This is a genomic window from Bacteroides salyersiae (assembly GCF_031172035.1).
GTDB classification, from domain to species: domain Bacteria; phylum Bacteroidota; class Bacteroidia; order Bacteroidales; family Bacteroidaceae; genus Bacteroides; species Bacteroides salyersiae.
This window is the reverse complement of the sequence record NZ_CP133452.1, coordinates 2,825,901-2,941,243: the sequence shown is the minus strand read 5'-3', so window position 1 is coordinate 2,941,243 and position 115,343 is coordinate 2,825,901. Positions and strand designations below refer to the sequence as shown.

Here is a 115,343-nt window from a genome sequence, read left to right as displayed (position 1 = left end):
AAACATAGCGTTTCCCGTTTGGTCGGAGCCCCTCCGGGATACGTAGGATATGATGAAGGCGGACAATTGACGGAAGCGATCCGACGTAAACCATACTCCGTGGTATTGTTCGACGAAATTGAGAAAGCCCACCCGGATGTATTCAACATTCTGCTACAAGTGCTGGATGACGGGCGACTGACGGATAATAAAGGACGCGTGGTCAACTTCAAAAATACCATTATCATCATGACTTCCAATATGGGTAGTTCCTATATACAAAGCCAGATGGAAAAACTGAATGGTTCCAATAAGGAAGAGGTAGTTGAAGAGACTAAAAAGGAGGTAATGAACATGTTGAAAAAGACAATCCGTCCGGAATTCCTGAACCGTATTGACGAAACCATAATGTTCCTGCCTTTGACAGAAAAAGAGATTAAACAAATCGTTCTGTTACAGATTAAAGGTGTTCAGAAGATGCTTGCAGAAAACGGGGTAGAACTGCAACTTACAGACAATGCCATCAATTTCATAGCACAAGCCGGTTATGATCCCGAATTTGGTGCACGACCTGTAAAAAGAGCCATCCAACGCTATCTGCTAAACGACCTGTCCAAAAAGTTACTTGCGCAGGAAGTGGACCGCAGCAAAGCGATCATAGTCGATGTGGCCGGAGACGGATTATCTTTCCGTAACTAAACAAGAAGTAAATTCACTATCAAATGCCGATATGCCACCGAGCATACCGGCATTTTCCGTATAAAACACTCAATATATAAATCTTCGTACAGCCACCTCACAGACAGGATGAAGCAGTACAAGTACATATGCACCATGTTTCGGAAGTTGCATCATCAAAGATTGCTGTGGGCATTGTTCTTTCGCTTGCAAATTTCCATGATCGTCATACAAATAAACCATTGTATCTACAAACAGACCATTTAGTTGCAAAACTCCTTTTTCGGTGTCCAGCAGGAGTTCGAATGTTTTATTAAACCGTTTATTCATACTTTATTTGTCCACCTCTCAGCCCCTTAAGAGATCTTTATGTATAAAAAAGCGTGGGAACTGTTGCCATTATCGTACTTGAGGCTCTGGACTGCCACTATTCAAATAATGTACAACAACCCACGCCCAGTACTATATATTTTCATATACAGCAGAGCATGAGCGCTTGTTAGCATTATTCCTGAATAGTGAAATTGTCCAGATTTCAAGTACAGAATAATATCGTAAACGCCTTTGTTCTAATTTGTTATTTTATCCTATCGCCTGACACTTCAGATGCCGAAGGATTGCAACAAAGATAAGTAAAAAAGCATTGAATCTTACAAAAGAAAGCCCAAAATATTCCTGCAAATACATAGTACAGAGAGAACAGAGAGTATTTTCTTTTGTTTTGAACTTACCAATAAAAAAACAAAAAGCGTGATAAACATCCTCAATGACATTTATCACGCTCCTATATTTCAACACTTTACAATCCGGCTTATTCTTCCGTCTCTTCTTTTGCTTCTGTTTCTTTAAATTCTGTAATTCCGTTGGTAACAAGAATATTATACCATAAAATCAACTTCTTGATATCGTTCACGTAAACTCTGTCCCGATCAAAATCCGGCAATACTTCTGCCAGATAAGAACGCAGTTCTTCAGCAGTTGCTTTCTTCGGATCGATAGAAGCAACTGCTGCGTTCTCTTTCTCCTTGATTGATTCAAGCACATCACGCAAAGGCACCTCAGCATCATTCGTATACATTGCAATATCTGCCAATGAAATAATCTTCTCGTTGCCATAAGCCGGAAAACGTTTCTTTTCAGCACTGATAGATTCTACAATCAGCATATTCTTTCCCTGTGAAATGAGTTTATATAATCCCGGCTTGCCGGAAATTGACAAAATAGTCTTCAACATAATATATTCAGTTTTTTATTATTGATTATTTTTTCGGTTGGCAAAGATAGTGTAAGCCGAAGACAATACAAAATAAGCTCGCTTATTTTTATTGCTGAGACAGTAGCTATTTTTCTGAAAGGTAATCCGTTTTTTTAGATAGCAAAGAGATTAATTCCAAAACCTGCGGGATGAGCGGCATGTCATCATCATTCACAATTACAAAATCAGCCTGCTTACGCTTTTCCTCATCGCTCATCTGACTCTCAATACGTTTCACTATAAGTTCACGCGAAGAGTTATCCCGGCATATCGCCCTCTGTATCCGTATCTCTAATGGAGCATAAACCATTACTATCACATCTACCTCACCTGTAAATCCCGATTCTATCAAAATCGCCGACTCCATTCCCACTATAGGAAACAGTGCCCGTTTCTCCACCCACTTACGGAAATCCTCTTTCACCCGCGGATGAATAATTCCATTAATTTGCCTGGCATGATCCGGATGTCCGAAAAGATAGGAAGCCAAAAGCGGTTTATTTAAAGCACCGCCTGCAAATACCTTTTCTCCCAGTAAAGAAGAGAGTTCTTTCTTTATATACGGATCAGTATTTGTCAAACGTTTAGACTCGACATCAGCTATATAAACAGGAATCCCCATCACTTCCAGCAATTGCGAAACGACACTCTTTCCGCTGCCAATTCCACCTGTTATACCGATTTTAATACTCATTGGGAGATACTTGTTCAATCAGAAAATCTACTTTTTCGGGTACAATACGAATAATGTGACTTACGTCCCGTGGAACAGACTTGAGCTTCACGGTATATTTATTCGATCCTAACTTCAGTAATTCTTCATAAGATACATTTATCATGAAATTACCGGCATCGACTTTATCAAACCTCCCCAAACCGATCTTAAAGGTAATCTGCACCTTCGACGGGAAAGTACGCAAAACTTTATCTGCCGGGAAATTGACTCCATGCAAAGGCACTTCAACCGTTTTTTCCGTATAAATATCTACCGGTAAAGTTAAATCTACCGCACCTGGCACAAACTTGGCCCCCTTTACTCCTACGAGAGAAACATGATAAGTCAGCGTATCTGCGATATCATTCAATTCGACCTTTTGCGTGTATGCAGTCGTTATCGTATCGAGAATATTGGCAGGTGCATAAACCAGCACAGAATCAGGAGAATAAATCGTATCGGAAATATAATATTGACGGCTTGCAGTTACCGTTCCCCGCATCTTCACCGGCACCTGTTTAGACTTTCCGGTAGAATAAATATACTCCAACGTATCCGGTTTCACCGACAGCAAACGAGTAGACACATTAAGCTGGCTCATGATCTTTTTCTCAAACTCTGAAGCATATATCCTCACATGATTATCCCGTCCGCTATAATCAGCAAAGTCAAGATTCACCGGAAAGAAACTCTTCCCGAGCATATAATTCAGCAAGACAGTTCCTCTATCCTTTACTTTAACACGCAGTTCCGAAGACGGTTCCGAGGTTATAACTACATTATTGGGAACCCCTTTCAAGCGGACAGGAATAGAAAACTCGGCTTCATAATCGCTATTTAATGTTTGCAAAAGCCAGAATCCTCCGGCAATAAAGAAAAAAAACAAAAAGATTAAGAATTCTCTGCTCTTATCACTAAGCAGAAAATTCTTAATCTTTTCAGATAGTTCTAAATAAATAGACTTTATGTCCCTACGTTCGAACATAGGCTTATTTATATTATAACTTATTTAGCAGGTTGCTGGCTTGCAGCAGATGCATCTGCAAAAATAGAATTCTTATCTATCTTAATCTTTACGTTAGATGCAATTTCAAGTACGATATGATCGTCGTTAATTTCTTTGATCACTCCATGTATTCCCCCAGCAGTAATAACCTTCTGGTTTACTTGAAGAGATTTACGAAAGTTAGCAATTTCCTTTTGTTTTTTATTCTGCGGACGAATCATAAAGAAATACATGATAACAAACATTGCTATCAGCATAATCCACATCAGGCTTCCGTCGGGACCTGCAGCAGGAGCTTGCAGTAATACAGTCAATAAATTCATAAATAATTTCGTTTTAGTTTTTTAATCTATAAGAGCAAAGGTATCAGTTTTTTGTCAACTTACCTTCTTTTTTCAATTGATTAACAATTCCATCCAATGTTCCATTGATGAAACTACCACTCTTAGCCGTACTGTAAAGCTTAGCTATTTCTACATATTCATTTAACGAAACACTGACCGGAATGTTCGGAAAACTTAGAATTTCTGCCAAAGCCGTCTGCATAATAATTACATCCATAAATGCTACACGGTCCAAATCCCAGTTTTTGGTGTTTTCACTGATAAGGTGGCGATAATAGTCGGCATTCAATATCGTACGACGGAAAAGACGACGTGCAAACTCCTGATCTTCATCATCTTTAAATTCGGGAAGCAACGGTTGGTTGGCCCCTTGTTTTTCCTCAAAGCGTTTGATTGTTTTCAACACAAATGTATCTACAATCTCTTTATCGTCGTTCCAATACAAACTTTGATCTTCCAATACCTGATCCAAAGAATCATTGTTGAATACAAACATCTTATAAAGTTTCCGCCACAACTCACGGTCTGCCTCGTAAGAGTTGTCAGTTGAAGCCATATATTCCTTATAAATATCCGACTCCACTATTTTATCATAAAGCTCTTTGACAAAATCCTGATCATTCGCCCATGTCCTTTTCTGATTGGCAACGAATTCCGTCAATTGTTTATTCACTTCAAGTTGTGCAATAAATTTGTTTTCCACAAACTTCATGTTCGGATACAACTCTTCTTTTGTAGGTTTCAGTTTGGCTTTAGCTGTGTCAATGCGTTTTTGTGCGTAGTCCGTCAATGCAATCATAAGCATCAACAAATAGTTATAGAGGTCATAAGCCTTTGACAGGCTAAAGAACAACTCTTTCTCCGCTGAGTCTAAATTTTTGCTGCCGTTCTGATAGTAAGCATACACTATTTGTATGATTTTTAGACGAATAAGAACTCTGTTAATCATAATCTTTAATAATACTGTTATTAACGAATTGCAAAAGTAGATATTTTTAATGAGTTTCTGCAAATAAATCACATTTTTTAATGCAGTATTTCATTCTCTGCCCTTTTTCTTTTGACAGTTAAAAAAAAAGTTCCAATTTTGAAGCCGATTATAAACGGACCTAATGATATGGAAGATTTAAAAAAGAAAATGAACGCAGATATGAATGACAAAGAGATTGTATTCTCAAAATCCATCAAAGCCGGTAAACGTATTTATTATCTTGACGTAAAGAAAAACCGGAAAGATGAAATGTTCCTTGCCATCACTGAGAGCAAGAAAGTGGTTATGGGTGAAGGTGACGATTCACAAGTCAGTTTCGAAAAACATAAAATCTTCTTATATAAGGAAGATTTCGATAAATTCATGACCGGACTCACTCAAGCAATAGAATATATCAATGACCAGCAAGGACATGCAGCCAGAGAAGAAGTAGCCATAGAAGAGGCGCAGCCGGCCGGTGAAATAAAGATAGATATTGATTTTGAATAAGTATTTTTTTGATATTTCAGAAAGAAAGCGTACTTTTGCACCGCTTTTTTGCAACATCGTGTGGAATACCACATCGTGTGATGGTGAATTAAGCACTCAAATCACTTAATTTAGAGTAACACAAAAAATTAAAAAAATGAGATCAATTGAAGTAAAAGGAACTGCAAGAACTATTGCAGAACGCTCTTCTGAACAAGCAAGAGCTTTGAAAGCTATTCGTAAAGACAACGGTGTACCTTGCGTACTTTACGGAGGTGGTGAAAATATCCATTTCACAGTACCTGTTGAAGGTCTGCGTAACCTGGTTTATACTCCGCATATTTATGTAGTAGACTTGGTTATCGATGGCAAAAAAGTAAATGCTATCTTGAAAGATATCCAATTCCATCCGGTAAAAGATACTATCCTGCACGTTGACTTCTATCAAATTGATGAAGCTAAACCTATCGTTATGGAAGTTCCGGTACAATTGGAAGGCTTGGCAGAAGGTGTTAAAGCCGGTGGTAAACTGGTTCTGCAGATGCGTAAACTGAAAGTGAAAGCTCTCTATAATATTATTCCGGAAAAACTGACAGTAAATGTCTCTCACTTGGGTCTTGGTAAGACAGTAAAAGTAGGTGAGCTTAACTATGAAGGTCTTGAATTGCTGAATGCAAAAGACGCTGTTGTATGTGCAGTTAAACTGACTCGTGCAGCAAGAGGTGCAGCTGCTACAGCAGGAAAATAATCACAGGAATACTTCTATCAGAATATTTCGGAACGCAGATTATCACAGATTTTGGTCTGTGTTAGTCTGCGTTTCTTTTTCATCTCATCAATACATATTAATTACTTATGAAATATCTCATCGTAGGATTGGGCAACATCGGCCCCGAATATCGTGATACACGCCATAATATAGGTTTTATGGTAGTAGACGCTTTGGCAAAGTTGAATAACACTCCTTTTACAAGCGGACGTTACGGTTCTACAGCATCTTTCTCAATAAAAGGGCAGCAATTATTGCTCCTTAAGCCATCTACATTCATGAATCTGAGTGGATTGGCAGTTCGATACTGGATGCAGGAAGAGAAAATTCCATTAGAAAATGTATTGATTGTAGTAGATGACCTGGCGTTACCTTTCGGTACTCTTCGCCTGAAAGGAAAAGGCAGCGATGCCGGCCATAACGGACTGAAACATATTGCCGCCACACTGGGAACTCAAAACTATGCACGTCTCCGCTTCGGAATAGGGAATGATTTTCCTCGTGGCGGACAGATAGACTATGTGCTCGGCCACTTCACAGACGAAGATTGGAAAACAATGGATGAACGTCTGGAAACAGCCGGTGAAATTATAAAAAGCTTCTGTCTGGCGGGAATCAATATAACCATGAACCAATTCAACAAAAAGTAAATAAATCTGTAACTAATCATTTAATTACAAATAACCTCATGCCTGAAGCAAGAATAGATAAATGGATGTGGGCCGTACGTATTTTCAAAACCCGTACAATTGCCGCCGAAGCATGTAAAAAAGGCCGTATCAGTATAAACGGTTCTTATGTAAAAGCCGCGCGCATGATTAAACCCGGTGACGTGATTCAAGTGAAGAAACCACCCATCACTTACTCATTCAAAGTATTACAGGCCATAGAAAAACGAGTGGGTGCCAAACTTGTTCCGGAAGTTATGGAAAACGTAACGACTCCCGACCAATACGAACTATTGGAAATGAGCAAGATAAGCGGGTTCGTAGACCGTGCACGCGGTACAGGACGTCCGACTAAAAAAGACCGCCGAAGCATAGAAGAATTTACCACTCCGGAATTTTTGGATGATTTCGAATTTGACTTCGATTTCGAAGAAGAGTAGTTGAGGGTGTGTCAAAACTAAAATGACCACTCTAAAAAGTTATAGATTGTAACTAACAATTATAAAAGAGCCATATCAAACTCTGTTTTTGAGTAATGATATGGCTCTTTTCATCATTGATTTAGGGAGTCAAGTTTCAGATTAAAAGTTGTCCTTTAATCAAATTACGTTTTGACACACCCTCACTTACAACTTCTCCTTTATCGCCTCAATCAGTTCCTGATATTCTGCATCCGTCAGATATACTTTCCCCGGATTCATCTGGAATGTACCTCCATAGTCAGGGCCATCCACATATTTAGAAGCCAAATGAAAGTGCAGGTGGGAAAGCTTATCGGAGTAAGCGCCATAGTTTATTTTTTCCGGATGGAAAGCTTTATCCATCGCACGGGTAACACGGGCCACATCGGCCATAAATGCATTACGGTCTTCATCACTCAGTTCGTTCAAGTCATTCACATGATCTTTGTATGCTACAAGACAACGACCACGATAGGTCTGCTCTTTAAAAAGAAACACACGTGATACACTAAGCTGTGCAATCTCGATCATCAGATTGTTCAGCGTTTCATTGTTCTGGCAATACAAGCATTCTTTAGGATCGCTTTTCATGATATAAATTCTTTTTTAGATTGATATGCCGGCAAAGATAAGCATCTTACCCACATGTAATGTCGATTTTTTAATTCTTTTGACCGACTAATTGGTATACATCCTCCTTTTCACCAACTACCCATAGCACATCCCCCTCTTCAAACGGTGCATTAACGTCCGGTGTCATCAACATTTCTTCTCCACGTTCCACACCGGCTATCAGGCAATGATATTTATCACGTATGCCCGATTCGCGCAACGTTTTACCTAAAAAAGCGGAATCGGCATCGATCATAAACTGCTTTAAAGTCATCTCGCTCTTTTCAAAAACATCACTGTCTACGTAAGCCTCTTTTGACATCTCCTCGCTGAATAGGTTAAGTTGCTCATCGGTACCGATTACCTGTATTTTATCCATCGGAAACAAACGGGTACTGCCTCCGGGTATATTGATCCGCCGTCGTCCCCTAAGGATAGAGACTACATGTATTCCATACTTCTTACCAAGATTTAATTCAAGCAACGTCTTGCCCGCCCAAAGAGATTCCCCCGGAAGTTCGAAATCGGCCAGATGCAAATCACGGGAAAGCAAACGTCCCGCATATTCCGGTTTCTTCTCACCCATATATTCAGCCCGCATATCACGAGAGCGAAGATTCTGAAAAAATTTCCGTTCAATCAATATGGATTGTTTCTTTAAACGACGCGAAAGTACCATCAATATTACAATCAAGATAGCAACACCAATCAATAAGCCGATAGAAGATTTAAACAACCGGGCAATCACAAACATCACAAATAACACGGCAATCAGCATACGGAGCACAATCGTTGAAACCAATGGTGCACGGTTGGCACGATGGGCATTCCATAATGTAATAAACTCCGCCGAATGATTCTTTTTGACCATGATGGCACGGAGAAAAGGCGATATACAAAGAATGGTAAATACAGCTCCTAACAACGAGGCCCAGAAATGCGGCAGATTCTCACGGAAAACCGGAACGACCAACCGGAATGAAATAGCCACAATAGAGATGCTTACAATGGAATAAACCACTACGATACGGGCCATGGCGAAAAGAAGTTTCCGCCACAGGTTTTCATGGTTTACCGTCTGCGGACCGGAAGAATAACGGGCAAGAAAACTCTTCCAGGATTCGGGCAAATGACGATCGGCAAAATCAGATGCCGGCTCTGCCAGACGAATCATATACGGAGTAAGAAAGGTCGTGATAACCGAAACCGCCACTACGATAGGATAAAGAAAATCACTCGTCACATGAAGAGATACTCCCAAAGACGCAATAATAAAAGCAAATTCACCTATTTGTGTCAAACTGAACCCGCATTGCATCGCTGTCTTTAACGGCTGCCCTGCCAATATCACTCCAAATGTACCAAACAATGCCTGTCCGGCAATGACGGCAAGCGTTATCACCAGAATAGGTAATGCATATTCTCCAATCATCGCAGGATCCACCATCATACCTACAGAAACAAAAAAGATAGCACCAAACAAATCCTTGACCGGCTTGACCAATCGGTCGATAGATTCGGCTTCTATCGTTTCAGCAAGAATAGAACCCATGATAAAAGCACCGAAAGCTGCCGAAAATCCGGTATTGGCAGCTATCACCACCATCCCGAAACAAAGCGCAAGAGATACAATCAGTAATGTTTCTTCACTCATCAACTTGCGGCAACGCTTTAAAAATTCGGGAATGAGATAAATACCGACCACGAACCAAAGAATCAAAAAGAACAGCAGTTTTCCGATGCTTTCGAGCATCTCGGTTCCTTCAAAGTTATTACTCACCGCCATTGTAGAAAGCATCACCATAAGCACGATAGCAAGGATATCTTCCAATATAAGAATACTCAGCACCAATCCGGTAAATTGTTTTTTACGCAGTCCGAGATCATCAAATGCCTTATATATAATAGTCGTAGAAGACATGGCTATCATACCTCCCAAAAAGATGCAGTCCATCCGTTGCCATCCGAAACTCATCCCCACGCCCATTCCCAAAAGAATCATACAAAATATAATGGTACAGGCGGCGATGACTGCCGTACCTCCGACTTTCACTATTTTCTTGAAACTAAACTCGAGTCCTAATGCGAACAGAAGAAAGATCACACCTATATCGGCCCAAGTTTTAATATTCGCAGAATCCATTACCGAAGGTGTATAAGGCATATGCGGACTGGCCAGAAATCCGGCAACAACATATCCCAACACCAAAGGCTGTTTTAATTTTTTAAATAACAGTGTCATTACGCCGGCACAAAGCAGGATCAACGCCAAGTCGGCTATCAATGTAGGTAAGTTTGACATCTCCGTTAATGTTTTATTGCATGCAAAATTACATGAAAATCAAAAGAGAAACCGGCTTAAGGACAAAAAAAATTATGCCTCAGGCTAAACTTTGTTAACCTGAGGCATACACTTAGTCTGAGTGATTCATAATCAGTAGCCAAGTAATCAAGTAGTCAAGTAGTTAAGGGAAATATATTAGACAAAACATTTCTACTTAACTACTTACTACTTGACTACTTACTACTTGACTACTGAACTACTGAATTAACAGTTTTGATGATCGTCTTACTTCCTGAACGGAGGTCTTACCAGCACCGCTTTCAATTTACGTCCCCGCATATCGATAAAAATTTCTGTTCCCAACTTGCTGTATTCCGGTTTTACATATCCCATGCCGATACCGATTTTCCTCATAGGAGACATGGTTCCCGAAGTTACAATCCCTATCTTACCACCATCCTCATCTACCAATTCATATCTATGACGAGGAATGCCACGATCGATCATCTCAAAGCCAACCAATTTACGTACGGTTCCTTCGGCCTTTTGTTTCTCAAGCATCGCACGGTTAGTAAAATTCTTCCCATCCACAAATTTCGTAATCCACCCCAACCCCGCTTCAATAGGAGATGTGGTATCATCCAAATCATTGCCGTACAAGCAAAATCCCATTTCAAGCCGAAGCGTATCACGGGCACCCAGCCCGACAGGCTTGATCCCGAATTCCTCGCCAGCTTCAAAAACTGCGTTCCATATCTTATCAGCAGCGTCCGGATAGAAATACAACTCGAAACCTCCTGCACCTGTATAACCGGTATTTGAAATAATCACGTTTTTCTCCCCGGCAAACTCACCGACTTTGAACGTATAATAGGGAATATCCGAAAGATCGATATCCGTCAGTTTCTGCAAAGCAAGAATTGCTTTCGGCCCCTGAACTGCCAACTGCGCAGTACGATCCGAAGAATTTTCAAGTTCGGCTCCTTCGGTATTATGTGCAACGCACCAATTCCAATCTTTCTCAATATTAGAAGCATTGACCACTAACAGGTATTTCTGCGGATCATACTGATACACTAACAAATCATCCACAATCCCGCCTTCTTCATTCGGAAAGCAGGTATATTGCACCTTACCGGGTGCAAGTGCAGCTACGTTGTTAGAAGTAATCTTCTGCAGAAAGGGCAACGCACCGGGACCTTTCACCCAGAACTCTCCCATATGGGATACATCGAATACACCTACGGCATTGCACACCGTGAGATGTTCGTCAATAATGCCGGAATACTCGATAGGCATATTATAGCCGGCAAATTCGTGCATCTTGGCACCCAATGCAATATGTTTGTCGGTAAACGGAGTGGTTTTCATGATTTATGATTTATGAATTATGATTTATGGTTGATGAATCAAGCTTTTTGAGCAACAAGTTCCGCTATCTTCACGATCACCTTCATCGCCTTTTCCATATTCTGAACAGGCACGAATTCATAGCGACCGTGGAAATTCAATCCGCCGGCAAAGATATTGGGACAAGGCAAGCCCTTGAATGATAGCTGAGCCCCATCCGTACCACCACGAATAGGTTTCACATTCGGTTTCACTCCTACCGCTTCCATCGCTGCAAAAGCAGTATCGATAATATGCATCACAGGTTCTATCTTTTCACGCATATTATAATATTGGTCACGAAGTTCGAGCACCGCAATGTCTTCTCCGAATTCCGCATTTATTTTTCTCACCAGATGAGCCATTTCACGTTTGCGGCTTTCAAACCTCGAACGATCATGATCGCGGATTATATAAGAAAGAGTTGTCTGTTCCACATCTCCCTGAATGCCGATCAGATGATAGAACCCTTCATACCCTTCGGTATGCTCGGGCGTTTCATGACGTGGCAACATACTGATAAACTGATTGGCTATACGAATGGAATTTATCATTTTATGTCTGGCATAGCCCGGATGCACGTTACGCCCTTTGAATATGATTTTGGCCGCCGCCGCATTGAAATTCTCAAATTCCAGCTCCCCTACTTCACCGCCGTCCATCGTATAGGCCCATTCACAACCGAATTTCTCCACATCGAATTTATGTGCACCTTCACCGATTTCCTCATCAGGATTGAAACCGATACGAATTTTACCATGTTTAATTTCCGGGTGCTCTTTGAGATAAGCCATTGCAGAAACAATTTCTGCGATACCGGCCTTATCATCGGCTCCCAACAACGTTTTTCCATTGGTAACTATCAAATCTTCCCCTTTGTGGTCAAGCAATTCCGGAAATTGTGCCGGACTCAGTACTACCCGCTCTTCAGCATCAAGCACGATCTCCGAACCGTTATAATTTTCCACGATGCGCGGTGTCACATCCTTGCCACTCATATCAGGACTCGTATCCATATGGGCAATAAAACCGATAGTGGGAATTTCCTTATCCGTATTTGCCGGAAGGGTGGCGAAAAGATAACCGTGTTCGTCCAATGTAATCTCTTCCAGACCTAAAGACTCCAGTTCCGATTTCAAATACTTGGCAAAAACCATTTGTCCCGGAGTACTGGGAGTAATCCGCGTTTCTTCACTTGATTGAGTATCAAAGCTTACATACCTCAAAAAACGTTCTACTAAAGCCATATTATTTACAATTTAAAAATTCACTATTTACAATTGACAATACATTTGCCGTAAAGGTAGAAAAAGAGCCGTGAATTGACAAGCAAATCCCGGCTCTTTTTCTATAAAATGCATTTCCACCCTATCAATGGTTTCTTTTTGATAGTACAGAATATTTTTTATGATCATGTACATTCGTCATATTCCAACTGTCTGCTGAAATTTTCAGAAGATACCCAACCTTCTTAGTTCAGAGAAGACCATCTATATCTCACTCTATCCCTCGATTTTTAATAAATAATGTATTTTAATAAAAGTATCTTTATCTTATATGCTTTTTTTACCGAAATTATGTTATTTTTGCTCGCAATTAAACAACACCATGAACAAAAACAACCTGAAGCATAAATACATATCAGTTTCCATTATTTTGTTATTTGCCTTTATATGCGGACTAAATTACAAACAATGGCATGTCACTAATAACATGACAACGAAACATCTCTCTCTTATCTATTCTACTGCCAAAGATGAAATTGGACATGGTAATATCGAAGAATGTTTGCAAAAAGAGTTCAAAAACCAAGGGATTAAGGTAATATTCGATAAATTCTATCTTGGTTGCTCTCATTCTAACCGAACAGAAGAAACCGGATGTATTGAAAAATACCTCGAATTGCTTAAAAATAAATCCATAGACCTTATTTTGCCCATAGGAGATCAGGCGACCGATGCTTTATTATCTACCCATCACCGACTATTATCCTCTATTCCCGTGGTAGCTTGCAATGTGCATTTCCCCAATGAAAAATTGATAGCGGAATATGATTTGCAGAAAGTGTATATATTACGTGATACTCCCGACTTAAAGCGCAATATGGATTTCATTAAAACACTACACCCTCATACCGGCTTAGAGATCTTTTATAATATAGATATGACTGCTATGGGACGTGAGTCTTTTGATATGCTCACCCACGTAGTTGAACGAAAAAACGTAAAGTTTTTAGGATATCAGAAAGAATTTACACAAGAGTCCGATTACGAGAAGCTATGGAAAATGATCGCGTACTTCAATTTAATACCCGGCATCACAAATGACAGTTTAGCAATGAACAAGCTGACTGTCAGCCTTTGTCCGTTCCGTTATATAAAAGGAGCCTCTTTGCTGATCATGCTCGAACGCTCGAGACGCATACAGGAAGACCAAGTCTTTTTACTGGATAAATTCGATAGGATGGCTATTCCGATGGTGAATGCCTTGAACATTCCTTCTTTCAGTTGTATTCGTGAAGGATTTAATGAAAAAGCCAAAATTGTAGGCGGATATATGGCCACGAAAGAGATCTCGGCAAAAGCGGCTGTCGACTTAAGTGTCCGTCTTCTGAATAAAGAGAAAACAGGCATGCCTAAAATAAGGGATCTGAACAAAGAATATGTGCTGGATTGGACTTATTTTTCCGAATATGCAGGGCATATGCACAATGTCCCCCAAAATGTCCGCATCATTAATTATCCGTTTTATGCCCATTACCAAAAGGAGCTTTATTTATTGGGGACATTGTTTGTCCTAACTTTCATTTTGATTTCCATTATTTTACTGCGCATGCACCGGCGTTCACTAATAGAACACAAAAATCTTCAAATGCTGGAAGAGGTTCAAAAGCGACTGAGTCTCTCTATGGATGGAGGACAAATCACGCTTTGGAATATTCAGGACGACATTATTGAGTTCGACGGCAATTACGGTTACCCAATGGGACTTGAACAACGAAAATTCACCAAGGATGATTTCCGGACATATATACATCCGGATGATATTCCGTTGCTGAGTTCGTTTTATGAGACGCTGCACCAATCTCCCAATATGCAAATACAACGTATTCGTTTCTGTTTCGATAAGGAGAAAGAAGACTACCAATGGTTTGAACTCCGATGCAGCAGCCTGAAAGATGCACAAGGAAAAATTATGATGGCGGGTATCATGCAGAATATCCAGAAACAGACAGAACACGAAGAACAACTCATATTGGCAAAGCAGATAGCAGAAAAAGCAGAACTAAAGCAATCGTTTCTCAATAATATGAGCCATGAGATCCGTACTCCACTAAATGCCATCGTGGGTTTCACGAATTTACTGGTAGGCGAAGAAGCCGACAAATTAGATCCGGAAGAAAAAGCAACCATGCTCGAACTGGTGAATCATAATAACGATTTACTATTGAAGTTAGTCAATGACGTATTGGAAATGTCTCGCATGGATTCCGGTATCACCTTTTTCGAAATGGAAGAATGTAACTTGACAGAGGTAATAAAAGAGATCTATATGACCCACCAAGGACTGATACAGACCTCTTTAAATTTTTATCTTGAACTCGATGAAAGTGTTTCGTTACCTGTCAACACGGATCGTCTCCGCTTCACCCAAGTTATCTCCAATCTCTTGAATAATGCCAATAAGTTCACCAGCAAAGGGGAAATAACATTAGGATGTAAATTAGATAAGACCCATCATGAGGTACGCGTTTATGTAAAAGATACCGGCAAAGGTATCGATGAAAAAGAACTCCTCATGATTTTCGACCGCTTCTATAAAATTAATGAGTTCGAGCAGGGCAGCGGTTTAGGACTTTCCATCTGTAAAGTGATTATCGAACGGTTGGGAGGACACATAGAAGTACAGTCAGAAGTAGATAAAGGCAGTTGTTTCACGGTAATTCTATCTTTGGCAAATGCGATATAGTCTGCATAATGGAGATTTTAAAAGAAAAAAAAACAAACAATGAAAAGCAAAATGAAATCCTGGCAGGAATGGTTGTTATTTAGCAGCGTAATGATTTTGGTCTTTATGCTTGGAATAGGCATCTCATCCTTACTGGAGTCCAGAAAAGAAATAGCGACCATCACTTACACTCAGAAAGTAAAGATAACCGGCGTAGAAGCACGTAGCCCTCTTTTCAGCAAAAGCTATCCCCGCGAATACCAGACGTGGGCAGATACGGTAACGACTCATTCCCTGAGCGATTTCCGAAGAGATTTTTCCGTAGATATTTTAACACAACGTCCCGAGATGGTGGTATTATGGGCCGGTTACACCTTTTCAAAAGATTATTCCACTCCGCGCGGACATATGTATGCACTGAATGATGCCATCCATTCTCTCCGTACCGGTGCGCCCATGAAAGCGGCTGACGGTCCGCAACCCTCTTCGTGCTGGGCATGCAAAAGCCCGGATGTCCCCCGATTGATGCAAACGATCGGTGTAGATTCTTTCTACCGTCAAAAATGGGCGGCATTGGGTAGTGAGATAGTAAACCCTGTGGGGTGTGCAGATTGTCATGAACCGGAAAACATGAATCTGCATATCAGCCGTCCGGCACTTATTGAAGCGTTCAGTCGTCAAGGCAAGGATGTAAACAAAGCTTCTCCACAGGAAATGCGCTCATTGGTATGCGCCCAATGCCATGCGGAATATTATTTCCAAGGAGATGAAAAACGGCTGACCTTTCCTTGGGATAAAGGTCTCACGGTAGAAAACATAGAAAAATATTACGATGAAGCTGATTTTACCGACTACATTCATAAGTTGAGCCGTGCACGTATGTTGAAAGCCCAGCACCCCGATTATGAAATATTCCGCATGGGTATCCATGCTCAGCGTGGGGTATCATGCGCCGATTGCCATATGCCATATGACGAAGAAGGGGGTATAAAGTACAGTGACCATCATATCCAAAATCCACTGGCAGTGGTGGAACGTACTTGCCAAACTTGCCACCGCGACAATAAGGAAACACTTCGTCATAACGTATATGAACGACAGCAGAAAGCTGATGAACTGCGCAATCTATTGGAAAAGGAATTGACTACAGCGCATATCGAAGCCAAGTTTGCCTGGGACAAAGGAGCTACCGAAAACGAAATGCAAGAAGCATTGACATATATTCGCCAGGCACAATGGAGATGGGATTTCGGGGTTTCTTCTCATGGCGCTTCTTTCCATGCTCCACAAGAGACCATGCGGATCTTAGGGCATGGGCTGGACAAAGCATACAAGGCACGCATGGCTATCGCCAAAGTTCTGATACGGCATGGATATTCCGATGATGTGCCGTTACCGGATATTTCCACCAAACAAAAAGCCCAGCAATATATCGGTTTGGACATTTCTACCGAAAAGGCAGCTAAAGAAAAATTCTTGAAAGAGGTGATCCCGATGTGGATACAGGAGGCGAAAGAGAATAAACGTATTGCAGGCATGTAACCCGCTTTTACAATTCGATCTTATATCATATATTAAGAAGTGCATGCTTCTACAACCCTGTAGAAAACATGCACTTTTCAATCTATATTTTAATTTCCAGATTCCTAAAAATGGCTGCTACCATCAAAACAATGGGTACAAACCTGGCATTTGGGTAGACCGATAGCCTCTATCAAAGTTTCCAGTGTATTGAACTTCAATGAAGAAAGCCCGAAACGCTCGGCAATGACACTCACCATCTTCTCGTATTCCGGCGAACCGGTAGTGGCATATTTCTCAAGATTCTTGTTCTCGTCTCCTTCAAGTTCTTTAATAATGCGCCGGGTAATTAACTCAAGTGCATTTTTAGAAGCAGTAAAACCGACAAAAGGACAGGCATAAATCAACGGAGGGCAAGCAATGCGCATGTGTACTTCTTTCGCTCCATAATCGTAAAGTACTTTCACATTATCACGCAATTGAGTTCCACGTACAATGGAGTCGTCACAAAACAACAGACGTTTACCATTGAGCATGGCACGATTCGGTATCAGCTTCATCTTTGCCACGAGTGAACGCATCTCCTGATTACTCGGAGTAAAGCTACGCGGCCAGGTAGGTGTATATTTGGAAATAGCCCGATGATACGGCACTCCTTTCCCCTCTGCATATCCCAATGCCATACCGACACCCGAATCGGGAATACCGCATGCACAATCCACCTCGAACTCATCTTTCTGTCCCATCTTCAAACCACTGGTGAAACGGACTTCTTCCACATTACGTCCTTCATAACAAGAGGTAGGAAAACCATAGTATACCCACAGGAAAGAACAGATCTGCATTCCTTCGTCCGGCTTACGCAACTGTGTGATTCCATCGGCACGCAAATGCACTATTTCACCCGGTCCCAAATACCTTTCTATCTCATAATCCAGATTCGGAAAACTACTTGACTCACTGGTAGCAGCATACGCTCCCTCTTTTTTGCCTATCACCACCGGCGTACGCCCCCACCGGTCGCGTGCAGCAATGATACCGTCTTCTGTAAGCAGAAGCATGGAGCAAGAACCTTTGATATGCTTATACACATTCTCGATACCTTCTACAAAAGTTTTTCCCTGAATGATAAGTAAAGCGATCAGCTCTGTTTGATTGGTACTGCTGGAACTCAGTTCAGCGAAATGCATATTTTTGGAGAGTAGTTCGTTTTCTAATTCTTGAAGGTTGACGATTTTTGCGACTGTAACGATGGCGAAGCGCCCGAGATGAGAATTGATAACGATAGGTTGTGCGTCTGTGTCGCTGATGATGCCGATCCCGGCATTGCCTTTGAATTTATCCAGATCGGATTCAAACTTGGTACGAAAATATGAACTTTCCAGATTGTGAATGGAACGGATAAACCCTTGCTCTTTACTATAGGTCGCAAGACCGCCCCGTTTTGTCCCCAAATGTGAATTATAATCTGTGCCGTAGAACAAATCGGTCACACAGGCCCTTTGTGAGACTGTTCCGAAAAAACCTCCCATATAAGATTCTTTTTAATTAGTGTTAGTTTTGAAAAAGATTGTGCAAAAGTACAAAAAAGAATCTGACCGGAAAAGAAATTATGAATAATGTGCCTATTGAATAATTTGCCAATGTGTCAATGTGCCAATATGCCAATTAAAAGAATGTACTCATTAATAATGTGTCAATGTGCCAATGCATTAATGCCAATGTGCCAATCAACCGGCAAAATGAGAGCGCAGCTAATTGGCACATTGGCATATTGGCAAATTGACTAATTATTTAAATTTCTTCATTTTCTTATCTGCCGGAGTAGCTTCGATTATGCTCATTGCAAAACCACCGCTACGGGCAAGTTTAGTAGAAATCTTTGTTTTGTTGGTTACCAATCCTTTTTTTATCTGGTAGGAAGTAGGATTGGATTCATAATCGGCATCTTTTCCATCGGCATAAAGAGTGGCTACATATTGTTTCCCCGGATCCAAAAAGTCTAACGTGAAAGTTGCTGTACGGGCATTTTCATCGGTAATGCCCCCCACAAACCAATTATTAGTGCCTTTCGCCTTACGGGCTACGGTAATGTAATCTCCCGGTTCGGCTTCCAGATATTTGCTATCGTCCCAGTCCACTGCCACGTCTTTGATAAACTGGAAGGCATCCATGTGACGTTCATAGCTTTCGGGAAGATCGGCTGCCATCTGGAGCGGACTGTACAACGTCAGATAAAGAGCCAACTGTTTAGCCAGCGTAGTATGTACAAAGCTATGCTCTCCCGTCAGAAAAGAGAGTTGCGTATCGAAGATACCCGGAGTGTAGTCCATCGGGCCGCCAATCTGTCGGGTAAAAGGAAGCAGTGTGGTATGGAAAGGTTTGCTGCCGCCAAATGCTTCGTATTCGGTACCACGGGCAGATTCATTACCGATAAGATTCGGATAAGTACGGCACAGTCCGGTAGGCCGAACGGCTTCATGGGCATTTACACAAATCTTATAATCGGCGGCTTTGGTCACTGCATAGAGATAGTGATTGTTCATCCACTGTCCGTAATGATGTTCACCACGTGGGATGATATTACCCACATAACCACTCTTCACTGCATTATATCCATTGTCCACCATGAACTGATAAGCCTTGTCCATATGGCGTTCGTAATTACGTACGGAAGCAGAAGTTTCGTGGTGCATCATCAACTTCACACCTTTGCTGGCAGCATAGGCATTCAGCATCTTCACATCAAAATCGGGATACGGAGTCACAAAATCGAATACATAATCTTTTGATTGGCCGAACCAGTCTTCCCAACCTTCGTTCCAGCCTTCTACCAATACCTGGTCGAATCCGTGCTCGGCTGCAAAGTCAATATAGCGTTTCACATTTTCGTTGTTGGCACCGTGCTTGCCGTTAGGTTTCGTTTTTGAATAATCCGTTTCGCCTAATTTTACGGAAGGTACATCATCCGTGTAAGCCCAACTGCTTTTTCCGGTAATCATTTCCCACCATACACCTACGTATTTCACCGGTTTAATCCAAGAAACATCTTCATATGCACAGGGTTCGTTCAGATTAAGGGTCAATTTGGAAGCAAGGATGTCGCGGGCATCATCACTTACAATCACCGTACGCCACGGAGATTTGCAAGGAGCCTGCATATATCCTTTATCTCCCACGGCATCAGGAGTCAGCCATGATTCGAATACGAGATTCTTGTCGTCCAGATTCAAGTGCATACAAGAGTAATCTACCAAAGCGGCTTCATGCAGGTTGATGTAAAGACCATCGGCCGTTTTCATCTGCAAAGAGGTCTGTACGCCTGTCGGTGAAAAGGAGGTCTGTGAAGCATTGCCGGTAATAGCGCCTTTCATCAATCCGCGAATCTCCGAAAGCTTGGATTCTGTATAGTCATATTCTTGCGTGTCATAGTCACCGGGAATCCAGAAAGCTGTATGATCACCCGTCATGGCAAACTGCGAATGTTCTTCCTTGATCACGAAATAATTCAGATTCTTCTGCAATGGAAATTCGTAACGAAATCCCAAGCCATCATCGTACAAACGGAAACGGATAACAATGTTGCGATCCTGCGCTTTCTGATCCAGCGTCACAGCTAACTCATTGTAGTGATTGCGAATGGATTTCACCTCTCCCCAAACCGGTTCCCAAGTTTCATCAAAAGTGCCGGTTTTCACGTCGGCCAGTGTGAATCCGCTCATCAGTCCGGGATCATTCTTTAACTCCAATCCAAGCTTGGACGGTTTGATTACCTCCTTATTCTTATAAGAAAGTTCGTACACCGGTTCGCCTTGCGCGTTTACCGTAAAACTAAGTTTCAAAAGCCCGTTAGGAGAAGTAATACTTTCGGCCATAGTTGCTGTACTTATTAATAATAAGGAAAGCAGCAAGAAAGCCATTTTAGTGGTTAGTGTTTTCATGTGATTCATGATATGAATTTAATAAATTAATAATCGTATGGCAAAGATAAGCAGGAAACATTCAGGTTCGTCCCGCATATAAACGGAATATAAAAGAAATATCTGAAAACGTTTGCATAAACTTCTTACTATTAATAAGATAATAGAGAATAAAAAAGAGTGAAATATAAATCGAATAACAGGAAAATTTAATGATAACAGGAAAATAGCGGCGAATTTACATTAAATAAACAAGCATATAAATGTTTATATTTCGGATACAAGAAACAGGAAGGAAAGAAATAAAAGCACAATTTACACATCAAAAATAAGAGACATTTCCATCATCAGACAATCATTTGAATATCAACATATTAAACAAACCATTATTTCCCTCTACGAGAATCGACCCGTTCCCCGTAGAGAAACACATCGAGTCTCGTAGAGGAACGAACCTTTTCTCGGTGAGGAACCGACCGGATATTTATATAATATGACAAACACTTTAAGGACAGAAATAAAAGCATGTATACACTGTAACAAAATAAGAAATAAGGAAAGAGACATACACTTTACTTCAATGCTGTTTTAATAAAGGATATTCGACTAACATAATTTTCAGACATCCAAAGAAATGATTAAAGTCGTTTGATTGACAAGCCACCAAAACCTCTTTTTTTGCGAAATACAATCATTCCAGCACACCGATTTTCATAATTTCCTCTTCGAAGTTTTCCCGGTTGATAGCCCTGTTTTTCACTTTGTTCCGATAGGTATAAATCGTATTGATGGAATAATGAAGAAAGTTAGCAATTTTAGAACTGTCGTCAATGCCCAAACGGATAATTGCAAAAATTCTCAGTTCGGTATTCAACAGTTCACCCGGCTTCATTATAAAACGTTCTTCCGGTTGCAACAATCGATTGAACTCTGTTACAAAATCAGGATACAGGTGCAGGAAAGCATTGTCGAAGTTGGCATAAAATTCCTTTTGCTCCATTCCGGCAAACTGTGAAGATTTTGTAAGTTTAAGCAATTCCTCTGTTTGTCCGGCAGTGATTTTACGATTTACCGTACGACGAAAATTATCCAGTTTTTCAATATAAAGGGAGCAAAGATTAAGGAAATGTCCGATATATTCTTCTTTTATGTGATTGGCCTGCCGCAAATGACGCCGGGCAACAGAAAGTTTCTTCACCTGCTTGTATATCAGAACGACCGATATGATCAGGAAAACGGAAAGCAGGCTGACTATGATCAGAAAAAGAACCAATTGACAACGCTGGCGCTCTATCTGCAACTTATAGGCAGCATCTATCACAGGAAGCATACCCGAAATCTCGATGGTACGTAAACGCGCGTTACAGAAAATGGCATCTTCGAGCGAACGCTTGATATAATGATAAGCACGGGTTATATCACCTTGCCCGTAAAGAACAAAAGCCAGACTGGGCAAGGCGGCATTCTCCTTAACCGATGCCTTTATATCCGAAATGGTGGAGAGTATCAGATACTTTTCATACTCTTCCGGACGACCCTCGTCCCGATACAACTGTGCCAACGAAAAAGCCGCACGGGCAAAAACATTCGATTCCTCCGGCTGACTATGTACCAATTCCTGAAATATTTTTTTAGCCTGCATGTACTGACGGGTAGCGACAAAGCGTTCGGCTTCATAAAGACGGTACTCGGGTAAAGCAGGCGAAAGAACGGTCAATAGCGAATCCCTGTATTTATTTTGGAGTGCTGCATACTTTGCAACATAGGCGCTATCGTGAGAATAACTGGCCAGAAAAGAATTCAACTGCCGCCCGCAATTATAAAAAGCCGGTAACAAACTATCGGGAAGCGTGGTACGATTGATGCCGTGCAACCTGTCCCAAGCCTCTTTATACATTCCGGAAACAGACAAGACAGATACCTGGCAAAGCCGGATCTCATCCACCCAAGAGACATTATGCAAAGAATCGGCTATCGACAAACTACGGTCGAAATATGCCATGGCCGAATCCGATACAAAAAGTTCATACTCCGTCCCTAACCTTTTATTAAGACGGAATTTTTGTTGCAAAGTCAACGACGGCCGGGCCAGTAGCCGTTTCAAACTATCGATACGGCCTTCTTTTTGCTTCATATATATCTGTTGCTGGCCCAATACCTTGTCCAACCGAACGAGAATGGTATCCGTTCCCTTACCCGCACACACGGAAAGAACGCCCCAAAAAAGTGATATCATTACAACAACCAATCGTCTCATAGCCTGTTTTTTCGCATAAGCGTTCAAAAGTACAAAATTTATCCCAAAATATCCCCTCCTTTGCCATATGAAATGCAGGCAGCCCTTCAACATCCTACAAATAAATTTGTTTTCGCTTTCGGTTTGTTGTACTTTTGCCTAAACTTGTATGCATAAAAAATGAAAGAAGCAATTTATATATTCATTGGAGGCGGTGCCGGAAGCGTACTCCGCTATCTGGCGCAAATAGGACTCAACGAACGGATGTCCGGCATCGGATTCCCGTTTTCATGGGGGACGTTTGCCGTAAACATCATCGGGAGTTTCTTTATCGGCCTGTTCTATTCCGTATCCGAGCGCTGGAACCTGCCTATGGAAATGAGACTCTTTCTCACAACAGGCCTATGCGGGGGCTTTACCACATTTTCCACTTTCTCCAATGACGGGCTAAGCCTGCTGAAAGGAGAGTTTTACGGCACCTTCCTACTCTATTTTTTCCTAAGCGTTGTTTTGGGATTAGTAGCCGTACTGGCCGGTGGATTCACCGGGAAATTATTAGGATAACTTAAAAAAAGAGATAGAGAGAATGAGAACGACTAAAACTGCCAAAGCGTCCATTATACGCATCGCACCTCCCATTGTGGAAGAACCATCCGAAAGTCTCGAACCATTGAAAGAACTCTTCGAAAAAGAAGAAACCGCATACCGGCTTTCCTTCACCAAAAGTATGGAAACGGGAATCTACGCTTCCTACCGGAGTATCAAAGAGTGTGCTTTCAGTAACATCACTTTTATTGATTCCGCTTTCAAATCGGCCCAAATATCCGATGTTGTTTTCCGGCAATGCGATTTCTCCAACATCTCTTTCGCCGGAAGTTCCTTCTACCGGGTAGAGTTCATCGACTGCAAATTGATGGGAACCAATTTCGGAGAGTCTACATTCAATCATGTACGGATGATAAATTGCAACAGCCGGTACATCAACCTCGCCATGAGCAAAACGAACCAGATGCAATTTAGCCGGTGTGACTTACAGAACGGCAGCCTTAACGATTGCCGCTTACAAGCGACCGCATTCGAACACTGTTCGCTGATACAAGCAGACTTCTCGCATACGCGTCTGCGGAACATAGACTTGCGTACTTCGCGTATCAATGGCCTGCAAATCAATATTTCCGACCTGCAAGGCGCAATCGTCAGTTCCATACAGGCAATGGAGTTACTTCCATTGTTGGGAGTAGTCATCAATGACGACTTCCAACAGTAAATAATTTCCCCAAACATTAGTGAACAAACAGGCGTACCTGTTGCCCAATTTCAAAATTTATCAGTTTATAACTTTCATTATAACACCGGGAAGCGAACCAATTCCCTCCTTTCATTGTTATTTAAATACTAACTAATAGGGAACAAAACAGGGCAGAATTACCTATTCATAGTGATTCCCCACTTCCCGGATAGTGAGTACATTTGCAAGTATCTAAAATATAAGAGAAACAATGAAAATAGAAAAAATTATCGGACGTGAAATCCTCGACTCCAGAGGTAACCCCACAGTGGAAGTAGACGTAGTATTGGAATCAGGTATCATGGGACGTGCATCCGTTCCATCAGGTGCGTCAACCGGTGAACACGAAGCACTGGAATTGCGTGACGGTGACAAAAAACGTTACGGTGGAAAAGGTGTACTGAAAGCCGTAGAAAACGTAAACAATATTATCGCCCCGCATCTTATCGGCATGTCTTCTCTCGACCAGATGGGTATCGACCATGCCATGCTGGCACTGGACGGAACAAAAACCAAATCGAATCTGGGCGCTAATGCCATCCTCGGCGTATCACTTGCCGTAGCCAAAGCAGCAGCCAGCTATCTCGATATTCCTCTTTACAGATATATCGGTGGAACCAATACTTATGTATTGCCTGTTCCGATGATGAATATTATCAATGGCGGTTCACACAGTGACGCCCCGATCGCTTTTCAAGAATTTATGATCCGCCCTGTAGGTGCAAATTCATTCAAAGAAGGATTGCGCATGGGTGCAGAAGTATTCCACGCATTGAAAAAAGTATTAAAAGATCGCGGACTTAGTACTGCCGTAGGTGATGAAGGCGGTTTCGCTCCCAACCTCGAAGGTACCGAAGATGCACTGAATTCGATCATTGCCGCCATCAAAGCTGCCGGATACGAACCGGGTAAAGATGTAATGATTGCCATGGACTGTGCTTCTTCCGAATTCTACCACAACGGCATCTACGATTATACCAAGTTCGAAGGGGACAAAGGTAAAAAACGTACAGCCGACGAACAGATAGACTATTTGGAGAAACTGATCAACGAATACCCGATCGATTCTATCGAAGACGGTATGAGCGAAAATGACTGGGAAGGTTGGAGAAAACTGACCGAACGTATCGGTAGCCGCTGCCAGTTGGTAGGTGACGACTTGTTCGTAACCAATGTAGACTTCTTGGCTATGGGTATCGAAAAAGGTTGTGCCAACTCTATCCTGATCAAAGTAAACCAAATCGGTTCATTGACAGAAACATTGAATGCCATCGAAATGGCTCATCGTCATGGTTACACTACCGTAACTTCCCACCGTTCCGGTGAAACGGAAGATGCAACGATTGCAGACATTGCCGTAGCAACCAACAGTGGACAGATCAAAACCGGTTCATTGAGCCGTTCAGACCGTATGGCCAAATACAACCAACTTCTCCGTATTGAAGAAGAACTGGGCGACCGTGCCGTATACGGATACAAACGTTTGAAATAATTAAAACTGTTTGATAGATAATAAAGAGAGGTTTAGCTTTAGGAATATATTCCGGCTAAACCTCTCTTTTTATATTAAGAAGATAAAAATCTTCATTTGATTACGAAAACGATACTTTATCAATCATCTTCCGGCCTACTCCATCACAATCTTATAAGTCTTCTGTTTTCCCGGAACTCCCGTTTCTATCCGGATCAGAACAACTTTCTCATTCAACGGACTCAAATCGAAATAGTTTCTACCTCCGGCAATCCCGTTTATTTTCTGCAATAGGGTTCCTCCCAATGTATAAAATGCCACTTTCAAGCAATCCTCAGTTTCAATAACCACACGCTTGGCCTGTTTGTCGTAATAGCAACGGACAGAAGCATCATCTACTTTCTCTAAAGAAGTAATCTGATCCCAGTCTCCTTGCTGAAATCCGGAACTCATAGACTCATTGCAAACCACAATCGTCTCTCCCATCGAACTTTGTGCCCGTTCATCCTGACTACCCCAACAACCGAAGCTCTCTTGGGCACAGACAAACCCGCACCACATTAATAATAGATACAGAATACTAATCTTTCTCATAATTAATAACCGGGATTTTGAGTTAGGTTCGGATTCTTACTGATTTCACTTTCCGGTATAGGCAACAATGAACGGAAACCCGAAATTTTTAAATAAGAGGCTGTATTTCCCAAAACCTGTAAGATAAAGCGTCCTTTACCCTCTCCATGTAGTTTATCCAAATAAATCTGTGCTACAGAATCATCCGTAAGCACTGTATCTACAGATATATTACATCCGATTTCCATAAATATTCGTTTCGCCTCTTCCATTCTCCCTGTTTTATACAATGCCACCGCATTTACCAAAAACGAATCGATCGAACTGTAAGGAGAAAGAACCGGAGTGGAGTTTTCTATTTGTCTCATCGCATTTTCCCAACGACCCAACAACAGATATGCCTGTGACATCACAAAAAAAGCATCATTTTTTGAAAAATACCCATTACCGTTTTCCACAGGTAAATATACCCCTGCTTGAGCAAGATCTTCAATAACGAAATTCAATACCTCTTCTTTATTTACACGAGAAAGATTCAATTCTTCATTCTGTATATCCAAACTCACTGGAACATCACCAAAAGTTTCTACCAATTTCATGTATGCCTCGGCACGCAATGCACGGGCTTCTCCCTTTGCCGTATTAGCCCATTCAGTTTGAGGCATGGATACCATAATCAGCATATTGGTGTGAGTAATATAAGCATACATCTCCGCCCAGATCATTTCCAACTGACGATTGGATGCCGTAAAAGTATGATTATAAAACTCAGGAAGTTCATCATTCTGTTTTACATACGAATTATCTATAGCTTTCAGTTTTTGCATCCACTGCTGCCGATTCGCATAAACCATATTCAAGAAAGATCGTGTATCCGATTCACTCTGCCATGTTGTTTCCTCACTCGTCCCCGGATCTTTACTTGTTTCCACCTTGTATTCGAAAGTATATTCTTTAGTTATTCCGGCATTGTTGGAAACTTTCAGCACCAAAGGGTAATTCTTCGACTGTACACTTTCCGAACAAGACATACGAATCTTAAAAGAAGTACCATAAACAGACTTTCCACCATACTCAACTGTATAAGTCATTCCAGCCGGACATCCTTCCAACTGCACATTGATATCTTGCTTTTCTTCGTTCAAAAAGAATACCTGCACCCATCCCCACGAATCTTCGTCGGACATCGTTTCACCATTCAATGGATTCGGCACTTCATCAAAAATCAATCTAAAGTCAGCTTTCCGCACAACTTCCCCCGATCTTGCCGCATAAAGAGCATAAGGAACAGACATCATCTGCTGAGTAGAAACTTCCGTATAATTAGAACCACCCTCTGTATCAACCTCTACCTTTACAAAATACGAATCGTCATACCACTGAATCGCGCTAAAATTGCCTTCCGAAGTACCATGCCCCAGAATCAGATTCAAAACACCGTATTTGTTGGTCAACGCCGTATGTGTTTCCATATAAACAGTTTGTCCTTCAATTCCTCCTTTCAGAATAGAGAATCGGACCGATACATTTTTCTCCGCTACAATTTGCAGTTGGGCATCCCTTATCACCGCCTGATAATTTACTCCATATGGAACTTGGGCTGAAACTGTAGCCCCTAACAATAAAAAGAATAAAATGAAAGTCGTGATTTTATTCATAACAATAATGCAATTAATATTTAAAAATTATATTGTTTGTACTGGCAAAAATACAGCATTTCATAAAATCAGCCAATAGGTTGGCTCAATCATCGTAGTAAACAAAAAAAACACCTCGGAGATACCGAGATGCTTTCTTTCATTTTGAGCCTCTTGTCGGATTCGAACCAACGACCCCGAGATTACAAATCACGTGCTCTGGCCAACTGAGCTAAAGAGGCGGGTGGGTAAGCTTACTATATCGCGCCGCTACAACCAACTACCTTTGCTGCGATCAAGCCCTGGAGGATTCGAAGGGAGCTGGCCGTATAGGACTTACCCGTTTTGCGGTTGCAAAGGTACATCTTTTTCTTTAATCTGCAATAGCTAATATACATTTTTTCTGCAAAAAAGAAACAAAGCGCTACCTTTCAACCGCTTAGCAAACAAAAAATAATTCTATCCCTACTACTTTCCGGGCTTTATTAACTTTAACAGGCTTATCTCCCCTATCAAACAATATTATTTGTACCTTTGTGCGCTATTTTAAATGAAAAAATGACAGAAAACAGAAATTACTTACAGAAATACGCCATGCATTTCGGTACATATATGGGGATGTATTGGATACTGAAATTTATTTTATTTCCGCTGGGATTCACTATTCCGTTCCTTTTGTTCTTATTTATGTGTCTTACCCTCGCGGTGCCCTTTTTAGGATATCACTATGCCAAAATGTATAGAAACAAAATATGTGGAGGCACAATCGGCTTTGCCCATGCATGTCTTTTCACCTTGTTTATGTACATGTTCGCTTCGCTGCTCGTGGCAGTGGCTCATTATATTTATTTCCAATTCATCGATCATGGATTTATCATGAATCAATATGTGAACCTGATGCAACAAGTGACGACAGAGCTTCCCGGAATGGCAAATGAAAAAGAAATGCTTAAGAATGCAATAGACAGTGCACAAGCGTTATCTCCAATCGATATAACCATGCAGCTTCTATCCAGCGATGTATTTTTTGGCAGTTTAATTGCTATTCCTACCGCACTGTTTGTGATGAAAAGAAGTAGAAACACACCTGCGGGAACGGCAGAGCCCCCACAGGGATAATTCATTAATCATAATTCATTAAAAAGATGGATATATCTGTAGTGATCCCTTTGTTCAACGAGGAGGAATCGATTCCTGAACTGTTTGCCTGGATTGAACGAGTAATGAAAGCCAATGGTTTTTCATACGAAGTCATCTTTGTCAACGATGGTAGTACGGACCGTTCGTGGGAGATTATCGAACAACTCAAAAACCAGTCTCCATTCGTAAAAGGAATAAAATTCCGCCGTAACTACGGCAAATCACCGGCCTTATACTGCGGATTCAAAGAGGCGGAAGGGGATGTTGTCATCACCATGGATGCCGACCTGCAAGATAGCCCCGATGAAATACCGGAGCTCTACCGCATGATCACAGAAGACGGTTACGACCTCGTATCCGGCTGGAAACAAAAAAGATATGATCCACTCTCCAAAACCATACCGACCAAACTATTCAATGCTACGGCCCGTAAAGTATCGGGTATCAAAAACCTGCACGACTTCAATTGCGGACTGAAAGCCTATCGCAAAGTAGTAGTAAAAAATATCGAGGTATATGGCGAAATGCACCGCTACATCCCCTATCTGGCCAAAAATGCCGGATTCAAGAAGATAGGAGAAAAAGTAGTCCATCACCAGGCACGTAAATTCGGTAAAACTAAGTTCGGTGGCTTGAACCGCTTCTTCAACGGGTATCTGGATTTAATTTCACTCTGGTTCTTATCTGCATTCGGAGTAAAACCGATGCACTTTTTCGGTCTTTTGGGTTCGCTGATGTTCATCTTCGGATTCATCTCCGTAATAATAGTGGGCGCTACCAAACTATATCATATGCACAACGGCATGGCTTACCGATTGGTGACCGACTCTCCCTATTTTTATCTGTCGCTCACAGCCATGATCATAGGAACCCAGCTATTTATGGCCGGTTTTTTAGGTGAACTGATTTCGCGCACCTCTCCGGAACGTAATAATTATCAGATAGAAAAAATAATATAAAAAGAACCCGAACCGTAAAATGATGAATATATGAAGAATTTAATCCGACTTTTTTTAATCCTCTTTGTTGCAGGTATTGCCATTGGGACGCACACTTCATGTTCCGAAGACAGTGATTGTTCCATCGCCGGACGTGCCATGATCAACTGTACGCTCTACAGGATGCCGGCTCCGTCAGAAACGATTTTACAAAATGACACGTTGGATTCATTGACGGTAACTGCCCTCGGAACCGATTCTATCATTATAAACAATCAGAAGAAAGTGCACACTTTATCACTACCTTTGCGCTTTACATCGGATTCTACCGTATTTATCTTCTATTATGCATACCGAGAAGATCCGACTTTATGTGATACGGTATACATCAAGCAGGATAATACCCCCTATTTTGAATCGATGGATTGCGGATATAGCATGAAACAAAGTATACTCGGACTTGGGCACAGCGAAGTAGAATTAGACTCCATATACATAAGTAATAAACAAGCCAACACTGATGGGACAGAAAATCTTAAGTTATTCTACCGCAATCGCGATTAGTCTGCTTCTACTCTTACCGGCAGGATTTACGGTACATGCCCAGCAACGGCCATATGTTAATCCCACTCCGAAAAGAGATCAGAAAAAAAACGTAAAGGAAGAGCCGAAGGAGATTGTTCCGTTATACAACGGTACCTATATTGGTGTGGATTTATATGGCATAGGAAGTAAACTTTTAGGAGGCGACCTTCTCAGTTCGGAGATTAACGTGGCGGTGAACTTAAAAAACATGTTTTTACCAACCGTAGACGTAGGTTTTGGCACGACAGATTCTTGGAGCGATACCGGTATTCATTATAAAAGTTCCGCTCCTTTCTTCCGTATCGGAGTAGATTATAACACCATGGCCAAGAAAAAAGAGAAAAACAGTTTTTTATATGTCGGACTTCGCTATGGTTTCAGCCATATGAAATACGATATCAGCAGTCTGGCAATACAAGACCCGGCATTCGGTGGCGAGATGGGAAATCCGAGTCAGGAAGACGGTATTTGGGGTGGTAGTGTCCCTTACGATCATCCGGGGCAAAAAGCGACTATGCAATGGTTCGAATTCGTGGCAGGAGTACGGGTACAGATTTATAAAAGTTTTTATATGGGATGGGCTGTCCGGATGAAATATAAACTCTCGGCATCAGTAAGCGAATACGGCAATCCATGGATGGTACCCGGATTCGGAAAATACAACTCTAACAACATGGGAGTGACTTACTCTTTAATATATAAATTACCTTATTAAGCACAATGACAGGATTAGAAGTCTGGCTGCTTGCAATTGGCTTAGCGATGGATTGTTTCGCTGTTTCTATTGCGAGCGGTATTATTTTGAAACGCATCCAATGGCGACCAATGTTCGTGATGGCTCTCTTTTTCGGTGTTTTCCAAGCATTAATGCCGCTGTTAGGTTGGACAGGCGCCAGCACATTCAGTCACCTTATCGAAAGTGTAGACCATTGGATAGCCTTTGCCATTCTTGCTTTTCTGGGTGGGCATATGGTGCGGGAATCTTTTAAGGAAGAAGATTGTCGTCATGATTTCAACCCGACCAGCTTAAAAGTCGTACTCACAATGGCCATAGCCACCAGTATCGATGCTTTAGCCATCGGCATATCCTTTGCTTTTCTGGGCATCCGTGATTTCTCTGCCATCCTCTCCCCTATCTGTATTATCGGATTTGTATCATTCGCCCTGTCGATGGCGGGCTTAATCTTCGGCATAAAATGCGGTTGCGGATTTGCACGAAAACTGCGTGCCGAACTATGGGGAGGCATCATACTGATGATCATCGGAGCCAAGATCTTAATTGAACATTTATTTTTCAGCTAACGAATAAAGAATGATATGAAAGCAAAAAAAAGTTTTATCTGGTTAGGCATTCTTCTGCTGGCAACAATCTGGATATTGGTTCGTAAAAACAACGTCCCTTACCACAGCATCAACGGATTGGTATTCGGAACGATTTATAACATCACTTATCAATATGATGGCGATCTGAAATCGGAGATAGAAGCCGAATTAAAACGGTTCGACGGTTCACTCTCACCCTTCAATGACACTTCCATTATTTCACGCATCAACCGGAATGAAGAAATTGTAACAGACAGTTTTTTTCAAACCTGTTTCAATCGTTCCATGGAGATATCGGAAGAAACCAATGGCGCTTTCGACATCACAATCGCCCCTCTGGCAAATGTCTGGGGATTCGGTTTTAAAAAGGGAGAGTTTCCGGATTCAATGAAAATAGACAGCCTGCTGCAAATCACCGATTATAAAAATGTAAAACTGGTTGACGGCAGGGTAGTAAAAGAAGATCCGCGTATCATGCTCAGTTGCAGTGCCGTCGCTAAAGGTTATTCGGTAGATGTCGTAGCACGCCTGCTTGAAAAAAAAGGTATTCAGAATTATATGGTAGATATCGGTGGGGAAATTGTTGCCAAAGGAAAAAATTCACGCAACGGGCTATGGCGCATCGGTATCAATAAGCCGATAGACGACTCATTGTCCGTCAATCAGGAAATACAAACCATACTTGAACTAAGCGATGCAGGACTTGCCACATCGGGAAATTACCGTAATTTTTATTATAAAGACGGAAAAAAGTATGCACACACCATTGATCCGCGAACAGGATATCCGGTACAACACAATATCCTTTCCGCTACCGTCATTGCCGAAGATTGCATGACAGCAGATGCCTTGGCTACAGCTTTCATGGTGATGGGGCTGGAAGAAGCATCCGCCTTTGCCAACGCGCATCCGGCAATAGACGCTTATTTTATCTATAGTGACGAAAACGGAAAATTCCAGACTTTCTTTACAGACGGAATGAAAAAGTATATGCCCGCTAAATAATTCGGGGCATAAAGTATCTTTTTTTCACTAAATGAGCGCATCTGATAAATATATCTTTTGGCAACTCCGACTCATGCCGTACAAAAGTATATACTATTATATGATGAAAGTGTATACTTTTATATGGCATAAGTGTACATTCATCTTGGTGATAAATACAGACTTATGCATTCGTTGTCCAATAGTTTTATCATCTTCTGATAATCAACCTATTACCAATCATTTCATAAACACAAAATACACAGCCAGAATCAAACAAAGAAAAGCGGCAAGATGATTCCAGTGTAAAGATTCGCCTTTAAACAATAAGGTGGAAAACACAGTAAACACAATCAGTGTAATCACCTCTTGAATTACTTTCAACTGCATCAACGTAAAGGGACCGCCGTTTCCATTGAATCCGAGCCGGTTGGCCGGTACTTGGCATGAATACTCGGCAAGAGCAATCAGCCAGGAAAACAATATAACGCCATACAACGGCCAATTGCTTATCACTTTAGTCTCCTGCAATTTTAAGTGCCCATACCATGCAAACGTCATGAATATATTCGAAACAATCAACAACGAAACAGCATAAATACCTTTCATCATATTTTTTCTGCTTTTAATATAAACTAATCTATTTTATCGGGTAATAACTCTTCCTGTACATTTGTCATACTTCCCCACAAGCTATAACGTGCTTCGGGATTCATCGCTTCAAGCTGTTGCAAAATAGCTTTCATATCACTGCGACTCGACTGGGATTCATAAGGGCAGTTTTTCACCTGCTTCCGATATTCATGCAACGCAGCAAGCTCTGTCAGGTCTTTTTCGTGTACCAGACACATCGGACGGATGATGGTCATATCGAACTTTTTCATTGCCAACTTAGGAGGCATCGTAGAGAAAGCACCTTGAAAAGTTATATTCATCAATAATGTTTCAAGGATATCATCCATATGATGTCCTAATGCTATTTTGTTGCATCCCTGCTCTTTGGCAACCGTAAAAAGAGCTTTCCGTCTATTCCAGGAGCAAAGAAAACAAGGCGACTTACGAGTGTCGGTAGTTGGATCGAAAGAGGTCTCATACACCACCAAAGGCACTCCGAAAGCCTCGGTATGTGCTTTCAGATATTCCAAATCGCTCTGATAAGGAATATTTTTCATTACTACATGTACGGCTACGACCGAAAATCGGGGTTTGAATATTTTCGCCCGCTTTCCCAATAACTCGACTAAGGCCAGTGAATCCTTTCCGCCCGAAAGACCGATTAGGATTTTATCACTTTCTTCTATCAGCCCATACTGCACCACTCCCTTATTAAACCGCCGCTCAATGCCGCGCAAGGTCTGTTCTTCTTCTGTAAACTTTGCCATATTTATAAAATCGGCTGCAAAAGTAAGCGAAAAGAATGATTTAAAGAAGAATTAACATAATAGAATAACAGTAAAACAGAGAATATTCCCGATTAATTTGTATTTTTGAACTTCTGAATTGCTACAAGTCACAAACCCTTGGTAGCAAGTAGTTTTGCAAAAGAGCAACGGACTCATTATCGGTCTTCCTTTGTTCGTAACTTGTAACTTAAAAGACAATGAAGAAAAAACATATCTTATTCTTTTTATTCTGCTTTGTACTGACAGGCATTTCTGCACAAACACTGGAGCAGGCTAAAGTCATGTTCAACAAAAAACAATACAGCGAGGCCAAGCCTGTTTTCAAGAAATACGTAAAATCTCAACCGGCTAACGGCAATTATAATTTGTGGTACGGTGTCTGCTGCCTGAAGACAGGAGAACCGCAGGAAGCCGTGAAATATTTAGAAACAGCCGTCAAGAAGCGCATTCCCAGCGGACAATTGTACTTGGCAGAAACTTACAATGACCTGTATCGCTTTGAAGACGCCGTTAAAAATTACGAAGCTTATATAGAAGATCTTACCAAAAAGAAAAAAACGACCGAAGAAGCCGAGAAGTTATTGGACAAGGCCAAAGCCAATCTCCGTATGTTGAAAGGTGTGGAAGAGGTATGCATCATCGACAGTTTTGTTGTAGATAAAGCGAACTTTCTCGATACTTATAAAATAAGCGAAGAATCAGGAAAGTTGTTCACGTATAATAAATTCTTCAAAACAGAAGGAGACCATCCGGGAACTGTGTATGAAACCGAACTCGCCAACAAAATATATTATAGCGAAAAGGATAAGAACGGTTTGCTCAATATTTTTTCTAAAAATAAAATGCTCGATGAATGGAGCAAGGGATGGGAACTTCCAAGTAGCATAAACGCTTCGGGAAATACAAACTATCCATACGTCTTGACAGATGGAGTAACCATTTATTACGCTTCGGACGGAGAAAGCTCCATCGGTGGATATGATATCTTCGTAACACGTTATAACACGGCCACCGATACGTACATGAGACCGGAAAATGTGGGTATGCCTTTCAATTCTCCATACAATGATTATATGTATGTGATCGATGAATACAACAATTTAGGTTGGTTTGCCTCAGACCGCTATCAACCGGAGGGGAAAGTCTGCATCTATGTTTTTATTCCGAACGAATCCAAGCAAGTATATAATTACGAAGCAATGGACCCGAAGCAAATAGTAGCCCTTGCCCAACTTCATTCGCTGAAAACAACCTGGAAAGATCAAAAGGAAGTGGATAGCGCCCGGAAAAGGCTGGAAGATGCCATCAATCATAAGCCTCAGGAACAGTTTGTAGCTGATTTTGAATTTGTGATCGATGATCATGCAACGTACTATCACCTGGATGATTTCAAATCTCCACAAGCGAAAGATCTCTTCAAAAGATATCAGACAAAAGAAAAAGATTATCGTCAGCAAGAAAATAAGCTGGACAACCAACGGCAGTGGTATGCACGTGCCAATAAAGAAGAAAAAGCTAAAATAGCTCCCTCTATCCTCGATCTTGAAAAACGGGTAAGACAAATGTCCCGTGAACTTGATGAAGAGGCTATCATCATCCGCAATACAGAAATACAATATAAAAAATAACAAAACTATGGACGTACTGATAATCATTGTACTCATCATCGCTGCAGTTATACTGTTTTTGGTGGAGTTATTCGTTATTCCGGGAATCAGCTTTGCAGGGATCGCAGCACTGGGATGTATTATTTTTGCCAACTATTATGCATTTGCCAATCTCGGTACGGGGGCAGGATTTATCACATTGGTCGTATCGGGTGTGGCCTGCGTCGGCTCACTGGTCGGTTTCATGCGTTCAAAAACACTGGACAAGCTGGCTCTAAAGAAAGATATAACTTCCAAAATAGACAACAGTGCCGCAAATAAAATCAAAGTAGGCGATATGGGTATAACCACCACCCGCCTGGCACAAATCGGTTATGCCGAAATTGAAGGTAACATCATAGAAGTAAAATCGACAGAAGGATTGCTGGACGAGAAGACTCCGATTATCGTTAACCGTATCGCTGACGGCACTATCTTTGTAGAAAAACAAAAACCATAATATTCACTTAATTCAAAACTCATCATGAATATCGAACCCATGTATCTGACTATCTTACTGATAGCGGGAGGTATTATTCTCCTGGTTCTCTTTTTTCATTATGTGCCTTTTTTCCTTTGGCTATCGGCCAAAGTATCAGGAGTAAACATCTCATTGGTACAACTTTTCCTCATGCGTATCCGTAATGTTCCGCCGTATATCATTGTGCCGGGCATGATCGAAGCCCACAAAGCCGGATTAAACAAAATCACTCGTAACGAACTCGAAGCACATTACTTGGCCGGAGGACATGTAGAACGGGTAGTACATGCGCTCGTATCTGCCTCAAAAGCCAATATAGAACTTCCGTTCCAGATGGCAACTGCCATTGACTTGGCAGGACGTGACGTATTCGAAGCTGTACAGATGTCTGTTAATCCGAAAGTGATCGACACACCCCCTGTAACTGCCGTTGCCAAAGACGGCATCCAGTTGATAGCCAAAGCCCGTGTAACGGTACGTGCCAATATCCGCCAGTTAGTAGGTGGTGCGGGCGAAGATACGATTCTGGCCCGTGTAGGCGAAGGCATTGTGTCTTCTATCGGTTCTTCCGAAAACCACAAATCGGTTCTTGAGAATCCGGACTCCATTTCCAAACTGGTATTGCGCAAAGGACTCGATGCAGGAACGGCTTTTGAAATCCTGTCTATCGATATCGCCGATATCGATATAGGTAAAAACATCGGTGCCGCCCTTCAGATAGACCAAGCCAATGCCGATAAAAACATTGCACAAGCCAAAGCGGAGGAACGCCGTGCAATGGCGGTAGCCACCGAACAGGAAATGAAAGCAAAAGCAGAAGAAGCACGGGCTAATGTGATTCAGGCAGAAGCGGAAATTCCTAAAGCAATCGCAGAAGCTTTCCGTAGCGGCAACTTAGGTATTATGGATTATTACAAGATAAAAAATATTCAAGCCGATACTTCCATGCGCGAAAATATAGCAAAACCGATCGGTGGAAATACGAACATGCCGCTTGGTGATTAATCCATCGCCACAAAATGATGCAGAGTTTCATAAGAACCTGTTTAAATTTTACTCAGCATTATTTTAAAAGTTATTTTTGAGGATGTTTTTCTGTTTTTAAAGGAGGATAGCGGGCTATCTGACGAATGAAAGCAGGAAAACAGACCGAAAATGAGCTTAAAATAAACTGATAAAACTTTTTAGGGGAAAATGTAAGCAGGCTCGAAGGTTTTCATTTTTAATAAACACTTTGTGGAGCTCTGTGTTATTTTTATAGAGAACTTGTTTAAAACTTAATCCTTATAAACATGAAAAAGTATTTTCCTTCCTCGGAGTTGATCATCAATGAAGACGGATCTGTATTCCATCTCCACGTGAAACCGGAACAACTGGCCGACAAAGTCATTTTAGTGGGTGATCCCGGACGTGTGGCACTCGTAGCTTCTCATTTTGAGAATAAAGAATTCGAGGTAGAAAGCCGCGAATTTAAAACGGTCACAGGAACCTATAAAGGCAAGCGTATTACGGTTGTCTCTACCGGTATCGGTTGCGACAATATCGACATCGTCATGAACGAATTGGACGCATTGGCCAATATCGATTTTCAAACTCGTGAAGAGAAAGAACACCTTCGCTCATTGGAATTAGTGCGCATCGGCACTTGCGGGGGATTACAGCCCAATACTCCGGTCGGTACTTTCGTCTGCTCACAAAAATCAATCGGATTTGACGGATTGCTGAACTTCTATGCCGGACGTAACGCTGTTTGTGACCTTGCTTTCGAACGAGCTTTCCTGAACCATATGGGATGGTCGGGCAACATGTGCGCCCCCGCCCCTTATGTGATTGATGCCAATGCCGAGTTGATTGACCGGATTGCAAAAGAAGATATGGTACGTGGTGTGACTATCGCTGCGGGAGGGTTCTTCGGTCCACAGGGACGTGAACTGCGTGTACCGTTGGCTGATCCCAATCAAAACGACAAGATTGAGAAGTTTGAATACAACGGCTTCAAAATTACGAATTTCGAAATGGAGAGCTCCGCTCTTGCAGGACTGGGCAGATTGATGGGACACAAGGCTATGACTGTGTGCATGGTAATAGCCAATCGTTTGATTAAAGAAGCGAACACCGGTTATAAGAATACCATCGATACTTTGATTAAAACCGTTCTCGATAGAATCTGATGAATTTATCTTTTGTCGCCATCGACTTCGAAACAGCTACAGGCTACATGGAGAGTGCTTGTTCGGTAGGTATCGTCACCGTGACCGACGGTATCATAACAGACGAATATTGCAGTCTCATCCAACCGCCGGAAAACGAATATTGGCGTTCAAATATCCTCGTACATGGCATTACCCCGGATATGACCGAATCATTGCCGGGGTTTCATGCCATTTATCCCGAAGTGAAAAAACGGTTGCAAGGAATGACAGTGGTTGCCCACAATGAACAATTCGACCGTAATGTATTGCAGCGCACGATGCGTATGTATCAACTTGATTACGATGAATTGCTGCTTGCGGAACGTTGGGAATGTACTTTACGCATTTACCGTTCTTTAGGCTATAAACCGGCAAATCTGAGTGCCTGTTGCGAACGACAAGGTATCGAACTTACACATCACGAAGCCCTGTCCGATGCTCGCGGATGTGCCAAATTATACCTTAATTTTCTGGAACGCTACTGTCCGGCTAATACCCTATGGTAAATCGTTCTTGATGATGGGCAGGTTTTTCAAACTCGTCAATCATGGCAGCCGCATAATCCTGTACGGAAATATGGCTGTTACCTGCTATGTCTACCACCATATCATCTTTTCCTAAACGATATCTGCCGGTACGTACTCCGGGAGCCATATCGGCAGCCGGTGAGAAAAACACCCAATCGATTTCTTTTTCTTTTTTCAAGAAATGAAAATAAAAATCACTTAATGCCTTGACTCCGGGTAATAGTTTTTCGGGTACCTCACCGGAATCTACCAAACGTATGCCCGGAGCTATAAACAAAGACCCGGCACCGCCGACCATCAGGAAACGGCTGACTCCGGATTTCTTCACTCCGTCCATTATTGTCAGATAAACCTTAATCGTTTCATCGTATATATCCGGATTATCCCATCCGGGATTGAATGCACTGATCACCGCATCGGCTCCTTTACATACTTCGGCTACCTCATCCAAGGAAGAAACATCCGCTTTCTTTATGATCAGATTTTCATTTTGTATCTTGATCTTCTCCGGATGGCGAACCACTGCCGTAACTTGAATTTCACGGTTTAAAGCTTCATTCAGAATAGCCGACCCCACGAAGCCACTCGCTCCTATTAATACTACCTTTTTCATATCCAATTTGTTTTAATGTTCAATTTATAATACTATATTATAACACACCACCCTACAAATTGTTGTGACATGAAAAAGAGGATCAGATATACTTCTCGATTGCCACTTTTAACTGCTCCATGGAATAAGGTTTAGATACCACCTCATTACAACCGGCAGCAAACGCCTGCTTCTGTTCTGTATAAAAAGCATGGGCCGTCACTGCTATAATGGGGATATCAGCAGACATGGTGCGAATTTTTGCAGTAGCTTCAATACCATTCATCACCGGCATACGAATGTCCATCAAGATTAAATCGGGAGTATCCCGTAAGAAACTTTTCACAGCATCTTCCCCGTTCGTTACCCACAAAATAGTATATTCTTTTTTTAGAAAAGCATTTATCTGCATAAAGTTGACCTCGATATCTTCAACCACAAGAATCCGCTTTTGCCCTGTCTTATACGCAGTCCCCTCATCTGCTGACGAATGGATTTGTCGATAAGGCAGATATAAAGCGAACACGCTCCCTTTACCCAATTCAGATTCTACTTCGATCCGTCCGCCAAGACGTTCTACAATACTTTGGCAGATAGGTAATCCTAATCCTGTACCCTGTACAAAAGCATTCAATTTCTCAAAACGGGTAAATATCAGGGGGAGCTTCTCCTTAGATATACCGCAACCGGTATCACGGACGAACAACTTTACCCAATCTCCCTCTTTACACATCCCCAATGTTATAGTGCCCTGTTTCGTATTCTTGATAGCATTGGAAAGAAAATTGAACAATACTTGAGTAACCCGATTACGGTCCGTCACCGTAACTATTTCCTCTTCCGGACGTACTACTTTAAACTCAACATTCTCTTTCATCTTCAATCGATGTACTTTCCCGACCTCATCAATCAACGTACAGATCTCCGCCGGTTGAAGCTGCATCTCCGACTTCCCCGATTCAATACGTGACAAATCAAGGATATCATCGATCAACTGCAACAACAAATTGCTATTCTTACGGATGATGCCTATGTATTCTTCTTTTTCTTCGGGATCTTCCGTAAAAGCAACAATCTCAGAAAAACCGACAATAGCATTGAGTGGAGTACGTATTTCATGGCTCATATTTGCCAGAAAAACAGATTTCATCCGATCCGCCTCTTCCGCTTTCCGTTTTGCTTCGATCAATTCTTTAGCGTGTTGCACCCTTTCTCCGATATCATGGATCAAAGCCAACACGTTGTTACCTTCAAAAGGAGCAATACGTGCCTGAAAATAATACCTGCCATTCTCAACGTCCAACGGGTATTCTATCTCTTTCATTTCCCCGTCTTTCAAACATTCATTAATATTCCGAATGAATAAATCACTGACTTCAGGGCTATAGATAGAACGTCCGTCAGCACCTTTTAAAACGTCCACCGGATGCAGCAAAACCGTATCAGGAGCCATTAAGACATCTGTTATAAAGAAATTATTATCGAAAATAAAGATAAATTCAGGCAAAGCTTCAATAATCTTCCGATTCCGTTCTTCCAGTCGCCGGATATGCGACTCTTTCTCACATTGCGAAGTAACATTAATAGTATATGCAATTATCTTTTCGGGGTGTCCCGCTTCATTCTTCTGATAAGAGAGGAAATGATCCTCCAGCCAGATAATCTCACCATGACACCCCATACAGCGCACCTGTATCTGAGATATCTTGTCCTCCGATTCAAGCATCTGTGAAAAAGCATTCCGGTAAGGCACGATATCTTCCGAATGGGCATATTGATAAAAGTCATCAATATTTTCAAATACGATGCCTGCTTCTCTCAGACCCAATATACGAAAATAGTCATCCGTAAAACTACATTGTCCGGTAGGGATATCATACTCCCACAATGCTATTTGATGCGCGGCCAAAACGGAGGTTATCTCTTGATATTTATTTTTCAGTTCATCAAAATCCTCATCCTTTGTCAGTGAATTCATTTCTTCTATTACCATGGTATGTATTGTTTTGCTGTATGATAAACAAAGATATGAATTATAAAGAATAACTTGCACCAAAGTTATCTCTTTTTTCTTCAGAAAGTTTTATCTTTGCCTTTCATAAAATAAAAAACAATGAATCAAGATACCATCTGCGCCATCGCCACCGCTCAAGGTGGTGCTATCGGAAGTATTCGTGTTTCCGGCCCCCATGCCATTGACATCACTGAACGGATATTTATTCCTGTGAAAGCTGAGAAAAAATTAACCGGCAGAAAGCCATATACCCTCACATTCGGCCATATCTACAACGGAGAAGAAATAATAGATGAAGTGCTTGTCAGTCTGTTTCGTACTCCCCATTCTTATACAGGAGAAGACAGTACTGAAATTACCTGCCATGGTTCCAGCTATATCCTCCAGCAGGTATTGCAGTTGCTTATCAAAAACGGTTGTCGTCTGGCGCAACCCGGTGAATTTACACAAAGAGCTTTCTTAAATGGCAAAATGGATCTCAGCCAGGCGGAAGCGGTAGCGGATTTAATTGCTTCAACATCAGCAGCAACCCATCGCCTTGCCATGAGTCAGATGCGAGGCGGGTTCAGTAAAGAGCTGACAGATCTCCGGGAAAAGCTACTCAACTTCACCTCTATGATAGAATTGGAATTGGACTTCAGTGAGGAGGACGTAGAATTTGCCGACCGTTCCGCATTGTTGCAACTGGCAGATAGCATAGAAAAAGTAATAGCCCGTCTGGTGTATTCATTTAATGTAGGTAATGTTATCAAGAACGGTGTTCCTGTAGCTATTATCGGTGAAACGAATGCCGGAAAATCAACACTCCTCAATGTTTTGTTAAATGAAGACAAAGCCATCGTCAGTGACATTCACGGCACCACCCGTGATGTCATCGAAGATACCGTAAACATCAATGGTATCACCTTTCGCTTCATCGACACGGCGGGCATTCGTGAAACCAATGATACAATCGAGAATTTAGGTATAGAGCGTACCTTTCAAAAAATTGATCAAGCGGAAATTATCCTTTGGATGATCGATGCTACAGACGCCCCCTCGCAAATAGAAGGACTATCGAAAAAGCTCCTCCCCCATTGCGAAGGCAAACACCTGATCCTCACTTTTAATAAATCCGACCTCATCAGAGAAGAGCAGAAAGAAGCCATTTTGTTTCTCCTAACGAATTTTCCAAAAACTGATATAAATTCGATCTTTATCTCTGCAAAACAACATTCAGGAACAGATGAATTACAACAGATGCTGACTGAAGCCGCTCATTTACCGACAATCACTCAAAATGATGTCATTGTCACCAATGTTCGTCATCACGAAGCACTTAGTCTTGCTTTGGAAGCCATACACCGTGTACAGGAAGGATTGAACAGAAATATTTCCGGAGATTTTTTGGCACAGGATATACGCGAATGTATTTTTCATCTATCGGATATCGCGGGAGAGGTTACTAATGACATGGTATTGCAGAATATTTTTCAAAATTTCTGCATCGGAAAATAAGTGGTGATTACCAACGATTAGCATATATCATCAATGATTATTAAGGCGTTCATTTTGAACGCCTTTCTTTTTAGCCTTATAAGCGATGGTTATCGTTTATAGGGCTTTTTCAGCTCATTTTTGTACCGCATTTGTTGCTCGCTTGTTAAAGACTGAAAATCCTGTAGAAAGGTAGTAGAGAAACTATACGCCATTTTACACGGTTTTACGGGAATTTACAAAAATAACGGAGAAATAAAGATGAATTAAAATGAGCAGCAACCTGAAAATTAAGCGAATTTGTGCTTGGTGCGGTAAAGAGTTTATCGCCCAAAAGACAACTACTGCGTGTTGTTCCAAGCAATGTGCCAACGCACTCTATAAAAAGAGAAAGCGTGATGAAGCAATCAAAGCAAACAATCAAATCGTAGAAAAGAAGATAGAAGAAAAGCCTATTGAAAGAATAAAAGACAAACCATTTCTTACAATCACCGAAACGGCTATCTATCTCGGAGTAACTAGACCAACCGTTTACGGTTACATTAAACGTAGTGAATTAAAGGTCATTCGCTTGGGCTTCAAATACCTTTTGAATAAAGAGGATATTGATGTGTTATTCAATAATCCAACAGAATTCCATACACCAACAAAAGAGAAAGCCCCTATCACCGACTTCTACACCACCGCAGAAGTCAAAGAGAAATATCATGTAAACGAATCATGGATATTCTTAGTAGCCAAGAAGAACAACATCCCTCGGACTTTCAATCGTGGTAAGACCTACTGGAGTAAGAAACACATGGATGCTTACTTCGCCAAGAAAGCACCGAATCCTGACATTACCGAATGGTACAGTACCCAAGAAATGCACGAGAAGTTCGGCATGACCTTATCCGCCATCTACTGTTTCGTTTCCAAGAATGCCATTCCAAAGAAGAAAGAGGGCATCATGGTGTACTATTCTAAGAAGCATGTGGATATAGCCAAGGGCATTGCTGCCCCCGAAGAACCTCAATATTATACGGTAGCCGAAGCAATGGAGAAATTCAATCTCACCCGTGACCAGCTCTATCATTATGCGAAGTATCATAATATCCCTAAGGTCAAGAAAGGCAAATACACACTTATCTCCAAGCCAGAACTGGATAAGTTGCTTGCAGCCCCAAAGATTGAATAAGTTATTTTTCGGTGAATATACCCACCATTGAATCACCTTATTCCTTTAACACCAAACAAATGTAAAACTCTAAATATTAAACAGTATGTCACACACGTGTACAAAAGTAACAGTTCGTCAGAGAGTGATTCGAAACAATCGTATCTCCTTGTATCTGGATTATTATCCGGCAGTCCGTAACCCTGAAACGATGCAGATGAGCCGCAGGGAATACCTTGGCATCTACATCTATGCCCATCCCAAAAACGAAATGGAACGGGAGTTCAACAACGATATGTTGAACAAAGCAGAAGCGATCCGTTGCATCCGGGTACAATCGCTCATCAACGAAGAGTTTGGCTTCTTGGATAAGACCAAGCAGAAAGCCGATTTCCTCGCCTACTTCAAGAAGATGTGTCGAAACAAAGACCAGAAATGGCAATTCGTCTATCAGCATTTCTACAACTTCGTCAAGGGACAATGTACCTTTGGTGATGTGAATGTGGATTTATGCAAGAAGTTCCGTGAGTACCTGCTAAACGCCAAACAACTCAAACACAGCAACCGCTCCATATCCCTCAATTCGGCATCCGGCTACTACTCTACTTTCAGAGGATTATTGAAGATTGCCTATCGGGATAAATGGTTTCGGGAGAACATTAACGATTACCTTGATAAGATAGAGCCACAAGACGTAAAGAAAGAGTATCTGACGTTGGAAGAAGTAAAACAACTCGCTGCCACTCCTTGCGACATCCCCGTATTGAAATCCGCTTCTCTGTTCGCTTGTCTGACAGGCTTACGCATCAGTGATATTCTCAATCTGCAATGGGAAGACTTTACTATCGCTCCAGACCAAGGTTATTGTCTGCGTATCAGGACACAGAAAACTCAAACGGAGGCAACACTCCCCATCAGTTACGAAGCCTACGAACTATGCGGTACGCCCGGAACAGGCAAAGTATTCAAGAAGTTGAAACGGAGTATGATTAATTATCCGCTGAAAAGCTGGCTCAAAAAGGCAGGGATAACGAAACCGATAACCTTCCACGGATTTCGTCACTCGTATGCCGTCATACAAATATCCTTAGGTACAGATATTTACACGGTCTCAAAGATGCTAACGCATAAGAACGTGTCCACAACTCAGATATATGCCGATTTGGTCAATACCAAGAAGCGAGAAACAGCTAATAAAATATCACTCAAATAGATAGAACTATGAAACGAGGAATCATAACCAACAACGGACAAGGCATCTATATTTCCGATGGCGAAGTATGGATGACCTCTTGGGAGCTGGCAGACTTGTTTTATACAACGGCTGGTACTATCCACGCTGCAATTAAGAGAATACTGAAAATCAATATTTTGAATAGCTACGAAGTTCGTAAGTACATCAAATTGGAGAATGGGAACAATGCCGATGTGTATAATCTCGATATGGTTATAATCCTATCCTATCAGATTGACACCGGGCATTCCACTGCATTTAGGAAATGGCTAATAAACAAAGTCGCTCATAAACAAGATTACAACCTCCTGTTATATTTTAACAAGGATACAAACCATACATTGTATTGCTAATAAGCAATATCTCTATACCCTATTGATTATCTGCATTGTTTACCTTAAATGATGCAGATAATTTTTGTTTTTAAGATACACAAGCCTATTTACCCAACTATTTTCATCCAAAAGCAAGAAATTTGCAATACGCTTATTATTAGGAGTATAACATGGTGAAAAGTGATGAAATATATCGTCAAAAGCCCATTAACAGGCAAAACTATGGATTTTCTCAAAAATTAATCCTATATATTTGCACACAAACGATTAATACATCTCACTATGGAACAGAGAAAGATAGAACATATAACATTGCATCTGATTGTTTTTGGTACAATCGCAATCATTGGTGTTTTAGCCCGCCAGACCGTACTTCACTATGGTTGGGACGAGTTCAGTAGTTACCTCATTTTGGTGGTATGCACCATTATAATGGGAGCTATCTATCTCAATCTGCAAATGGTATTCAGACAACTCCTTTCCCCAACAATAGAAAAAAGCTTTATGAGATTTGAGTGCTATCGTAATAAGGCGGTGGTAACTGAAAATCCAATAGAACATCAGGAATCTATTGAAAATACCATAGATCCAGAACCTATCGTTTCTGAATCTGAAGCAGAAATCGAAACTACATCTGACACCACAAAAGAAGTTTCTACTCTCTCGCTTTCAGAATCCAATGAAGACATGGTAGAATTTCCAAAGGAGGAAGTCCCTACAGCCTCTATTAGCAACATCCCTATCAATGTGCTTAATCAACCATCAGAATATGAGATTTCCCGTGCAAACGCTATGGCTGAGAAAGAACGAGAATCACAAGAAAAACTTGATAAGGTCATTGCTTACACAAAACAAACCTTAGTTCTCTATCTTGATGAAGCTGCACTTAATCGCTTGTGTAGATATGTTACAAAATATTACTTATCAGATACTCTGCCTAAAGTTGAACCTATAAAGGTTGATTCTCAGTTAAAGACCATTGACATCATGCACTTTGGATGGAATATCGGTAAAGCATTTGGCAAGCCACGCTTACAGACTGCCACATTCATAAAGAGGGTATTCGCTCATACTCTCCGTGATTCGGAAATATCTACCATTGAGCGCAAAATGTCTCATACTGAATCTGAATGCAAGATTAAATTAGACAAGAAGATTGCCTAACTAAAAATCAATCCAAAATTCCAATCTTTCTAATTTTACGGGTTCCTTTTATTTCTTTTGAAACTGAATTGTAAATTATTAACTCATGTCATATGTGTCCACTAAAAATTGGACTCGGTTAAAAGTTAAATAAATTCGGATCACTTGAACTGCAAAGATTTTCAACACCGTTGATATTCTTTTTGCGGGACAAGCCTAAATAGATTTTGTCAGTAAGCGAGATTCCGAGAATCTAAATTTCCTAAACCAACTTTCTATTTTATTGAACTATACCAATATCATTAAAACACTTATAATAAACATTGTTCTACCCTAAACTGGTACACTTTGTGCTTTACACCCTCAGGATCGGACTTGCAACACTCACCATACTTTTTCCCTGACCCGCAAGGACAATAATCATCATCCGTCAGCCCGGGATAATCAGTCAAAGGCTTATGAATGTGCTTGATATAATATATCCAATGTTGAAATGGCTTCGTCCAATACTGCATTAATCCCTCTACCAACGAGTAGTCATAGTTATCCTCGCTATTTCCATCTTTACCCTTAGTAAATAGTACAGCATACTTATGTACTGGATTATCCACAATATCTATGCTTTTGAGTTCAAAGTCCTCAATTATATTGCAACAGAACTGACCATTATATACATATCCTCTTCTGTGTCCACAGTCATGCCTTATGTTACGGATCTGATTGCAGATAGAGCAACGCTCCTTCTTGATTTGTATCACATAGCTACAGAATATCTGATACGGATACAAGCCCTGCAGTCGGATGATACATTCATACAGGTCTTTTACGATAGTAAAAACATCTTGGGAATTGCGTTGGAGATTGTTGCACATAATCTCCACCTGTTCCGCTTCACACCACGCTTTGTAGTATTCGTGCTGTTGCAGCAACTCATACACATCAACCATCCCCTGATATATCTCAATAACAGTCTTTATTGCCCAAAAGTTATTGGCTTGTTGCTCTTGATGATTGTTCCTTGCATTATGCAGATCTTTTCGTACAACATTCAGTGCTCCCTTGTAATCAAAAGAATCATCACAAAGATGTTGCAGAATATCAATGTATTTACTTTCCATCACCAGCTATTATCTTAATTTGTTCTCCAGCTTCTTCCATACCCGACACCGGTCCATCGTATTTCACCTCAATGCATTTACCTGTTGAGTCGCGAATAATAACAGAGAAAGAACACTCTGGTTCAGACTGAAACGAGGGTACATCTGCCACCTGTTCTACAACTGGTTCCGTCTTGACCGCTTCATCAATAACATCCTTTATATAACCGCTGACTATATTCCAAATGATAACACCAGATATGCTTGATGTAGCAATTATTTTCCCCAACCGAACTTTTACCGAGCACAACTCCAATTGCGTAAACTCCTCATCATTGCAACAGATTTCGATACTCACACTATTGACATGCTTGCAGTAGTTATAGAAGTCACTCGCATAATTGGTAAACGCCTTTGGACAATCACGAAACCCTTCTGGTATAAGAACCAACTGCGAAGACATTACAGATTGTTTTATGGGATCCGACAGTTCCATCTCAGTACACCAATCATCCAGCGTCTTAAAGTATTCTTGAATGACAAGATGTGGTTCTTCAACAACACCAACCAATTCACTTAGTTTTGACATAATACTTTATCTATATTTTCATACTCAAATTTTATGCAAAGGTAGCTAAATCCTTTGTAATCATCACTAATTACCATCAAAAAGTTATTCATCAGTTAAATTTTGGTGAATGATTCCACCATTGAAACACCTGTTTCCTTTGCCGTCGAACAATTAAAAACGATTGGCGTATGCAAAAAGAAACAGTAACATTTGATAAGCTACCCGAGGCGGTAGGTTATCTGACCGAACAGGTCATCGAGTTGAAAAAGATGGTAGCGGAACTCCAACCACAGCCATCCGACAAACATGTATTGGTGGAAATCGAGGATGCTTGCCGTATCATCCGTAAAGCCAAGCCTACCATATATACATTGGTGCGCAAAGGACTACTTCCGTCTTATAAGAAGGGGAAGAAACTCTATTTCTACGAGGACGAGCTTCTTGCTTGGATTGAGAACGGACGGAGAAAGACTGCCGAGCAGACATACGAGGAGATGCTTGCCAATATGCAGAGTGGTGTACGCCATAAGCCCAAATCATTAGTGCAATTTTAATAGGTTGGGCTATGGATACATATTCTATTAATCCGGCATCCATCATTGATGAAGCGATTGATTTAAGCACAAGATTGTCTGGTACGGCATTCCCCATCAGTATATTCCCTGCAAAAATCCAACGCATCATCCGTGAGGTACACGAATGCCATAACTACCCTACCGACTACATTGCCGCAGCCATCCTCACGGCAATAGCAGTCGGCATAGGCAACACACACCTTGCCCAAATCAAGCAAGGCTGGCTGGAAAGCCCCATCCTGTATATGGCATTGATTGGAAGACCGGGAGCGAACAAAAGCCATCCGCTCAGCTTTGCAATGAAGCCGTTTCTTGATTATGACTACCGACAGAATCAGGAATTTGAAAAGGCTCTTGCCAAATACGATGAACTGATGAGCATGAGCCGCAAGGAACGTGCGGAAAGCGGTGAAGAACAATTTCCACAAGAGCCTATCCGCAAACGCTTCTTGGTTTCGGATGTAACTCCCGAAGGGTTAAGCCTCATTCATGCGCAAAACAAACGTGGGTTATGCCTGTGGGCTGATGAATTATCCGCATGGTTCAAGAACTTCAACCGCTATAACAACGGTTCGGAAGAACAGTTCTGGCTCTCTGTGTTCAGTGCCAAGACCACTATGTCCGACCGTAAGAATGCCAAGAGTTCCATCTTCATCAAGCGTCCGTATATATCGGTCATTGGTACTATCCAAAAGAAAATCTTGAACGAGTTGGCTAAAGGTGAACGCTCCAGTAACGGATTTATCGACCGCATTCTGTTTGTAATGCCTAATCTGCAACAGAAGGCACGGTGGAATGACAAAGAACTGCCGGAAGATATAGAGCAAGAATGGAATGCTATCATTGACAGGCTGATACAATCAGAGTGCCACCTCAATGAAGACAGCGAAATTGAACCGCAAACTCTCTTCTTCTCAGAGGATGCCAAGAAACGGCTTTACGAATGGCAGCACCATTTTTCAGAATTGTGCGACCGGGAAACAAACGACACCATTGTAAGTATCTATTGCAAGCTGGAGATATACATCATTCGCTTCTGTCTGATTATCCAACTGGCACGATGGACTTGCGGAGAGTGCGACAAGACGTGTATCGACCTGCTGACGGTGGAGAGAGCCATTAAACTGACAGAATATTTCAAGGAATCCGCATTGAGCGTGCAAAATATTCTGAATGAGAATGCCCTCAACAGTCAGCAACAGGCGATAGTCAATCTGCTGCCTCCTTCCTTTACAACTGCCCAAGCTATACAGATAGCCGAAAAAAACGGAATGAAGGAGCGAACATTTCAACGCTTTCTCAATGACAATATCGGGACTCTGTTCTGCAAAAAGAAGCATGGAGAATATTCAAAGATTAACCCATGACATTTTTGTCGGTTTTGGCACTTTCCAAGAGAAAACGACAATAACGACAAAAGTGACACATAAAACAAGAAACAAACAATGAGTACACATAGATTCATATTAGAACCCTACAAAGGTGTCAGTACCCGGCATACTTGCCCAAACTGCCACTGTAAAAGATGTTTTTCCAAGTACATTGATACGGAGAAACGAATCAAGTTACCCGATTACGTGGGTCGTTGTGACCATGAACAGAAATGCGGTTATCACTTCACGCCTCGTGATTACTTTGAACGGAATCCGTCTGAGAAGGAGAAGTTATCCGAGGATACCTTTCGGAGTTATACGACTATAAAAGAAGTCGAACCGAAAGCCACTTCCTACATTGATTTGGATATAGTCAATCAGTCGTTGCAACGCTATCCCGACAACAAACTGTTCCAATTCTTATCGGCTCAATTTGGAGAAGCGGAGACATTGAAACTGATGGAGAAATACAAAGTCGGCACTTCCAAGCATTGGGACGGTGCAACCGTATTTTGGCAAATGGATTACCAGAACAGAGTTCGCACAGGTAAGATAATGCTTTACAATCCAACGACAGGCAAGCGGATAAAAGAGCCGTACAATCACGTCACGTGGGTACACTCCATACTGCACAAGGATGGCTATAATCTGAAACAATGTTTCTTCGGTGAGCATCTGCTTATAGAAGACAAAAGCCGTCCTGTTGCACTGGTCGAAAGCGAGAAAACGGCACTCATTGCATCCTACTACCTACCCCAATTCCTATGGATTGCATCGGGTGGAAAGAACGGTTGTTTCAATACCAACAGCCTATCCGTTCTGGCTGGAAGAAGCGTTGTGTTATTCCCCGATTTGGGAGCGACTGACTATTGGCAGAGCAAAATCGGGTTGATGAAAAGCTATGGAATTGATGTACAACTGTTCGATTATCTAGAAGCCAAAGCAACTGAGAACGAACGTAAAGAGGGTTACGACATCGCCGATTATCTGTTAAAAGTACGCCCCGATGAAGCCATACTCCAGCAGATGATTAAGAGGAATCCGAACTTGAAAATACTGATAGAGATATTCGATTTGAAGCTCATCAGCGTACAACGAGATATCCCTCAACCGAAGCTTTCACCGCCCAAGAAACGAGGATTCAAACTTTGAGCAAAGGGAGAGGAATCGAGACTTTTTTACTGTAGCAAGTTAATGTCGGTGTATTACATTTCCCGACCACTTACTCCTCAAAAAGTCTGAGGAGGCGGCTCCCGATGGTCACAAATTATTCACTAAAAGCTATTCAAAATGGAAAAGAAACATACGATAACACTCCGTCTGTCTTACGACCAATTCGCATGGCTCGGTGCGCTTTGCAGACGGAGCAAACAGACCCAAAGCGCAGTCATCCGTTCGCTCATTGAGAACGGAACAGTACGTGAACGAATCACGAAAGAGCATATCCACATCATCCGTCAGTTGATAGGTGAAAGCACCAATCTTAACCAATTGGCGAAGCAGGCAAACACCTACGGATTCTTTGCTGTTGCCAAAAGATGCGAAGAGATGGCGCAGCGTATTAATCAACTCATAAAGCGACTGAAAGATGATAGGTAAACAGACAAAAGGAACATCGTTCGGTGGCTGTGTTCGCTATGTCCTGAAAGAGGAGAAATCCAAACTGTTGGAAGCTGTCGGAGTGGATGGCTCACCCGAACAGATGGCGGAGCAATTTGAATTACAAGCATTGCTCAATGACAAGGTAAAGAATATTGTCGGACACACCTCGCTCAACTTCTCTCCTGAAGATGGCGAACGCCTGAAGTCTGATGATGCGTTGATGTTGCAAATCGCCCACGACTACATGAAACTGATGGGCATCGAAAACACGCAGTACATCATCGCCCGGCATATTGACCGTGAACATCCGCATTGTCACATCGTTTTTAATCGGGTGGACAATGACGGTAAAACGATTAGCGACAAGAACGACTTCCGCAGAAATGAAAAGGCGTGTAAGATGCTGACGGCAAAATACCGCTTGCACTTTGCCAACGGCAAAGACCATATTAAGGAGGAACGCTTGCGCCCATACGACCGGGCAAAGCATGAGATATACAAGGCGTTGAAAAAGGAATTGCCCAAAGCTCAAAGTTGGGATGAACTGAAAGAAGCCCTTGCCGACCGTGACATTGATATGAAATTCAAAGTCAGCCGGACTACAAGAGAAATACAGGGTGTCAAGTTTGAGTACAACGGTTTTTCTTTCTCTGGTTCAAAAGTCAGTAGGGAGTTCAGCTACTTGAATATCGACAACCGATTGGGACAGAATGCTTGCGCATCCTTATTGGAGTTAACCCAACAGGAACCCAGACAACAGAAAGAAGAGATGCAGCAAAGCGTTTCTCATTCCGACGATAGCTTTGGCTTAAGTCTCGGTTTGCTAAACGGGAACTCATCCTATGATGCCACTGCCGCAGAAGAAGCCGAGTTCAATCGCCTGATGAAAAAGAAAAAGGCTAAGCGCAAGCGAGGCTTTCATTTATAATTCACCATTTATTAACTTTTTAAACTCAATTAATTTTGTTACAAAACGATTTGATTCTTGATTTTAATCTCTACTTGTGTGAGAAGTTCGGCTACAGAAACAGTTGTAGCGTGATGCAAAATGCCAATGGCTTTTGTGTGAATATCCGTGAGCGTGATTTGGACTGCTACATCCGCTTCTGGGAGTACAGCGAAGGAAGAGGCAACTTCCCCGACTGGTCTATCATCATTGTGCGCAGTAACTTCAAAAAGAACCAAGCCGAAAGCCTGAAAGACTTGGCTCGATTCTTCAAGGAATACATGCCTCGATATGGTTACAGATACCTCTGTACCGAAGGTGATGACTACAAGTATTATCAGACTCTTGGTTTGAAACTTATCCATAGAGACCTGTTCGGTCAAGAAAATTATGGATTAGCAATGAAAGATTTGAATGTCTGATACTTGGTTTTGAGTTAAGGAGGGGATTTTTCCTCTCCTTTTCTCTTTATATACCGATAAATCAGAATTTAGAGGCGATGGCGAAGCTACTCTATGATTATTGGTTCGTGCAGTTTGATTTTCCAAATGAGAACGGAAAACCATATAAGTCAAGCGGTGGCAAAATGGTGTGGAACAAAAAGATTAAGAGAGAAATACCCGAAGGCTGGAAAGAAGTTACACTTAATGCCTTTATAGATAAAAATAAAGCTGGAGATTGGGGCTATGATATTCCAAAAGATGGAACAATCAAAGTCGGTTGTGTACGTGGCGCAGATATTATTAAGTTAAATGATGTGCCCACAAGATATATTACATCGAAACATTCTGACCGACTTTTAGAAGATGGTGATATTGTGATTGAAATTTCTGGAGGAAGCCCAGTTCAAGCGACAGGTAGAGTAGCTTTGATAACAAACGGAGTTATAGGAAGAAATGGAGGCGCTTTGGTATGTTCTAATTTCTGCCAGTCATTCAATATGAAGAAACGAGAGTTTTCTGAGTACTTCTATTATCTATGGCAAAACCTTTATGATAATGGTAATATGTTCAATTTTGAGGGGAAAACATCTGGTATTAAGAACTTTCAAACAGATGTATTTTTGGCAAATCATTGGTTTGAAGTTCCAAAACAATTAATTGAAACATTTCATACTATTGTTGCGCAATACCACTTAATGATTGACCAGAATATAATTGAGAATAATAACTTGACTAAGCAGCGCGACGAACTCCTACCACTTCTGATGAATGGTCAAGTGTCGGTAAATTCTGATTTAGCAGTCTCTTATATTATATATAAGGATAAAATTATCAGAATTATGAAAGAGAACATCATTCAGGCGATAGTTGCGAAAATGCAGCGTGACTTGGATTGCCGACAAATAGCACGGCTTAAAGCTGTGCTTGCATCAGAACTGCATAATGTAGAAATCATTGAAAAGAGCGATTGTGCCAAACAACAAGCGCAAGAGAATGAACATCTTCTTAACTCCTTTATATCAGCCAAAAAGATAGAGGGATGTTCGGATAAGACATTAGCATACTATCGCAATACCATTGAGCGATTGTTGGTTACACTCTCTTTGGCTATTTGCCACATCAGTACAACGGACATTCGTACCTATCTATCCGATTATCAAGAAGAACATCAATCAAGCAAAGTAACCATTGACAATATGAGGCGCATCTTCTCCAGCTTCTTTGCTTGGCTTGAAGATGAAGATTATATCGCCAAAAGCCCGGTCAGACGAATTCACAAGGTAAAGACGGATTCGCTTGTAAAAGAGGTACTTTCTGACGAGCAATTAGAGCAGCTTCGTGACTGTTGCACCAACAAGAGAGACCTTGCCATTATAGACATTCTTGCATCCACAGGCATTCGTGTGGGTGAGTTGGTTAAACTGAACCGTGAGGATATAGATTTTCATGAGCGGCAGTGTGTGGTATTCGGCAAAGGTAATAAGGAGCGTGTAGTTTACTTCAACGCCCGTACAAAACTACATTTGCAACAATATCTTAATGAGCGAACAGATGATAATCCAGCTTTATTTGTTTCCCTCAATTCGCCACATTCACGACTGACTATCAGCGGTGTGGAAGTTAGAATCCGAAAGTTAGGCCAATCCCTTTCTATGCCTAAAGTTCATCCTCACAAGTTCCGTCGAACCCTTGCAACAATGGCTATCGACAAAGGTATGCCCATCGAACAGGTACAGCGACTACTTGGTCATGTACGCATTGACACCACATTGCATTATGCTATTGTGAATCAAAACAATGTAAAGTTGGCTCATAAGAAGTATTTGGGATAACTGAATCACAAGAATCTGCCTAAAAATGCGTAACTTTGCCCCTCAAATGGAAAAAGATATGCAATCTTACAGGCTTTCAGATTTAGTAAAAATAAAAAATGGCAAAGACCACAAAATGCTTTCAAACGGGAAATACCCTGTTCTTGGAAGTGGGGGCATTATGCGCTATGTTGACAAATTTCTTTACGATAAGCCAAGTGTCTTGTTACCTCGTAAGGGTACATTGGATAATATCCAATATTGCGATATGCCATTTTGGACTGTAGATACACTATATTACACTGAAGTGAATACAAACTTAGCAAATCCGTATTATTTGTATCGATATTTGTCTCTATTGGATTTGAGCAACTTAGATTCGGGAACCGGAGTTCCGAGTATGACATTTGACAACTATTACGGACTAAAAATTTTCTTGCCAAATATTGAAAAACAAACAAAAATTGCCCAAATTCTCCAAACACTTGACAAGAAAATCACTATCAATCGTCAGATAAATCAGAATTTACCGACACCTGACCATTCATCAGAAGTGGTAGAAGCTCGTCACGTTGCTTAGTAAGGTATTCGTTTTCTTTTTGAATTTCAAACTGTTTGTTATTAAGAGCAGACACTCGCTCTTCCCATAAATCCAAGATTGCATCACTTGGCTTTAGAATTGGAAATTTCAGCACATCTTCACGAGAAACCTCTTTGAATGTTGTTCCAGTGCCTAGTTGTTCTATCTGCTTGATGTGAATGTTTAGATAATAATACAGGTATGTTGATATATTTTCCGCTTGGGGAACAAAGCTCTTGAATCCTTGATTGGTACACAACTCAGTCTTAGCAATAGATAACAGACCTATTGGCGCACGGCTTGACATCAATATTGTATTTGGAGGCAATAAATGAGTACTGCAAGAATTATATCCGGCTTGCGAAATATTGCGTTCTCCTTGATATACAAATTTTTGTTTCTGGTCAGATAAATCTTTCGGAGTAATCCAAACAATATCTCCTCCATAATTTTGTTCATTAACAGTTGAAGGGGTTGCACCATTATAAACATCAGCAATATCTTCTATCGCTTTGGTTTTCCATGACGCAGGAATATCACGCTTTAATTTCTCATTCCAAACCATTTCCCCACCGCTTGACTTGTACGGTTTGCCCTCTTCATTTGGAAAATCAAACTGTACAAACCAATAATCATAGAGTAGCTTCGCCATCGCCTCTAAATTCTGATTTATCGCTCGATTAAGTTCAATTTTACGGTCAATATTGGATAATACTAATGCAATCCGTTTTTGGCAAACAACTTCTTTGTGAAATGGAACAACCAAAGAATGAACTACTTTTCTATCAAGAGAGGGAACTACACTACTTCCTTTTACGAACATTTCATCCAAATGAAGATTCTTAAGGAAGTAGTACAGATATTGGGGATTATTCCCTTTAAAATCTTTTACAAACAAGGCTGTATTATGCGCCCAAGTGGGTTGTTCATAATAATGAACCTTTCCCACACTGCCGCTCCGTCCTACTGTAATGCATGGATGATTACCGCGTATTTCGTTATGATAACCTATTATACCATTCGATCCTGCTACAAGCACATTTCCCGCTTTCTGTTGGGAAGATGGTAAATCATATCCCCTTTGCAACTCAAGTATTTCTCCCAGTTTATATCTTTTCAATTCCATTACTCCAATCCTATTACTTATCCAACATTCCTTTAATCTGTTTATCAAAATCAGAATCAATACGTTGGGTTCTATTAAAAATGTCGTATTCGCTTTCAGCCTTTGCCTTGGCTTGTGCCGCAGAAATGCGTCCTTTGTCCGGTAATATCTGATATTTGCGGAAGGTCAAGAACTCGTTGACGCTGGCTGCAAACTGCTCCATATTGAACGTATTTTCTCGCTCTATGAGGTCTTCAATATAATCGAAATATCCCGTAACGGCACGCTCTAACCTACGAATTTCATTTTCCTGCAAATAGTTCTTAGCTATTGAGACATCCGATTTCAAGATACGACCATCAGGTGCATTTTTCCATGTGGTCAGCCCCATGTGGTCTTTTCTATGGTCAGCCTTAGTGTAGATAATTTCTGCAGCTGTCTGCCCTGTAATGGCATAATGAAAACGGTTCTGTATCATGGCATAGAAATCGTGTGTTGTAGTCGAGTTCTTGTCGTAGTCGATACTACACTCTGCATATATGTCGGTAATCTGCTGCCAGATACGCCGTTCACTGGCACGGATAGAGCGTACCCTTTCAAGCAATTCTCGGAAATAGTCTTTCCCGAATACTGCCGTTCCCTGTTTTAAGCGTTCATCGTCAAGTACAAAGCCCTTCTTGATATACTCGTTGAGAATCTTGGTCGCCCACTGGCGAAACTTGGTAGCTTTGGGTGAAGAAACACGATAGCCAACTGCGATAATCATATCAAGATTATAGAAATCTACCAACTCTTCAACCTCACCTCGTATGCCTCGATTTACGACAGTTGCAATTTTTGCAACTGTCGTGTCTTGCCGTAGTTCTTCATCCTTGAAGATATTAGCTATATGTCGGCTGATACCCGATTTGTCAATGCCAAAAAGCTCTGCCATAGCCTTTTGCGTACACCAAATGGTCTCGTCTTTTATTACCACCTGCACCTTACCCTCTTTATCGGGAAGGCTGTATAGCAAAAACTGGATTTCATTACTCATTGTTGCCTACATTTGCGTTGAACTGCAAAGCATCCAACTGTTTCATTATTTCCTCTTCCAAACGATGGCTCTCTGCAAATTGCTCGAAAAGGATTTGCTTGTAGTCCGCCATTCGGGAATTAAACTCTTCTTCCGTTATATCTACATAATCAATCTTGATGTCGAAATATTGCCCGGCTGAGAGAGAATATCCCTTTTCCTTTATTTCATCGTAAGTAACAGCTACAGAGAAATTTTCTACAGCTTCTTTGTTGCGGAACGTATTGACTATTAAGTCTATCTCCTTATCACGTAAACGTCGTTTCTGGTTATTGCCTTCTTTATATTCTTCACCTAATTTGCTTGCATCAATCAAAATTACTTTATCTGCTGTTGCCGACTTATCAAAGAATATAACGGAAACATTTGTTCCTGTAGTGGCAAACACATTGCTTGGCATAGATACACAGCCATAAACCCAATGTTCATCTACCACACGTTGTAAGATTTTCTTTTCAACACCACTTTTGGCTGTAATAAATCCTGTAGGAATGACTATTGCACCTTTCCCTGTTGTCTTTAGCGAATTTAAGACGTGCTGGATGAAACAGGTGTAAATCGCCATTTTAGGTTTCATCGGATCTACTTTTTTAACCGCATTCGGAACTCCTGCCCAAAAACGAATCGTATCAGCAGCCAATGTATCACGATACTCAGGAAAATCAAGTTTAAATGGAGGATTTGAAACGATAAAATCAAATTTCTTTAATGCGCCATTTGATTCAGTGTGCGATGGTTCTGTCAATGTATTGCCCTGTACAACATTTGGCAGAGAAGCAGACAAACTATTTAAAATAAGGTTCAGACGCAACATTTCGCTCGACTTCTCTGATATATCCTGACTGAAAATCGAGCATCTATCCTCTCCTATCTGATGAGCAAGAGCCATGAGCAATGTACCTGTTCCAGCCGATGGGTCGTAACAAGTCACACCTCGTAAATCCGCATTGTCCCCTACCAATAATCTCGCCATAACTTGTGCTATGGCACGTGGTGTATAATATTCGGCATATTTGCCACCTCCGGCATTATTAAATCCTTTCAGCAAATGCTCGAATATTCTTGAAAAAAAGTCATACTTCTCGATAAATACGTGTTCGAAATTGAATGAGGCGACATTGCGCATCAGCGATTTTGCAAATTCATCACGCTTTTGTGTATCAGTTACAAATGTTGTTATGGCACTAAAGATATTTACCTTACTTTTCCCGGAAGTTGTTACAGAAAAAGTATCGGCATTGATATTGGCTATATCTATTAATATAGCATCCAACAATGTAGAGAAATCTCCCTTCCCTGTGGAATTATATAGATGTGACAACGTATGTTCCGGTTTAAGTCTCGGCACAGAAGCTGGCAAATAACTGAAAAGGTCTTCTACCTCATCATCCGTAAATGTATCATATTCGGCATCCCACTTTTCTGCTTTGCTTAGCCGTTCACCGTACATTTTATCTCGTTTAGCTTCATAGCCGAACTTATCATTAAAGAACTTGTACAGAAACATTTCCGTGACGATTTTATACTCGCTTCCTGTTCCTGCCAAGCCAAACGCTCCAGTTGTACTTTTCAAAGAATCAATCAGGGCTATCGTTGATTCTGTTATATTTATATCGCTCATAATCAATATGCAAAATTACGTTGTTGGAAATATTCCGTTGTTATAAGATTGTTGATATATTTACGGTCTGTCAAATTTGCCTTGATTCCAAGGTCTATTAATTTATGACCAATAATAGCCAATACATCACGCTTAAAGGCATCTTCATTATCCAAAATATTGATATTCAGGAATAACATATTGTCTATTTGAGACTTCATCTGTGACAGATTCTCGGCTATTTCATATTCGTGTGCAGAAATAATCGGCTGTTCACGTTTTTGATTTTCCTCCTCAATCCGCTTGTGAATACGAACAAAACGCTCATCACCCTTATATTTTTTCTTCAAGATATTATTCCGTCTGTTTATTTCCCGAATCTTTTTCATTACATTATCCATGTAATCAATGCTGTCTTTTGCATCTTGAGTGTTTTGCGGAACAAAACCTTTTTTACGGAAATATGCCCGGAACTCATCTGCAAGGATTACATATTTTTCTTCATTCCTATCAAAATTGGCTTCAAATTCGGCTTGTACCTTTTCGCAACGCTCACGAATGTCATTGACAACAATTCTTAGTTCTTCAGACATTCCCTTTTTGAACTCAAACTCCAATTCTGACAGAGCCACATTGATTATTCCGGAAACATCTGCCTTATGCTCTGTACTTTCAAACAGATTCATCCTCTCAATACGATGTGTAACCTCTGTAATCAAAGTAGGGATGCCACCAAAAGCCAAAGACTCTATTTTTTCTTTCAATTCATCATCGCCAAAAGCTCTGACTTGATTCAGAATAGCTTTGGCATCATTCAATACCGACCGTAATTCATAGAGTCTATCTTTATCCTCTATTTCATCAATTTCCTGTCTGAACTCTTCCGGATTATCGCAAGTGAAATTAAAGAGAACACTCTTGATTCCTTTCATTTTCGCTATTATCTCTTCCTTATCTTCGATAACAGCATTGCCAACAGGCTCATCCTGTTTGGTCTCCTTAATATCAGCTGTACGGTTTAATTCTCTCAGGTAGCGGTCATTTGTCGAATCAAAATTTTCTTTTATATCTACAAAATCAACTACATAGCCATATTTAAAATCTTTATACGGACGATTTACACGAGTCAGTGCCTGTAACAAATCATGACCGTCAAGACTACGTCCCAAATATAGTTTTTTCAATCTGGGAGCATCAAATCCAGTAAGCAACATTTGATTGACAATCAGTACATCTACAGTCTGCTGCTTCTTATATTCTTCAATGTATGCTTTTCGTTCTAATTTGTCTCCCTCATCATGCAATATCAGAGAGGCACGCAATGGTTTGGCATGACCATACGAAACCATTGGCTCTGCCACCATTCCCAACTGCTCTTCCCATTTATCCTCAATCTGCTGTGCGAATCTGAAACGCTGCTGCCATAAACGGAACATTTCACGAGCCTGTGGATTGGTTTTGCACACAATCATTGCACCGATGGAATCATCTGCTTGTTCTTTTCTGAATCTGCGCAAATCAGAAATAATATAATCAAGCAAAGCGTTCAGATAACTTTCATGCTCAATTATTTTATTCTTGTCTATATCGCTTTTCTTGACTTCTACGTTTCCTGCCAATTTATCAAGAATACTCTCAATACGCTCTTTATATATGGTTTCTATCGGTTCACGCATCAGTTTTAACGTGTAACCATCCGCTATCGATTTGTCATAATAGTAGGTATCAATATAATCGCCGAAAACACGCCAAGATTCTTTTTCTTCCCTCAACAAAGGAGTTCCTGTCAATGCAATTTTTACAGCATCCTTATCCGCTTCTAAAAGATTAGCGAGAAAACTACCCTGTGGGCTATATCCTCTATGCGCTTCATCTATAAAAAATACACGCTGGAGATTAGTGTTATAGCCAGACTCTATCTGTATTTTAGTGGAGTCTTCCTTAAATTTCTGTATGTTTACAACCATTATTTCCGCTTTACCTTCACTGTTCACTACAGGGGTGGTATCACGGATGTCTTTCATTAAATCATCTCTGCTATTAACTGTCCTTACAACCAAACCACGTGCAACAAACTCATCGCTCGCTTGCTCCATCAGCGCAATACGATCTACTATAAAATAGAATTTAACAGCTGTCTCACGTTTTGCATAATAATCGGTCAGACTACGAACTGAATAATACGCCAATGCCGTCTTGCCACTGCCTTGCGTATGCCAAATTATTCCACTCTTGACACCTTTAGATAGTTTCTTGCGAATAGCCAATGAAGCGAACAATTGCTGATAGCGCATCACATGTTTTTCGAGAGTTGTGATTTTACTGCCATCTTCCAACTCTACAGTTCGGTTGACATACGCAAAGCCATATCTTAACAGAAACAAGAACCTCTCCCGGCAAAGCATTGATGTCAAGACACGATTCGTAGGAGTATCTACCTTTTTATTTGTTTCATAATCTGGCAGGTTTTTAATAACTACACAGTTCCTATGTTTGAGAACCTGTTTTTCTGTATCTTCCGTCAACGCTATATATTGATATTTCGACACGAAAGTAGCATCAGCCTCTCTAAACACATTAAAGAAAGCTTTTTCTTTTGATGCACAGCAATAAAACGCCCCTTGGATCGGAACCCTGTTTTCATTATCGTATTCCTGATTATTGGAAAAAATCATCAACTGGGTAAGATTGATAAAGCGACGAAAACTTTTATTCCGCATCCGCTTATTAATTCTATCCCGCTCTGCTAAGATTCCATCGTGATTATTAGGCTTCTTGACTTCGATAAAAGCTAAAGGCAAGCCGTTTATAAAACACGTAATATCTGGACGGAAGCTATCACCGGATTCAACATTTTCGCATGTAAACTCTGTCGTAACGTGCCATTCATTATTGTTCGCATCAGCGAAATCTATCAACTTCACGCCACTATTGGAGGAAAGCATAGTATAGAATTCCTTGCCCAAATCATCGTTATTCAAGATTCCGATAATTTTATCCAGCAACTGGCTGCATTCCAAGTCAGTCAAAGCAGGATTCAGACGTTTTACTGAGCGGATAAAAATATCCGTTAAAATATTCGTCTGGGGATTGTACGATGTTATATCATCCAAATATGTATAACCGAGCTTGCAAAGATGCAATGCAGCCGGGACTTGTACTCGTGTATTCTCCGTAAAGTTTTTCATTGCATTTTACCTTTCCTCTTTATCTGTTATCAAATCCTTTAAATCCACCTGTAAAATCTCAGCAATCCTCTGCAGAGTTTCCAAATTCGGCTGGATTCTATTGCACGCATAAGCATTGACCATGCTGAAACTTTTATCAAGTTGCTTAGCCAACCATGTCTGAGAGATACCTTTATCCGACAAAACAGTCTTTATTTTATTTAGCTTCATTGTTTAATGCGATTTTATAGCGCAAATATAGCGAATTATATTCGATAAACAGGGATTATTTTGTACTTTTGTCCTTCAAATAAAATCAATATGGATACAGTTAGAAAAAGAGGCGAAATAATTAGCATTGAACAGCGTTCGTTGGTATCTCAGAGATATAGACGCATAACAAGAGCGGTTAATTCAGAATTTTGGGGTAGCACTAGCGAAACTGCTCATAGTTTATATGTTGGCTCTTATGGAAGAGGTACTGCTATTGACACAAGTGACATTGATATACTTGTCGAATTACCAAGAGAGGAATATAATAAATATGATGCACTAAGGGGAAATGGTCAGTCCAGATTACTGCAAGCATTGAAGAATGCAATTTTACAAACCTATCCAAGGAGTGATATTCATGGAGATGGGCAAGTCGTAGTAATCAATTTTACTGACGGTATGAAATTCGAGGTACTACCAGCTTTTTGTCAATTAGATTGGCTGGGTAATTGGAATGGGAAATACGACTATCCTGATTCAAATATGGGTGGCAACTGGTTAACAACAGATCCAAAAATTGAACAGCAAGCAATGAAGGAAAGAAATGTAGCAAGCAATGGTTTGTTATTCGACACATGTAAACATATACGAGAAATTCGTGACAACTACTTCAGCAGTTACCATCTTCCTGGCATTGTTATTGACAGTTTTGTTTACCATCATATTTCTGATTGGCACTGGCTAAGAGAAGGAGAACAAAGCTCCAATCAGCCAAGAGGAACTTACGAAAAAAGGCTTTATGATTCATGCCCTGTTTGGAGCTTTAATCTGACAGCTCCAGGAAGCAACATGCCAGTAGATACATATAAATGCATTGATGTATTAATCAAAGTTTTAAAATACATGTCAGAAGATAATGTCATTTAGAAAATATTAACAAAGCATTTAAAGCCTATAATATGACGAAGACCGAAGCGTTCGATAAATTTCTCAATAATATCAAAGTTGACAATCCAGATATTTTCTGCGGTCGCTACAAAGAAATAACCAAGAAATTGAACAAAACATTTAGAGACACGGACTCTGAAACTGCCAACTGTCTTCAGGTTGGTTCATATGGACGATATACCGGAATTAAAGGTATTTCCGACCTTGATATGTTGTATATTATGCCTAAATCAACATGGGATACATACAAAGATACTCCCAGTGAACTACTACGCAAGACAAGAGACGCTTTGCTAGATAGATATCCTCAAACTACAATCAAAGTAGATCGGCTGGTTGTGGATGTATTCTTCGGTAATTTCACGTTCGAGGTACAACCTGTTTATGAAGAAAGAGATGGGGAAGAAATTAACTATAAATATCCCGACACTAAGACATGCACATACAAAATTACGAAACCTCGACAAGAACAAAATGAGATGATTAACTTTAAGCAGAATCATGGAGAAGCGCATCGGCATCTCTGTAAAATGCTTAGAGCATGGAAGAACAATGTTGGTGTAGGTATGGGTGGATTGCTAATAGATACGCTAACACATCGTTTTTTGTCTAATCATTCTGAATATGACAACGCTAACAAATCTCAATATGGAGAGATGTGTAGGGATTTTTTTGAGTATCTAAAGGATGAGCCTAAGCATACCCATTATCAAGCATTAGGAAGCGATCAAGATGTGAAGGTAAAACACCCATTTAGATCCAAAGCTAAAATTGCATATAAAAAAGCCAATGAAGCTATTAAAGAGAATGACGAATCTAAACGTCATGATATATGGCGTGAAATTTTTGGACGTCAATTTCCTAAATCAGTATCAAGTGTAGTTGAAAATAAAATGTTTTCTTCTGATAATCCCTCTGATCATGAAGAGTTCATTGAAGATAAATACCCTATAGATGTTAAATACGATTTGAAACTTGATTGTATCATTATGCGCGATGGATTTAGGGAACACCTTCTGAGTGAACTATTATTAAAAGGCCAACGAATTTCTAGAGTCCGAAGCTTAGATTTCACTATCAAGACCGATGCTCCGTTACCATATGAAGTAAAATGGAAAGCTAGGAATGTAGGAACAGAAGCCATAAAAAGAAACTGCCTAAGAGGAGAAATAATAGACTCAAATAGGAAAAATAATGTGCGACATGAGAGTGCAGATTTCTTTGGTCCACACTATATGGAAGCGTATATAATAAAAAATGGTATTGTCGTTGCCCGAGATAGAATTGAAGTACCAATACAATAATACATACGTATGAACAGTGAGTTACTCATAAAAATTGCCCAAAAGGGTTATAATGTTGCCTATGGTGCCAATATAAATTTTGCCACTTACGATATCGTCAAGAAAATACCAGGATACGTTAGTTTTTTATCAATCATTGTAGGTATTCTGGGATTGGTCTACCCTCCCTTTGCTGAAAAATATGTATCGGTATTCATACTGATTCTTGGTATTGCAAGTGTCTATATCGAACGCTTTACTCCTAATATTGATAGTTATAGCAATAGAGGCATTGCCAATACTGATCAACTCAACAAGTTGAAAAACCTCTATTTTGAAGTAAAAAGAATGTCTGATAGTGCGGACTTTTCCACAATAGAAACTCGTTATACAGCGATAGAGGATGAATTTAATGCTAGTTCACAACCAGACCAAATTGTGTTCGCCAATTGGCTCGCACATTATAAGATGTTTTGCGAAAAGGATATGAGCTGGATGGACGAGCAACTACATTTCCATTGGTGGAAAGACAAAATACCAATGACCGCACATATAGTGATATATATATTGTTGCTGTCAATATTTGTGTATTACTGTGTAAAAATTCCAGTATTAAACGAATTCTTCTGCAAAATCTTTTATCTACAATAAAAATGGCTACATTACAGCTGTTCAGCAATCGGTAGCTAATAAGAATATCTTCAAATGAAACCATACAAAAATCTTGTGCCAAATGATTGAAGTGTTAATATATCACCGTAAAAATAGATGGCTGAACTGTGCAATAATACATAGATTCTGTTATCTATTTTTTGTACTCCATTGATTCCCTAATAATCTGTAGAGTTTCTTTTTTGTACTCCTTACGGTCATATTCCATACCTCTGCACATCCAACAACTACACGGTGTCCCGGTAGTCTTGTAAACTTGTGCACATTTCTCTTTGGCCAACTCAAACCAATGAGGATGTTCATAATGACTTCCATCCTCACGGATGATACAATGCCCGTAAGCAGCATAAAGAATCATGCGAGCCTTAAATATACGTGCCATTTGTTGGCGTCTCCAAAATTTGTTTCTTTTGTCCATCGTCTCTTTCTATTAAAGTTAGGATGAACAATGATGTTACTTTTGAAAGACCTAATGTATCCATAATATTGTATATTTATCGTTTTGTAGCATTTGTGTAAAGCCTCGCTATTCGCCCTCTCAACAATTCGCTATACTTTTCTTTCAAATCAGCATTTAGGAAAGAGTTTTGAATAACAGTCTCGAACCTGGGCAATAGTTTGATATACTTGTTTATCAGTCGTTCTACAATCACATTCTCTATACCCAAAGTAGCTGCCGATTTGATAAAATCCTCTCTTTGAAGCTTTTTCTTACGCCCGTTCAAGGTCAATGCCAGTTCTTCATCATCCTTTGGATTGATGATAGCCGCATTTAGCAAATCGTAAGCAGGGGTTAAACGTATCTTATCCGCAGTCTCATACAATGAAAAGTTTTTCAAGTGCATATCGTTATTTCCTGTCAGCCAAGAAAAAAGCACCAACTCTAAAAAATTGGTAACATCCATTTTAGGCATAGACGAATATTTCAAAACCGCCTTCCCGATACGCTCATAACTGCTCTTGTATTTATGCTCCGTTTGCCTTTCCGTCAATTGGCACATATCTTCCATCGCAATCTTCCCTCCGGCAGGAGTCCTGTCAATCCGACGAGTAAGATAGCATAGAGTATCATCTGCCATCCGCATCAGCGTGTGAGGAACGACCTCGATACGTGCCACCTCTGCAAGGTGCATGGTTAAATCCTCGACCTCCGGCATCATTTCATATTGCGAGGCCTGAGGTTTACAGATATAACCACCCCAAAGCCCGACAATGGTCAATCGTTTGCTGCCCTCATGCTCATTCAAATGCAAGGATAGCTTCGGCTGAACGCCAGTCAAGGAAGTTTGGTCTTGAATAATCTGCAAAGCAAGCTGGTCTAATTGCTCCGTCGTATAATCAAGAACAGGCAATGTTGTTGTTCCGAAGAACTTCTTTATGCAAGCCGTGTGCATATCCTTTTCTCCCTTTAGTAGCGGACGATAACAATACAGACAATTACACATGGTTCACCTCCTTTTCTTCCATTGGAATAATGCTTACTGCTCCGATACAATCCTTACAGCATGTCAGCAACAACGACATCCGGTCAAGAATACTGATGTCTGTATTCCGCAATGCAACATCCAGCAGCCATCCTTCAGGTATCAAACCGTCGAAGAACGGAAACAGCACAGAACTTGTATATGTTTCTTCTTGTAAAGGCAATGTCAGACTGACAGCCTTTGCCGTTTCCGAAGAGAGATATTCCGGCAAATAACGGAACTCATATCCTGCATCGTTTTCAGTCAGAATCCCCGCCAATTGGTCTTTGTAAAATATATGAGCTTGCCTCATTGATTATCAGTTTTAGAAGTTGCAACCATTTCATAATTGAAGAAGTCAAGAAGCTGATTCACCTTATCAAGACGCAGCGTTTCCTTTCCCTGTTCGAGGTCTCGCACAAAGCGCAATCCTACCCCCGACTTCAACGAAAGTTCTTCTTGCGTCAGGTTATACTGCTTTCGCAACATCTTGACCGTAGTAGAGAGATTATTCATAAGCATCCTACTTTATACCTTTTCGGGTACAAAGTTAATATAAATATCTCACATTATACCACAAAGGGTATAATTTATTTTATTATCAGCATTATTATATCAGATAAGGTATAATATAGTAAGATTCAAAACCACAAATTAAAGTACACAAGCACTGCTCTACACTTTTTCAAGCGAATAATCCAGTTTCGCTACACTTTTTCCAACGAATCAAATATTTCATTGCACTGGACTAATAAAAATTCCACTGCAAACCACAGAAATTCCAAGAAAACCACTACCTTTGTATTCAGCAAGCGTTCTGTAACATCCATGCGGAAATATCCTATCATTCAACATGTTGAATCTGATAGCCAACATTCCACAAAATGGCTAAAAGAAGGCGGTACAACACGTATATGCAAAGCGGTGAAATACAACGATTTGCATTTGTCCCCACATTCTGTGTACTTGTAAAAACAGAGGTTGTACCGATTAAAATGAATGGTCACTGATAATTAGTGATGTAAATATGCTGCATCGGCAAATGATATATCGCAATTAACCGCAACGAATTAGAACCAACTATAATGAAGTCGCTGAATTTCAGCGACTTTTTTTATTTACCCAAAATCCAGTTCATAGCGATTGGATAGTGTTGTTCACCATATTTTTCTACCGTATTTCTACCGCGAAACAAATTGGGGTTTGTCCCCGATGTCACACTGAGGTAGTCAACAACATGTGTTGACAATGGTTTACATAGGTAGACAAAAAGCGAAATTAAAACTATATGGTTTCACTAAAAATATGGAGAAAACAACATGGAAGTAAAAAGAATTTGCCAATGGTGTGGTAAGCCATTCATTGCGAAGAAAACTACCACTAATTATTGTAGCCACCAATGTGCCAGTCAAGGCTACAAACATCGTATGAGAGAACGAAGACTCGAACTTCGTGAGTTACAGGATTTGATAGAAGTCAAAAGTAAACTTGACCATCAAGACTACTTTACTTTTGCACAAGCCGCACAGTTGATGGGCGTTTCTCGCCAATACATTTACAAACTCGTCAAAGAGGATAAGTTGAGAGCTTCAAGAATCAGTGCAAGGATGTCAATCATTCGCAGAGCCGATATTGAACTGATGCTCAAAACCCGCCCCTATGAACGAAGAAGAGTAAAAGATGATCTTGATATAACTGAGTACTACACTGCCGAGCAAATTTCCGAAAAGTACAAAGTATCGCAAAAATGGATTTGGGCATATACAAGAGAGAACAATATCCCCAAAATCCGTATCCGCCAGTTCAACTATTACAGCAAAAAGCACATTGATGCTGCTTTTGCCAAATACAAGACAGATAATGATCTGACTGAATGGTACACTCCCGAAGAGATAGAACAAAAGTATGGGATGAGTCGGGTTGCCATCCGCTCCCATGTCTATCGCAACAACATCCCGTCTAAGAAAGAACACGGTCAGATATTCTACTCGAAGCTACATTTTGACCTATCCAAGCAGACTGCCGAAGATAATGCTTCGGAATACTATACCGTGCAAGAAGCCATGAAGAGATACAATCTCACACGGGATTCTGTCTATGGCATTCTGCAGTTCCACGAAATCAAACGTGAGAAGAAAGGGCGTTTCGTCAGGTTCCTGAAAGTGGAATTTGATCATGTAATGGGCGTCAGAAAATAAGCCTAAGTCTGAATTTAGGCAGACCAGAAAATGATTCTAAAAATGAGCATTGTCTGCGTCAAGTCATTACGGACATTTGCAGCAAATCAAGTATAAACTAATAATAATTGTAACCATGTTAGAATGTAAAACAGTAACATTGAGAACACGTCCTTTGAAAAACGGGATGCTTTCTTACTATCTGGATTATTATCCAGGCTATCGTGACCAGGAAACAATGAAGACCATCCGCCACGAAGGATTGAACATTTATATTTATGCCAATCCCAAGAATGAGCGTGAACGTAACTTCAATGCCACTATGTCGGAAAAGGCAGAAGCCATCCGATGCAGACGCTTTGAATCTATCGTAAATGACAGGTATGATTTCTTTGACAGGCACAAACTCAAAGCGGATTTTCTGGAATACTACCGCAGGCAACTTCGTAAGCATGACCAAAAGTGGGAATTTGTATACCACCATTTCTACAACTTCGTTCATGGCAAATGTACTTTTGAAGAAATTGATATTGACCTTTGTAATAAGTTTCGTGAGTATCTGCTAAATGCCAAGCAACTCAGGCGTGACGGTCACATTTCAAAGAACTCTGCTTCCGGCTATTGGTCAACATTCAGGGGACTTTTGAAAATCCTTTATCGCAATCGGCTAATCAAAACCAATATCAATGACTTTTTGGATAAAATCGAAACAGAAGATACTCCAAAAGATTATCTAAGTGTGGAAGAATTATACAAATTGGCAGAAACACCTTGCAAAAAGCCAATTCTGAAAACAGCGGCATTGTTCTCATGTCTGACCAGTCTTAGAATCAGCGACATACTATCGTTGCAATGGCATGAAATCATTGACTTTGCAGCTGGAGGAAAATGTGTCCATACAATTACCCAAAAGACCAAAACAGAGGACATCATTCCAATCAGTGACGAAGCCCTGCAATTAATCGGCTATTCTCCGGAAAAAACCGGATTAGTATTTAAAGGATTGAAACGAAGTTGGACACAGCAACCCATGAAAGAGTGGATTCGCGAAGCCGGTATTACCAAGAATATCACTTTCCACTCCTACCGAAGAACATACGCAACACTTCAAGGAGCAGCCGGCACAGACATACGTACCATTCAAAGTAACATGGCACATAAAAGTATTACCACGACACAACGGTACATGAAAGTTGTGGACAGCAACAAGCGTGAAGCCAGCAACAGAATCTCTTTAATCCGCAAGTAAGAATTAAAGTCCAAATAATCCCGTCTTTATCGCTCAGAGTATGATATTTTGCATCAAATCATATTCTGAGCATATTTTTTCTTAAATTCTAAACGATTATCCATCGCAAACTGCAACTATTTGGAAATCTGCATATACATTTGTCTTATTGTAAAACTCAAATAGTATCAGTTTATGACGAATAGTATTAAAATCTCTCCTCAAAGAACCAGTTTCATACTTTCAGCAAGTGTCATTCTTTACTGGGCAACAGACTCCTATTTATATCTCAATTGCCATATCAACCTGATGGAATATTCCACTCCAGTTATTCTATATATTACGGCAATGATACTCGCCTGTGGAGTACTTAAGCATTTCTTCTTCCGATTCATTACAAAGAATGAATTGAGTTTGTCTTTTGGCAAGCAAGTAAAACCTCTTCCTGTTGAACTAACTGAACAAATTAAGGAGATTGAACCAGAGTGTCCAAACGCCAAGGACATAAATCCGGTAAATTTAGTTGCAGAAAGTGTTGTAAAACAAGATTATATGGATAATTATGAAGTACGTGTGGCTGAGATTGAACGTAAAAAAGCCGAAAGGCAGGCAGACATTAAGCGTGTCATTCATGAATATACCACATTTGTAATGACTGAATTTCTCTCAAAAGAAAATCTTGAAATTCTGCATGAAAATATAGAGTATTTCGCGCACGGACGACCTGATTTATATAAGCCAATCCGTTCAGTATTGGATAATCTACTCCGTTCTATCGACCTGATGCATTTCGTGTGGAATATCGGAGAGAGATTGAGTATTTCTCTTATAGACAGAGCTACATTCATACATACTATATTTCCACATGAACTAAAAGATGCTTCGATTAAATATCTGTCTAAAAATCTCCGGACATGCGGAGTTTGCAAAATAGCACTTGATATTCCTAAAACCGGAGATTATCACTTCAAATGTATGAAGAACGACTCTGAATCGGACTTAGATTCAACCAATTAGGGTTATTCAACGCAGACCGAAATATTATTGCTTTCTGAGGTTTGTCAGCATTACATCATTGTATTGGTTTGCAGCATGTTTAACAAAAACAATGTTATATCATGCAAAAAAACAAATTAACCTTCAATGACCTACCGGAAGTGGTAGGCGAACTCTGCGAGAGAATCTCAAGTATGGAAAATCTGCTGACAGAAAAACTTCATCAGCAGCATAACGAGGTAAAAAAGGATACCCATGTTCCAATGACCGTTGATGAAGTCTGCGAATATTTAGGTATCTCGAAATCATCCTTTTATTACAAAGCCAAGCATGGTGGTATTCCAATCATCAAACAAGGAAAACACTTGTTTGTCTATCGTGATGAATTGGACAAATGGTTGGAAAGCGGGAGAAAAGGAGACACACCTATAAGCATAGAGGAAGAACACGCCCGAATGCTTGCAGCTACACGTCGCAAAGCCAATCCTAAAAACTGGTGAGTATGGAAACGATAGCACCCAATCAAGATCTTACTCAGGTCGCCACAAAATGGCAAGATACCATGCTCAGTTTGGAAAAGGTGTACGAACAAGAGCCGGAAGTTCTGAAAATAGGCGGAGTGGCTATCGGAACATTGGGAAATTTCAGTGCATCCATTGGCAAGGCAAAAAGTAAAAAGACTTTTAATGTGTCGGCAATGGTGGCAGCTGCTTTGTCCGGAAAGGAAGTTCTTAACTACACAACAGATTTTCCCGATAGAAAGAACCGCATCCTTTATATTGACACCGAACAGAGTCAAAACCACTGCATGATTGTAATGCATCGTATCATGAAACTGGCGGAGTTGCCGACCAATGAGGATTGCGACCGTTTCTATTTTCTCTCTCTACGCAAGTTCAACCCCAAGGAGCGTTTGGCTATCATAGATGATGCAATCAGTCAGATTGAGGGTCTCGGTTTCGTGGTGATTGACGGAATCCGTGACTTGGTTTATGACATTAATTCTCCGAGCGAAGCCACGTGCGTAATATCAAAACTTATGCAATGGACTGACGAATACCAGATTCATCTTCACACCATTCTTCATCAGAACAAAAGTGATGAAAATGCACGAGGGCACATTGGCACGGAAATCAACAACAAAGCGGAAACGATCATTCAAATCGATAAAGACAAAGACGACAGCAACATCAGCAAAGTGGAAAGTGTGCATACCCGTTCAAAGGACTTCCTGCCATTCGCCTTCTGCATCAATGCCCAATCACTTCCCGAACTTCTGTCAGACTATGTGCCGACAAAGAAGAGCGCAGGTCGTCCCAAGCAGGAATCGTTCTCCCCTTATAGGGATATCCACGAAGCCATCCATCGCAAGGCTCTCGAATTGGCTTTTGACGGAAAAGAGACGATTTCGGGATATAAGGCTTTGGAAGAAGAACTGACCACTGCCTACGAACTGGCAGGAACGAAATTTAATCACAACAAGATTGTGGAGATAATTAAGTTTCTCACGAACAAACGGATGGTGGTTCAGGAAAGCCGTGGCATTTATCGGTTCATGCCGGATTACCACTATTGACTCTCCACTTGACTTTATTCTAAAAGCGTGTATTCGGGCATAAATTAAAGTGCAAGATGCAACGACTGTTTTCATGATAAATCACGAAATCGGTCGTTGCCATTTTACTTGCCAATGCTCTTGTGGATATTTATGTTCGGATTGACTGTGGCAATTCATTTGGAATAATTGCATCTATTCTGTCATTTGTGGATATTGATGTCTATACAATAGAATCAATGACAATATAGCAATCTTCATATTGGCATATTAAATGGCACATAGTAATTGAAGAAACTTCTATTTGACTGTTCTACAACGTGAACACCCATTATATTCCGGCATCTTTGCTGGAATAATCCATATTAGAGCATCGACAAAGAAGCATTCAAAATATCAAACCTATTTTCAATTCTATACACACTTTCTCAGTTGGCAGAATGTTCAGATACCATATAGAAGTACAGAATCGGCACTACTGTGGGAGTGAATGTTAAAAAAACACTTAGTTTGCCATATAACAAGCCCGTTATAGAATAAATATCAGTTAAAAATAAGCTTTAGCTGTCGATTAAAGCCATTAACATTTAATATCTTACTCTAAAACATATCCTTTTTAAGCCACGGGCTTGCCCGCTGTACAGACTTTATCTTGTATGGGGAGCCTAATACCCCAAGCGACCAATAGGTCGTTTGAGAGTGCCAAATCTCTCAGCAAGCTGATTGGTGAGAAAAAGGCGTTATTTGAGCCTTTTTTCTTTTCGCCAGCCCTCAGTATGCCTTTCTCTACAAAAACGAAATTTGCACACTTAATTTCTCCTTGGGCTTGCCCATTATACAACCTCTATTGAGTTAGGGAAACTCAATACCCCAAGCGATAAATCGCTCGTGAGAAGTTGCCAATCCCAAACAAGCAGGATATGGCTTTATTGCGATTATAGAATACCTTAACTCTCCACGCAATCATGTTTTGGATGGGCTTGTAATACCTTTGTAGCCTCTGTTTGACAATTACCACAGACAAGCGTATTTCAGTAGTGCTTTTACGAACTCTTTTATGAACCCTACTGGTTCTTTTATGAACTCTTATGTGAACTCTTTTCTTGCCTTTAAGTGGTATCCTGGAGTAACGTCGGCCACCATAAATGCAGATACTATATGATGAACACAGAACTATTGTTCAAATGCTTGCCAATTTAACGACATGAATCTGCCATATTCCAAAGGCGATTTTGCCAACCTCAAAATAACATTATAATTATTCAATATCCAATGCAGGAAGACTATGATCTTCAAATCTATCAAAGCCAGATTGGAAAAGACGATCTTGAATGATCCTGTACTTTTCAAACTCTGATTCAGCAAACTTCTTGGCATATTCAGCAGAAACCTGTCCGTTATCTTGTAATAACGGGCTCCCAAATAAATTAATGAACTTATCTATTCGCTTTGCCCAATCTTCCATTGTCATAGGTATATGACGCATAGCCATACTTTCTGCCATATCAAGGGACGCATTGACTATCCTGCCCATTTCTTCCAATTCTTTTTCTCGCAATTTCTATGTTTTTTGCCATATTTTAAATTATCATTTTCACGATATTCATTCCGATTTGCCATAATTTTCAACGGGTTCTGCCACCATACTATATTCTTCTTCAGTTGTCTCATATGATTTGATTCTTCTATCCTCAAGATAGATATGGTAAAGCGTGTATTCTAAAGCCTCTAAAGTCTGTTGGCGGACTTTCGGTTTCAACTGACATTCCCAAATGGTAATACAATGCCACCCCATCGAAGTTAGCTGTTGCCGTTCCTCTATATCTCTACTCCTATTGCGCTCAATTTTATTCTGCCAAAAGTCGACATTTGTTTTCGGAAGAACATAATATTTGCATCCTTCGTGACCATGCCAAAAGCAGCCATTTACGAAAATAACAGTTCTGTATTTGCGTAAAACCAAATCGGGATGTCCTGGAAGCCGTGGGTGATTCAACCTATACCGAAAGCCACGGCTGAACAAGAACTTTCTCACCAATAATTCCGGCTTTGTATTTTTGCCCTTTATTGCAGACATGCAACGATGACGCTGTTCCTTGGTCAGTTTGTCCATCTTTAAATGAAACCATTATATTCTATCAAAGAATCCTTCGTACTCTTCGTCAATTATCTTCCACTCTCCAGTCTTGCGTCCTCCTACACGGGCAATTTTGTGCAAGTCTTGTAGACGTTTTATATATTTCTGAACCTGACGTGTTGATAGTCCCATTGATACTGCCATTTGAACAGTACTGACTTTAGGGTTCGTAGATATCAGCTTATATATCTGACGACTTGCTTTTATGAACTCTTTTGTGAACTCAACAGGTTCTTTTATGAACTCTTTTGTGAACTCAACAGGCTCTTTTATGAACTCTTTTGTGAACTCAACAGGCTCTTTTACGCGCCCCTTCTTTTGAGATGTATTGTCAGCAGTGGTATTATTACCATCATAATTCAAGTTCCAAAGAGTCACATGAAACTCTGAAGCATCTGAGGTAAATTCAGGAATATGACATTTAGCCAAATGTTGGTATTGCTTATACGCATCCATTATCTTCTTCATTCCACTACCGCGTCTCTCCATAAGTCCCAACCGGTTGAAAAAATCTGCCAACAGCGGATTTCTTCTTTTGGATGGCACCGTAAATGGGTTTAGCTGCTGAATGAATTTGCCATCCAACATACCGCCCGGAGAATAGATTTCCAAACGGTCATCATACATATCAATGTGTATTTCACTACCCATTTGCATATAGTCACGATGAATAATCGCATTTGCTATCGCTTCCGTCACAGCACGTTCCGGATAATCTGGCAGTTCTTCACGATAATCGTCTTCCTTCCACCATTTCTTATGGGAATTGTTTCTGACGAAAGACACAGCATCCTGTAACTGACCTATTACGCAACCCTCCAATTCAACATCATCTATCGCTTCGCCCAAGCCACTTGTCATATCCAAACCATTCCAGCGTGTACAGAATATACGTGACTGCCTGACAGGAGATTCATCTGCCAACAAAGCACCGGCATTTGTAAGTTTACCATCTTCGTCTACAATACCCCAAGACACAAACTCGCTGTCTTCAAATGAACGCTGCAGACGTTTATAATGGACTGACCTGAGCTTTGAAAATGCCATGTCCTTAAAACTTTTATTGGATGGAAGACTGTCGTATGTGCGTCCTGCACCTTTTAAAACAAGAGTCTTCAATTGAATGCGATTTGCCACAACGGATTCGTTCCCAACCCTTACAAATGCCAATCGCTGTTTGTCTCCAATATAGTAATATGGAGTTTCCTGTCCGGGATATACATGCAATAATACAAGGTTCTTTCCTTCCACCTCCTTGAGATCGAGATTGACAACAGGTATTGGATCAAGTTTACTCTTTATCTCCTCACTGATTTTCTCAGCATCGCCTTTAGCATCAGCAAGTCCAACTATTTGGTCATCATCACGAATGCCAAAAATCAAAGTTCCGCCTTCGCCATTTGCAAAAGCAGATACACTTTTAAGCCAACTTTTTGGATGTCTGACTTCGAGCATTTGCTTTTTATCAAAAGCCGTAGCTTCGCCTATCAATGTATATATATTAGTATCCATATCAAATTTACCTATAATTTAAAAGGTCCAATGGTTAATTCTTTTTTGTTTTATGATAAACTATCAGTTTACCTATATCCTTTTTGTCATTTTGATATGACGATATATATTCTGATTTCTTCAGCGCTTCTAATAATTGCCTATTCAAGGCATTGTCTGACAATTTGGCTCTCTTATCCTGATTGCACACTTCGATATAATCACCTCCAACAGAAGTCAGTAAATGTGTTATTACACTATAGTCATTGAGCCCAGCAGAAATCCCATATACAACCAATTCCAACTTTAAGGATTCATTTTTGGAGATATTTATAAGAAGTGATGAGAGTGTATCTGCATTGAATAAAATCCGTCCATTCTCTGCAAGAATCATCAGTCTGTCTTGCCCTACATTCTTTAACTTGTCAATATCCAAGAAATGTCCGGTGAATGATTTTAACAGCTTTCTATAATTATCTATATTCAACATTTTGCTGCCAAACAAAGATACATATAGATCATTTTTATTACTTAAATCATTCGAACATATTTCACCAGACAACTCTGTCACATAGTAATTAATAAATGACATCAGCTCATCACTCATTCCCTCTTTGTGCTCATAATAGAATGACACATTATTCCAAGTTGGCAACAATATCCTGGATTTTACAGCAACAGCATACATCTCCTCATTATCTATTTTCGCAAAATCATCAATATGATTATGTTGACCTGTTAAATATTTGGTTTTAACCTCTGCATCTATATCCGCATTGTTCAAGAGAAACAGCAAAGATTCTGAGCTTTCATCTTGGTATCTATCCTTTAGGCATTGAATTGTAGAAGATATATTGTCCTCAATATAGTCAATGAAAGAATCATTGTTTGTCTCCTTTATACGAGTATAATTAAGATTTTCGACAGATAAAGTTTTGTCTTCGGAATGAAGCCTCATCGCTATAATACATAGATTCTCAAGATTAATTTCGTAACAATCATTCTCGATAACACAATCAAGCAAATCCTCAGAACCATTGCATAAACTGACAAATCGGCTCGCCTTTACCAAAATCAGAGATTTATCCAACGTGATCCCTTCACTATGTTCAACCAAAAAATTATAGTTATCATTAAGCCATTTTTGTTGTATATGTCCCCAACTTGGACAGAACTTTAGATATGCCTCAATGAGATTGTCCCTTTCTGCCGAATTATTCCAACTTACTATGTTATTCCATGAATCTGCGTATTCAATATAGTGCTTAAAAACCACACTTGGTTGCTTGCCTTCAGAATAATACTGGGACAAGAATTGTAACGGGGCTTTATCTCGCTCCAATCGCATCATAACATGTTCAAATTTATCACTTTGGACATTATGCGAGGCAAGATAATCCAGTAAATCAATATTGAGAATGGCATCACTCTCAAACATATAATCCTTTAATTCCTTGACAAAATTCTCAATCTTGTCTATATGGTATTCATAAGGTTGCCTTTCTTCAATTTTCATTGATAACAAAAGTTCCCTATCAGCTTGTGAAACCATACCTTCATAGAAATATGATATATAGTCGTAGTAATCTTCGTCAAGGTAGCCTCTGCGGACAAACACATTCATCATCGGAGTTAGTCCGAGGCTCTTATATTCATTTGTTTCTCCTAATTTGTATTTCTTTATTAGCTCCTTTAATCTCAAAGATTTCGCTTTAATTTTTTCCTGCTGGATACGTCTGTATTCCTTTGAAAAATAAGCAGAGCCATTCTCTAACAGTTGTATACGTGCGGAATAATCAATTTCCTTATCTATTCTCACAAAATCAATCTTTGCAGATTTAGTCCAAGAATATCCTTGCTCATATCGATATGTAATATTTTGTATTTCCAACAGCTTCGAAAATAACAATTCATCAACAGCTATTTGTTCTAAGTCATAGAAATTACCATTTAGATGTATTGACACCATATCTAAAATATATTTCTGTCTGAGATGGAATAAAAATAGCCGCCTCAAATCAATTTTACTTAAATTTGCATCTTGTTTGAAGATTTGTTCTTTTTTAGCTAGGGCATTTTCAGATTCCTCAATAGCTTTTAAAGCAATGGGAGTAAAATTAGATTTACTGCTGATACACTTATAAATCTTTCCCTCTCTTCGATGCAACAAAGCAAAGTCCTGAGGATAATAGTTTTTATAAACTATCATTCCCAATAGTTTAGTCTTATTAAGCTGAAAATCACTTTCCTCACACAATTTATCACGATATTGTTTGTATTCATTTACAATGTTGGTCAGAATACGCATATCCTGAATGAAAAATGCCATTTCAGACAAATCTTCATCACTAATACCATCGTTTCCGCATCCTTTTACCTCAAGTGCAGATTTGAGCTTGTCCTTTGAGTTCGAAGGATTGATTACAGGTATTACCGTTGTAATAAAGTCAAAGAACTTGGTTCTTTCTTCATCTTTAAAAATGTCATCTTTAATAGCATAGATAAAAGTGATATGTCGGCCAACTATCTTGGATTCATTGATAAGCTGATTAAGCTCTCGCAGTTTCAAGAATATACTCGGTGTCCCGAATCTGTCCAAATCTTCAATAATTACGACATTATAATCCGTTACTTGGAAAAAATACAGAATTTCGTCAAGATGTTTGTTAAATATAGAATTATCTTCTATAACTTCAATTTCGCCCTCTTTCAAATTTAACTTATTCAGTTTTGAATTGCTATATGATTTGAACACATAACGGGCAATCACATATAATACAAACAAAAGCCAAGCAGAAGCGGCTAAATCAAAAATTGTATTCCATATGCTACCCCAACTGAAAAAATCATAGATTGAGTCCACTCTTGCGAAATTCGGCTCAAATAAGATGAGAAAACAGACTAATGTCAATACACAACAAAGCGGATATCTTATCAGTTCACGATCCGACAAATGTACAATTTTTCTAAAACGAGAATTTGGTACAGTTCGTGTTTCTTCTCTATAAATGATTTGTTGTAGAATACTATATTCGATTTTGCGGTTAAGATTTTCTATGCGCTTTTCTTTTTCTGCATCTGTTAATTCGGCTGATGTATCCTGTTTTTCATCAGAAGCTATTTGTTCCTCATTAGCTTGCAGAGTTGCCAATGATATAGGCAGAAACTTATGTTCATTGGCAAAATCTTCCATGAGAGTAATGAGCACGGAGCTTTTTCCGGAGCCAAAAGGACCCGTTAGAGCTATGTTTTTTATATGCTCTTTTTCCGCTATAGACAAAGCTTCATTTAATTCAGTAACTGATTTATATGACGCTTCTGATTTATCTATTTTCTTAGGAAGTAGTGTATCAATTGCCATATCCGCCTTTTTTAATCTGTATTAATAAATCCTTTGTTCGTATAATTCCACCACCAAATCATTTGAAATCAATTCTCCTGGCTGCATTTTTATGCGATATATGGGAGTTCGATTAATACCCAATGAAATAAAAGAGGACAGATTTAACTTTAAACATAGATTTCCGTTCTTAGTGCCAAAATATACTTTCTCCACTTTATAATAACCGTCAATCTCTCCGCCAACCATAGGCAAGAAATACCTAATATCCATCACATTGATAGATGTCGGTATCTTCTCCATAGTATATGTCTTTGCGGTATGACTGTCAAAATCTGAATAATCAGCATCGGTTCTTCGTACTAATCCAGTCAGAATATTCCTAATCTCCTGTTTCGGCTGTTGAGTCAAAGTGCCGACATTGTCAATGCTATCAATATGGAACTCAGTTTCAAGTTCAAACGGATCGCTGACATAGAAATGAGTCTGTAAAGCATTCACAAGCTCTTTGCTTTGAGCCGTTTCCTTTTTTATTGTTGAAGATTTTATTTTAAGAGACTTCCATATATCGAAATCTTCATCCTTCATCAAAGCAAGAATCAGATAATTACTATCACTCTTCGGACGATACAATTTGCCATTCAGCCGTTGGAAATTGTCCTGAATGAACTGATAGCAATCCATGCCATCACGTGGCTGCAGAGTTCTGAATGTGTAGAGTCGATTGAGGGTGCCTTGAATCTTATTTCTGAATTCTTTACGGACATATTCTCTCCATATCGCTTGCGTGCTCTTATTGTTGCGACCATACAACGATACGATGTACAAAAAGTTAACATCATAGTGACACAACAACAGCGTGTCTCTGTCAAACAGGCGATTTTCAAATTGGCGGTTAAGTTGCACTCCGCCATCCTGCGCCTTTAATTCTCTGTCATCAAAGGACAGGAATTTACTGTCTCCAGCCTTTTTGTTAGGAATTCGAGCACTGATAAAAAAATTGGGGATGGGATTATATCCTTCAGTCAATGTATCCCTTAACTGAGGATGTTCCCCGTTACCGTCACCATCCAAAAACAGATTCATGTTCCACTGAATGACATTTCTGGCGTATGTATATTGTTTGTATATCGATTTGTCGCCAAGCTGTGTCCTGTCATTCTTGGAACGCTTGTAATATTTGCTATCCCCAATGTAATAGGTAAGTTCAGATGTCAAATCAGACTGTTCGATAAGTCCTTGACCGACAAACATGTGGTCAACCAGTTTACCATCTCTTTGCTCTGTTAGTTCTTTTGGCAAATTTTGCTTGTCATTGCCACTTACCAAAGTGTCAATCATGACTTCAAAGATGCGCTCAAAATCTTTCGCCAGCAAATAGTCTTCCGCCTGCCTGTTCATCGCAATCTTATACTCCCTGTCAAAGAAAGCATAGCACAAATCCCATATCCGAAGAGCCTTGTCCGAGAAATACTTGTACTTGATTTGTTTCAGTCTTCTGCATCCAAGATTCCTATCAATATAAGACTTCTTTAACTTATCACAACTGATAAGCGGATATTGGATATTGATTTCAAAAGAAAAACCATGTATTTCACGGATGTAATTCAATATCGAGAAGTATATAACAAGTAACTCTTCGTCAAAATTCACCATTTTTTTCCTGTTGACAGGCTCGATGTAAACAGGGCTTCCGTTTTGAATTACTGCTTGCGATGAAGTAATGGTTTTGTTCCAGTTGATTTTGTTATAACCGGAATGCACGTTCTTGGCCACAAATGTAAAATAGTCCTGATTGTTTCTGTTGAAGTCCCTCAGTGCTATTATCACATCAAGTAGAGTGTTATGCTTCTGCTTTTTGCCTCTACTCTCAGACTGATATTCCTTGTTTTCAAGTATGTTGTCGTTGTGTGTCTGTTTGTATACACTTATTGTCCGGTATATCCAAATCGAGAGAGTGGACAGAAACTCCTTGTATTCCTTGCACCCTTCTTCCGTAAACTTAGATTTTACAGCTTCGGATTCAAAGTCTATTATTTCTTGCGGTGAAGCACCAAATATCGTATCATCGCCACTCTCCTCGTTTATCTCACCTGTCAATACAACTTTGGGCAAGAAGAAGACAACGTCTTTTGCTGCCTTGCTATAGCAATACCCGACATACTCAAAGGAATATTTGTCCTCCTTTACAGGAACTGACACAACATCCTTGAGTACATCTCTGACAGTCAAGCCATCCTTGACAATCTCGTCCAAATTATATGGGTATCCTTCAATGAACAGCAGCATAACATTTATTCAGATTAGAGTTCTGTATTCTCTTCGTTATTTTCAGTAGTAACCTTATTGCCATCAGGGTCAGTGACTCCGAGATAAGACATCATTTTCTTTAGCATTTTAGTCCCATTTTCTCCATACAATTCAGAGAATGAAATATCTTCAGCTTCACCGACTTTGAATATGTCCCCTTCACCATCTTTGCAGACATCGTTCCATAGATAGAACAATATTTTATTCAACAAAACTTTATCGGTAATTACTCCATCTGATGGATTTACGAAATAATCACCTAACATCTTATCTTCGGAGCTGTTTGCCCTCAAAATTTTTTCGTTGACTATTCTTTGAAATGATACCCAAGAATAGTCAGTTCCGTCAATGACAATCTTCCAGCCTATATTCTTATATTTAATCGGCTCATACTCCCAATCCCAACGCCTCTTGAATGCACTATCAATCGGAAACAACGATTGGTCTGAAGTATTCATAGTTGCATAGATATACAGATTTGATGGCAGACAAAGCTCCCCATCTTTTATGCCTAGATTGTCTTCGCCAAGCTCCTCTTCTAAGAAAGATTTCAAATCTGCATCAGCCTTGATAGTATATTCTGATATGCCATTTTCATCCCTATCAAGCAACTGGAATAAATCTCCGAATATTTGGGCGCAATTACCTCGATTGATTTCCTCAATAATAAGATATACTTTTTCTTCCGGTTTTCTATATGCCTGTATATAAGCATTAAGAAATGCCTGAGGAACGAAAGAATAAATTATACGAGATTCTTTTGAACAGGCAAGATATTCTTCTCCAACGGCCACTCCTTTATCAAATTCAACAGTGTAATTATCAGACATACCGCAAGCTTGGAGTATGTCTTTCTTATCAGAAAGATTCAACAGCTTTAACGAGCGCCAATATTTTGCTCCAAATTTTTGGGGAGAATATGTGACTCCACCCTCTTTCATTTCGGTTAATTTGCTAATGAGCTCTCCCTTAGCATATACTTTATCCATTGGTTTTTCCATTGTCGGTTTGTATGCTCCAACAAAGGTTGAATAATCACTGTCCGGATGGAATGTGGTTCTGAATATATTTTCTTTAAAAACACCTTCAAGTTGTGCCTTTATTTTATGGGATTTACCTGTACCTGGTGCACCGTAGAAGATTATCTGACGGCAAGTATCATCACACGTATTATTTGGTATCACTGTAGACGGCTTAAAGCTATCAGCTACGACCTCTAGTTTCGCTATAGTTGTCTCCAAAGCATCTTTATCAAGACAAATCTTAGCATCAGAATCAATGGAATCCAGCCTTGGTTGATTTGCCCAATTTATCACTTTGCTTAATGTTGAGAACAAGGGTTTAGTCTGAACTGTAGAATTTGCATTTGCAACTGAATCCGAGAAATATTCAGACCCATTGTTTCTCCAAGATGTTTCATCATATTCAGTCAGGTTCTTAAAGGTTTCTATATTAATCAATATATCTTTCAAAGTTTGAAGAATATTATCTAATCCGATCTGAAAGAACTTGGAGCCACCACGTCTGCCAGAGTTGCTGAACGTAATAAAACCACCTCTTTCACTCAAAGTAGCCTTAAAATCACTATTGCCGGATACTTCATTTAAAAATGAGAATAAATCTTTCATAATCCTATTACATCAATTGTTTAACTATTTCTTCAGCCAACCTTTTAATAACCGGAATAGCGACGCTATTTCCAAATTGACGGTAAGCTTCTTTGCGTGATACCACTATTTTAAATTCTATATTAGAATCATTATAATTGAGATTGTTCGCGCATTCCGGCTTTTCCCATCCCTCACCAATAATACGATACCCTTGTAATCTTCCGGCTTCCACCGGAGTCAGAACACGTGGGTTAAGTCCTTTTTCTGATTGATCAATAAGTATTTCGCTTCCATCTTTCCAATATCTAGCAGAAATAGTGCTCGTATATGTACTATCAGCATTGAATAGTGAATACCCGAATCCTTTCCCGTTTTTCCGGTTTCGTTCTTTGCGTTTTTGATGTCCTTCCCACATTTTATCACTAATGGTATATTGAGAATCCATAGTTTTTTCTGGCTCAAATATATCTGATACTTTGGTTAAAAGAATTCCTTCTTTCAACTTCTTCTTATCGTATATAGTAGAGCCATCTTCTGCTATTCCATATGGGAATCTAAATTCATCAACATCTACCAGCTTCTTATACCATGCTATAATGAATAAACGTTCTCTGTTTTGAGGTACTCCAAAATACTTTGCATTAAGAACATCAAAAGAATAAGCATATCCCAATTCTTCAAGTGTAGCTAATATTACTTTGAGAGTATTCCCTTTATCATGTGTCTTTAATCCACGAACATTCTCCAAAAACAAAACTCTAGGAGGATTGCCTGCATTAATTTTCTCTCTAATAATATTGGCTATACTAAAAAACAAAGTCCCTCTTGTATCCTCAAACCCTCTTTTAAGTCCTGCAACAGAAAAAGGCTGGCAAGGAAATCCGCCACAACAAACATCAAAATCCGGAATATGACTTGGAACGACATCATTTATATCTTCATTAAAATAAAGATATCTTCCATCCTTGTCTTTTTTGAAAAGCTTAGGCTCAATCTTTTTATAGTTTGCTTCATATGACAAACGAGCATTTTTATCCCATTCACTGGCAAAAACGCATTTTCCACCAACATAATGCATTGCTGTATGAAACCCCCCAATACCTGCAAACAAGTCTATGAATGTATATGTTTTCTTCATCATTTCCTTTCTCGGATTACTTTACTGTTTCATATAAATCCTTCAAATCACACTGTAATATCTGCGAAATCTCAATTAATTGCGGTGCACTTGGCTGTGTAGTATTGGTACACCAGCGACTTATTGTCATTTTCGACACGCCAAGTTGTTCTGCCAAATAGGTATTTGTAATCATCTTCTCGGCTAAAATGACCCGAATACGATTTCTATACTCTTTCTTTTCCATTGAATTTATATCTACATTTATGTGCAAAAATAAACAAATTTGTAGACACCGCCAAGCAAATAGTCTATTATATTTGTTTGGAATGAAACTAGCTTTTATTCATCATCTTCATCAAGATAAGTACAATCGGGGTTCATACCCTTTAATATTGAGCCATTTCCTTACAATGCGCCATTATATCTAATCCAAGTGTAATGAGTCAACTTTTTTCAGAACAAAACAATTTTCATATATGATATTTAGGATATTAATTTAGTCATTATATAAGACTTGAATACTGGTGATGTAGCCGCATCGTAATACATTACAATCTTCCAATGATTTCTACCATATGCAACTGCATCAGCATCCGTTTTCCTGATTAATTTGCTTGCAGCTTTATCGTAGTCATCCTCACAAGTTATTTCTTCGAACTTAAAGTAATTTTCAATATTGGATAATTCTTGTACGGCTTTGGTATAATACCTATTTATCAAATGATAACGTTTGAAATGTCTTTGTATAAGAGCATATAGATTTCTATCAATTCCATTTCTGTTATCTAAATAATATGCAAACTGAACACCTCCCACTATATGAGTGATACGAGCGAATAGGTATCGTATATCAGGCAAAGTGTCAGTATAAAAATTAATAGTGAAGATTTCACCATTCTCATCGAATATATCATCCCCCTTAAATGTATTACATTCAGAACATGCAGGTATCAAGTTAAAGACATTTACTGCATATTCTGAGTACACTTCCTTTGGAAGAATGTGCTCCGTAGTATTTGCACTATTTATAGTACAATACGGACATACATTATTATATGTTTGAGGGTTGTTATTAAAATGCCATGTTCTAAAATCCTTTACCAACTTGCATCCAGACGAATACATTCCTAGTAGGGGCTGTTTAATACTTGACAACACCGTAGAGGGAGTTAGTAATCCTAGCTTCTGGTTATCCATAGCACGCTCATAATATCGGTATGCAATCTCAACTTTTCGTTTATTAACATTCAGTGCAATAGTATCAGCACTGTTCTTGTCCTTTCTATCCACTGCTTCAGAGAAAAGTTCATATGGTTTCTTTCCTCCAGCATATTTTTTCATGTTAATCATGATTCAAATATTTATCAATTAACATATAAGAAGTAAGACTCATTGGCAAATCACCATTCTGGAGCTCTTGTAGTACCTGCTCCATGGATTCTTTTCCTTCGACAGCCTTTTCTATAAGTCGCCTGTAATACTTATCTCGTTGACCATTAGAGAAAATTTCTTCATTTATAGTAGTCAGGTTCTCGCCTAAGCTTTCAACCCTCATTTGCCTTACAACAGGCATTCCATCTACATCTCGTTCCATTATTAGGACATTGCGAGAGAGAAGAGATTGAATCACCAAAGGCGAATGAGTTGCCATAATACAACAAGAAGAGAATCTTTCACATACAAGATTTACAACATTTATAATCTGTGTAATAGCATTTGGATGAAGATGAACTTCTGGTTCATCTATCATAATTAGACAATTTGATCGCACATTAGCAGTAATGTCGATAATGAGGTTGGTAAGCATAGTTTGCCCTGAACTCATTTTACCATAGTAATCCTTATAGACATTATACTTAAATACAGAGCCGTTTTCAAACAAATCTTCTAACATCTCGTTGGGCAAGATATTGCCTAGAAATTTCTTTAAGTTTTTACCGCTATTCAGAACATTGATGGTTTCTGCATTACGTTGGTGTCTTGCTATCAATTGTTCAAGAGTCATAAGGCCACCCGCGTTATTGTGCATACCACAATACTCAAAGTTGAAGGCTCGTGCATTAATATCATAAAATCTATCAAACATACTATAAGATGCTGCTACAACTTTTGTAAACAATGGATGGTGCGGTGAGAAACATTCCTTCTGTTGATTAGCGATTGACTTAGCAAGATTATATAACAACGAGGTCTTACCTACACCATTTTCACCGATGATGGCAATCACTCTATTAAAATTATCTTCTTGATTTATTCTACCAAAATCGAACTTTATATTGAAGTCATAATCTGAAGAAAAAGCAAGTCGAGTCTTGTATGCAAAATTTACTCTTTCATCAGGATCAAAACCAGCAAGTACATAACGTCCTAAATTTAAAGCTGTATCAGCACTATTATCTCTTAACAAAGAGTGTCTGAATCCTGAGTCGTTTACAAAATCATCTGATATTCGGCTAAATGCTGCAGCATCTTTCATCGCATTAAGAAAGGACATCGCGTTATCGCCTAATATGTTTTTTATATTTGAATAATAAGATGTTTCCTGTCCTAAAGAGCAATAATCTAAATCTAGGGATAGAAATGACTCAGGAATAACATCCAGAGTTGTGGCGGCATTTTTCTTGCATATCTTCACTTTGCCTACCCTTGAATAGGAGCCATCCTCCCTAACATAATCTAAATAGAATGATGTTTTATGTCCATAATCATCCCATGTTATACTCTTTAAAAAGAAACATGGTTTGTTATTCCCAAGTTTATCAACATAAATCGTATAACTATTGCTATATATGTCTTTTCGATCAAATGAGAAGCCAGTTCCTGATTTTATAATATAATGGGGTCTTTCATCTATATAATCTTCTATGGCAAGTTCACAATTATCCCTATTTAGCAAAGGATTAATCTCTTCCACATATTGCATTATCTCTTCAGAAGACGATCTGACAAAGGGAGAAACACATGCTTCAACAAACTTAATGAAGTGTTTTGTATCACCTGCCAACAAATTAAATCGATGTTCAAAAGTATACGTAAGATCCCAATCATCATTATTAATCAAATGTTGCCTTGCATCAGCTTCTGCATTCTTGAAACGAGGGTCTTCTGAAGGCATAGCAGGGAGATCCCATATCATTTTCAAGAAATCAACAATGTTTTGATCTTCATAATTACCTCCTTGGAATACACCCAAGAAATCTGCATGAGACATAATCTTATCAAATATAGAGCGTCTCGTCTCAGCAGAAATTTTAATCTGATTGTTTTGATTTACCATTGTAGATTATATTAATTACATTTTTTCCTCAAGTATACCCCGCAAGTCTATTGGCTTCCATTTTTTCGGAGAGCGGCCTTTATATTGGAAAGACTCTTACTTTTATCTCCTTGCGGATATATTTTTCCGCCATTACGTTCAAAGTAACCATGTACACCCTTGGCAACACTTGTCAGTAATATAACTCGAATTTATACTTCCACCTCCTTTATCAGTCTTCTAAGCTCAAAGTAAGCATAGTTTCTGTACTATTCAGTTTTTTCCATCGACCTAGCCAAAATGAAAAATTCTATTGTTTTCCGACACTTGACAAGTTCCTCTGTATTCTGAAATGCTTTTTCAGATTAATCCTGAAATGGAAGTCTGCACGAAACCACGTCATGTCATTACAAATAATATCACCAGACATAATATGCATATTATATAAACATTTGTAAATCAAACACAATCTTTCCACTTTGTATCCAATACCCCAGCAAACATTTCCATTTCTCTTTTGGATAGTCCCAATCGGATTGCCAATTCTCGCCATCCTTTTACAGCTTCAATCACCTCCGAAATAATCTTTTCTGCTGTTTTACGGTTTAGCATATAGCCTTCGCAAGCATCCAGCAAAATACTCAACTCTGCTTTGTTAGAAGTTGATGAAACAAGCAAACTTTGATACTCATTCAACGTGGGGTTCATGTCATATGCAGGAGACAGTGTCCATCCTTTTGCAGTCAAAAGAAAACCGTGATTGCGGAAATGGTCGTCACTATTGCCTATGCATATATTGAAAGCCACACGACGGTATAGTTCCTGTAGGTTTCGCTCTACATCGGTACAATTCTGAATAATGAAGTCGACTATATCCAGATAACCATGCTCGGTAGTTGCATTGTCACCATCACTCAACCCCAACAAGGTCATTGCGGACGCAAAATGAATACGTTTGCTATCGTTTGTTCTATCGAAACGTTGTGACAGCAATGTATGATATTTTTCTCCAGTTGCCAGCACTTTGGTTTTTGATGCGTTTATCCCTGCTTTTGTGGCAAGCAAATGACTGAAATGTTCCCAAAGTCCAACATCATAGTCATCCTTACGTGAAGGAAACTTGGCTACATAAAGAGTTTTATCCGTATCTATCACATTGGCTTTAGGTCTCGCACCGCCCAATGATGTTCCTGGTTGCACAAGTTGTGCAATCCATTTCCTATCGGGGAGCATATTGTTTTCTTCGCTCTTCTCAATCTCAGCACTGGCTACAATCAACTCCCGAATATCTGTCAGAGGTGGAATTTTCAACGATTCACTTACATTTATAAATTCACTATCTGGGGTTTCCTTAAAACGGAATCCGCCCATTCGAGAGAAATCATCAATACCAGTCAAGAAATCGAAGGATGACAATCTCCGTACTGGTCGTTTTTCTTCCGCAGCTGCAATTTGCTCACGACGCAACAACAAAGTACGTCCCCAACGATCTGGCAAAGCATCAGAAAAACATCCGAATATATCCTTGTCCGGTTGTGTATATTGTTGTCCTGGGTAATTATTCAGGTCGTCACTCAAAAACAGATCGCTGTGCCGCCTTAACCATTCATTATTGAACGTAAAACTATAGCTGTCCGCACCACGAAGAGACTCAAAGCCTAATTCGCCAATGAGCTCCACTTCTTTGAGCCAATCGAAATCGGCATATACATACAACTTTTTCATAGATTATTCTTTCTTGGATGCACGTTCTCTTGTTTTCAAACTCAAATCTTGTAAAGACTTTCCCAATTTATCTTCTTTGGCAAGCAATAGAATATCATCGTCAAGTTGCAATGCGTACAACACACGTAGATAGATCCCTATTGCAACAGTAGGAATCCCTTTTTCTATTCGAGACACAGTAAGAGGTGAACAGGTGGCACGTTCAGCAACCTGAGCCACACTCAGATTCCGACGCAAGCGAGCCAACTTAATCTGCTCACCTACAATTTGCATCTTCTGCTCCAATTTTCGGGGAAGTTTGGTTCCCATTGTATTCTTTGCCATTACTACATCAATTTAAGGTGCAAAGCGACTATGTCGATGACTTCGCCACAACAACCTATCATATAATATACAAAGGTAATACTTTTTATTTATTTAATGATGTATTACACATAAAAAAATGCACGTCTTGGCATAATTAACCATATACATAATCTATTTTGAGCAAAAACTTCCAAAAACTAAATGCTATAATCTTGTTTGTAAGCACCATATACACCTATCAACAAACAATATGTTATTCGTTACAAACAATGCAAATTGTCCATCATACACTCATCATATCAAAGAACGATTTTGCTTGCCAAAAGAAAAAGATATAACTCCACTCTCAACTTGACTTTAATGACCGTTATTATATACACGGGCAATAAAGTCAAGTCAAACAGAGGGGAAGAAAAGAAAAAAGCTTCAACTGAATATTTCTCTTTTGATCAGCATACAATATCAGTGAAAATATCTTGCATTTAATTGACACTATAGGCGAAAACATCACGGAATTTTGTACCTTTGTAGCTAGATAGAAGATAGGTGAACTTCATTGAGGATACAATACTTCCTCATGGTTCTGATTCATTGAGAAAAGAGTGTAAAACAGCCTCAAAAACAAGTCTCAGAGGTCTCAAAAACAACTTTTCTACCGATTAAATTGCAATAATCTATCATTCAAGCAGCTATGTATGCTGCATCGGAACTTGAAAATGAGCTAAAAAAGTGCGGTACAACACGTATATCGAAAGTACTGAAAATCAGAGACATGAAATTGTGGGTACTTTCCATTCTCATTGTGAGTACCATATTTGTACCGATTAAAAGGCTAAAACACTTTCTTTCAATAGTATCAATGTGTTGCGTCGATATACAAGGCTCAGAATACATTCACATAGAAAAACAAGAGACTGACTCTAAACAATAAGAACCAGTCTCATTTAGTATCGACTAATTGGAATATAACAATTCCTTCATTGAAACCTTATTAATCATAATTATAAGATAAACATTCGTATCCCCAAATATAAATAGCTTTCCAAATAATCAGCTCATTCACTTCCTCCACCCAATGAACGATACAGATTAATGATTCCCTGTATCTCATCAAAACGATCTGAAACAGCATCCAACTCCGCTTGTAGCAATGCCTGACGGGCTGTCAATACCTCAAGGTAATTTTGCGAACTATGTTTCATCAACAACTCTGCACTACGCACAGCTGATGTTAAAGCAACAACCTGCTGTTCATCAAGTTTCAATTTTCCTCTTGCCGTCTGCCATTGTACCAACGCGTTATTAACCTCTGTACCGGCATCGAGTAGACTTTGACGGAAAGACAATAACGCCTCTTCTTGCTGTGCCTTGGCTACTTTCAAATTAGCAATATTCTGTCCACGATTAAAAAGTGGTTGTATAAGCGAGCCGACAACAGAAAACAACCATTGGCCAGGATTGGTTATTACAACACCTGCTGCATTAGTCCACCCAGCAGAACCCGAAAGCGTAATTGACGGAAAGAATGCGGCTCGGGCTTGGTTTGTTACATAGAATGCAGCAGCCAGTACAGCCTCACTTTGTCGTACATCCGGACGACGTTGCAGAAGCTGTAACGGTACACCGACTAAAAGCGTATCAGGAAAAGACTGGCTGGAAAGTGTTGAACGTGTGATGTCTCCTGGAACAGATCCCAATAATGATAACAAGGTATTTTCCAATTCGGTAATCTGTCGTTCAAGTGAAAGCAATGAAGCATCTACAGACAATTTACTCGCTTCAGTCTGTGCAACAGCCATATCAGTGGTCTGACCGGCATTTTTAAGAGCTTTCATCACACGCAGATTCTCACTCCAGTTTCTGGCTGTACGACGACTGATATTGAGCTGTTCATCCAACATCAACAATGTATAATAACTATTGGCAATAGTAGCTATCAACTGAGTTTGTACAGCCTGACGGTAAGCTTCACTCTGTTCCAGTACAACACGAGCTTCCCGTTTAGTATTGGTCAGTTTACCGAAAATATCAATCTCCCAACTAGCCGAAGTAGCCAAATCGTAACTCTTGGTTGTTTTACTATGTTCCACCTTGCCTATTGTTCCTTGAGGGCTAAGGCTAATAGATGGTAAATATGAAAGACGTGCCGACTGAAGAAGTGCTTCGGCTTCTTCGGCACGAAGACGGGCAATACCCAAATCTGAATTATTACAAAGACCAGTCTCAATAAGTTTCTGTAAATGTGGGTCCGTAAACAATTCTTTCCACGAAAGGTCGGCAATGGAAGCAACACTGTCGGCAGGCGAAATCTGCTGACGGTAAAGACTGTCTATAACCGCCACATCAGGTCGCTTATAGGTCCGATAAACCGAGCATCCCCCCAGTACCACCGACAAGCATATACATATAATTATTTTCTTCATTGTACAAATATATTCTGATTATTAATCTTTTTTTTCCAACTTCGGCAATTGACGCTCAGGCATGAAACGTTCCTGCAAATATTGGAATATAATAAAAAGTACCGGTACAATAAAAAGTAGGGCAACCGTACCGATTAGCATACCGCCAACCGTCCCCACACCGATAGAAATATTACCATTGGCTCCCACACCCGAAGCAAACATCAGTGGAAGCATTCCAAAAATCATAGTCAGTGAAGTCATAAGAATCGGACGCAAACGAACTTGTGCAGCAGATACCGCTGCCTGGGAAATGCTCATACCTTGACGGCGGCGTTCTGAAGCATATTCAGTAAGCAGGATTGCCGTCTTAGCCAGAAGTCCTATCAGCATCAACAAGCCAATTTGCAGATAAATGTTATTTTCCAAACCGAACATTTTGGCAAAAAGGAAGCTTCCGGCAAGCCCAAACGGAACAGAAAGAATAACTGCAATCGGAACGAAAAGACTCTCATAAAGAGCACATAGGATCAGGTATATGAATACTATGCAAATGACAAAGATAATAGTCGTGGAACTGCCTGTTGAAGCCTCTTCACGCGACATACCGCCAAATTCATAGCCGTAGCCTGCCGGAAGTGTCTCCGCAGCCACTTCACGCACCGCCTGGATAGCCTGACCGGTACTGTAACCGTCAGCAGGGGTACCGTTAACACTAATAGCCGAGAAAAGATTGAAACGGGAAAGTGTCTCAGCTCCATATACACGCGTAAGTTTCAGATATTGCCCCACGGGACTCATCTCACCTTCATCGTTCCGTACAAACATATTATTCAACGCTTCCGTATCCAAGCGATATTCGGGAGAAGCCTGTACCATCACACGATATAATTTGGAAAAACGGTTCATGTTGGAAGCGTAGTTACCACCGATATAGCCAGACAATACTGAAAGTACATCGGATGGAGAAATACCGTTGCGTTTGCAACGAGAAGCGTCCACCTCCACCAGATACTGAGGAAACTTGTTATCAAAGGAAGTTGTAGCACGTGCAATTTCAGGACGGGCATTCAGTTTGTCAATCATCTGCCGTGTAATAGAAAGTAGATCTTCTATCTTTCCTCCCTTCTGATCCTGTACATAGATTTCAAAACCGCTACTCACGCCATAGCCCGGGATCATAGGGGGAGCAAAAACCATTATATCAGCTGAAGCGATATCGGCTGTACGGCGGTAAATTTCAGATATTACAGAATTAATATCATCTCCCTCTTCCGTACGTTCATTCCAATCCTGAAGACGGACAATGAACATACCATTAGCTGCCCCCTGTCCGCTAATCATAGCGTTACCCGTAATTTTAGAAAACATACGGATTTGCGGAATGTCCTTGATACGACGGTTGATCTCATCCATCACAAGCTGTGTCTCTGCCAGATTACTTCCGGGAGAAGTACGTACATCAATGAAAACTGTACCCATATCCTCCTGAGGCACAAGTCCTGTCTTGGTTGTTCTCATCAAGAAAAAAAGTCCGCTACCGGCTACCACCAGCAACACTACGGCCAGCCATTTACGCTTGAGCATGAAAAACACACCACTTTTATACTTCATCACAACCCGATGGAAAGCCGTATCAAAAGCAACATGAAAACGTGAGGAGAAACTCATCTTTCCTCCATTACCAGTATCCGCATGTGGGGTCATGATAAGCGCACAAAGAGCCGGACTAAGAGTCATGGCGTTAAGAAGAGAAATACCTACTGCCACAGCCATCGTAAGACCGAACTGGGTATAAAACGTACCGGTCGTACCTCCCATGAACGATACGGGAATGAATACCGCCATGAAAACGAAAGTAGTAGTTACCAAAGCTGAAGTTATATTGCCCATAGCATCTATAGTGGCAAGATAAGGAGATTTGTAGCCCTCGTCAAATTTCGCCTGCACAGCCTCGACAACAACTATCGCGTCGTCCACCACCGTACCGATTACCAGTACTAAAGCAAAAAGAGTTAACATATTCAGGCTAAAGCCCGCCACAGCCAGAAATGCAAAAGTTCCGATCAAGGAAACAATAATTGAAACAGCAGGTATGAATGTGGAACGAAAACTCTGTAGAAAGACATACACCACCAAAATAACGAGGATTATAGCTTCAATAAGCGTTTTGATCACATTTTTGATGGATGCGTCAAGAAAGTCTTTCGTGCTCATCAAGTCAGCTATTTCCATGCCATTTGGAAGATTTTTTCGAATATCTTCTACTACCCTGTCAATCTCCTCAATAATTTCATTGGCATTAGAACCCGATGTCTGGGCAATCATACAATTAGAACCCGGATGACCGTTCACCTCACCTATATAAGTATAAGTACGCGATCCCAATTCGATAGTGGCCACATCTTTCAGTTTCAGTTCTTCACCGCCAGGAAGAGACTTGATAACCATATTCTCATAATCCTGTTCAAATTCATAACGTCCACGATATTTGAGCACGTACTGGAACGTATTTTCCGATTCAGTACCCAAAGTTCCAGTCGGGGCCTCAAGATTCTGTTCATCAAGGACTGCCGTAATATCACTCGGAACAAGGTTGTAACGTGTCATTTTACCCGGGTCAAGCCAGATACGTAATGAGTAGTCTGACCCCATTACATTAACCTCACCCACACCGGCTATACGAGCTAAACGAGGTTCGATATTAATTTTTAGATAATTATTTAGGAATTTCTCATCGAAAGAATTATCCGGACTGTACAAAGCCAAAGCTTTGATATTACTGGTTTGGCGTTTACGTACCGTAATACCGCTTCGTGTGACCTCGGTTGGAAGCAACCCCTGTGCGGAAGCAATACGGTTCTGCACATTCACCGTTGCCATATCTGGATCCGTCCCTTGACGGAAATAAATACGGATATTAGCCATTCCGGCATTGGTAGCTGAAGAAGTCATGTACATCATATTCTCCACGCCATTGAGGGCCTCTTCCAAAGGCACAACAACACTCTTCAGCACAGTCTCGGCATTAGCACCCGTATAGTTAGCCTGTACACTTACTGTAGGCGGCGCTATTTCGGGAAACTGTTCAACAGGTAATTGAACAAGGCTGATAATACCCAATATAAGGATGAGGGCGGAAATTACACCCGCCAAAATGGGTCTGTCAATAAAAGTCCTTATTTTCATGACGCAGATTATTCATTAGTAGTCGTGTAAGTATCTATTTCAGTTCCTTCGCGTACAAGACCGGCACCTTCGGCAACAATCACATCACCAAGAGACAGACCGGACTCGACAATATATTCCGTCCCGTTATTCAACCGAAATACATCAACCGGAGTTGACTTCGCCTTGCCATCAACCACTTTATATACGAAGACACGGTTCTGTAATTCATAAGTGGCAGCTTGAGGAATAGCAATCACACTGTCACGATACGAAGGGACAAATACCGTACCACTACCACCATTACGGAGTAGTTTCTCCGGATTGTCAAACTCCGCACGCAAACTTACCGCACCTGTACTCTCATCTATGCTCCCACTCACTGCGTTGATCTTACCGGAATGGGAATAAGCCTTACCGTTGCTCAAGGTCAACTCTACATCAGGCATCTCAGCCATTGCTTTCTGAAGCGAACCGTATTGTTGCACCAAATCCAATATCTGATTCTCATTCATTGAAAAATAGGCATAAATTTTCTCATCATCGGAAACTGTTACCAATGGTTCCGCAATATTGCTACCCACAAGAGCCCCCACACGATAAGGAATCATACTGGCAACCCCGTTAACAGGACTTTTAACTTCTGTATAAGACAGATTATTACGGGCATTGATTTCCTCTGCCCGAGCCTGAGCAAGACTGGCCTGAGCTTCTGCAAGGGAATTGCGAGCGGTTTGGAGATCAAATTCCGAAACCACATCCTCTCGGAACAACTCCTCTTTACTCTCCGCCGTAAGCCGGGCAGTAGCCAGACGGGATTCCGCACTCTTTACATTAGCTATTGCCATTTCGAGTGCAGCTTTATAAGGAACCTGGTCAATAATGAACAATACCTGTCCCTTTTTTACCACGTCACCCTCATTCAAACGAATTTCTGTAATGATGCCATCCACCTGCGGGCGTATCTCAACATACTGCCTACCTCGCAAACTAGCCGCATATCCGTTTTTTAGTGTCCGATCAGTAAATTCCACACGAAGTGTCTTGTACTTGACACCCGGCTCTTGCTGTTGTTTAGAACTACACGAAGACAGCAATACCAAAACTGATAATAAAACGAAGAAAACTTTCATTATTTTTCTGTTTGTTTATTTATTATTATTGAATGAAAATTAGTTTCCCAAAACAGTCGGTGACAAATCTAAAAAGATTTTGCATACATTCTAAGAATGTGTTGACGAACAGTAGAAATGTGTTGACGAACGACAACAATCCAGCGTTTGAAGTATGAGAACAAAGAATTATCTTTGCAGAAACAACTTAATATTTAATATAAAAAGACCAAGTATAGATGTTTCTAAAAAGAATAAAGAAAAAAGTGAGGGGAACAGCAGAAAGTGCCGTTGCATATCCCAGAATAACCCTCTATGTAGACCTGCTCTTTTGTATAATCATATTGCCCCTAACTATCCTGCTTGTCCCAGTAGACAAATGGTTTGTAACTCAGCCTGCTTTTGTAGTGACGCTGGTCATATATCTTTACCTACTTTATTTCGTCTACCGCAAAGTGAGTATTCCATCACTGTTCATGCGTAAAAGGTATGGATGGATTATAATGACAGTTATCATGCTCTTGTTTGTAACTGAACTAATGACTCATTTCCCCTTGCCGGAAAATCCTCACTCCAAACTGCCTCTGGATTTCCGCCGCCATTTGCATTCCCAAACCGTATGGTTCTTTTTCCTTATCATATCCGGTTTTGGACTGGCCATTGAAGTCACCTTCGAACTTTTCCGTCAAATGCTTGCCCGTCAAGAAGTGGAAGCAGAGAAAAACCGCGCCGAACTGGCCATGTATAAAGCACAGATAAATCCACATTTTCTATTCAACACTCTCAATACTCTGTATGGACTGGTTATAACTAAATCTGACCTGACCGAATCCGCCTTTGTCAAGTTCTCCAATATTCTCAAATATATGTACCATAATGCCTCAGTCGAAAAAATAGACGTAAAAAGTGAAATAGAATATATCCGACAGTATGTTGAACTACAACAGTTACGTCTCAACCATCACACCAAGGTCATATTCGAGAGTCATACAGATCAGGAATATGTGAAAATTCCTCCAATGATCCTAATCACCTTCGTGGAAAATGCATTTAAATATGGGACATCTTCTTCCGAAGACTGTACCGTGCTCATACGGATTGTCGTAGAAGACGGTACATTACTTTTCAAGACATGTAATTCCATCATGAGAGAGAAAGAACAGGATAGCCCCTCCATAGGTATAGAAAACTGCCGAAAGCGTCTGAGACTACTTTATCCTGAACGTTTCACATTGCTTACGGAAAAGGATGAGAACAAACGGGAGTTCAGAACAAAATTAATCATACAGCTTTCATGAGAAAAATTAACTGCATAGCCATAGACGATGAACCCATCGCGCTATTCATCATCAAACAGTTCTGTGATAGAAAAGGAGGTATGGAAATAACCACCTTCTGTGATCCCCGCATTGGGTTGGAAGAAATCATACGAACAAAACCGGACTTAGTATTTCTTGACATTGAAATGAACGGTCTCAATGGTCTGGATGTAGCAAAAGCTTTACCTGTGGAATGTACCCTTATCTTTACTACTGCACACGCCAAATATGCACTCGACGGTTTCAATCTGGATGCCGTGGATTTTTTGCACAAGCCTATAGCTTATAAACGTTTCGAAAGGGCTGTGGAGAAAGCTATGCTACATATAGGAGGACTTACAGAACCATGGAATGAAGCCATGCAGGAAAATATTGTCGTAAAACAAGACTACACCAGTATAACTGTACCTATTTCCGATATATTTTATATTGAAGCAATGGAGAATTATAGCAAAATATTCCGAATCTGTGGAGAAAATATCATTTCAAGACTTAATATAAAAGCTCTCCATGGAATGTTGCCCAAAAACTACTTTTTAAGAGTGCATCGTTCTTTTCTGATTCCATTAAACAAGGTCAGCCAATTCTCCAAACAGGAAATACATCTTCAAGGACTTGAAAGAACCATTCCCGTAGGGAGAAGCTATGCTAAGTATATATATGAAGTACTGTCTCAAAACAAAAGAAAATAGGGGGCATCTGGATAGCCACAAACGTACCGATGCTATCTTGAAATCTCTTATGCTGTCCGGAGATAAGTGACATGCCTACACAAACAAGGTTCTGTTTTTATAACCGATATCTCTACCATTATTTAAGGACGTATAAAAGATAGACTTCTGTCTTCTTCCGCAAACAAGATTGCCGTATTCACCAGTGCCAGATGGGAATATGCTTGTGGAAAATTGCCCAGTTGTTCTTTGGTATTGAAATCGATGTCTTCACTAAACAATCCCAAATGGTTTGCATATTTCAGCACCTCATCAAAAAGACACCTGGCCTCTTCTCTTCTACCTGTAACAAACAACCCTCGTATCAACCAGAACGTACAAATGGTAAAAGCGGAAGAAGGCATGCCAAAATCGTCCTCACTGTTATAGCGATACATCAATCCCTTATAAAACAACGCTTTCCGGACAGCTTCCACCGTCTTATGATAACGGATATCATCAGCTTGGATGAACCCGTAAGGCTCCATCAGTAGCAAAGATGAATCCAACGCTTCGTTATCGTAAGCCTGAGAGAAACTTTGCATTTTTTCCTTCCACCCATGTTCCATCACATCCTGGCGGATATTATCAGCTTCCTGCATCCAGCGCTCGGAATCACCGTATTTGCCCAACATACGGGCTATCTTCACACCCCGATCCAAGGCCACCCAGCACATCACTTTAGAAGAAACAAAATGGCGGCTTTCCCCCCTGATTTCCCAAATACCTTTGTCTGGCTTCTGCCAGTCTTCCTGAACAGTGTCAAGAATACTTTTCACCATTTCCCACATGTCTTCTATCTCATCCAATGTTCCCGGCATCAAGCGATAATACTGGTAAATTAAGTCCATTAAATATCCGAAAGAATCATTCTGCCGTTGATGATATGCATCGTTCCCTATACGGACAGGTCTGGAATCTTTGTAACCAGAAAGATGCTCCAAAATAACTTCAGTCAATTTGCGTTCTCCGCGTATCCCATACATAATCTGATAGGATCTCCTGTTAGCAACAAATGTGGACTGTATAAATTTCATAAAACGCCTGGCAGCACCCGCATGCCCTACTCGGAACATAGTTTCGATTGACATGGAAGCATCCCGCAACCAGCAGAACCGGTAATCCCAATTTCGAACATCACCCACCGTTTCGGGCAGACTCGTAGTTAATGCCGCCAGTACAGCACCCTTATAGTAAGACATCAGTTTCAATACCAACAAGCTTCGTTCTATCACGTCATTATAAAGTGTATACTTTTTACTTCGATTTGTCCAGTTCAGCCAGTAAACCAACGTCCGACAATACTCCAGTTTTTCACGTTCAATATCTATCGGAATCACTTTTTCATTATAGGAAAGCAACATAAATTCGTCTTTTTCAAGCTGTACGGTTCGCTTCAACGAGATGTCCTCCAAAGGCAAGGAGGAATACAGATATTGCCTGTCTTTGCTATCGGAAGAACAATAAGTCTCGATATAATCAGAGGTTGTATTATAAATGACTTTCCCACGGGCATAATTCGGAGCTGGACTATATTTAATTTTAAACTCCGGTTTACCTCTTACCAGATGAATATAGCGGTACAGTTCAGCCGGAATATATTGCCCCTTACTATCATTCTTAAAACGATAACAGGGCATGAAATCGAGTACATCAAATTCTCCCGCTTCTGATAAGAACTTGGTAGAAAGTATATTAGTATGTGGAACATACGTTTGTAATATCCGATAATCAGAATTTACCTCGAAACCGAAGCAGCCTCCCTTCTCCCGGTCGAGCAACGCTGCAAAAATAGATGGGGAATCAAAATCCGGGAAACATAACCACTCCACATTCCCTGTTTCGGAAATCAGAGCAGCAGTACGCCCATTGCCTACAACACCATAATTCAAATTCATCGTACAATCATTTTATAATTTCTTCAATAAACCTTTCAAAAAATCGACAGTTGTCTCTATACGCCTCTTTATCATTTCACCCTTACGGTGTCTCTGCTCCCTTCTGGCAAGTGCACTAAGAAACGGCAGGACATCCTGCTGTGAAGGTAAATTATAAGAGGCTATTTCCGAGATACTGCCAACCTTTATCGCCACCGCATTACGTGGTAATGCCTGAAACATGTCGTCATCGGTTGTATCATCCCCTATGGCCAAAATAAAATCATAATGCATATCAACCATCAGACGTTTTACTTCAGACCCCTTGTTATAATCAGGTGATTTTATCTCTACCACTTTGTTGCCCTGCATAATCTGCAATTTCTGCCGAGAACAAATGGAGATCAGTGCATTTACCAGTTGTTGGGCACGCAAAGCCCCCAACCATGCATCACTTTCCCTGTAATGCCAAACAAGAGCGGTCTCTTTCACTTCCAGACGGGCGCCCGGAGTTTTGTTGACAAACAATCGCAAAATAGACAGCAAACCGTTTTCCCAATCCATTTTTTTCATATTGTTGTGCCATACTCCATGTTCCTTGTAGAAAGCTCCATGTTCTGCCGCAAAAGAAACGGGAAGATTACCCAGCCATTTCTCCAATGTATAATGGTCACGCCCGCTATTTATCACCACATGGTTTGCCGGATCATCAGCCAATCGCTGCAACAACGCGATCAGTTCCGGTGTCGGCTTCGCATCTTCCGGTCTGGCTTTGAAAGCAACCAATGTCCCGTCATAATCCAGTAAAACCAACCGGCGTACCGCCTGATCATACCGAAGTTTAAGGGATGCAATCGTAGCTGCCGTAAGCCGCTTATGCCGTAATTGTTCATTCTTCAAATAGGTGTTTCTCAGTTCATGGATAAAATCGAAAGCCCATTTATCCACTGTCTGAACGGATATGACGGCTTGCATACGTTTTAAGCGGTGTACCTGTTCTTGCACAGGCATTTCCAATGCATGGCAAATGGCGTTCTCTATCTGCTCTGTATCGTTCGGGTTGATTTGGATGGCACCGGTCATCTCTACGGAGGCACCCGCCATTTCACTCAGTATTAAGACTCCCGGAGTATCAGACTTTGCCGCCACGTATTCTTTCGCCACCAGATTCATACCGTCACGCAAAGGTGTCACTAAAGCAATATCCGCCACACAGTACATGGCTACCAGTTCCTCCCACGTAAAACTGTGATAGAAATAACAAACCGGTGTCCAGTCCATAGTGGAATAACGCCCGTTAACAGAGCCTATTTCTTCGTCTATACGGGTTTTCAATTCAGCATAACTACCCACATGATCGCGTGAAGGCACAATGATCATGGCAAGCGTCACTTTTCCGTGGTACTCAGGATGATGTTCCAGAAAAGAAGAGAATCCATGCAGACGATGCAAGATACCTTTACTGTAATCAAGTCTATCTACGGATAATATCAACTTGTGATTTCCAAAAAGCTTGCGAGTATGATCAATAGCTTGCTTTACTTGAGGATTACAAGAGGCCTTATGATAGGAGTCATAGTTGATTCCCATAGGCAATGCATCTATTCGCGCCACACGATTTCCAAGTTGTACTTCATCCAATTTGAACTCAAGATGCAACACACGTTCCACGGCACTGATAAAATGCCGCATATAATCGTGCGTGTGGAAAGCAATAAAATCAGCTCCCAATAAACCTTTCAATATTTCAGCCCTTTCCGGCAGTATACGGAAAAGTTCGTAGGAAGGGAAAGGTATATGGTGGAAATAACCGATGCTCAGATCCGGATAGACCTTGCGCAACATGGCGGGTAACAACATCAACTGATAGTCCTGTACCCAAACCACGTCTCCTGGGCGTATCACACGGCAAATTTCATCACAAAACAGCTGGTTCACCTCTTTATAAGCTTGCCAGAAAGATTTCTTATACAATGTATAGGCGTAAAAATAGTGACAGAGAGGCCAGATTGTACTGTTACTATAACCTTCGTAGTAATCCCTGATTTGTACTTCCGTAAGGAATACCGGATGAAAGTTCATTTTATCCAGTTCAGAGGTAATTTCCAATTTTTCCTCTTCTTTGTCAACACACAATCCTGGCCAACCGATCCAGTGTTTCTCATAGGAAATCTGAAGGGAATTAAGCCCGGTGGTCAATCCGCCTTCACTGCGTACAAATGAGAAAGTCCCATCTGCACTGGTAACCTTTACCGGTAATCTGTTTGATATAATATAAAGTTTCATGATATTTCTATATCAATATATATACCAATATGGTCAACTACAACACAACACACTGATAAATAATCAACTAACAAGAATATATTCAATTGCACATATCTCCTAAAATGAAAATCCCCTTTCCATTTTGAAAGAGACAGGGATTTCATACCGGCAGTAAATTACTAAATGCCCATTATTTGTATCAATAGTTGAAACTTTTTCTCTACAAAAACACCTTTTAGAAAAAGGAAGTGAGGGAAATGGTACTTCCCTTACTTAAAGAGAATGCCAACCAAATGCTAAAAAGGTAAAGGATATATAGCAAAAAAAGAGTTGACAATTAATTGCCAACTCTTCTCTAAATATACTTTGATTCACTTGTAACCACCAAAAACATTGCTTATCTTTGTGTTACAGAGATATTTGAAATGATGCAAAGCAATGTAATATGTGGCAGGACTTTCACTATTATATCATTACCTGCCTTTTTAAAGAAACGCTTTTAATCGCTGATGTCCCATAAAAGAAAATATCAACACCAATAATAAAAAAGACAATGAAAAAAGAAATTCTGTTTGTACTGTTAAATAACTTTGCCGATTGGGAAGGAGCTTATATTGCCCCGAACCTCACTTTGGGTGTTGAACCCGGAAGTGAAAGCAAATATGTAGTTAAAACTGTGGCTGTCACTAAAGATCCGGTAGTATCATGCGGTGGCTTTAAGGTATTGCCCGATTACGGTATCGACAACATTCCTACCGATTATGCAGGAATAGTACTCATTGGCGGTATGAGTTGGTTCACTCCGGAAGCTGAAGCCATCGTTCCTTTGGTAAAAGACGCCATTGAGAATCGAAAGTTAGTAGCAGGAATCTGCAATGCTTCAGTCTTTCTTGGAATGCACGGTTTTCTAAACAAGATAAAGTACACCAGCAACGGATTGGATTACCTAAAGGCTTATGCCGGGGCAAACTATACAGGTGAGAACTTCTATATAGACGGACCAGCAGTCAGAAGTGAAAACATTGTAACCGCCAACGGGTTTTCTGCTCTGGAATTCTGCCGTGAAATACTCTATGCGCTGGAAGCAGACTCTACCCAGAAGATAGAGAGAAGTTACCGTATGCACAAAACAGGTGTTTGGGAAGACCCGGAAATGGAATAAACGGAATAGGCTGGATACAGATATAGTACAGAAAAACGACTCCGGATAAAGAACGATTATACGATACTGAAAGATGGATGACAAAGAACTTATTTTTGAAACCAGGGCATTGTTTCGAGAATGGCTGGAAAACGCAGGTACAACGAGCGACGGGATTTGGTTGGTATTTGCGAAAACCAATACGCTAAAAACACTGTCGGCTCATGAAGCACTCGAAGAAGCATTGTGCTTTGGCTGGATAGATGGTCAGATGCAATCCATCAATGAGGACAAGTATAGAAAATATTTTGCCCGGCGAAGAGAAAAAAGCAATTGGTCGGACAAGAACAAAGAGCTGGCTCGGAAACTTATTCAAAAGGGACTAATGACTCCGAAAGGAATGGAAGCCGTAGCCTGTGCAAAACAAAACGGACAGTGGGACAACTCCAAACGTAGCACCGCCTCCGAAGAGCAAATCCGGATGTTCAGACAGCTCATTGAGCCACATGAACCTGCTTATACAAATCTATTGGCCATGTCCGATTCTGTGCAGCGCACCTATACATTGTTTTATCTGGATGCCAAATCGGATAAAACTCGCCAAACTCGTATGGAAAAGATTATCGACAGACTTAATAAGAACCTCAAACCCATGTAGCCACGACTTTTATGAATGTTGAAAGGGAAAGATAAAGCCGCATATCAGCACCGTGCTTAGCGACACTAAGCACGGTGCATACTACCTGTATGAATAGTGCTTAACAAAGGTAAGCACCCGGCTTACGGTCATTGGTATGCCTTTTCATTTTTTCTCTACGCCCTTTCACCCAGTACCCTCCCGATATAAACAAGAAAATTTAGCTGTACCGCATCAGAACGTCACATCCATCTTCACCATAAAGGCACGCGGAGCTGCTACCGACATCGGCCGGAAAGAATACTCCTTATTCAACAAGTTATTAACCATAAACTGAAATGCAACCTCTTTTGTAGCCTTTACTCCCAGACGGATATCCACCGTAGCATAATCCGTATTGTGTTTTTTCCAATAAGTAGTTAATGTTTCGCCATCGATACTACCGAAAAGCAAACTACGCACATAATCCATCACTTCCGGATTGCCATTCGGTTTTTCACGCTCGTCCAACATGATATAATCCACCGCAAGCGTCTTACTTCTCCAAGCCACATTCATACCCAGATTTATACGTTTCCACTCAAAATCGAGCGTAGTTTTAAAAGTATGTTTCTGGCGATATTTCAAATATTTGGAATTATTCGACTTCTCTTTCATCTGCAAAGGATCGGTATAAGTATCCTCCAATGCATTACGTTCTTTATAATCCGCATCACGCGGCTCAGTGTATACATAGCCCAAGTTATAATACAGTTTCGTGTTCTTATTAAAATTATATACACCATTTGTGCTGACTTCCATCCCATAAATCCGCGCTTTGGAAACATTGTGGAATTGTGCTCCAATACCGAACCCTCCTTGACCAAGCAACATCTCGACCGCATCCGAAATGCTGTTTATCATCTTGTTGTTGCCATTATTGAACAATCCGAACTGGAATTCGATCATATCTTTATACTCGGTATAAAAACCTGCCACGTCCAACATCCCCTGAAGATTACCAAGCTTATACCCTTGCTTGAAACCAAGTTCGGCATTGAAACCTTTCTCCGCACGAATATTTTCATTCGGATATACACCTACCCCACCGATGTCCTTACGCAGATATTTCTCTACTACCGACGGATTGCGATACCCCTGTCCAAAGCTGGCGCACAGAAAACTATAATCGGCAAGCTGACAATTCAACCCGGCACGCAAAACCGGACGAAAAGGAACTTTTGTCCCAAAAATCTTTGTTTCGGCCTCCCGGTAATGATTATTTATACGATAATATTCGGCACGCACTCCGGCCGAAACGCTCAGACGATCCCCAAAACGTTGATCGTATTGAAAAAAAACAGCCAGATTATCACTCTTATAAACCTGATCGATGGCCGAAGAATAGTGACGAGTATGCCGGAAAGTGGTTCCGGCAGTGATCTGTGCACCACTATCCCAGCGTTTATTAAACTGATAATCGAGAAAATAATCGTTGCACTCATCCGTTCGCGTACTACCATTATTCCGTTCCGGATTAAGAATATCAGAGAGCCAAGGCACCAGATCACCGGGCATCTGCCCATTCTGCAACACACCCAAATCAGAGGGCAGACCACTTGCCATCATCCAGGCAATAAGGTCACAATAATCGGCAGTAGTAGCATTTGGGAAAATAGGATTCAACAAACCGAGCGCTCCGTTGACCGCACCATTCAAATCACCTTGCAAAAGCGGCTGCACCAAAGGCTAATCTCCACAATGGCTGATAATCACCCGCATCCTTCAATATACAAGTTAAAAAAGTCATTTTACACAGGACTAAAATCACCAAGATTTACCCATGATTCTCAGAAGTTTCTTATGTTTGCACACATAAATTATCAGTTGATCCTTTAATTCAAATTCAAACCATGAGATTCATTACATTACTACTTACTGCGTTTATCAGTTTACAATCGTTCAGCGAAGAAAAATTCCCGGATGGAACTCCCATTCCCGACTGGTTCAGACAAAATGAAGTTGTCAATATCCAGACATTAGGTAAGAAATACAACATTCTTGAATACGGTGTCATCAACGACAGCACCCTTCTCCAGACCGAGAAAATCCAATCGGTCATCGACCAGGCATCCCAACAGGGAGGTGGCGTTATCGTCATCCCTAAAGGCACATACCTCAGCGGCTCTCTTTTCTTCAAACCGAAGACCCATCTGTATCTGGAAGAAGATGCCATTTTAAAAGGAAGCGATGATATCAGCAACTTTCCTATTATCGATACGCGCATGGAGGGACAGAGCTTGTCATACTTTGCCGCATTGGTAAACGCCGATAAAGTAGACGGGTTCACGATCTCCGGAAAGGGAACCATCAACGGTAACGGGCTGCGTTACTGGAAGTCCTTCTGGCTGCGCCGCAAAGTGATACCCAAATGCACAAATATGGACGAATTACGTCCACGGTTGCTATACATCTCTAATAGTAACGATGTACAAATTTCCGGCGTCAGCCTTATCAACTCCCCTTTCTGGACTACCCATCTTTACCGTTGCAACCGTGTGAAGTTATTGAACCTGCATATTTTCTCTCCCGCCACCCCGGTAAAAGCTCCGAGCACCGACGGTATCGATATAGATGTTTGCAGCAATGTGTTGGTGAAAAATTGCTATTTATCAGTAAATGACGATGCCATTGCCCTGAAAGGCGGTAAAGGGCCGTGGGCGGATCAAGATCCCAATAACGGCGGCAACAGCAATATCATTATAGAAGATTGTACCTACGGTTTCTGTCACAGTGGCCTGACGTGCGGAAGCGAATCCATCCATAACCGCAATATTATCTTCCGCCGTTGCAAAATCAACAATGCGACCCGCCTTTTATGGCTGAAGATGCGTCCGGACACCCCACAAAAATATGAATATATCCTCGTAGAAGACATCACAGGAGATGCCAAAAGTTTCTTATATATCAAACCTTGGACACAATTTTTCGATCTCAAGGATCGCAAGGATATTCCGATGTCTTACTCCGACCATGTGACCCTGCGTAATATCGATCTTGAATGCGATGTATTCTTCCACGTAAGTCAATCCGACCAGTATAAACTGACAAACTTTACTTTCGAAAACTTGAATATCAAAGCAAAGAAACCAGAATGCAACAAAGAAATAATCAACCCGTTCATCTGGAAAAACGTAAAAGTAGTGCCTGTACAGGGAAATCCCTCAAGTAAGCATTAAAGATATGGATTCCACAACCCTCTTTGTTCTGTTACAAAACAAGAGATTTGTGGAATCCGTATTTAAAAAGGTCAGATGACGGACCCTCCCATCTCGCAGTAAAAGAGCCCTCTCTTTGCAGGATATCAGAATTTTATCAATCGTTTAGGAGAACCGTGCCATGAACATCCCAGACAATACACTTCCGTAAAATCGAACCCTTCCGTCGAAGCTTCCTCATCTTTGGGAATCACAACTCCTTCTTTCGTGATATATACCAACAACCGGTCTCCTTGCTCGTTCTTTACATACATGCCGGCAATTTTACATTGTGGACAAAGCATTTTTCTCATCCGTTCTATTCTCCTCTTTTTTTAAAATTCGGCTGCAAAGATAATCCTATTATCAGAAACTAATAGAAAATAATGCCTCAACCTGAAACTTTCCATAATCGATCGGCTGAATCAACCGCACGCCTGTTGTGATCGGATAGCTCATCCGCAATACATTCCAATCGAAAATAAGGTCCGTTCCGAAAGAGCTTTGAGTGGTCCATGCACCCTTGCTACGGGCTTGATTACGTGACAAGTCATAGAACAGGTTGGCCCGCATTCTCCGGATATAGATCAGAGAACCGATACTGAAATCGGGAGAAAATATAGGAAGGGCATAATCTGCCTTAAACGCCCACTGCCGGTGCGTCTGATATTGGAAATTATATCCTCGCGGTTTCTCCAGCAAGTGTTTGGGAAGGTACAAAGCCTTGCCGTCAAGCTCCTGATACTGATATCCGAAACGAAGCATCAGCCCATGATTACGAAGAATACCGGGCCAGTAAGTCGTTAACCGGCCTGCATAAAGGGCACCGTAATTCTCCTTGTTGAATGGAGTGGTGAGATACTGCAAACGGAGCTGGTAACCATTACGGGGTAAAATATCCCGTTGCGCTTTCCGCCTGTAATTATAGAACAATATTTCCGGCAACACATATTGGAAAGCATGAAACTCCCGGCTGCCATATTCCTGATACCGGTTATTCGTAAAATAATAACTCACCGCAGGCTGTATGCCGCGTATACGATGGTTACGGGTCAAGTTGAAAGGAAGATAAATCCGGGCTTCAGCCTCCAGATAAGTACGACCGGTATAATATCCCCGCGTCACCTGTTGCCCCTTGTCGTTCTGAGCCCAAGCCATATCAAAAGCTTTATCACCATAATCGGCAGCAATATTAACGACCGGAAACCAGCCTTGATAAGTAAACGACAGTTTGCCGTGATGGTAACCTTTATCATAATACCAGCCAGCCTGCATAATGGCCGTGTTCAAGGTGTTTTGAGACATGATGGTCGCCCCGGGTTTAACGATCGTACTCAGATCGGAAGCACTCGTGTTCATAGCTTCGGCCACATCATAATAGAAAGGCGCCCAACTATGAATCTTGAAAGTATGCACACCCTTCCGATAACGCTTGGGTTGAAAATCCACCGGTTCCAAACGAGCCGAATCCAGATTAAATTTCTCTTGTCCGGCCAAAGTCTCCACAAAGGGCATAGAGACCGGACGATCAAAATCTGTCTTCTCCGCTAAAAGACTATCTGCCGGAAGAGAAGCGATCCGGTAACCGTTTGCCTGATAATCAGCAAAGAACAGGCGATTTCCCGAATGTGTAAATGAAGGATCAAAGGCACCGAAGCGCGCACACGTCAAACGATAAACCTGATGGTCTGCCAGATCCAAACAATAAAGATTATTAGTTCCATTCGCCCCGGATTCGAAGTAAATCCGTCCGTCTTTCCAGACAGGAGAAGTAATATTAACAGAAGCAGTGCTCAACAGCTCTTCCCATTGCCCGGAAGAAGGGGTAAACTGCAACAGGCTGATTCCGGCATCTGTCACTGCAACCGCTACCACTTCATCCTGATCCGTAAACGTCAGTTCTTTAATAAAAGCATTGCCCGGCACCTGAAAAGCAAACAGTTCTTTACCATCTTCAAGCTCTACCAGTACAAGCTGATTCTTTCCGTCGACCGTAGTCCGTGAAACAGCAGCCACCTTTCCGTTTTTATCCACCGACGGAGAGAGATAACGCTGTCGGGGAGTGATACTTTTTATACGTCCCTCTTTCAGATCATAACACTTCAGCACGGAATAATTCTCATGTGTCCAGCGAAGACCGGGAACGATCTCTGTCCAGTATATCTTCCCGTTACGGTAGTCGAGACGGCTATTGATACTGCCGATATAACTCAACCGTTTCTCTTTCCCATGAACGATTGTCACCAGCGAATTGATATCTTTCAATCCCGACTTCACGGCAACCACCGTAGAATCATCGACCGGACAGGGATACCTGTACGAAGTATAATCTTTTTTATCGGGCGAATGATAGGATGGAACAAGACTGCAAGTATCCTGTTGTTCCCATTCCTTCCGCAAATAATCGAAAGTATCCTGATAAAGCCGTTTAAAGCTGCTTCCCGTATAATGTTTGAACGAACCCTCAAAGAAAATATTACGGACATAGCGGCTGGTCGTTTTATCCCAAATATCGGCTCCGTACCGTTGTCGTGCATAGGAAGTGAGATCATAACCCAGCGCGTAATACGTACCGGTATAATTCTTGTACGAACCCAATAACCATTTATCGAAAGAATAAAACTTATCCCCTCCCAACATTTGTGCACGATAAGCCATATTAAACTCCGGCAACCGTCCCCTACCACCGTTAGACATGGCCGTTTCGGTACCTACCGCATCGCCCTCCAGAAACCAGACCGGCAGAAAAAAGGCAGCAACGCCCGCCGCCTGCTCACCTATCAGATAATAAAAAGGCTTGAAAATTCCACTCATCACCTTTCCTGTCTGAAATACATGACGTGATTCGTGCAGTACCAGATGTTTATCCCACCTCTGAACTCCCAGATCGGAAGAAGGAGTCGTGATAAGTTCCATCCGGCGGGGAGCCCACGATACCATACCGTTGGACTGCATATTGGCAGGATGAAGAATAACGGGAAACCGGGCTTTTATCGGCTTACCGATGGTTTTCTGTATATGGGGGTAAGCATTTTCAAGATAAAGTGCATAATGATAAGCCATAGAATCCGTTCCCTGCGGATAAACCAGATTATAGTGCGGTAACCGCACGATATTCCATTTAAAACGGGCCGGATCCGAACCATAATCCATAAATTGGGCGCGAATACTAATCGAAGCCGACAGACAGATAAACAAAAGAAAGAGATATTTCGATTTTGACATTTACAAGGTTCATTTAATTGACAGCTACAAAACTATAAAAAATCTTCTGGGTTATCAGCTAAAAGTAAATAAAATCGGAAATAAGTACCACAATATTCAAATAAAAGAAATGATTGTCCGCATGAACTCACAAAGCTACACAGACTTTTTATCCGATAATTGCATATGCAGAATCGGGAAAGGCTTTCCCATTCCATCTACAGCATCCCGACCGACAACTTCAAAACCTCTGTTCTGATAAAAGTGAAATGCTTTCTCATTTTGCTCGTTCACGTCAACTTTATATATCCGTTTTTCATGAACGGCAAAATCAATCAAACACTTGCCATATCCCCGTCCCTGCTCATCGGGATGCACGAAAAGCATTTCTATGTTATCTTCGCTCAATCCTAAAAATGCCGCAATCCGGCCGGTACTGCCGCGAAGCATATAAAGCTCTACGGCCTGAAAATACTCATCCCGCACCAGAGGTTTATAAAACAGAATATCATTTTCCGTCAGAAAGTGATGAGTACTACGGACTGCCAGCTCCCATATCCGGAGCAATTCATCATAGTCTTGCGTATCGGGTTGTTCGATCATAAAATATTCCGGTATTAATTCAATTGTAAATATAAAGCTTTTTTCTATTATGCTACCTTCCGTTCCGTACAAATGTTCTCAGCCTTCATTCAAGACCGTTTCACAATGCAATAATCCCTATGATAAAAGAACCTTCTTATCAGAACTAATCCAATGCCAGACACGTCAATATATCCCTAATAATCAATCAGATAGATTCCATCTTCTCTGAAGTCATATTTCCCACATCCAAAACATCCGGATGATTTCAGTAACAACATCCGGGTGTTCTGCATAAGAACATGGGGATGTTGTCAACCAAAACATGGGGATGTTTTACAACTAAGAATATAAACCTTGATGCAGTAACAATATACCTGCAAAACATGGAGAAGTAGCGTCTTCCATATATTACAAACATACTTATCAATACTCCGCTTTCCTTTCGAACTTCATCACCTGGCCTGATACCGGATGTATAAATTCTAAATATTCGGCATGCAGATAGAGCCGTTCTGCCCTTCTTCCATAAAGTTCGTCACCTGCAATAGGGCAGTTCAATCCGAGGGGATGAGCGGCATGCACACGCAACTGATGTGTGCGTCCCGTCAATGGATAGAAAGCAATACGCGTCCGGTTCCCTTTTTTTTCAAGAACCTTATACCGGGTAATGGCAGGCTTGCCCGATTCTTCATGAACCACTTGCCGGGGCCTATCCAAAGGATCCGGACAAAGCGGTAGTTTTATCTCTCCTTCATCCTGCGCAGGCATACCGTCCAACAAGGCAATATACCGTTTTTTCACCGTGCGGTTCTTAAACTGCGCCTGAAGATGCTGATGTACCTCCTTACTTTTGGCTATCAATAACAAACCGGATGTCGCCATATCCAACCGATGCACGATTATCGGCCCCGTAGCATCCGGATATAGCTCTTTCACTATACTATACACAGAACCGGCACTCCCCTTCCCCGGAACGGAAAGCATACCAGCCGGCTTATCGATCACCAACAACCAGTCATCTTCAAAAAGGACCTCCAGTTCCGTATCGTGACACGGACTTTTTGATAACGGATCGGGTTCCACATCCAGTCCTTTCAACATATGTTGCAGTATCGGTTCACACTTTCCTTTACAAGCAGGGTAGTAATAGCCGTGATGCCGAATCTCCGTTTTAGGCGAATTTCCCCACCAGAATTCGGCCATAGCAATCGGCTTCAATCCATGTATATAAGCATATTGCAACAACTTCGGAGCAGCGCATTCGCCGGCTCCTGCAGGAGGAGTTTTCTGTACCGTCTGCTCGAAAATCACACATAAATTCTTCACCTCCCCAAGCCCGTTTCTCATCTTAAATTGTTCGAAAAGTCTTTGCTGTAATTCTGCCGAGCGCTTCTTTCTTTCTATCTTAAGCGATTCTATCTGCCTATCATATGCATCAACCTCTGTTTGCAAGACAGCCACTCTATTTTTCCAATACTTTTCCAGACGCTTTAATTCGGCTTTTTGGTATTGGCTCTCACGTACCATAGCAGCCTGCTCCTCCTCATCCGGGTGTTGCTTCCGACGCTGCGCACGTGCTTCTTTGGCAACCTTCAAAACAGATTTGGCTTTCTCCGTCTCCTGCCTGCCCGCATGTATCTCTTCCTCCAATCTCTGTTTCAAATCCAGATAATGCGGATGTTGCTCCAACTTTCTGATCCGGGCATTAATGGCCGATATGTTTTCCTCTTCTATTTTAAAGAAGCCATCCGGCTGCAACAAGTCATATACAGGAGGAACAAAGAATGAATGCAGATTTCTACCGGCCAGATTACCGGAAAAAGCAGCCAAATAACCAATCTCGTCCTCTTTGGTCTGTACGACCAGTACGCCGAACATCTTGCCCTCACGCAGTTCTTCCTGCCAGTCGTCCTGTGCCGCGATGTAAGCCTGTACCTCTTCGGCTGCCATGACGCACAAAGGATGGGGAGTATAATGAAAAGGATAAGTGAATTGTCCGGGCAAAGCGATGTGAACAATAGATCGGGCAAAATGATGCAACATATATTTTCAAACTATTTGAAACAGGATTGTCTTTGAACTCCTGATGGAGTTATTGCTTGCAAAATAAATTCTATTTGCCCAGTATTGCAAATATTACCAATGAAAGTTTGACCCGTTATCATAAAAAAACATCATTTTTCTGCATCTCTTTTTGAACAAAAAATCATCTGATGCGTTTATAATTATGCAAATCAGCCTGAAGCTCTTTATGCATATGCGAATACCCATAATGAAGCGACCGTATGCCTCCCCGGCATAGACAGGTAAGATTGCATAGTAGTTTTGTCGTGTTTTATTTTGTGTTTGTGTTGTGACGGTGCTGCGATGTGAATCGAAGTACCGTTTTTTTTATATACATGTAAAGATTATCATTTTTAATCGAAGCGGATTTGCTATCAGAAAGTTTCTCCGTATCTTTGTCCTATCATGGCAGAAAGGAACGAATTACACCCCAAAAACAAGCATAACGGACAGTATGATTTCA

At 40.5% G+C, this 115,343-nt stretch carries 98 protein-coding genes, 1 tRNA gene and 4 pseudogenes (2 of these 103 cut by a window edge); 50 read left to right on the top strand and 53 right to left on the bottom strand.

The features are described from left to right. Nucleotides 1–678: the 3' end of an ATP-dependent chaperone ClpB gene (clpB, locus tag RB604_RS10770; RefSeq protein WP_055295567.1), read on the top strand. Its footprint begins 1,911 nt before the window's first position; 678 of the gene's 2,589 nt are visible here — the last part of the coding sequence; its start codon lies beyond the left edge, outside the window; it ends in the stop codon at nucleotides 676–678. A gap of 69 nt (nucleotides 679–747) precedes the next feature. On the opposite strand, the gene RB604_RS10765 is transcribed toward clpB, so the two are convergent. From RB604_RS10765 to nusB, 6 genes are all read right to left on the bottom strand, one after another. Next, on the bottom strand, nucleotides 748–987 hold the full coding sequence (locus tag RB604_RS10765) for a hypothetical protein (RefSeq protein WP_021935586.1): 240 nt from the start codon (nucleotides 985–987) through the stop codon (nucleotides 748–750). Between the two features lie 481 nt (nucleotides 988–1,468). Beyond that, the gene (locus tag RB604_RS10760; protein WP_005924366.1) at nucleotides 1,469–1,891 is read right to left on the bottom strand and encodes a DUF5606 family protein; all 423 of its coding nucleotides are present in this window, start codon (nucleotides 1,889–1,891) and stop codon (nucleotides 1,469–1,471) included. Between the two features lie 106 nt (nucleotides 1,892–1,997). Continuing rightward, nucleotides 1,998–2,606, bottom strand: coding sequence for a dephospho-CoA kinase (coaE, locus tag RB604_RS10755; RefSeq protein ID WP_021935584.1), 609 nt, complete (start codon nucleotides 2,604–2,606; stop codon nucleotides 1,998–2,000). Further along, nucleotides 2,596–3,612, bottom strand: a complete 1,017-nt coding sequence (locus tag RB604_RS10750; protein WP_005924371.1) for a CdaR family protein — start codon at nucleotides 3,610–3,612, stop codon at nucleotides 2,596–2,598. The genes coaE and RB604_RS10750 overlap by 11 nt, the downstream gene beginning before the upstream one ends. A 20-nt stretch (nucleotides 3,613–3,632) precedes the next feature. Continuing rightward, the gene (gene yajC, locus RB604_RS10745; protein WP_005924373.1) at nucleotides 3,633–3,956 is read right to left on the bottom strand and encodes a preprotein translocase subunit YajC; all 324 of its coding nucleotides are present in this window, start codon (nucleotides 3,954–3,956) and stop codon (nucleotides 3,633–3,635) included. Nucleotides 3,957–3,999: 43 nt separating this feature from the next. Then, on the bottom strand, nucleotides 4,000–4,926 hold the full coding sequence (nusB, locus tag RB604_RS10740) for a transcription antitermination factor NusB (protein ID WP_025819647.1): 927 nt from the start codon (nucleotides 4,924–4,926) through the stop codon (nucleotides 4,000–4,002). A 168-nt stretch (nucleotides 4,927–5,094) separates the two neighbouring features. Between nusB and RB604_RS10735 the strand changes: the two genes are divergently transcribed. From RB604_RS10735 to RB604_RS10720, 4 genes are all read left to right on the top strand, one after another. Then, entirely contained in the window at nucleotides 5,095–5,457 is a 363-nt protein-coding gene (locus RB604_RS10735; protein ID WP_055295633.1) for a PUR family DNA/RNA-binding protein, read from the top strand. A 136-nt stretch (nucleotides 5,458–5,593) separates the two neighbouring features. Then, the gene (locus tag RB604_RS10730) at nucleotides 5,594–6,184 is read left to right on the top strand and encodes a 50S ribosomal protein L25/general stress protein Ctc (protein ID WP_005924380.1); all 591 of its coding nucleotides are present in this window, start codon (nucleotides 5,594–5,596) and stop codon (nucleotides 6,182–6,184) included. 107 nt (nucleotides 6,185–6,291) lie between these two features. Then, nucleotides 6,292–6,855, top strand: coding sequence for an aminoacyl-tRNA hydrolase (gene pth, locus RB604_RS10725; protein WP_005924383.1), 564 nt, complete (start codon nucleotides 6,292–6,294; stop codon nucleotides 6,853–6,855). Between the two features lie 38 nt (nucleotides 6,856–6,893). Further along, nucleotides 6,894–7,313, top strand: coding sequence for an RNA-binding S4 domain-containing protein (locus RB604_RS10720; RefSeq protein ID WP_005924386.1), 420 nt, complete (start codon nucleotides 6,894–6,896; stop codon nucleotides 7,311–7,313). Between the two features lie 186 nt (nucleotides 7,314–7,499). On the opposite strand, the gene RB604_RS10715 is transcribed toward RB604_RS10720, so the two are convergent. The 4 genes from RB604_RS10715 to pepT form a co-directional block, all read right to left on the bottom strand. After that, nucleotides 7,500–7,925, bottom strand: a complete 426-nt coding sequence (locus tag RB604_RS10715) for an HIT family protein (protein ID WP_055295569.1) — start codon at nucleotides 7,923–7,925, stop codon at nucleotides 7,500–7,502. Nucleotides 7,926–7,995: 70 nt separating this feature from the next. Further along, a complete protein-coding gene (locus tag RB604_RS10710) occupies nucleotides 7,996–10,248 on the bottom strand; it encodes a monovalent cation:proton antiporter family protein (protein ID WP_007478299.1) in 2,253 nt (750 codons plus the stop codon). A gap of 267 nt (nucleotides 10,249–10,515) precedes the next feature. Continuing rightward, complete coding sequence (gene gcvT / locus RB604_RS10705) at nucleotides 10,516–11,601, bottom strand: glycine cleavage system aminomethyltransferase GcvT (RefSeq protein WP_055295571.1); 1,086 nt, start codon at nucleotides 11,599–11,601, stop codon at nucleotides 10,516–10,518. 38 nt (nucleotides 11,602–11,639) lie between these two features. After that, the gene (pepT, locus tag RB604_RS10700) at nucleotides 11,640–12,866 is read right to left on the bottom strand and encodes a peptidase T (RefSeq protein ID WP_021935438.1); all 1,227 of its coding nucleotides are present in this window, start codon (nucleotides 12,864–12,866) and stop codon (nucleotides 11,640–11,642) included. Nucleotides 12,867–13,227: 361 nt separating this feature from the next. Between pepT and RB604_RS10695 the strand changes: the two genes are divergently transcribed. Continuing rightward, nucleotides 13,228–15,588: a sensor histidine kinase gene (locus tag RB604_RS10695; protein WP_172680700.1), complete on the top strand. Its 2,361-nt coding sequence runs from the start codon at nucleotides 13,228–13,230 to the stop codon at nucleotides 15,586–15,588. Nucleotides 15,589–15,627: 39 nt separating this feature from the next. Next, nucleotides 15,628–17,109 (top strand): ammonia-forming cytochrome c nitrite reductase, encoded by a 1,482-nt coding sequence (gene nrfA, locus RB604_RS10690; protein WP_055295575.1) that lies wholly within the window; start codon nucleotides 15,628–15,630, stop codon nucleotides 17,107–17,109. 104 nt (nucleotides 17,110–17,213) lie between these two features. Here the strand turns inward: nrfA and RB604_RS10685 are convergent, their stop codons facing one another. The 3 genes from RB604_RS10685 to susR form a co-directional block, all read right to left on the bottom strand. Next, nucleotides 17,214–18,620 (bottom strand): amidophosphoribosyltransferase, encoded by a 1,407-nt coding sequence (locus RB604_RS10685; protein ID WP_005924409.1) that lies wholly within the window; start codon nucleotides 18,618–18,620, stop codon nucleotides 17,214–17,216. A 258-nt stretch (nucleotides 18,621–18,878) separates the two neighbouring features. After that, entirely contained in the window at nucleotides 18,879–21,038 is a 2,160-nt protein-coding gene (locus tag RB604_RS10680) for a glycoside hydrolase family 97 protein (protein ID WP_055295578.1), read from the bottom strand. Nucleotides 21,039–21,699: 661 nt separating this feature from the next. Next, on the bottom strand, nucleotides 21,700–23,265 hold the full coding sequence (susR, locus tag RB604_RS10675) for a SusR family glycan utilization regulator (RefSeq protein ID WP_055295635.1): 1,566 nt from the start codon (nucleotides 23,263–23,265) through the stop codon (nucleotides 21,700–21,702). Nucleotides 23,266–23,424: 159 nt separating this feature from the next. On the opposite strand from susR, the gene crcB reads away from it, so the two are divergent. The 3 genes from crcB (at nucleotide 23,425) to eno (ending at nucleotide 26,024) form a co-directional block, all read left to right on the top strand. Continuing rightward, entirely contained in the window at nucleotides 23,425–23,808 is a 384-nt protein-coding gene (gene crcB / locus RB604_RS10670) for a fluoride efflux transporter CrcB (protein ID WP_005924417.1), read from the top strand. A gap of 22 nt (nucleotides 23,809–23,830) precedes the next feature. Then, nucleotides 23,831–24,511: a pentapeptide repeat-containing protein gene (locus RB604_RS10665; RefSeq protein ID WP_007478313.1), complete on the top strand. Its 681-nt coding sequence runs from the start codon at nucleotides 23,831–23,833 to the stop codon at nucleotides 24,509–24,511. Between the two features lie 232 nt (nucleotides 24,512–24,743). Beyond that, nucleotides 24,744–26,024, top strand: coding sequence for a phosphopyruvate hydratase (gene eno, locus RB604_RS10660; protein ID WP_055295581.1), 1,281 nt, complete (start codon nucleotides 24,744–24,746; stop codon nucleotides 26,022–26,024). 135 nt (nucleotides 26,025–26,159) lie between these two features. Here eno and RB604_RS10655 read toward each other — a convergent pair whose 3' ends face one another. From RB604_RS10655 to RB604_RS10645, 3 genes are all read right to left on the bottom strand, one after another. Then, nucleotides 26,160–26,597, bottom strand: a complete 438-nt coding sequence (locus RB604_RS10655) for a hypothetical protein (RefSeq protein WP_055295582.1) — start codon at nucleotides 26,595–26,597, stop codon at nucleotides 26,160–26,162. A 2-nt stretch (nucleotides 26,598–26,599) separates the two neighbouring features. After that, nucleotides 26,600–28,234, bottom strand: coding sequence for a DUF8740 domain-containing protein (locus RB604_RS10650; protein ID WP_007478318.1), 1,635 nt, complete (start codon nucleotides 28,232–28,234; stop codon nucleotides 26,600–26,602). 147 nt (nucleotides 28,235–28,381) lie between these two features. After that, nucleotides 28,382–28,455: transfer RNA gene (locus RB604_RS10645), tRNA-Thr, on the bottom strand. Between the two features lie 316 nt (nucleotides 28,456–28,771). On the opposite strand from RB604_RS10645, the gene RB604_RS10640 reads away from it, so the two are divergent. From RB604_RS10640 to RB604_RS10615, 6 genes are read left to right on the top strand one after another with little or no spacing between them, the layout of a single operon-like run. Next, nucleotides 28,772–29,332: a DUF4199 domain-containing protein gene (locus tag RB604_RS10640; RefSeq protein ID WP_005924432.1), complete on the top strand. Its 561-nt coding sequence runs from the start codon at nucleotides 28,772–28,774 to the stop codon at nucleotides 29,330–29,332. Between the two features lie 26 nt (nucleotides 29,333–29,358). Beyond that, entirely contained in the window at nucleotides 29,359–30,312 is a 954-nt protein-coding gene (locus RB604_RS10635; RefSeq protein ID WP_007478320.1) for a glycosyltransferase family 2 protein, read from the top strand. Nucleotides 30,313–30,342: 30 nt separating this feature from the next. Continuing rightward, a complete protein-coding gene (locus tag RB604_RS10630; protein ID WP_005924437.1) occupies nucleotides 30,343–30,855 on the top strand; it encodes a DUF6452 family protein in 513 nt (170 codons plus the stop codon). Further along, nucleotides 30,812–31,591 carry a DUF6048 family protein gene (locus RB604_RS10625; protein WP_005924440.1) on the top strand — a complete coding sequence of 260 codons (780 nt, stop codon included), beginning with the start codon at nucleotides 30,812–30,814 and terminating at the stop codon, nucleotides 31,589–31,591. The genes RB604_RS10630 and RB604_RS10625 overlap by 44 nt, the downstream gene beginning before the upstream one ends. A gap of 5 nt (nucleotides 31,592–31,596) precedes the next feature. After that, nucleotides 31,597–32,178 carry a manganese efflux pump MntP gene (locus RB604_RS10620; RefSeq protein WP_021935552.1) on the top strand — a complete coding sequence of 194 codons (582 nt, stop codon included), beginning with the start codon at nucleotides 31,597–31,599 and terminating at the stop codon, nucleotides 32,176–32,178. A gap of 15 nt (nucleotides 32,179–32,193) precedes the next feature. Continuing rightward, on the top strand, nucleotides 32,194–33,204 hold the full coding sequence (locus RB604_RS10615) for an FAD:protein FMN transferase (RefSeq protein ID WP_055295585.1): 1,011 nt from the start codon (nucleotides 32,194–32,196) through the stop codon (nucleotides 33,202–33,204). A 219-nt stretch (nucleotides 33,205–33,423) separates the two neighbouring features. Here the strand turns inward: RB604_RS10615 and RB604_RS10610 are convergent, their stop codons facing one another. Then, entirely contained in the window at nucleotides 33,424–33,792 is a 369-nt protein-coding gene (locus RB604_RS10610) for a DMT family protein (protein ID WP_044093749.1), read from the bottom strand. Between the two features lie 26 nt (nucleotides 33,793–33,818). Continuing rightward, nucleotides 33,819–34,565, bottom strand: a complete 747-nt coding sequence (locus RB604_RS10605) for a PP-loop family protein (RefSeq protein ID WP_055295587.1) — start codon at nucleotides 34,563–34,565, stop codon at nucleotides 33,819–33,821. A 218-nt stretch (nucleotides 34,566–34,783) separates the two neighbouring features. On the opposite strand from RB604_RS10605, the gene RB604_RS10600 reads away from it, so the two are divergent. The 5 genes from RB604_RS10600 to RB604_RS10580 all read left to right on the top strand — a co-directional run bounded on the left by RB604_RS10600 (nucleotide 34,784) and on the right by RB604_RS10580 (nucleotide 39,411). Beyond that, entirely contained in the window at nucleotides 34,784–36,214 is a 1,431-nt protein-coding gene (locus RB604_RS10600; RefSeq protein WP_122282075.1) for a tetratricopeptide repeat protein, read from the top strand. Between the two features lie 7 nt (nucleotides 36,215–36,221). After that, complete coding sequence (locus RB604_RS10595) at nucleotides 36,222–36,692, top strand: NfeD family protein (protein ID WP_005924479.1); 471 nt, start codon at nucleotides 36,222–36,224, stop codon at nucleotides 36,690–36,692. Nucleotides 36,693–36,716: 24 nt separating this feature from the next. After that, nucleotides 36,717–37,718 carry a flotillin-like protein FloA gene (gene floA / locus RB604_RS10590; protein ID WP_055295592.1) on the top strand — a complete coding sequence of 334 codons (1,002 nt, stop codon included), beginning with the start codon at nucleotides 36,717–36,719 and terminating at the stop codon, nucleotides 37,716–37,718. A gap of 287 nt (nucleotides 37,719–38,005) precedes the next feature. Continuing rightward, nucleotides 38,006–38,884, top strand: coding sequence for a nucleoside phosphorylase (locus RB604_RS10585; protein WP_005924483.1), 879 nt, complete (start codon nucleotides 38,006–38,008; stop codon nucleotides 38,882–38,884). Next, the gene (locus tag RB604_RS10580; RefSeq protein WP_055295594.1) at nucleotides 38,884–39,411 is read left to right on the top strand and encodes a 3'-5' exonuclease; all 528 of its coding nucleotides are present in this window, start codon (nucleotides 38,884–38,886) and stop codon (nucleotides 39,409–39,411) included. Before RB604_RS10585 ends, RB604_RS10580 begins: the two co-directional genes overlap by 1 nt. On the opposite strand, the gene RB604_RS10575 is transcribed toward RB604_RS10580, so the two are convergent. Further along, on the bottom strand, nucleotides 39,395–40,045 hold the full coding sequence (locus tag RB604_RS10575; RefSeq protein ID WP_055295596.1) for an NAD(P)-dependent oxidoreductase: 651 nt from the start codon (nucleotides 40,043–40,045) through the stop codon (nucleotides 39,395–39,397). The two genes, RB604_RS10580 and RB604_RS10575, sit on opposite strands and share 17 nt — an antisense overlap. A gap of 82 nt (nucleotides 40,046–40,127) precedes the next feature. After that, entirely contained in the window at nucleotides 40,128–42,002 is a 1,875-nt protein-coding gene (locus tag RB604_RS10570; protein ID WP_224204025.1) for a PAS domain-containing hybrid sensor histidine kinase/response regulator, read from the bottom strand. A 135-nt stretch (nucleotides 42,003–42,137) separates the two neighbouring features. On the opposite strand from RB604_RS10570, the gene mnmE reads away from it, so the two are divergent. From mnmE to RB604_RS10545, 5 genes are all read left to right on the top strand, one after another. Then, the gene (mnmE, locus tag RB604_RS10565; RefSeq protein WP_007478337.1) at nucleotides 42,138–43,535 is read left to right on the top strand and encodes a tRNA uridine-5-carboxymethylaminomethyl(34) synthesis GTPase MnmE; all 1,398 of its coding nucleotides are present in this window, start codon (nucleotides 42,138–42,140) and stop codon (nucleotides 43,533–43,535) included. Between the two features lie 250 nt (nucleotides 43,536–43,785). After that, a complete protein-coding gene (locus tag RB604_RS10560; protein WP_149928492.1) occupies nucleotides 43,786–44,691 on the top strand; it encodes a helix-turn-helix domain-containing protein in 906 nt (301 codons plus the stop codon). An 85-nt stretch (nucleotides 44,692–44,776) separates the two neighbouring features. Then, nucleotides 44,777–45,883, top strand: a complete 1,107-nt coding sequence (locus tag RB604_RS10555) for a tyrosine-type recombinase/integrase (RefSeq protein WP_149928494.1) — start codon at nucleotides 44,777–44,779, stop codon at nucleotides 45,881–45,883. Between the two features lie 8 nt (nucleotides 45,884–45,891). Beyond that, on the top strand, nucleotides 45,892–46,257 hold the full coding sequence (locus RB604_RS10550) for a virulence RhuM family protein (protein ID WP_195380724.1): 366 nt from the start codon (nucleotides 45,892–45,894) through the stop codon (nucleotides 46,255–46,257). 264 nt (nucleotides 46,258–46,521) lie between these two features. Continuing rightward, complete coding sequence (locus RB604_RS10545; RefSeq protein ID WP_195380722.1) at nucleotides 46,522–47,403, top strand: mobilization protein; 882 nt, start codon at nucleotides 46,522–46,524, stop codon at nucleotides 47,401–47,403. A 290-nt stretch (nucleotides 47,404–47,693) separates the two neighbouring features. Here the strand turns inward: RB604_RS10545 and RB604_RS10540 are convergent, their stop codons facing one another. Beyond that, nucleotides 47,694–48,500: an SEC-C metal-binding domain-containing protein gene (locus RB604_RS10540; RefSeq protein WP_032595631.1), complete on the bottom strand. Its 807-nt coding sequence runs from the start codon at nucleotides 48,498–48,500 to the stop codon at nucleotides 47,694–47,696. After that, nucleotides 48,490–49,068, bottom strand: a complete 579-nt coding sequence (locus tag RB604_RS10535; RefSeq protein WP_032595630.1) for a hypothetical protein — start codon at nucleotides 49,066–49,068, stop codon at nucleotides 48,490–48,492. The genes RB604_RS10540 and RB604_RS10535 overlap by 11 nt, the downstream gene beginning before the upstream one ends. 170 nt (nucleotides 49,069–49,238) lie before the next feature. Between RB604_RS10535 and RB604_RS10530 the strand changes: the two genes are divergently transcribed. The 10 genes and pseudogenes from RB604_RS10530 (at nucleotide 49,239) to RB604_RS10495 (ending at nucleotide 56,380) form a co-directional block, all read left to right on the top strand. Continuing rightward, nucleotides 49,239–49,604: a helix-turn-helix domain-containing protein gene (locus tag RB604_RS10530; RefSeq protein ID WP_149928501.1), complete on the top strand. Its 366-nt coding sequence runs from the start codon at nucleotides 49,239–49,241 to the stop codon at nucleotides 49,602–49,604. Nucleotides 49,605–49,615: 11 nt separating this feature from the next. Further along, nucleotides 49,616–50,992, top strand: coding sequence for a DUF3987 domain-containing protein (locus RB604_RS10525; protein ID WP_270305756.1), 1,377 nt, complete (start codon nucleotides 49,616–49,618; stop codon nucleotides 50,990–50,992). Nucleotides 50,993–51,070: 78 nt separating this feature from the next. Beyond that, complete coding sequence (locus RB604_RS10520) at nucleotides 51,071–52,150, top strand: DUF6371 domain-containing protein (protein ID WP_146352613.1); 1,080 nt, start codon at nucleotides 51,071–51,073, stop codon at nucleotides 52,148–52,150. A 138-nt stretch (nucleotides 52,151–52,288) separates the two neighbouring features. Continuing rightward, nucleotides 52,289–52,597 (top strand): MobC family plasmid mobilization relaxosome protein, encoded by a 309-nt coding sequence (locus RB604_RS10515; RefSeq protein ID WP_149928505.1) that lies wholly within the window; start codon nucleotides 52,289–52,291, stop codon nucleotides 52,595–52,597. Continuing rightward, nucleotides 52,587–53,528 (top strand): relaxase/mobilization nuclease domain-containing protein, encoded by a 942-nt coding sequence (locus tag RB604_RS10510; RefSeq protein WP_149928507.1) that lies wholly within the window; start codon nucleotides 52,587–52,589, stop codon nucleotides 53,526–53,528. Before RB604_RS10515 ends, RB604_RS10510 begins: the two co-directional genes overlap by 11 nt. 35 nt (nucleotides 53,529–53,563) lie before the next feature. After that, on the top strand, nucleotides 53,564–53,968 hold the full coding sequence (locus RB604_RS10505; RefSeq protein ID WP_084824991.1) for a hypothetical protein: 405 nt from the start codon (nucleotides 53,564–53,566) through the stop codon (nucleotides 53,966–53,968). Nucleotides 53,969–54,024: 56 nt separating this feature from the next. Further along, a pseudogene (locus tag RB604_RS21450) lies at nucleotides 54,025–54,178 on the top strand (restriction endonuclease subunit S); the annotation flags it as partial. A 536-nt stretch (nucleotides 54,179–54,714) separates the two neighbouring features. Further along, nucleotides 54,715–54,789 (top strand): annotated as a pseudogene (locus RB604_RS21445) (restriction endonuclease subunit S); the annotation flags it as partial. Between the two features lie 39 nt (nucleotides 54,790–54,828). Then, complete coding sequence (gene xerA, locus RB604_RS10500; protein ID WP_032595625.1) at nucleotides 54,829–55,821, top strand: site-specific tyrosine recombinase/integron integrase; 993 nt, start codon at nucleotides 54,829–54,831, stop codon at nucleotides 55,819–55,821. 25 nt (nucleotides 55,822–55,846) lie between these two features. Then, the gene (locus RB604_RS10495) at nucleotides 55,847–56,380 is read left to right on the top strand and encodes a restriction endonuclease subunit S (RefSeq protein WP_309004830.1); all 534 of its coding nucleotides are present in this window, start codon (nucleotides 55,847–55,849) and stop codon (nucleotides 56,378–56,380) included. Here the strand turns inward: RB604_RS10495 and RB604_RS10490 are convergent. Genes RB604_RS10490 through RB604_RS10470 form a run of 5 tightly spaced genes read right to left on the bottom strand, consistent with a single transcriptional unit; the run spans nucleotide 56,304 to nucleotide 63,558 of the window. Beyond that, nucleotides 56,304–57,506, bottom strand: coding sequence for a restriction endonuclease subunit S (locus tag RB604_RS10490; protein ID WP_309004828.1), 1,203 nt, complete (start codon nucleotides 57,504–57,506; stop codon nucleotides 56,304–56,306). The genes RB604_RS10495 and RB604_RS10490 overlap by 77 nt on opposite strands. A 13-nt stretch (nucleotides 57,507–57,519) precedes the next feature. Then, the gene (locus RB604_RS10485; RefSeq protein WP_195380719.1) at nucleotides 57,520–58,521 is read right to left on the bottom strand and encodes a virulence RhuM family protein; all 1,002 of its coding nucleotides are present in this window, start codon (nucleotides 58,519–58,521) and stop codon (nucleotides 57,520–57,522) included. After that, nucleotides 58,514–60,181, bottom strand: a complete 1,668-nt coding sequence (locus RB604_RS10480) for an HsdM family class I SAM-dependent methyltransferase (RefSeq protein ID WP_195380718.1) — start codon at nucleotides 60,179–60,181, stop codon at nucleotides 58,514–58,516. The genes RB604_RS10485 and RB604_RS10480 overlap by 8 nt, the downstream gene beginning before the upstream one ends. Nucleotides 60,182–60,183: 2 nt before the next feature. Further along, nucleotides 60,184–63,348 carry a type I restriction endonuclease gene (locus RB604_RS10475; protein ID WP_121736964.1) on the bottom strand — a complete coding sequence of 1,055 codons (3,165 nt, stop codon included), beginning with the start codon at nucleotides 63,346–63,348 and terminating at the stop codon, nucleotides 60,184–60,186. Between the two features lie 6 nt (nucleotides 63,349–63,354). Then, entirely contained in the window at nucleotides 63,355–63,558 is a 204-nt protein-coding gene (locus RB604_RS10470; protein ID WP_005859081.1) for a helix-turn-helix domain-containing protein, read from the bottom strand. A 90-nt stretch (nucleotides 63,559–63,648) separates the two neighbouring features. On the opposite strand from RB604_RS10470, the gene RB604_RS10465 reads away from it, so the two are divergent. Genes RB604_RS10465 through RB604_RS10455 form a run of 3 tightly spaced genes read left to right on the top strand, consistent with a single transcriptional unit; the run spans nucleotide 63,649 to nucleotide 66,422 of the window. Continuing rightward, nucleotides 63,649–64,467: an SMODS domain-containing nucleotidyltransferase gene (locus tag RB604_RS10465; RefSeq protein WP_195380717.1), complete on the top strand. Its 819-nt coding sequence runs from the start codon at nucleotides 63,649–63,651 to the stop codon at nucleotides 64,465–64,467. A 32-nt stretch (nucleotides 64,468–64,499) separates the two neighbouring features. Next, the gene (locus RB604_RS10460) at nucleotides 64,500–65,792 is read left to right on the top strand and encodes a nucleotide-binding domain-containing protein (RefSeq protein ID WP_032595617.1); all 1,293 of its coding nucleotides are present in this window, start codon (nucleotides 64,500–64,502) and stop codon (nucleotides 65,790–65,792) included. Between the two features lie 9 nt (nucleotides 65,793–65,801). After that, nucleotides 65,802–66,422 carry an SLATT domain-containing protein gene (locus tag RB604_RS10455; RefSeq protein ID WP_121736962.1) on the top strand — a complete coding sequence of 207 codons (621 nt, stop codon included), beginning with the start codon at nucleotides 65,802–65,804 and terminating at the stop codon, nucleotides 66,420–66,422. 154 nt (nucleotides 66,423–66,576) lie between these two features. Here the strand turns inward: RB604_RS10455 and RB604_RS10450 are convergent, their stop codons facing one another. The 4 genes from RB604_RS10450 to RB604_RS10435 form a co-directional block, all read right to left on the bottom strand. Continuing rightward, nucleotides 66,577–66,861, bottom strand: a complete 285-nt coding sequence (locus tag RB604_RS10450; protein WP_121736961.1) for a hypothetical protein — start codon at nucleotides 66,859–66,861, stop codon at nucleotides 66,577–66,579. 76 nt (nucleotides 66,862–66,937) lie between these two features. Beyond that, nucleotides 66,938–67,888 (bottom strand): HipA domain-containing protein, encoded by a 951-nt coding sequence (locus tag RB604_RS10445; RefSeq protein ID WP_195380716.1) that lies wholly within the window; start codon nucleotides 67,886–67,888, stop codon nucleotides 66,938–66,940. After that, complete coding sequence (locus tag RB604_RS10440; RefSeq protein ID WP_032595614.1) at nucleotides 67,881–68,219, bottom strand: HipA N-terminal domain-containing protein; 339 nt, start codon at nucleotides 68,217–68,219, stop codon at nucleotides 67,881–67,883. The genes RB604_RS10445 and RB604_RS10440 overlap by 8 nt, the downstream gene beginning before the upstream one ends. Then, nucleotides 68,216–68,422 (bottom strand): helix-turn-helix transcriptional regulator, encoded by a 207-nt coding sequence (locus tag RB604_RS10435; protein ID WP_025073813.1) that lies wholly within the window; start codon nucleotides 68,420–68,422, stop codon nucleotides 68,216–68,218. The genes RB604_RS10440 and RB604_RS10435 overlap by 4 nt, the downstream gene beginning before the upstream one ends. An 803-nt stretch (nucleotides 68,423–69,225) precedes the next feature. On the opposite strand from RB604_RS10435, the gene RB604_RS10430 reads away from it, so the two are divergent. From RB604_RS10430 to RB604_RS10410, 5 genes are all read left to right on the top strand, one after another. Next, entirely contained in the window at nucleotides 69,226–70,104 is an 879-nt protein-coding gene (locus tag RB604_RS10430; RefSeq protein ID WP_007478339.1) for a helix-turn-helix domain-containing protein, read from the top strand. A 115-nt stretch (nucleotides 70,105–70,219) separates the two neighbouring features. Beyond that, entirely contained in the window at nucleotides 70,220–71,332 is a 1,113-nt protein-coding gene (locus tag RB604_RS10425; RefSeq protein WP_005854353.1) for a tyrosine-type recombinase/integrase, read from the top strand. A gap of 174 nt (nucleotides 71,333–71,506) precedes the next feature. Further along, nucleotides 71,507–72,328, top strand: a complete 822-nt coding sequence (locus RB604_RS10420) for a hypothetical protein (RefSeq protein ID WP_005854352.1) — start codon at nucleotides 71,507–71,509, stop codon at nucleotides 72,326–72,328. A 101-nt stretch (nucleotides 72,329–72,429) separates the two neighbouring features. Then, nucleotides 72,430–72,807 carry a helix-turn-helix domain-containing protein gene (locus RB604_RS10415; protein WP_007478346.1) on the top strand — a complete coding sequence of 126 codons (378 nt, stop codon included), beginning with the start codon at nucleotides 72,430–72,432 and terminating at the stop codon, nucleotides 72,805–72,807. 2 nt (nucleotides 72,808–72,809) lie between these two features. Further along, entirely contained in the window at nucleotides 72,810–73,883 is a 1,074-nt protein-coding gene (locus RB604_RS10410; protein WP_005854350.1) for an AAA family ATPase, read from the top strand. Nucleotides 73,884–75,120: 1,237 nt separating this feature from the next. Here RB604_RS10410 and rhuM read toward each other — a convergent pair. From rhuM to RB604_RS10335, 15 genes and pseudogenes are all read right to left on the bottom strand, one after another. Continuing rightward, a pseudogene (gene rhuM, locus RB604_RS10405) lies at nucleotides 75,121–75,420 on the bottom strand (RhuM family protein); the annotation flags it as partial. Nucleotides 75,421–75,465: 45 nt separating this feature from the next. Then, nucleotides 75,466–75,975 carry a very short patch repair endonuclease gene (locus tag RB604_RS10400; RefSeq protein WP_007478350.1) on the bottom strand — a complete coding sequence of 170 codons (510 nt, stop codon included), beginning with the start codon at nucleotides 75,973–75,975 and terminating at the stop codon, nucleotides 75,466–75,468. A 15-nt stretch (nucleotides 75,976–75,990) separates the two neighbouring features. Next, nucleotides 75,991–77,511 (bottom strand): ATP-binding protein, encoded by a 1,521-nt coding sequence (locus RB604_RS10395; protein WP_007478352.1) that lies wholly within the window; start codon nucleotides 77,509–77,511, stop codon nucleotides 75,991–75,993. 34 nt (nucleotides 77,512–77,545) lie between these two features. Further along, the gene (locus RB604_RS10390) at nucleotides 77,546–80,851 is read right to left on the bottom strand and encodes a YobI family P-loop NTPase (protein WP_007478353.1); all 3,306 of its coding nucleotides are present in this window, start codon (nucleotides 80,849–80,851) and stop codon (nucleotides 77,546–77,548) included. Between the two features lie 21 nt (nucleotides 80,852–80,872). Further along, on the bottom strand, nucleotides 80,873–83,119 hold the full coding sequence (locus RB604_RS10385) for an LlaJI family restriction endonuclease (RefSeq protein WP_007478355.1): 2,247 nt from the start codon (nucleotides 83,117–83,119) through the stop codon (nucleotides 80,873–80,875). A 14-nt stretch (nucleotides 83,120–83,133) separates the two neighbouring features. Continuing rightward, nucleotides 83,134–84,768 carry an AAA family ATPase gene (locus tag RB604_RS10380; RefSeq protein WP_007478357.1) on the bottom strand — a complete coding sequence of 545 codons (1,635 nt, stop codon included), beginning with the start codon at nucleotides 84,766–84,768 and terminating at the stop codon, nucleotides 83,134–83,136. A gap of 7 nt (nucleotides 84,769–84,775) precedes the next feature. After that, entirely contained in the window at nucleotides 84,776–85,891 is a 1,116-nt protein-coding gene (gene dcm / locus RB604_RS10375) for a DNA (cytosine-5-)-methyltransferase (RefSeq protein ID WP_007478358.1), read from the bottom strand. 13 nt (nucleotides 85,892–85,904) lie between these two features. Then, nucleotides 85,905–86,114, bottom strand: coding sequence for a helix-turn-helix transcriptional regulator (locus RB604_RS10370; RefSeq protein ID WP_007478359.1), 210 nt, complete (start codon nucleotides 86,112–86,114; stop codon nucleotides 85,905–85,907). 239 nt (nucleotides 86,115–86,353) lie between these two features. Further along, on the bottom strand, nucleotides 86,354–87,220 hold the full coding sequence (locus RB604_RS10365) for an HNH endonuclease (protein WP_007478360.1): 867 nt from the start codon (nucleotides 87,218–87,220) through the stop codon (nucleotides 86,354–86,356). Continuing rightward, nucleotides 87,213–89,147: an AbiJ-related protein gene (locus RB604_RS10360; protein ID WP_309004785.1), complete on the bottom strand. Its 1,935-nt coding sequence runs from the start codon at nucleotides 89,145–89,147 to the stop codon at nucleotides 87,213–87,215. Before RB604_RS10360 ends, RB604_RS10365 begins: the two co-directional genes overlap by 8 nt. 438 nt (nucleotides 89,148–89,585) lie before the next feature. Then, on the bottom strand, nucleotides 89,586–90,851 hold the full coding sequence (locus RB604_RS10355; protein WP_007478362.1) for a type II toxin-antitoxin system HipA family toxin: 1,266 nt from the start codon (nucleotides 90,849–90,851) through the stop codon (nucleotides 89,586–89,588). 3 nt (nucleotides 90,852–90,854) lie between these two features. Beyond that, a complete protein-coding gene (locus RB604_RS10350; RefSeq protein ID WP_007478363.1) occupies nucleotides 90,855–91,175 on the bottom strand; it encodes a helix-turn-helix domain-containing protein in 321 nt (106 codons plus the stop codon). Nucleotides 91,176–92,212: 1,037 nt separating this feature from the next. Then, on the bottom strand, nucleotides 92,213–93,580 hold the full coding sequence (locus tag RB604_RS10345; RefSeq protein WP_005924552.1) for a TolC family protein: 1,368 nt from the start codon (nucleotides 93,578–93,580) through the stop codon (nucleotides 92,213–92,215). 21 nt (nucleotides 93,581–93,601) lie between these two features. Beyond that, a complete protein-coding gene (locus tag RB604_RS10340; RefSeq protein WP_007478366.1) occupies nucleotides 93,602–96,748 on the bottom strand; it encodes an efflux RND transporter permease subunit in 3,147 nt (1,048 codons plus the stop codon). Between the two features lie 8 nt (nucleotides 96,749–96,756). Then, nucleotides 96,757–97,860 carry an efflux RND transporter periplasmic adaptor subunit gene (locus RB604_RS10335; RefSeq protein WP_005924556.1) on the bottom strand — a complete coding sequence of 368 codons (1,104 nt, stop codon included), beginning with the start codon at nucleotides 97,858–97,860 and terminating at the stop codon, nucleotides 96,757–96,759. A 218-nt stretch (nucleotides 97,861–98,078) separates the two neighbouring features. Between RB604_RS10335 and RB604_RS10330 the strand changes: the two genes are divergently transcribed. Together RB604_RS10330 and RB604_RS10325 are read left to right on the top strand one after the other, a co-directional pair. After that, the gene (locus RB604_RS10330; RefSeq protein ID WP_005924557.1) at nucleotides 98,079–99,137 is read left to right on the top strand and encodes a sensor histidine kinase; all 1,059 of its coding nucleotides are present in this window, start codon (nucleotides 98,079–98,081) and stop codon (nucleotides 99,135–99,137) included. After that, on the top strand, nucleotides 99,134–99,850 hold the full coding sequence (locus RB604_RS10325) for a LytR/AlgR family response regulator transcription factor (RefSeq protein WP_005924560.1): 717 nt from the start codon (nucleotides 99,134–99,136) through the stop codon (nucleotides 99,848–99,850). Before RB604_RS10330 ends, RB604_RS10325 begins: the two co-directional genes overlap by 4 nt. A gap of 122 nt (nucleotides 99,851–99,972) precedes the next feature. On the opposite strand, the gene RB604_RS10320 is transcribed toward RB604_RS10325, so the two are convergent. Further along, nucleotides 99,973–101,766, bottom strand: coding sequence for a glycoside hydrolase family 15 protein (locus RB604_RS10320; RefSeq protein WP_005924563.1), 1,794 nt, complete (start codon nucleotides 101,764–101,766; stop codon nucleotides 99,973–99,975). Between the two features lie 12 nt (nucleotides 101,767–101,778). Beyond that, entirely contained in the window at nucleotides 101,779–104,031 is a 2,253-nt protein-coding gene (locus RB604_RS10315; RefSeq protein WP_055295601.1) for a bifunctional alpha,alpha-trehalose-phosphate synthase (UDP-forming)/trehalose-phosphatase, read from the bottom strand. 535 nt (nucleotides 104,032–104,566) lie between these two features. Between RB604_RS10315 and RB604_RS10310 the strand changes: the two genes are divergently transcribed. Both RB604_RS10310 and RB604_RS10305 read left to right on the top strand, forming a co-directional pair. Next, nucleotides 104,567–105,175: a type 1 glutamine amidotransferase family protein gene (locus RB604_RS10310; protein ID WP_055295603.1), complete on the top strand. Its 609-nt coding sequence runs from the start codon at nucleotides 104,567–104,569 to the stop codon at nucleotides 105,173–105,175. 73 nt (nucleotides 105,176–105,248) lie between these two features. Further along, nucleotides 105,249–105,812 (top strand): YdeI/OmpD-associated family protein, encoded by a 564-nt coding sequence (locus RB604_RS10305; protein ID WP_005924573.1) that lies wholly within the window; start codon nucleotides 105,249–105,251, stop codon nucleotides 105,810–105,812. A 213-nt stretch (nucleotides 105,813–106,025) separates the two neighbouring features. Here the strand turns inward: RB604_RS10305 and RB604_RS10300 are convergent. Next, nucleotides 106,026–107,489, bottom strand: a pseudogene (locus RB604_RS10300) (TonB-dependent receptor plug domain-containing protein); the annotation flags it as partial. Nucleotides 107,490–107,683: 194 nt separating this feature from the next. On the opposite strand from RB604_RS10300, the gene RB604_RS10295 reads away from it, so the two are divergent. Next, nucleotides 107,684–109,009: a rhamnogalacturonidase gene (locus tag RB604_RS10295; RefSeq protein WP_055295605.1), complete on the top strand. Its 1,326-nt coding sequence runs from the start codon at nucleotides 107,684–107,686 to the stop codon at nucleotides 109,007–109,009. Nucleotides 109,010–109,134: 125 nt separating this feature from the next. On the opposite strand, the gene RB604_RS10290 is transcribed toward RB604_RS10295, so the two are convergent. The 4 genes from RB604_RS10290 to RB604_RS10275 form a co-directional block, all read right to left on the bottom strand. Further along, nucleotides 109,135–109,341, bottom strand: coding sequence for a hypothetical protein (locus RB604_RS10290; protein WP_005924583.1), 207 nt, complete (start codon nucleotides 109,339–109,341; stop codon nucleotides 109,135–109,137). 52 nt (nucleotides 109,342–109,393) lie between these two features. Further along, entirely contained in the window at nucleotides 109,394–112,252 is a 2,859-nt protein-coding gene (locus RB604_RS10285) for a TolB family protein (RefSeq protein WP_055295608.1), read from the bottom strand. Nucleotides 112,253–112,387: 135 nt separating this feature from the next. After that, the gene (locus RB604_RS10280) at nucleotides 112,388–112,834 is read right to left on the bottom strand and encodes a GNAT family N-acetyltransferase (protein WP_021936249.1); all 447 of its coding nucleotides are present in this window, start codon (nucleotides 112,832–112,834) and stop codon (nucleotides 112,388–112,390) included. Nucleotides 112,835–113,239: 405 nt separating this feature from the next. Then, nucleotides 113,240–114,859 carry an RluA family pseudouridine synthase gene (locus RB604_RS10275; RefSeq protein WP_055295610.1) on the bottom strand — a complete coding sequence of 540 codons (1,620 nt, stop codon included), beginning with the start codon at nucleotides 114,857–114,859 and terminating at the stop codon, nucleotides 113,240–113,242. A gap of 426 nt (nucleotides 114,860–115,285) precedes the next feature. Here RB604_RS10275 and rlmF point away from each other — a divergent pair, with 426 nt between their 5' ends. Beyond that, nucleotides 115,286–115,343, top strand: the beginning of a protein-coding gene (rlmF, locus tag RB604_RS10270) for a 23S rRNA (adenine(1618)-N(6))-methyltransferase RlmF (RefSeq protein WP_007478374.1). Its footprint extends 833 nt past the window's final position; 58 of the gene's 891 nt are visible here — the first part of the coding sequence; it begins with the start codon at nucleotides 115,286–115,288; its stop codon lies beyond the right edge, outside the window.

Coding starts and splice junctions, on each gene's coding strand:
- RB604_RS10410 (WP_005854350.1), top strand. CDS start 72,810: ATGGAAACGATAGCACCCAATCAAGATCTTACTCAGGTCGCCACAAAA.
- RB604_RS10580 (WP_055295594.1), top strand. CDS start 38,884: ATGAATTTATCTTTTGTCGCCATCGACTTCGAAACAGCTACAGGCTAC.
- RB604_RS10345 (WP_005924552.1), bottom strand. CDS start 93,580: ATGAAGAAAATAATTATATGTATATGCTTGTCGGTGGTACTGGGGGGA.
- coaE (WP_021935584.1), bottom strand. CDS start 2,606: ATGAGTATTAAAATCGGTATAACAGGTGGAATTGGCAGCGGAAAGAGT.
- RB604_RS10390 (WP_007478353.1), bottom strand. CDS start 80,851: ATGGCAATTGATACACTACTTCCTAAGAAAATAGATAAATCAGAAGCG.
- RB604_RS10520 (WP_146352613.1), top strand. CDS start 51,071: ATGAGTACACATAGATTCATATTAGAACCCTACAAAGGTGTCAGTACC.
- RB604_RS10460 (WP_032595617.1), top strand. CDS start 64,500: ATGACGAAGACCGAAGCGTTCGATAAATTTCTCAATAATATCAAAGTT.
- RB604_RS10635 (WP_007478320.1), top strand. CDS start 29,359: ATGGATATATCTGTAGTGATCCCTTTGTTCAACGAGGAGGAATCGATT.
- gcvT (WP_055295571.1), bottom strand. CDS start 11,601: ATGAAAACCACTCCGTTTACCGACAAACATATTGCATTGGGTGCCAAG.
- RB604_RS10400 (WP_007478350.1), bottom strand. CDS start 75,975: ATGGACAAACTGACCAAGGAACAGCGTCATCGTTGCATGTCTGCAATA.
- RB604_RS10340 (WP_007478366.1), bottom strand. CDS start 96,748: ATGAAAATAAGGACTTTTATTGACAGACCCATTTTGGCGGGTGTAATT.
- RB604_RS10560 (WP_149928492.1), top strand. CDS start 43,786: ATGAGCAGCAACCTGAAAATTAAGCGAATTTGTGCTTGGTGCGGTAAA.
- RB604_RS10475 (WP_121736964.1), bottom strand. CDS start 63,348: ATGAAAAACTTTACGGAGAATACACGAGTACAAGTCCCGGCTGCATTG.
- mnmE (WP_007478337.1), top strand. CDS start 42,138: ATGAATCAAGATACCATCTGCGCCATCGCCACCGCTCAAGGTGGTGCT.
- RB604_RS10290 (WP_005924583.1), bottom strand. CDS start 109,341: ATGAGAAAAATGCTTTGTCCACAATGTAAAATTGCCGGCATGTATGTA.
- RB604_RS10440 (WP_032595614.1), bottom strand. CDS start 68,219: ATGAGGCAAGCTCATATATTTTACAAAGACCAATTGGCGGGGATTCTG.
- yajC (WP_005924373.1), bottom strand. CDS start 3,956: ATGAATTTATTGACTGTATTACTGCAAGCTCCTGCTGCAGGTCCCGAC.
- RB604_RS10685 (WP_005924409.1), bottom strand. CDS start 18,620: ATGGGAGGTTTTTTCGGAACAGTCTCACAAAGGGCCTGTGTGACCGAT.
- RB604_RS10490 (WP_309004828.1), bottom strand. CDS start 57,506: ATGGAATTGAAAAGATATAAACTGGGAGAAATACTTGAGTTGCAAAGG.
- RB604_RS10625 (WP_005924440.1), top strand. CDS start 30,812: ATGGGACAGAAAATCTTAAGTTATTCTACCGCAATCGCGATTAGTCTG.
- RB604_RS10275 (WP_055295610.1), bottom strand. CDS start 114,859: ATGTTGCATCATTTTGCCCGATCTATTGTTCACATCGCTTTGCCCGGA.
- RB604_RS10435 (WP_025073813.1), bottom strand. CDS start 68,422: ATGAATAATCTCTCTACTACGGTCAAGATGTTGCGAAAGCAGTATAAC.
- RB604_RS10385 (WP_007478355.1), bottom strand. CDS start 83,119: ATGCTGCTGTTCATTGAAGGATACCCATATAATTTGGACGAGATTGTC.
- RB604_RS10495 (WP_309004830.1), top strand. CDS start 55,847: ATGCGTAACTTTGCCCCTCAAATGGAAAAAGATATGCAATCTTACAGG.
- RB604_RS10335 (WP_005924556.1), bottom strand. CDS start 97,860: ATGAAAGTTTTCTTCGTTTTATTATCAGTTTTGGTATTGCTGTCTTCG.
- xerA (WP_032595625.1), top strand. CDS start 54,829: ATGAAAGAGAACATCATTCAGGCGATAGTTGCGAAAATGCAGCGTGAC.
- floA (WP_055295592.1), top strand. CDS start 36,717: ATGAATATCGAACCCATGTATCTGACTATCTTACTGATAGCGGGAGGT.
- RB604_RS10610 (WP_044093749.1), bottom strand. CDS start 33,792: ATGAAAGGTATTTATGCTGTTTCGTTGTTGATTGTTTCGAATATATTC.
- RB604_RS10750 (WP_005924371.1), bottom strand. CDS start 3,612: ATGTTCGAACGTAGGGACATAAAGTCTATTTATTTAGAACTATCTGAA.
- RB604_RS10760 (WP_005924366.1), bottom strand. CDS start 1,891: ATGTTGAAGACTATTTTGTCAATTTCCGGCAAGCCGGGATTATATAAA.
- RB604_RS10680 (WP_055295578.1), bottom strand. CDS start 21,038: ATGAATCACATGAAAACACTAACCACTAAAATGGCTTTCTTGCTGCTT.
- RB604_RS10425 (WP_005854353.1), top strand. CDS start 70,220: ATGTTAGAATGTAAAACAGTAACATTGAGAACACGTCCTTTGAAAAAC.
- RB604_RS10365 (WP_007478360.1), bottom strand. CDS start 87,220: ATGATTAACATGAAAAAATATGCTGGAGGAAAGAAACCATATGAACTT.
- RB604_RS10555 (WP_149928494.1), top strand. CDS start 44,777: ATGTCACACACGTGTACAAAAGTAACAGTTCGTCAGAGAGTGATTCGA.
- RB604_RS10450 (WP_121736961.1), bottom strand. CDS start 66,861: ATGGACAAAAGAAACAAATTTTGGAGACGCCAACAAATGGCACGTATA.
- RB604_RS10420 (WP_005854352.1), top strand. CDS start 71,507: ATGACGAATAGTATTAAAATCTCTCCTCAAAGAACCAGTTTCATACTT.
- RB604_RS10320 (WP_005924563.1), bottom strand. CDS start 101,766: ATGAATTTGAATTATGGTGTTGTAGGCAATGGGCGTACTGCTGCTCTG.
- RB604_RS10605 (WP_055295587.1), bottom strand. CDS start 34,565: ATGGCAAAGTTTACAGAAGAAGAACAGACCTTGCGCGGCATTGAGCGG.
- RB604_RS10720 (WP_005924386.1), top strand. CDS start 6,894: ATGCCTGAAGCAAGAATAGATAAATGGATGTGGGCCGTACGTATTTTC.
- RB604_RS10510 (WP_149928507.1), top strand. CDS start 52,587: ATGATAGGTAAACAGACAAAAGGAACATCGTTCGGTGGCTGTGTTCGC.
- RB604_RS10285 (WP_055295608.1), bottom strand. CDS start 112,252: ATGTCAAAATCGAAATATCTCTTTCTTTTGTTTATCTGTCTGTCGGCT.
- RB604_RS10470 (WP_005859081.1), bottom strand. CDS start 63,558: ATGAAGCTAAATAAAATAAAGACTGTTTTGTCGGATAAAGGTATCTCT.
- dcm (WP_007478358.1), bottom strand. CDS start 85,891: ATGATGAAGAAAACATATACATTCATAGACTTGTTTGCAGGTATTGGG.
- RB604_RS10585 (WP_005924483.1), top strand. CDS start 38,006: ATGAAAAAGTATTTTCCTTCCTCGGAGTTGATCATCAATGAAGACGGA.
- RB604_RS10330 (WP_005924557.1), top strand. CDS start 98,079: ATGTTTCTAAAAAGAATAAAGAAAAAAGTGAGGGGAACAGCAGAAAGT.
- RB604_RS10630 (WP_005924437.1), top strand. CDS start 30,343: ATGAAGAATTTAATCCGACTTTTTTTAATCCTCTTTGTTGCAGGTATT.
- RB604_RS10380 (WP_007478357.1), bottom strand. CDS start 84,768: ATGAAAGATTTATTCTCATTTTTAAATGAAGTATCCGGCAATAGTGAT.
- RB604_RS10620 (WP_021935552.1), top strand. CDS start 31,597: ATGACAGGATTAGAAGTCTGGCTGCTTGCAATTGGCTTAGCGATGGAT.
- RB604_RS10650 (WP_007478318.1), bottom strand. CDS start 28,234: ATGAATAAAATCACGACTTTCATTTTATTCTTTTTATTGTTAGGGGCT.
- RB604_RS10655 (WP_055295582.1), bottom strand. CDS start 26,597: ATGAGAAAGATTAGTATTCTGTATCTATTATTAATGTGGTGCGGGTTT.
- RB604_RS10545 (WP_195380722.1), top strand. CDS start 46,522: ATGGAACAGAGAAAGATAGAACATATAACATTGCATCTGATTGTTTTT.
- RB604_RS10540 (WP_032595631.1), bottom strand. CDS start 48,500: ATGGAAAGTAAATACATTGATATTCTGCAACATCTTTGTGATGATTCT.
- RB604_RS10615 (WP_055295585.1), top strand. CDS start 32,194: ATGAAAGCAAAAAAAAGTTTTATCTGGTTAGGCATTCTTCTGCTGGCA.
- nrfA (WP_055295575.1), top strand. CDS start 15,628: ATGAAAAGCAAAATGAAATCCTGGCAGGAATGGTTGTTATTTAGCAGC.
- RB604_RS10515 (WP_149928505.1), top strand. CDS start 52,289: ATGGAAAAGAAACATACGATAACACTCCGTCTGTCTTACGACCAATTC.
- RB604_RS10710 (WP_007478299.1), bottom strand. CDS start 10,248: ATGTCAAACTTACCTACATTGATAGCCGACTTGGCGTTGATCCTGCTT.
- RB604_RS10525 (WP_270305756.1), top strand. CDS start 49,616: ATGGATACATATTCTATTAATCCGGCATCCATCATTGATGAAGCGATT.
- RB604_RS10695 (WP_172680700.1), top strand. CDS start 13,228: ATGAACAAAAACAACCTGAAGCATAAATACATATCAGTTTCCATTATT.
- RB604_RS10295 (WP_055295605.1), top strand. CDS start 107,684: ATGAGATTCATTACATTACTACTTACTGCGTTTATCAGTTTACAATCG.
- RB604_RS10305 (WP_005924573.1), top strand. CDS start 105,249: ATGGATGACAAAGAACTTATTTTTGAAACCAGGGCATTGTTTCGAGAA.
- RB604_RS10355 (WP_007478362.1), bottom strand. CDS start 90,851: ATGAAAAAGTTGTATGTATATGCCGATTTCGATTGGCTCAAAGAAGTG.
- RB604_RS10595 (WP_005924479.1), top strand. CDS start 36,222: ATGGACGTACTGATAATCATTGTACTCATCATCGCTGCAGTTATACTG.
- RB604_RS10280 (WP_021936249.1), bottom strand. CDS start 112,834: ATGATCGAACAACCCGATACGCAAGACTATGATGAATTGCTCCGGATA.
- nusB (WP_025819647.1), bottom strand. CDS start 4,926: ATGATTAACAGAGTTCTTATTCGTCTAAAAATCATACAAATAGTGTAT.
- crcB (WP_005924417.1), top strand. CDS start 23,425: ATGAAAGAAGCAATTTATATATTCATTGGAGGCGGTGCCGGAAGCGTA.
- RB604_RS10765 (WP_021935586.1), bottom strand. CDS start 987: ATGAATAAACGGTTTAATAAAACATTCGAACTCCTGCTGGACACCGAA.
- RB604_RS10665 (WP_007478313.1), top strand. CDS start 23,831: ATGAGAACGACTAAAACTGCCAAAGCGTCCATTATACGCATCGCACCT.
- RB604_RS10485 (WP_195380719.1), bottom strand. CDS start 58,521: ATGAGTAATGAAATCCAGTTTTTGCTATACAGCCTTCCCGATAAAGAG.
- RB604_RS10395 (WP_007478352.1), bottom strand. CDS start 77,511: ATGGATACTAATATATATACATTGATAGGCGAAGCTACGGCTTTTGAT.
- RB604_RS10315 (WP_055295601.1), bottom strand. CDS start 104,031: ATGAAACTTTATATTATATCAAACAGATTACCGGTAAAGGTTACCAGT.
- RB604_RS10530 (WP_149928501.1), top strand. CDS start 49,239: ATGCAAAAAGAAACAGTAACATTTGATAAGCTACCCGAGGCGGTAGGT.
- RB604_RS10550 (WP_195380724.1), top strand. CDS start 45,892: ATGAAACGAGGAATCATAACCAACAACGGACAAGGCATCTATATTTCC.
- RB604_RS10715 (WP_055295569.1), bottom strand. CDS start 7,925: ATGAAAAGCGATCCTAAAGAATGCTTGTATTGCCAGAACAATGAAACG.
- susR (WP_055295635.1), bottom strand. CDS start 23,265: ATGAGACGATTGGTTGTTGTAATGATATCACTTTTTTGGGGCGTTCTT.
- RB604_RS10445 (WP_195380716.1), bottom strand. CDS start 67,888: ATGTGTAATTGTCTGTATTGTTATCGTCCGCTACTAAAGGGAGAAAAG.
- RB604_RS10310 (WP_055295603.1), top strand. CDS start 104,567: ATGAAAAAAGAAATTCTGTTTGTACTGTTAAATAACTTTGCCGATTGG.
- RB604_RS10480 (WP_195380718.1), bottom strand. CDS start 60,181: ATGAGCGATATAAATATAACAGAATCAACGATAGCCCTGATTGATTCT.
- RB604_RS10730 (WP_005924380.1), top strand. CDS start 5,594: ATGAGATCAATTGAAGTAAAAGGAACTGCAAGAACTATTGCAGAACGC.
- RB604_RS10570 (WP_224204025.1), bottom strand. CDS start 42,002: ATGAATTCACTGACAAAGGATGAGGATTTTGATGAACTGAAAAATAAA.
- eno (WP_055295581.1), top strand. CDS start 24,744: ATGAAAATAGAAAAAATTATCGGACGTGAAATCCTCGACTCCAGAGGT.
- RB604_RS10370 (WP_007478359.1), bottom strand. CDS start 86,114: ATGGAAAAGAAAGAGTATAGAAATCGTATTCGGGTCATTTTAGCCGAG.
- RB604_RS10415 (WP_007478346.1), top strand. CDS start 72,430: ATGCAAAAAAACAAATTAACCTTCAATGACCTACCGGAAGTGGTAGGC.
- RB604_RS10360 (WP_309004785.1), bottom strand. CDS start 89,147: ATGGTAAATCAAAACAATCAGATTAAAATTTCTGCTGAGACGAGACGC.
- RB604_RS10735 (WP_055295633.1), top strand. CDS start 5,095: ATGGAAGATTTAAAAAAGAAAATGAACGCAGATATGAATGACAAAGAG.
- RB604_RS10350 (WP_007478363.1), bottom strand. CDS start 91,175: ATGGCAAAGAATACAATGGGAACCAAACTTCCCCGAAAATTGGAGCAG.
- RB604_RS10325 (WP_005924560.1), top strand. CDS start 99,134: ATGAGAAAAATTAACTGCATAGCCATAGACGATGAACCCATCGCGCTA.
- RB604_RS10640 (WP_005924432.1), top strand. CDS start 28,772: ATGACAGAAAACAGAAATTACTTACAGAAATACGCCATGCATTTCGGT.
- RB604_RS10430 (WP_007478339.1), top strand. CDS start 69,226: ATGGAAGTAAAAAGAATTTGCCAATGGTGTGGTAAGCCATTCATTGCG.
- pepT (WP_021935438.1), bottom strand. CDS start 12,866: ATGGCTTTAGTAGAACGTTTTTTGAGGTATGTAAGCTTTGATACTCAA.
- RB604_RS10455 (WP_121736962.1), top strand. CDS start 65,802: ATGAACAGTGAGTTACTCATAAAAATTGCCCAAAAGGGTTATAATGTT.
- RB604_RS10600 (WP_122282075.1), top strand. CDS start 34,784: ATGAAGAAAAAACATATCTTATTCTTTTTATTCTGCTTTGTACTGACA.
- RB604_RS10465 (WP_195380717.1), top strand. CDS start 63,649: ATGGATACAGTTAGAAAAAGAGGCGAAATAATTAGCATTGAACAGCGT.
- pth (WP_005924383.1), top strand. CDS start 6,292: ATGAAATATCTCATCGTAGGATTGGGCAACATCGGCCCCGAATATCGT.
- RB604_RS10575 (WP_055295596.1), bottom strand. CDS start 40,045: ATGAAAAAGGTAGTATTAATAGGAGCGAGTGGCTTCGTGGGGTCGGCT.
- RB604_RS10535 (WP_032595630.1), bottom strand. CDS start 49,068: ATGTCAAAACTAAGTGAATTGGTTGGTGTTGTTGAAGAACCACATCTT.